Annotated in this window: 72 protein-coding genes and 1 riboswitch (2 of these 73 cut by a window edge); of the genes, 60 read left to right on the forward strand and 12 right to left on the reverse strand. The window is 53.7% G+C overall.

Features of this window, described 5'->3' with window-relative positions; all coding sequences use genetic code 11:
* The 3 genes from SBI19_RS07815 to SBI19_RS07825 all read left to right on the forward strand — a co-directional run.
* Positions 1 to 542, forward strand: partial view of a hypothetical protein gene (locus tag SBI19_RS07815; protein ID WP_317966729.1) — the 3' portion only. It extends 214 nt beyond the left edge of the window; only the last 542 of its 756 coding nucleotides appear in the window; its start codon lies off the left edge, out of view; its stop codon occupies positions 540 to 542.
* 223 nt (positions 543 to 765) lie between these two features.
* The gene (locus SBI19_RS07820; protein WP_317966731.1) at positions 766 to 1,137 is read left to right on the forward strand and encodes a MerR family transcriptional regulator; all 372 of its coding nucleotides are present in this window, start codon (positions 766 to 768) and stop codon (positions 1,135 to 1,137) included.
* Positions 1,138 to 1,140: 3 nt separating this feature from the next.
* Positions 1,141 to 1,494 (forward strand): thioredoxin family protein, encoded by a 354-nt coding sequence (locus tag SBI19_RS07825; protein WP_317966733.1) that lies wholly within the window; start codon positions 1,141 to 1,143, stop codon positions 1,492 to 1,494.
* Between the two features lie 83 nt (positions 1,495 to 1,577).
* Here SBI19_RS07825 and SBI19_RS07830 read toward each other — a convergent pair whose 3' ends face one another.
* Positions 1,578 to 2,354, reverse strand: a complete 777-nt coding sequence (locus SBI19_RS07830) for an ABC transporter ATP-binding protein (RefSeq protein WP_317966735.1) — start codon at positions 2,352 to 2,354, stop codon at positions 1,578 to 1,580.
* Between the two features lie 260 nt (positions 2,355 to 2,614).
* Between SBI19_RS07830 and SBI19_RS07835 the strand changes: the two genes are divergently transcribed.
* The 5 genes from SBI19_RS07835 to SBI19_RS07855 all read left to right on the forward strand — a co-directional run bounded on the left by SBI19_RS07835 (position 2,615) and on the right by SBI19_RS07855 (position 12,389).
* Complete coding sequence (locus SBI19_RS07835) at positions 2,615 to 8,599, forward strand: DUF3320 domain-containing protein (RefSeq protein WP_317966737.1); 5,985 nt, start codon at positions 2,615 to 2,617, stop codon at positions 8,597 to 8,599.
* Between the two features lie 530 nt (positions 8,600 to 9,129).
* The gene (mutT, locus tag SBI19_RS07840; RefSeq protein WP_317966739.1) at positions 9,130 to 9,531 is read left to right on the forward strand and encodes an 8-oxo-dGTP diphosphatase MutT; all 402 of its coding nucleotides are present in this window, start codon (positions 9,130 to 9,132) and stop codon (positions 9,529 to 9,531) included.
* A 24-nt stretch (positions 9,532 to 9,555) separates the two neighbouring features.
* Entirely contained in the window at positions 9,556 to 10,662 is a 1,107-nt protein-coding gene (locus tag SBI19_RS07845) for an MBL fold metallo-hydrolase (RefSeq protein WP_317966741.1), read from the forward strand.
* A gap of 732 nt (positions 10,663 to 11,394) precedes the next feature.
* Positions 11,395 to 11,748 carry a helix-turn-helix domain-containing protein gene (locus SBI19_RS07850; protein ID WP_317966743.1) on the forward strand — a complete coding sequence of 118 codons (354 nt, stop codon included), beginning with the start codon at positions 11,395 to 11,397 and terminating at the stop codon, positions 11,746 to 11,748.
* A 242-nt stretch (positions 11,749 to 11,990) separates the two neighbouring features.
* Positions 11,991 to 12,389: an iron chaperone gene (locus tag SBI19_RS07855; RefSeq protein WP_317966745.1), complete on the forward strand. Its 399-nt coding sequence runs from the start codon at positions 11,991 to 11,993 to the stop codon at positions 12,387 to 12,389.
* Positions 12,390 to 12,499: 110 nt separating this feature from the next.
* On the opposite strand, the gene SBI19_RS07860 is transcribed toward SBI19_RS07855, so the two are convergent.
* Positions 12,500 to 13,315: a DUF2935 domain-containing protein gene (locus tag SBI19_RS07860; protein WP_317966747.1), complete on the reverse strand. Its 816-nt coding sequence runs from the start codon at positions 13,313 to 13,315 to the stop codon at positions 12,500 to 12,502.
* A gap of 224 nt (positions 13,316 to 13,539) precedes the next feature.
* Between SBI19_RS07860 and SBI19_RS07865 the strand changes: the two genes are divergently transcribed.
* From SBI19_RS07865 to SBI19_RS07905, 9 genes are all read left to right on the forward strand, one after another.
* Positions 13,540 to 15,573 carry a methyl-accepting chemotaxis protein gene (locus SBI19_RS07865; RefSeq protein WP_317966749.1) on the forward strand — a complete coding sequence of 678 codons (2,034 nt, stop codon included), beginning with the start codon at positions 13,540 to 13,542 and terminating at the stop codon, positions 15,571 to 15,573.
* A gap of 614 nt (positions 15,574 to 16,187) precedes the next feature.
* Positions 16,188 to 16,802 (forward strand): PH domain-containing protein, encoded by a 615-nt coding sequence (locus tag SBI19_RS07870; RefSeq protein ID WP_317966751.1) that lies wholly within the window; start codon positions 16,188 to 16,190, stop codon positions 16,800 to 16,802.
* Positions 16,803 to 17,057: 255 nt separating this feature from the next.
* Complete coding sequence (locus SBI19_RS07875; RefSeq protein ID WP_317966753.1) at positions 17,058 to 17,852, forward strand: M20/M25/M40 family metallo-hydrolase; 795 nt, start codon at positions 17,058 to 17,060, stop codon at positions 17,850 to 17,852.
* A gap of 168 nt (positions 17,853 to 18,020) precedes the next feature.
* Positions 18,021 to 18,096, forward strand: a riboswitch (cyclic di-GMP riboswitch).
* 122 nt (positions 18,097 to 18,218) lie between these two features.
* Positions 18,219 to 26,981 (forward strand): polymorphic toxin-type HINT domain-containing protein, encoded by an 8,763-nt coding sequence (locus tag SBI19_RS07880; RefSeq protein ID WP_317966755.1) that lies wholly within the window; start codon positions 18,219 to 18,221, stop codon positions 26,979 to 26,981.
* Between the two features lie 17 nt (positions 26,982 to 26,998).
* The gene (locus tag SBI19_RS07885; protein WP_317966757.1) at positions 26,999 to 27,304 is read left to right on the forward strand and encodes a hypothetical protein; all 306 of its coding nucleotides are present in this window, start codon (positions 26,999 to 27,001) and stop codon (positions 27,302 to 27,304) included.
* Positions 27,305 to 27,932: 628 nt separating this feature from the next.
* Positions 27,933 to 28,670: a hypothetical protein gene (locus SBI19_RS07890; RefSeq protein ID WP_317966759.1), complete on the forward strand. Its 738-nt coding sequence runs from the start codon at positions 27,933 to 27,935 to the stop codon at positions 28,668 to 28,670.
* A gap of 298 nt (positions 28,671 to 28,968) precedes the next feature.
* Positions 28,969 to 29,235: a hypothetical protein gene (locus tag SBI19_RS07895; protein ID WP_317966761.1), complete on the forward strand. Its 267-nt coding sequence runs from the start codon at positions 28,969 to 28,971 to the stop codon at positions 29,233 to 29,235.
* Positions 29,236 to 29,308: 73 nt separating this feature from the next.
* Complete coding sequence (locus SBI19_RS07900; protein ID WP_483312255.1) at positions 29,309 to 29,521, forward strand: bacteriocin immunity protein; 213 nt, start codon at positions 29,309 to 29,311, stop codon at positions 29,519 to 29,521.
* 94 nt (positions 29,522 to 29,615) lie between these two features.
* A complete protein-coding gene (locus tag SBI19_RS07905; RefSeq protein WP_317966765.1) occupies positions 29,616 to 30,086 on the forward strand; it encodes a YxiF family protein in 471 nt (156 codons plus the stop codon).
* A 149-nt stretch (positions 30,087 to 30,235) separates the two neighbouring features.
* Here SBI19_RS07905 and SBI19_RS07910 read toward each other — a convergent pair whose 3' ends face one another.
* Both SBI19_RS07910 and SBI19_RS07915 read right to left on the reverse strand, forming a co-directional pair.
* Positions 30,236 to 30,931 (reverse strand): PspA/IM30 family protein, encoded by a 696-nt coding sequence (locus SBI19_RS07910; protein ID WP_317966767.1) that lies wholly within the window; start codon positions 30,929 to 30,931, stop codon positions 30,236 to 30,238.
* Positions 30,931 to 31,455: a hypothetical protein gene (locus SBI19_RS07915; protein ID WP_317966769.1), complete on the reverse strand. Its 525-nt coding sequence runs from the start codon at positions 31,453 to 31,455 to the stop codon at positions 30,931 to 30,933. Before SBI19_RS07915 ends, SBI19_RS07910 begins: the two co-directional genes overlap by 1 nt.
* A 278-nt stretch (positions 31,456 to 31,733) precedes the next feature.
* Between SBI19_RS07915 and SBI19_RS07920 the strand changes: the two genes are divergently transcribed.
* The 3 genes from SBI19_RS07920 to SBI19_RS07930 all read left to right on the forward strand — a co-directional run bounded on the left by SBI19_RS07920 (position 31,734) and on the right by SBI19_RS07930 (position 34,718).
* Positions 31,734 to 32,408: a response regulator transcription factor gene (locus SBI19_RS07920; RefSeq protein WP_317966771.1), complete on the forward strand. Its 675-nt coding sequence runs from the start codon at positions 31,734 to 31,736 to the stop codon at positions 32,406 to 32,408.
* Positions 32,401 to 33,795, forward strand: a complete 1,395-nt coding sequence (locus SBI19_RS07925) for a sensor histidine kinase (protein ID WP_317966773.1) — start codon at positions 32,401 to 32,403, stop codon at positions 33,793 to 33,795. The genes SBI19_RS07920 and SBI19_RS07925 overlap by 8 nt, the downstream gene beginning before the upstream one ends.
* A gap of 173 nt (positions 33,796 to 33,968) precedes the next feature.
* Positions 33,969 to 34,718, forward strand: a complete 750-nt coding sequence (locus tag SBI19_RS07930; RefSeq protein ID WP_317966775.1) for a DUF4163 domain-containing protein — start codon at positions 33,969 to 33,971, stop codon at positions 34,716 to 34,718.
* A 68-nt stretch (positions 34,719 to 34,786) separates the two neighbouring features.
* On the opposite strand, the gene SBI19_RS07935 is transcribed toward SBI19_RS07930, so the two are convergent.
* The gene (locus SBI19_RS07935) at positions 34,787 to 36,187 is read right to left on the reverse strand and encodes an ABC transporter substrate-binding protein (RefSeq protein WP_317966777.1); all 1,401 of its coding nucleotides are present in this window, start codon (positions 36,185 to 36,187) and stop codon (positions 34,787 to 34,789) included.
* A 281-nt stretch (positions 36,188 to 36,468) separates the two neighbouring features.
* Here SBI19_RS07935 and SBI19_RS07940 point away from each other — a divergent pair, with 281 nt between their 5' ends.
* The 5 genes from SBI19_RS07940 (at position 36,469) to SBI19_RS07960 (ending at position 44,299) form a co-directional block, all read left to right on the forward strand.
* Entirely contained in the window at positions 36,469 to 37,569 is a 1,101-nt protein-coding gene (locus SBI19_RS07940; protein WP_317966779.1) for a threonine aldolase family protein, read from the forward strand.
* 122 nt (positions 37,570 to 37,691) lie between these two features.
* On the forward strand, positions 37,692 to 38,039 hold the full coding sequence (locus SBI19_RS07945) for a hypothetical protein (RefSeq protein WP_317966781.1): 348 nt from the start codon (positions 37,692 to 37,694) through the stop codon (positions 38,037 to 38,039).
* Positions 38,040 to 38,134: 95 nt separating this feature from the next.
* Positions 38,135 to 38,935: an enoyl-CoA hydratase gene (locus SBI19_RS07950; protein ID WP_317966783.1), complete on the forward strand. Its 801-nt coding sequence runs from the start codon at positions 38,135 to 38,137 to the stop codon at positions 38,933 to 38,935.
* Between the two features lie 711 nt (positions 38,936 to 39,646).
* A complete protein-coding gene (locus tag SBI19_RS07955; RefSeq protein ID WP_317966785.1) occupies positions 39,647 to 43,408 on the forward strand; it encodes an alpha-L-arabinofuranosidase C-terminal domain-containing protein in 3,762 nt (1,253 codons plus the stop codon).
* 444 nt (positions 43,409 to 43,852) lie between these two features.
* Positions 43,853 to 44,299, forward strand: a complete 447-nt coding sequence (locus SBI19_RS07960; RefSeq protein WP_317966787.1) for an NUDIX hydrolase — start codon at positions 43,853 to 43,855, stop codon at positions 44,297 to 44,299.
* Positions 44,300 to 44,407: 108 nt separating this feature from the next.
* Here the strand turns inward: SBI19_RS07960 and SBI19_RS07965 are convergent, their stop codons facing one another.
* A complete protein-coding gene (locus SBI19_RS07965; protein WP_317966789.1) occupies positions 44,408 to 45,862 on the reverse strand; it encodes an esterase-like activity of phytase family protein in 1,455 nt (484 codons plus the stop codon).
* A gap of 172 nt (positions 45,863 to 46,034) precedes the next feature.
* Entirely contained in the window at positions 46,035 to 46,406 is a 372-nt protein-coding gene (locus tag SBI19_RS07970; RefSeq protein WP_483312256.1) for a hypothetical protein, read from the reverse strand.
* A gap of 226 nt (positions 46,407 to 46,632) precedes the next feature.
* On the opposite strand from SBI19_RS07970, the gene htpG reads away from it, so the two are divergent.
* Positions 46,633 to 48,513: a molecular chaperone HtpG gene (htpG, locus tag SBI19_RS07975; protein WP_317966791.1), complete on the forward strand. Its 1,881-nt coding sequence runs from the start codon at positions 46,633 to 46,635 to the stop codon at positions 48,511 to 48,513.
* Positions 48,514 to 49,051: 538 nt separating this feature from the next.
* Here the strand turns inward: htpG and SBI19_RS07980 are convergent.
* Entirely contained in the window at positions 49,052 to 49,246 is a 195-nt protein-coding gene (locus tag SBI19_RS07980; RefSeq protein WP_317966793.1) for a hypothetical protein, read from the reverse strand.
* Positions 49,247 to 49,423: 177 nt separating this feature from the next.
* Between SBI19_RS07980 and SBI19_RS07985 the strand changes: the two genes are divergently transcribed.
* From SBI19_RS07985 to SBI19_RS08015, 7 genes are all read left to right on the forward strand, one after another.
* On the forward strand, positions 49,424 to 50,980 hold the full coding sequence (locus tag SBI19_RS07985) for a spore germination protein (protein WP_317966795.1): 1,557 nt from the start codon (positions 49,424 to 49,426) through the stop codon (positions 50,978 to 50,980).
* Positions 50,977 to 51,780, forward strand: coding sequence for a Ger(x)C family spore germination protein (locus SBI19_RS07990; protein WP_317966797.1), 804 nt, complete (start codon positions 50,977 to 50,979; stop codon positions 51,778 to 51,780). The genes SBI19_RS07985 and SBI19_RS07990 overlap by 4 nt, the downstream gene beginning before the upstream one ends.
* Positions 51,777 to 52,166, forward strand: a complete 390-nt coding sequence (locus tag SBI19_RS07995; RefSeq protein ID WP_317966799.1) for a Ger(x)C family spore germination C-terminal domain-containing protein — start codon at positions 51,777 to 51,779, stop codon at positions 52,164 to 52,166. The genes SBI19_RS07990 and SBI19_RS07995 overlap by 4 nt, the downstream gene beginning before the upstream one ends.
* Entirely contained in the window at positions 52,166 to 53,269 is a 1,104-nt protein-coding gene (locus SBI19_RS08000; RefSeq protein WP_317966801.1) for a GerAB/ArcD/ProY family transporter, read from the forward strand. The genes SBI19_RS07995 and SBI19_RS08000 overlap by 1 nt, the downstream gene beginning before the upstream one ends.
* A 77-nt stretch (positions 53,270 to 53,346) precedes the next feature.
* Entirely contained in the window at positions 53,347 to 53,976 is a 630-nt protein-coding gene (locus SBI19_RS08005) for a P-loop nucleotide/nucleoside kinase family protein (RefSeq protein ID WP_317966803.1), read from the forward strand.
* Positions 53,973 to 57,326, forward strand: a complete 3,354-nt coding sequence (locus SBI19_RS08010) for a DEAD/DEAH box helicase (protein WP_317966805.1) — start codon at positions 53,973 to 53,975, stop codon at positions 57,324 to 57,326. Before SBI19_RS08005 ends, SBI19_RS08010 begins: the two co-directional genes overlap by 4 nt.
* Before the next feature lie 331 nt (positions 57,327 to 57,657).
* On the forward strand, positions 57,658 to 58,539 hold the full coding sequence (locus SBI19_RS08015; protein ID WP_317966807.1) for a radical SAM/SPASM domain-containing protein: 882 nt from the start codon (positions 57,658 to 57,660) through the stop codon (positions 58,537 to 58,539).
* A 103-nt stretch (positions 58,540 to 58,642) separates the two neighbouring features.
* Here SBI19_RS08015 and SBI19_RS08020 read toward each other — a convergent pair whose 3' ends face one another.
* The 4 genes from SBI19_RS08020 to SBI19_RS08035 all read right to left on the reverse strand — a co-directional run bounded on the left by SBI19_RS08020 (position 58,643) and on the right by SBI19_RS08035 (position 62,958).
* The gene (locus tag SBI19_RS08020; protein ID WP_317966809.1) at positions 58,643 to 59,812 is read right to left on the reverse strand and encodes a copper amine oxidase N-terminal domain-containing protein; all 1,170 of its coding nucleotides are present in this window, start codon (positions 59,810 to 59,812) and stop codon (positions 58,643 to 58,645) included.
* Positions 59,813 to 59,982: 170 nt separating this feature from the next.
* Positions 59,983 to 60,417, reverse strand: coding sequence for a 3-hydroxyacyl-ACP dehydratase FabZ (gene fabZ / locus SBI19_RS08025; protein WP_317966811.1), 435 nt, complete (start codon positions 60,415 to 60,417; stop codon positions 59,983 to 59,985).
* Between the two features lie 75 nt (positions 60,418 to 60,492).
* Positions 60,493 to 62,568 (reverse strand): M56 family metallopeptidase, encoded by a 2,076-nt coding sequence (locus SBI19_RS08030; RefSeq protein ID WP_317966813.1) that lies wholly within the window; start codon positions 62,566 to 62,568, stop codon positions 60,493 to 60,495.
* A gap of 6 nt (positions 62,569 to 62,574) precedes the next feature.
* The gene (locus SBI19_RS08035; protein ID WP_317966815.1) at positions 62,575 to 62,958 is read right to left on the reverse strand and encodes a BlaI/MecI/CopY family transcriptional regulator; all 384 of its coding nucleotides are present in this window, start codon (positions 62,956 to 62,958) and stop codon (positions 62,575 to 62,577) included.
* 184 nt (positions 62,959 to 63,142) lie between these two features.
* Here SBI19_RS08035 and speD point away from each other — a divergent pair, with 184 nt between their 5' ends.
* From speD to SBI19_RS08170, 27 genes are all read left to right on the forward strand, one after another.
* Positions 63,143 to 63,961, forward strand: coding sequence for an adenosylmethionine decarboxylase (speD, locus tag SBI19_RS08040; protein ID WP_317966817.1), 819 nt, complete (start codon positions 63,143 to 63,145; stop codon positions 63,959 to 63,961).
* A gap of 221 nt (positions 63,962 to 64,182) precedes the next feature.
* Positions 64,183 to 65,100, forward strand: coding sequence for an ABC transporter ATP-binding protein (locus SBI19_RS08045; RefSeq protein WP_317966819.1), 918 nt, complete (start codon positions 64,183 to 64,185; stop codon positions 65,098 to 65,100).
* A 2-nt stretch (positions 65,101 to 65,102) separates the two neighbouring features.
* On the forward strand, positions 65,103 to 66,266 hold the full coding sequence (locus SBI19_RS08050) for an ABC transporter permease (protein WP_317966821.1): 1,164 nt from the start codon (positions 65,103 to 65,105) through the stop codon (positions 66,264 to 66,266).
* Between the two features lies 1 nt (position 66,267).
* On the forward strand, positions 66,268 to 67,374 hold the full coding sequence (locus tag SBI19_RS08055; protein ID WP_317966823.1) for an ABC transporter permease: 1,107 nt from the start codon (positions 66,268 to 66,270) through the stop codon (positions 67,372 to 67,374).
* A gap of 179 nt (positions 67,375 to 67,553) precedes the next feature.
* Complete coding sequence (locus tag SBI19_RS08060) at positions 67,554 to 68,270, forward strand: thioesterase II family protein (protein WP_317966825.1); 717 nt, start codon at positions 67,554 to 67,556, stop codon at positions 68,268 to 68,270.
* Positions 68,271 to 68,286: 16 nt separating this feature from the next.
* Positions 68,287 to 70,911: a non-ribosomal peptide synthetase gene (locus SBI19_RS08065; RefSeq protein ID WP_317966827.1), complete on the forward strand. Its 2,625-nt coding sequence runs from the start codon at positions 68,287 to 68,289 to the stop codon at positions 70,909 to 70,911.
* A complete protein-coding gene (locus tag SBI19_RS08070) occupies positions 70,908 to 74,912 on the forward strand; it encodes a type I polyketide synthase (protein ID WP_317966829.1) in 4,005 nt (1,334 codons plus the stop codon). Before SBI19_RS08065 ends, SBI19_RS08070 begins: the two co-directional genes overlap by 4 nt.
* Positions 74,913 to 74,948: 36 nt before the next feature.
* On the forward strand, positions 74,949 to 80,189 hold the full coding sequence (locus SBI19_RS08075) for a condensation domain-containing protein (protein ID WP_317966831.1): 5,241 nt from the start codon (positions 74,949 to 74,951) through the stop codon (positions 80,187 to 80,189).
* A 51-nt stretch (positions 80,190 to 80,240) separates the two neighbouring features.
* Positions 80,241 to 81,098 carry a 3-hydroxyacyl-CoA dehydrogenase family protein gene (locus SBI19_RS08080; protein WP_317966833.1) on the forward strand — a complete coding sequence of 286 codons (858 nt, stop codon included), beginning with the start codon at positions 80,241 to 80,243 and terminating at the stop codon, positions 81,096 to 81,098.
* Positions 81,099 to 81,240: 142 nt separating this feature from the next.
* The gene (locus SBI19_RS08085) at positions 81,241 to 81,483 is read left to right on the forward strand and encodes an acyl carrier protein (protein WP_317966835.1); all 243 of its coding nucleotides are present in this window, start codon (positions 81,241 to 81,243) and stop codon (positions 81,481 to 81,483) included.
* Between the two features lie 15 nt (positions 81,484 to 81,498).
* Positions 81,499 to 82,638: an acyl-CoA dehydrogenase family protein gene (locus tag SBI19_RS08090; protein ID WP_317966837.1), complete on the forward strand. Its 1,140-nt coding sequence runs from the start codon at positions 81,499 to 81,501 to the stop codon at positions 82,636 to 82,638.
* 33 nt (positions 82,639 to 82,671) lie between these two features.
* Entirely contained in the window at positions 82,672 to 83,745 is a 1,074-nt protein-coding gene (locus SBI19_RS08095; RefSeq protein WP_317966839.1) for an HAD-IIIC family phosphatase, read from the forward strand.
* Positions 83,746 to 83,778: 33 nt separating this feature from the next.
* Entirely contained in the window at positions 83,779 to 85,026 is a 1,248-nt protein-coding gene (gene fabD, locus SBI19_RS08100; RefSeq protein WP_317966841.1) for an ACP S-malonyltransferase, read from the forward strand.
* A gap of 29 nt (positions 85,027 to 85,055) precedes the next feature.
* Complete coding sequence (locus tag SBI19_RS08105; RefSeq protein WP_317966843.1) at positions 85,056 to 88,226, forward strand: non-ribosomal peptide synthetase; 3,171 nt, start codon at positions 85,056 to 85,058, stop codon at positions 88,224 to 88,226.
* On the forward strand, positions 88,219 to 89,493 hold the full coding sequence (fabD, locus tag SBI19_RS08110; RefSeq protein ID WP_317966845.1) for an ACP S-malonyltransferase: 1,275 nt from the start codon (positions 88,219 to 88,221) through the stop codon (positions 89,491 to 89,493). The genes SBI19_RS08105 and fabD (SBI19_RS08110) overlap by 8 nt, the downstream gene beginning before the upstream one ends.
* Positions 89,494 to 89,516: 23 nt before the next feature.
* Entirely contained in the window at positions 89,517 to 94,313 is a 4,797-nt protein-coding gene (locus SBI19_RS08115) for a type I polyketide synthase (RefSeq protein WP_317966847.1), read from the forward strand.
* Positions 94,314 to 94,316: 3 nt separating this feature from the next.
* On the forward strand, positions 94,317 to 99,161 hold the full coding sequence (locus SBI19_RS08120) for a type I polyketide synthase (protein WP_317966849.1): 4,845 nt from the start codon (positions 94,317 to 94,319) through the stop codon (positions 99,159 to 99,161).
* Positions 99,158 to 100,048 carry an MBL fold metallo-hydrolase gene (locus tag SBI19_RS08125; protein ID WP_317966851.1) on the forward strand — a complete coding sequence of 297 codons (891 nt, stop codon included), beginning with the start codon at positions 99,158 to 99,160 and terminating at the stop codon, positions 100,046 to 100,048. Before SBI19_RS08120 ends, SBI19_RS08125 begins: the two co-directional genes overlap by 4 nt.
* Positions 100,049 to 100,077: 29 nt before the next feature.
* Positions 100,078 to 100,782, forward strand: coding sequence for a 4'-phosphopantetheinyl transferase family protein (locus SBI19_RS08130; protein WP_317966853.1), 705 nt, complete (start codon positions 100,078 to 100,080; stop codon positions 100,780 to 100,782).
* A gap of 180 nt (positions 100,783 to 100,962) precedes the next feature.
* Positions 100,963 to 102,738 (forward strand): MFS transporter, encoded by a 1,776-nt coding sequence (locus SBI19_RS08135; protein ID WP_317966854.1) that lies wholly within the window; start codon positions 100,963 to 100,965, stop codon positions 102,736 to 102,738.
* Between the two features lie 238 nt (positions 102,739 to 102,976).
* The gene (locus SBI19_RS08140; RefSeq protein ID WP_317966855.1) at positions 102,977 to 103,600 is read left to right on the forward strand and encodes an accessory gene regulator B family protein; all 624 of its coding nucleotides are present in this window, start codon (positions 102,977 to 102,979) and stop codon (positions 103,598 to 103,600) included.
* Entirely contained in the window at positions 103,584 to 103,751 is a 168-nt protein-coding gene (locus SBI19_RS08145; protein WP_317966856.1) for a cyclic lactone autoinducer peptide, read from the forward strand. The genes SBI19_RS08140 and SBI19_RS08145 overlap by 17 nt, the downstream gene beginning before the upstream one ends.
* A gap of 222 nt (positions 103,752 to 103,973) precedes the next feature.
* The gene (locus tag SBI19_RS08150; RefSeq protein WP_317966858.1) at positions 103,974 to 105,299 is read left to right on the forward strand and encodes a sensor histidine kinase; all 1,326 of its coding nucleotides are present in this window, start codon (positions 103,974 to 103,976) and stop codon (positions 105,297 to 105,299) included.
* Between the two features lie 28 nt (positions 105,300 to 105,327).
* Positions 105,328 to 106,062, forward strand: coding sequence for a LytR/AlgR family response regulator transcription factor (locus SBI19_RS08155; protein ID WP_317966860.1), 735 nt, complete (start codon positions 105,328 to 105,330; stop codon positions 106,060 to 106,062).
* A 78-nt stretch (positions 106,063 to 106,140) separates the two neighbouring features.
* Entirely contained in the window at positions 106,141 to 106,905 is a 765-nt protein-coding gene (locus SBI19_RS08160; protein ID WP_317966862.1) for an SDR family NAD(P)-dependent oxidoreductase, read from the forward strand.
* A 334-nt stretch (positions 106,906 to 107,239) separates the two neighbouring features.
* Positions 107,240 to 114,226: an Ig-like domain-containing protein gene (locus SBI19_RS08165; protein ID WP_317966864.1), complete on the forward strand. Its 6,987-nt coding sequence runs from the start codon at positions 107,240 to 107,242 to the stop codon at positions 114,224 to 114,226.
* Positions 114,227 to 114,336: 110 nt separating this feature from the next.
* On the forward strand, positions 114,337 to 115,343 hold the beginning of the coding sequence (locus tag SBI19_RS08170; protein WP_317966866.1) for a hybrid sensor histidine kinase/response regulator. Its footprint extends 2,143 nt past the window's final position; only the first 1,007 of its 3,150 coding nucleotides appear in the window; its start codon is at positions 114,337 to 114,339; its stop codon lies beyond the right edge, outside the window.

Genomic DNA, 115,343 nt, shown 5'->3' on the forward strand with positions numbered 1-115,343 from the left:
CCTCGAATCGCAGCTGGCGGGCTGTGGAGATCGGTGTGACGAAGTCAGCAGGCTCGGACACACGCCCGCAAACCCAGCAGGCTAAAGTCACGCAGCAAAGCGGCCAAGCCGCTCCCGTCTCTAAACTCCCGCGCATTGAGGCGATCGACTTTGTTATCGGGGATCAGCTGCGGAATTGTGTGAACTGCGGAGGATCGCTTACCAAGCATAATATCGAGCTCCGAATCGCACGAGAGGATCATGCGGTGTACGTTCCGTGCGAGGCCTACCAGTGCGACTCGTGCCGACGGTGGATGCTGCGCAGACAGCAGTACGCTACGCTCCAGACGAGCAACAGCCCTTATGTTATCCATGTCTTACATAACGATCGGATTTACGAGTCCTTATCCCATCTTACGAACCGATCGAAGCTTGCGCAGAGGTCGGATGCTGGTCTCAAGTCTCCAGGACAACAACCGACCGATAAACTCAACAATCAGTTCAACAAATACGGCGTGTTCATTCCGGCCCCGACGAACAAAAAGGGTTATTTCGACGAGTAGGGAATGAAATGACCTTAGTCGCTCGATCTCTCATCCGGCCACTCGGTTCATCAATCCGACACGCGGGTCATCCGGCTCACCGCACTCCGACGCACACCGATCTCTATCCATCCTCATCCAGGGCTGTCCCCCGACAGCCCTTTTTTATCCGTACCCCTTGACCCTCACACCAATGTCACGGTTTATAATCGATTCGAATCGACCATGCAGGAGGCGTTGTGTTATGAAAATCGGTGAACTATCGGCTCGGACAGGCGCCAGCATTCGTTCGCTTCGGTATTATGAAGAGCAGGGACTGCTCTCTCCGATACGGAGCGATAACGGATATCGGGAATATTCTCCGCTCGCGGAGGAGCAGGTGCGGACGATCCAGCTGTACCTGCAGCTCGGGTTGTCCACGGAGCAGATCGCCGGTTTCCTGCATTGCGTCTTGAAGAACAGGGAATCGTTCTGCAATGAGGTGCTCCCGATCTATCGGGAGAAGCTTGCGGAGATCGACAAGCAGATCCATCAGCTGCAGAGCATTAAGATGAACCTGGAGGATCGCATTCGGTCGATTCTAGTTGAACGGCCTGAGGGTCAAGTGGAGGAATGAGAGATGAGCCTGCCTGTCGTTAACGGGAGCAGCTTCAAGCGTACGATAGAAGCGAATAAGCTTACGTTTATTGAGTTTAGCGCAAAATGGTGCCCGCCATGCCGCGTGCTGCATCCGATTCTGGAGGAGCTTCAGCAGGAGCAGAAGGGCAAGGTGAAGATCTATCAAGTCGATTGCGACGAGTCGCCGGAGCTGTCCTCGCGGTACAGTGTGATGTCGATGCCGACGGTTATTTTGTTCCATAACGGTGTGCCGGTGGAGAAGCTGGTCGGTCTGAGGCCGAAGGAAGTGTATCGGACGCTGCTGGGACGATATGCGAATGAACGAGCAACAAGTTCCGAAGACGCCAGTGAGTAAGAGCTAGCCCCACCTACCCGTCAGCCAAACCAAAGAGCACTTATCCCCCTGTGGATAAGTGCTCTCTTCCATCTATCACCAAATTAATCCCCAATTCGCACATATACCCGGTCGCCATGCGTCTCCACCACAACGGGCGAATCATAGAAACCGCTCAGCACATCCGACGTCAGCACGTCCTCGTTCCGGCCGCTGCGCACGATCTCCCCTTGCCGAATGAGCAGCGTATGCGTGAACACGGGCAGAATCTCCTCGGTGTGATGCGTGACGAAGATGATCGTCGGTGCGTCCGGACTCTCTGTCAGTTCCTTGATGCTCTCCAATAATCGCTCTCTCGAAAATAAATCCAACCCATTACAAGGCTCATCCAGTATAAGAATACGAGGCTTGGCCATAAGCGCGCGGGCGATGAGAAGCTTCTGCTTCTCGCCTTGAGAGCAAGTGCGGTACTCGCGGTCCCACAGATGCGAGCAGCCAAGCTTGGCGATCAAGGAGCGAGCCAGCTCGACATCTTCCTCTTCGACGCGGTCGTACAGACCGATGGTTGCATATTTGCCGCTCAACACGATATTTTGCACACGGTCGGACGCATACAGCTTCTCCTGCAGCGAGGTGCTGACCCACCCGATCTCTTTGCGAAGCTCGCGCAGGTCGATTTCCCCGAATCGATGCCCCAGCACGCTGACCTTTCCTTCCGATGGCCAGAAATAGCCGTTGATCAGATTCAACAGCGTCGTCTTCCCGGACCCGTTAAGCCCAAGCAGCGCCCAGTGCTCGCCCGGTGCTACCTGCCAGCTGACATCCTTCAGCAGCGTCAGCCCTTCCCGTCGATAGGTTGCATGTTCGATCTCGATAATCATTTTGAAGTCATACTCCTTCCGCACAATCTTCGATCTATTATTCGTTCTACTGGACAATAGGCATAAGTAATTAAATTATTGTATCATAAGCTGCGAGGATTCGACGATAGTCGCCGCATTCTATAGGAAATAATATCCAATTAACGTATAATGAAGCATATAGTAAGTGTTCATAAAGTTCGGTTTTCGTCCGCCGAGAAGTTTGCGAGAACCATTTTTTGAACTTCCTTTATATTCATACACGGAGAGGTAGAGGTCGGATGGAGCAAGACAACACGCAGCGGTTAAGCTTTGAATGGATTCGGTATGACGTGATCAACTATGCGATGCAGCACAATTTTGTCCCTATTATTCGTAAGCTGACCCTTCACAACCATTCGGATGCCAACCTGTCCGGTGTTCAGATTCGATTGAAGACAGAACCGGAAATCACGATCGACTGGTCGCTTGATATAGATCATGTGCCGCCGGGGCAGCCGCTTGAGCTGGGACCGATTCATTTGGAGCTGAACGGACCTTTGCTGGCAAGCTTAACCGAACGGCTGACAGGTGTTCTACTACTAGAAGTAACGCATGAAGGACAGACGCTCATTCAGGAGCGGGTCAATCTCACGGTGCTCGCCTATGATCAATGGAGCGGGCTGGCTGTCATGCCTGAGATGGTGACCGCCTTCATTATGCCGAATCATCCAGTCGTCGCACAGCTTCTTCGAGAGGCATCGAATTGGCTCGGCAAGTGGACGGACAATCCGTCGCTTGATGCGTATCAGAGCCGCAATCCGAACCGCGTGCTTCAGCAGGCTGCTGCAATCTATAACGCCATACAGTCGCACCAGCCAACCTATTGCGTGGCGCCTGCGAGTTTCGAAGAGCTCGGTCAGCGGGTTCGGCTGCCGGACGCGATCATCAGCTCGCCGAAGATGGGCAACTGTCTGGACCTATCGCTGCTGTACACCGCATGTCTGGAGGCGGCGGGTCTGCATCCGCTTCTTATTTTCACAGATGGACATGCTTTCCCCGGCGTTTGGCTCGTGGAGGAGACGTTCGCCGAGAGCGTTCAGGATGATATTTCTCTTCTTAGCAAAAAGCTCGCTTCAGGCGTGCACGACATCAGCATTGTGGAAGCAACCGCCATGTGCGCAGGCAGCCAATCGACTTATCAGGACGCAGCCGGATTGGCTGTCAAACATCTCAACCAGCCGGACCGATTCGTCGGCTTCATCGATGTGAAACGCGCCCGTTCCAGCGGCATACGGCCGATTCCGATTCGGATCGCGTCCGCAGCAGGCGGATTCGAATTTCTAGAGGATGATGCCCACAAGACCAAGTCAGCCTCAGGAGAAGCGCCCGACGAGATTACGATTCAGTCGCGTCCAACCGAGGTTGACGCGATCTCGATGACCAAGCTGAAGCAGTGGGAGCGCAAGCTGCTCGATCTTACGCTTCGCAATACGCTGCTCAACTTCCGCATGACGAAGTCAGCTCTGCCGCTGCTGCATACGCGTCTTGGCGAATTAGAGGATGCGCTTGCGGATGGTCAAGAGTTTCAACTGATGCCGAAGCCTGCTGACTGGGATCGTTCGGCTAGAAGCGCTGAACTGTTCCAACAGGCGAGCAGCGAGCATCCGCTTAACTTGCTCGTTTATGAGGAGTTTAAGAGCAAGCGGCTGCGTGCCGATGCGGATGAACGGCTGCTGCTGGAGAAGGCGATCCATCTGTACCGGTCGGCGAGAGTGTCGCTGGAGGAGAATGGCGCCAATACGCTGTACCTCGCCCTAGGGCTGCTGAAGTGGTACGAATCCGCAGCAAGTGAACAGCCGAGGTATGCGCCAATCGTGCTTATTCCAGTTGAGTTGGTGCGGAAGACATCGCGTGCCGGCTTCGTCCTTCGCATAAGAGACGAAGAGCCGCAGGTCAATATTACGCTGCTGGAGATGCTCCGGCAGGACTTCGGCATACAGATTAGCGGCCTGGATCCGCTGCCGCGCGATGAACATGGCATTGATCTGGCTGCCGTGTTCACGACGATCCGTCATGTCATTATGAATCTATCGCGTTGGGATGTAGTAGAGACAGCTATCATTGGTCTATTCTCGTTCAATCGATTCGTGATGTGGAACGATATTCGCAGTCGGGCGGAGGATCTGGCCAAGAACAAAGTCGTGGCCAGTCTCATCGGAGGCCGGCTCAACTGGACGCCTGAGGACGCATTCCCGCAAGCGGCGGAGCTCGATCAGCGCTATGCACCCGATCAACTGATGCTGCCGATCAGCGCCGATTCCTCGCAGATTGCAGCAATCAGCGCGGCGAACGCGGGACAGAGCTTCGTCCTGCACGGCCCGCCGGGAACAGGGAAGTCGCAGACGATTACGAATATGATTGCTTCTGCTCTTGCAGGAGGGAAGACGGTCTTGTTCGTTGCGGAGAAAATGGCCGCGCTCAGCGTCGTGCAAAGCCGCCTAGAAGCGATCGGCCTTGGCCCATTCTGCTTGGAGCTGCATTCGAACAAGAGTACGAAGAAGGCGGTATTGGAGCAACTGCGCTTGTCGCTGGAGGCTGCTCATCAAGCCTCGCCAGAAGAGTGGAAGCAGGAAGCCGCGCGGCTGGCTAAGGCCAGAAGCGAGCTTAACGCCTATGTGGATGCGCTGCACCGCCGATATGATTTTGGCGCGACGCTTTATGAAGCGATCGGCCATTACGGCCGAGTGAAGTCGGCTGCTTCAATCAAACCGATCGATCCAGCTGTCGCAGGTGGGATGACACGCGAGCAGTGGCTGAATTGGGACAGCTGCGTGAAGGAGCTTCGCATTGCAGGCGAAGCGGCGGGCCATCCGTTCGGTAACGCATGGACAGATGCCGCATGCAGCATTTATACACCTTCGATGCGATCGCAGGTGGTGGAATGGCTTACGGCGTATGCGAACACGCTGGCAGAGCTTCGCCTTGCCTATGCGGACCTAACCGAGTGGCTGGGATATACGCACCTCGATCCAACAGAGCGCGAATTCACTCTGTTAGCAGATGTCGCGGAGTGTTTGCGCTCGATGCCGGCTGCTGCACCGCACAGCCTGCTGCGTGCACAAGATTGGAGCAGCGCCAGCGAACAGTTAACGAAGGCGATCGAGCAAGGCCGTACCCGTCAGATGTTGCGGGCAGGGCTGCTCTCGCGGTTCTCCTCGGATGTATTAACGCTGGATGCGTCTTCTGTGCTCGCCGAATGGCGAAGCTCCGAGTTGAAATGGTTCCTGCCTAAGCTGTTCAAGCAGAATCGGATCTTCAAGCTGCTGCGCAAGCTGGCGCTTCCAAGTGGAGGGTTCGCTAAGACCGATGTCGCGCAAGTATTAACGCAAGTCGTTCAGTACCAAGAGGCATCGGCTGCAATCAAACAGCTGGAGTCCGCGACAGCGCCTCTTCTTGGCTCCCTATGGAACAACGGGGAAGCGGATTGGGAAGGCGTTCAGCAGCTGAATGAGTGGGGCGGCAGACTGCAGCAGTCGCTCTTGCGTTTATATCAAGATACGGCACAGGCCAATCTGGCCGCTGTTAGATTAGCAGATCAGCTGGCAGGTGGAGCGGATACGTTCCTGAGACAGCGGGGTTCTTCCTGCGACAAGCTCGTGAGCGTTAATCGTGAACGGGCGAAGCTTGAGCAGCAGCTGTCGGAGCTGCTCAAGCTGGACTGGACGAAGATTGATGCGAAGCGGGGCGGTCAGCTCTGGCTGGATTATCGTGCGGGAATGACAGCGCAGTGGAGCGGAGCGGTTGACGATCTGCGCGAATGGTGCAGCTGGCGTCTCGTTCGGGATCGGGCGGAGCAAGCGGGGCTGTCCATGGTCGTTCAAGCCTATGAGGCTGGCGAGCTGCAGCATGAGGATGTCGTGCCTGCGTTCCAGCGTGCGTGGTGGCAGGCGGTTATTCATTATATTGTCGGAACGGATCAGCAGCTGGCTTCATTCTCAGGGCGGTTATTTGAGGAGAAAATCAGAGCCTTCCGCGAGATCGACAACCGCTTCGAGCAGCTGACGAGGCAGGAGATTGCTGCGCGTTTGGCTGCGAATGTACCGCCACTGAGCAGCGCGGCGGCTTCGAGCTCCGAGGCAGGCATTCTGCTTCGGGCGATTCGGAGCGGCGGCAGAGGGCTGTCGCTGCGCAAGCTGTTCGAGCAGATTCCGAATCTATTGAATCGGTTATGCCCTTGTGTGCTGATGAGCCCGATGTCAGTCGCTCAGTTCCTCGATCCGAAGTACGCGCCGTTCGACCTTGTCGTATTCGACGAAGCTTCGCAGATGCCGACGAGCGAGGCCGTTGGTGCAATGGCAAGAGGCCGCAATGTCGTGGTCGTAGGCGATCCCAAGCAGCTGCCGCCGACAAGCTTCTTCTCCGCGCAGACGAGCGAAGAGGATGCAGCCGATACGGCGGTGCCGGAAGATCTGGAGAGCATTCTTGATGACTGCCTTGCACTGGGGATGCCGCAGGAGCATCTGCTCTGGCACTATCGGAGCCGGCATGAGAGTCTGATTGCATTCAGCAACCGGTATTTCTATGAGAATAAGCTGCTTACATTCCCGTCTCCGCATGAACGCAGATCGAATGTGCAGTGGCATCCGGTTGAAGGCTACTATGACCGCGGCAGAACGAAGCAGAACCGGGCGGAAGCCGAACAGGTCGTCGCAGACATAGTCCGCAGACTACGCAGCACGGATTCGCCGAAGCATAGCATCGGCGTCGTAACGTTCAATTCGATTCAGCAAGGGCTGATCGAGGATCTGCTCGACGATGCATTCCGACAGGATCATGAATTGGAGCAGCTGGCGTCGCAGTTGAAAGAACCAATTTTCGTCAAAAATCTAGAAAACGTCCAAGGGGACGAACGAGATGTCATCCTCTTCTCGATCGGTTACGGACCGGATGCGAGCGGCAAAGTGGTGCTGAACTTCGGGCCGCTCAACCGCGAAGGCGGCTGGCGACGGTTGAACGTCGCGGTATCTCGGGCGAGACATGAGATGCATGTCTACTCTACGCTTCGGGCGGACCAGCTGGACGTATCCAGAACGCAGTCCCAAGGTGTCGCCATGCTGCGATCATTCCTGGAATATGCGGAGAGAGGTCATACGGCACTCGGCATCCAGGCCGATCAACTGACGACCCGTCAGATGGGCTTCGAGGCGCAGATCGCAGAGCAGCTAAGGGAACGAGGTTACAGGGTGGATCTGCATGTCGGCACTTCGGGCTATCGAATGGACTTGGCGGTTGTTGATCCAACCGATCCAGGGCATTACGTACTAGCGGTTCTGACTGATGGCATGAGCTATCGCGAAGGGGCGACGGCGAGGGACCGTGAGGTGCTGCGCGAGCAGGTGCTTCGCCAGCTCGGCTGGCGGATTCACCGCGTATGGTCGCTGGACTGGCTGGACAATCCGGGCAAGGTGATTGGACAGATTGTGGATGCAATCCAAGCCGCACAGACGGAGGAACGTTCGTCGGAGAGCAAGCTGAAGAAGGATTCTGCCTACGCAGCTATCTTGGATAAGCTCCCACGGCAACCCGTTGTCGGCGAGATAGAGACAGAGGTAAAACCACCACCAGCGCCTTCGTCATCAGCAACTTCGAAGACAGCTAACGTTTCATCGACCGCTAGTCAGATCAGCGCTGCGGCGGGACATGTCGGCAGTCAGCAGTCATGGCGGATGCCGTATAAGTCCGTGACACTCGGCCGAGTATCGCTGCCTGCGGAAGAGATCTACAACCCGATTAATGCAAGAACGATTCGCAAGCAGATCCAGCAAGTCATTCAAGGCGAAGGACCGATCAGCCGATCGCTGCTGGTGAAGCGGGTGCTGCAGTCATGGGGCGTGACACGGACAACTTCGCGCGTGGAGCGGCATTTGGACGAATTGATGCGTGAGCTGGAGCTGCAGACGACGACTTACGAGGAGACGGTGTTCTATTGGCCGCAGGAGGTCGATCCGCAGCGATATGAGCATTTCCGTGTTGCAGAGGATGAGCAGGAACGACGAAATGCGGAGGATCTGCCTCCGGACGAGGTTGCCAATGCGCTGAAGGAGCTGTTGTTCAATCAAGGCAGTCTGCCGATCGAAGACATGACGCGGGAAACCGTTAGGCTGCTGGGCTACTCCCGTTCAGGCAGCGCGCTAGAGCGTGCGGTGCAGGCGGGACTTCAGGTAGCGATCAGCAGGGGCAACGCGGAGATCGAGAACGGGCGGATCAGCTATCGGCGCGGGTAATCTACAGCCGACCTATTGAAACCACTGAGATCCAGCAATACGTGAGGTAAGTTGTCTCTCTAAGAGTAAGGAAAGTTGGTTCTCGAACACCCCTAGGTGCAAGCATCTGGGGGTGTTTGTCTAGTCGAATGGGTCTCGAACAAACGTCAATGTGGATAGATACCTGCAAAAGTGCACCTTTCCAGCGAACAAGTGGACAATTCGCTCCGAAACCTGCACGAATGCAGGCTTTTGGCTCAAATCATACCCAAGTTAGTCACATTAGACTTAATTCCTGCATTTTCGTAGTTTTGCGATATTACGTACGGACTGGACTACATATTCATGTACTTTTGCAGCTTTCGTGTAACTCATACCGAGGAGCACGGAGCGCGCTAGTTCTTAATCGCGGTCTTGAGCATCGTTCCCCAGCTTTTTGCCCCCGTATGTGATTGCCTGCCCCTGTGTTCCAAACCGTAATCGTGTACAATGAACACATGATGTTTCGTACTAATCCTAACGAGGATTTAATTCACATAAGGAGGAGCAGCATGATTGAAGTAGCGGCTGCCATTATTGAGAATGCAGAGGGCAAGCTGTTGATCGCGAGGCGCAGAGCGGGCAAGTCGCAAGCCGGCATGTGGGAGTTTCCCGGCGGCAAGATCGAGCCAGGCGAGTCGCCGGAAGGCTGTCTGCGGCGGGAGCTGCGCGAGGAGATGCAGATCGAGGTCGAGCCGTATGCCTACTATGGCGTGAACGATCATCACTACGGCAGCGCCCATATCCGACTGTTCGCATACCGCGCACGATATGTCAGCGGGGAGATCATTCTGACTGATCATGATGCATACCGCTGGGCTGCTGCCGAAGAGCTGCACGCGTACACGTTTGCACCAGCAGATATAAGCTTCGTAGAATCGTTAGCAAGCTCGGGCATACTTAGACAACAATAAAACGCAAAGGCAGGAGACACGCACGTGATCCCATTATTACTTATTATCGTTGCCGTTATCGTTATCGCCGCACTCATCCTCCGCTACTATCCGCCGCTCGGCGCCCGCGCCTCGAAGGAGAAGCGGCTGCGGTTCGAGCAGTCACCCCAATACGACAAGCAGAAGCGGAAGTTCGTCAATCAAATCCCAACCAGCATGTCGATGAATGCGAAGGAAGGCACCGATCTGCTGAAGCAATACATCAAGGGTAATCCGCGCAAAAGGCCGCCGAAGCCGCTTCAACTGGCTCCGCTCCGCCTGCATGCAACCGAGAACAAGAGCAGCGAGCCGAAGGTGACATGGTTCGGCCATTCGGCCGCGCTGCTCGAGCTGGACGGGGTCATGCTGTTGCTGGACCCGATGCTGGGACGTGCGCCGTCTCCCGTGCCGTTCATCGGCGGCAAGCGCTACAGCGAGCCAATGTCAGGCGTCATCGACTCGCTCCCGGCCATCGATGCGATCATCATGTCGCATGACCATTATGATCATCTTGATTATGGCTCGATCCAGCGGCTGAAGGGCAAGGTCGGCCATTTCATCGTGCCGCTTGGCGTAGGCAGCCATTTCGAGCGCTGGGGCATTAGTCCGGATCGCATCCATGAGTTTGATTGGTGGAGCGAGTATACGTTCCGCGGGCTGGCGCTGGCCTGCACGCCAGCGCGGCATTTCTCGGGGCGGAGTGTGAACGACCGCAATTCCACGCTTTGGTGTTCGTGGGTCATCAAGGGGCAAGGAGCAAGCGTGTTCTTCAGCGGCGACAGCGGGTACGGGCCCCATTTTGCCGAGATCGGGAAGAAGTATGGTCCGTTCGATCTGACGCTGATGGAGTGCGGGCAGTATAACGAGCGTTGGGCGGCGATTCATATGATGCCGGAGCAGACGGTGCAGGCGCATCTCGATGTGCAGGGCAGCGTGCTGATTCCGATTCACTGGGCAGGCTTCACGCTGGCGCTGCATGATTGGACCGATCCAGTCGAACGTGCGGTTCGCAGCGCGAAGGAGCGGGACGTGCAAATATGCACACCGAGAATTGGACAGACCGTCCGAATAAACGCGGATTCGTATCCAAACTCCCCGTGGTGGAAGGAATAACGCCATTTTGCTCGACCGCATGCGGTGGGATTTAAAAAAATAAATTTATTTTTCGCCATCACAACTCGACAAGTCCTGTACAAGCTTTGCGATATACTTTCTCTTATGCAATGGAAGAAAGGAGTTAGAGCATGGGTAACGATTCCTTAGACTCAGGGCAAATCCCTCCTGAGGGGGACGAGCTCTATCAGTTGATCAGAGAAGGTACAATTCTAATGCTTGTGATGCGAAGCGGTAACTATGAGCCAGAACGGGAAATAAAGTTGGAGGACAATGAAGAGGAATTTAGACGAATCCTCGAGACTTACAAGTTAATTAATAAATAATTTGAACCAAATAGAATTCCTCGTCCCTGATGGGACGAGGAAGGAATTTTATATATTCTTTCGAAGTACCTATTTAACAGAACCAACATAACAGATATGATGGAATCAAGGTTTAGGCATTTATTTGATAAGGATCAAAGATCTGGGTCGGTATAAATCTTCATAATCGAATAAATCACTGATGCAATCCTCGCAAACATGGGTTTCTCGATCATTCTTAGTTGTCCGGATGCAAATCATGTTGCGTCTGCAGCGGTCGCATTGACTGTGTAGAATAGTGAGCATCGTTTCTACCAACTCCTAATATCTAAGAATAAAATGAACACTTTAGTAGAATAATGGATTAGATTCTAAGAGTCAACGGGTGTAAATTGTCTAATTTTAGCAAGAAAAAGGAGGCGCGTTCGTGAAAATTGCGGAGCGACTAAAATATGCAAGAACGAAGAAAGAAGTAACGCAAGTAGAAGTTCAACTAGCAACTCAAATTCATGCCAAAACATTAAGCGGATATGAGAATGGCGTCAGCGAGCCTGATTTGGAAACGATAAAGAAATTAGCTATGTTTTATCATGTGACCGTGGATTGGCTGTTAAGCGATAACGATTCGGATCATTCGATAAACGAACCTATTTATATTGAATTAAATGAATATGAACCTGTTAATTCGCAAGCTATTATATTGGTGAATGGGGAACCTGTAACGAAGAAAGAGCTAGATTATATACTCGTAGGCGTATCCACCATACGGAGTATGGGATAAGTTTATTTAATTATTCTTAATGAATTTAATAGATAGTGAGCTTCTATATTAAAAAGTTGAATAGTCCTGCATGCAGAAGCAAACGATGGTGCACTTGAATGCGAAGCAATAAAGATAACGATAACGAGCCATACAATTTCACAAAGCGCCGTCCTCCGGGACGGCGCTTCTGCTTCTTGTCGTGCTATACTGGGGATAATAGCTAATAACGGACAGGTCAGTATGGATTCGAGGAGGCACATATGGCAGCGTCATTCACAACGACAGATGAATATATCGCAAGCTTCGCGCCGGACATTCAGCAGAAGCTGCAGTCGATCAGAAGTTTGATCAAAGAGCTTGTACCGGAGGAGACGGTTGAGAAAATCAGCTACGCGATGCCGGCTTATGCCCTGCACGGCAACCTCGTCTTCTTCGCCGCATTCAAGAATCACATCGGTTTCTACCCGAGCGGCAGCGGCATTAAGGCATTCGAGCATGAGCTGACCGGGCTGCAATGGTCCAAGGGCGCCATTCAATTCCCGCTGGACAAGCCGATTCCTTATGATCTGATCAGCCGAATCGTGAAGTTCCGAGTCGCTGAGAACCGCGAGAAGGCGGAAGCGAAGAAGCTGGCGAAGAAGGTCGCGAAGAAATCGTAGCTGATTGCTTTGCGCACTCCACCTATGAGCGTCATCAGCAAGACACGAGAAAATGCCTGCAAGCCTGCAGGCATTTTTGTTGTTTTTACACCTATTCGTATGCACCTATATTAATCAAAACGTGCAGTCGGCATCGGTTTGCCGGTCAGCGCATTGTCGAACATATCGATAATGAACAGGAACCTCTCTGCCTCGCGGAATACGTGATCTGCCAGCAGCGGATGGATAATGCTCTTGATCCGGCAGGCCTCGATGAGATCGCGAGCTGTTTTCTTGAAGTCGCGCAGCGATTTGACAGAGACCCGGTTCTGATCAAGGAATTGATCAAGCAGCGGCACGGTCTGCGATTGCGGACGCATATGATCCAAGTCTTGTGCCTGGAATAGCAGTTTGTCGAAATCATCACTGAACTGCCGTGCCTGATCGACGAGCTTCCGCTCCGAAGGGTCGAGCAAGTGTCCAATGAACTTCGCGTGGTCAGCCATGATTTTGAGGAAGAAGACGTTCTCATTAATGATGGCATCCGGCAAAGGATCCAGCTTGCCTGCGTTAAGCTGTTCGAGGCGAGTTCTGAAGTAGAAGGCTTCCCGGCTCGTATGATCGACCAGCAAAGGGAAATTGTTGGCTCCAGGAAGCTTGCATGTCAGAATTAGACCGAGTATTTTGCGTTTGAAAACCCAAATGTGTGACGCAGCGTTATGCACTTCTACATTGAACTGTTGGATCGTCTGCGGGTCGGTCGCAGCGGTATACGAGTTAGCTTTGTTCTCGATCGCCTCGAATAAGGAGTAGAATTGATTCGCCTCATTAATCAGCTGTGTGTCCTCACATCGGAAACCAAGCTTTAGAAATAAGGAATGCTCTTTCATGATGCGAGACCAGAATCTGATTTCATCTAAAGATCGAGTGACGAATGCATTCGACACTTTATCCCCTCCTCATTATAAAGGCCCAGTAGATATGTATAGACGGCTTGAAGAGACTTATGTCTGTTGGCTGGAAACCGCTCTATTACCCTCCTGAATAGTGGGGTCCGCAGTATTCGTCTGTTGTGTTTATCTAACATTTATCAAACATTTACGCCTCATTTTTATTAATACTTCTCCTGTAAAATAAATCCTCGAGATTGTTCTACAGTGGAGGTAAAGTAATGAACTCAAGCATCAAGCCGAAACAAATGCTAAGCACCATAAGCAAGCTGACCGTGCAATCGTTCAAAGTAAAGATGATCGCGATGTATTTGTTAATATCAATCATCCCGATGTTAGTTAGCTCCATCTTCTTCTCGTATTATTTGAAGGATGTCGTGACGAAGGAAATTCACACGAAGGAACAAGACGTCGTCAATACCAACACGGTAGCGATTGAATACGCGATTCAGCGCAACGTCACGTTCTTGCAGCAGATAGCGAAGAACAATACCGATATTAAGAATGGCAATGAGCAAGGCATTATGGATTATTTCGCCAAGCTTGAAGACTCTGATCTTGAAGTTGAAGAATATGTATACGTGAATGGGCACAATATGGCGCTTACTTCAGCGGGCAAGAAGATCGACGTATCCGACCGCGATTACGTGAAGAAGGCGAGAGATACCAAGCAGACGGTCATCACCGATCTTTTGGTCAGCAAATCGACCGGCAATCACATCATCGTCATTTTCGTTCCGATTCTGGACCAACTGAATAACTATAACGGCGGTGTCTTCAGCACCGTGACAACCGAGAATCTGGATATCTTCACCGACATGATTAAGATCGGAGAAACAGGCTTCGGCTATCTGATGTCGTCTACCGGCATGCTGCTCAATTATCCGGATAAAAACATGGTTGGCAAGAACGTCAATGAAGTGTTAACACCCGAACAAGCAGCCAAGCTTGAGGAGGTTGCTGCGAAGCAATCCAATGGGATCGTTGATGTAATGGATGAACATGGCGAAATGCGGGAAATCAGCTTCAACACGATTCCATCGACGGGATGGCGGCTGATCTCAACCGTGGAATATGACGAAGTATACCGTTCAGTTGCGACCGCGAGGACGATTTCGATATGGCTGACGGTCATTACAGCAGCCGTAGCTGCGTTGTTCGCACTGGCGATGTCGCTCGGTATGACGAAGCTGGTGTCCAAGCTTACGGATTCCGTTAAGAGGCTGGCGACCGGCGATTTGACCCCGCGCCTTGCGATTAATCGCAAGGATGAGTTGGGACAGCTCGCACTTGATTTTAATGACATGGTGGATTCGTTCTCCTTAATCGTAGGGAAAGCGAGCCAAGCCGCAGAGCAAGTCGCAGCCTCCTCGGAGGAGCTGACAGCCTCTGCGCAGGAATCGGTCGCCATATCGAACCGCATTGTGCAATCGACGCAAGAAGTGCTGCGCGCAGGAGAAAGCCAGCTGCAGGGAGCGGAGCAGACCTCTATAGCGATGGGAGAGATGGCTGCAGGCGTGCAGCGGATCGCAGAATCTTCGTCTGCGGTGACGGAGCTGTCACAAGACTCGCTGGTTGAGGTTCACAAGGGATCCATTGCGATTCGTGAAGCGATTGAACAGATGAAGCTGATTCACCAATCCTCCGGCAGATCGGCAGAAGACATGCGGACGTTGGAGTCTTATTCGCAGCAGATCGGCGATATCGTAACGCTCATCACCGATATTACGAACCAGACGCAGCTGCTATCGCTTAACGCTTCTATTGAAGCGGCGCGAGCGGGCGAGCAGGGCCGCGGTTTCGCCGTTGTAGCGAACGAAGTGAAGAAGCTCGCGGAGCAATCGTCATCCGCAGCCGCGAATATCGGCAATCTGATTCGAGAGGTGCAGGCTTCAACGGCAAGAGCGGCAGCGGAGATGAATCAAGGGGTACGGAACGTCGATCGTGGCTCGGATCTGATCAATACCGCGGGTCAAGCGTTCACTCGGATAACGGGCATCTTCCAGGAGGTTTCGAATCAGATTCAGGAAGTGTCCGCGGCATCGCAGCAGATGTCGGCCGGAACGCAGCAGGTGACGGCATCGATGACTGAGATCGTGGCGATGACCGATGGCACGTATCGTCATACGCAAGGCATAACCCAAGGATCGGAGCAGCAGCAGCAGTCCATGCAGGAAATCTCGTCGGCAGCCGAGCATCTGAGCGGCATGGCGCTGGAGCTGCAAGAGTCGCTGGCACAGTTTAAGACGAAGTAACGGATCAAGAGTTCGGTGAGTAATGAGAAGAGGGGCTTGCGCTGAGCAAGCCCCTCTTCTTATTCGCTTAAATGGCCGACCAATGGCTGATTTGCTGTGGGCGGCATTCGTCTAACGGACCGTACGAACCTTATTGCGTATGTTCAACCCGCATCTATACGCTAACGGACCCAGGTGATGCTATTTCGCGGTAAACCTCCGATTTTGGCCCATAACTCTTATCATAGTGTCCCTCCAGTCCGTTACAGTCGAACGAGCACGCTCTCATGCCGAATAAGGCCTCCTCTAGTCCGTTAGCGCATCAGCTCGGCCCCTATGCAAATCCGCTAACTCAGCCGCTAGCACTATCGCAGCTCCCAGGTTAATTCAGCCGTTAACGCACCAGTGCTCCTGTTACCAATCCCCCCCATGCCCCAATCCTGGCCCTGAGTCCCCTCAAGTCAGACCAAGGGTCCTAGCCTTCCGCTGCAGCTCCATTACCCGCGTCCTATAGCCGCAATTCGTTCTTGTGCAGGCGGGCTCTCTCCAGTAGACTAAGGAAATGAACGATGGCATTAAATGATGGACCGCCCAGTATTAGGGAGGCCCCAATTCGACACGAGAGGGTGTACGTGATGTTCAAAAAGCTTGCATCAGAGGCGTTCGGTCTCAGCGATATCGGGCAGATTATTCCGCCGCAAGATTATGATAAGGTCGACTCGGATGACTACGTCTTCCATGAGGATAACGAGAAGATTTACTTCGTTATTAAATCCAAGAAGGATGAGTACTGTTTCACGAATCTCGCCCTCATTCATCTGGATGGCGACAGTGCGCTCAGCTCCAAACGTATATTGAAGCGTTACGCTTATTCGTCCTACTCGGTGTCCGATGTACTGCTGGAGACGGCGGGCACGGTCGATATGGACGTCGAGATCAAGTTCGCAATCGGCGACACGCCATTCTCGATCGATGTGCGCAAGAGCCAGCTGGAGCAGCTCAAGGACCTGTACAAGGCGCTCTACAAAATCTCCGAAATCAAGAAACACAACAGCGCGTACCTGAGACTGTCCGATGAGAGCGTCGAAGTGACGAAGGAAACGCTCAGCCACGCGATGCCGCAAAGCGCTGCGCTCTCGACGCAGTTCGATCAGATCAACCTGTCCGTCTTCAACTGGAAGAAGGATAAACTCGACGAGTACAAGGTGCGGGATTTCGGCTTTGTTTTCGAGAAATATATTAACAACTAATAGCCATCATTCATCATTCGAGGGCCCGAGCGATCGGGCTCTTTTTGCTGTTTCTATGACGGTTTAATCAGAGTTAATAGAGGGAATGCTAGAGTTAAGAGACAGATCCGCGAGCAGAAGGGTGTCATGGAATGGCCGCCTGCTGTATATATTCTCCGAGTGGAACTATGCAGAGGTGTCGTTGTTGTCCGATCCGATTAAAGATGGGGATGCGCATGGTTTAATGGCATTTCCGTACACAAAGGAGACCACGCGATGCGCAAGCTGGAACGCGATTTACTCGAACTGCTGACCATTACGGCCCCGAGCGGGCAGGAGCGGCCGGTAGCGGATTATTTGATCGAACGGCTGCGGACGCAGACGGATCGAATCGAGAGCGATCATTACGGCAATGTCATTGCCGAACGTATATATGGCACCGGAATCGGGCCGACGATCTTGTTATGTGCGCATATGGATACCGTGTGGGTGGATCCGGCGCGGACAATTTTGCAGGACGGGGACATCTGGCACAGCAGCATCGGTCCGCTTGGCGCGGACGACCGAGCAGGGATTGCGATCATCTTGGCGGTGCTGCGCAGTCTGGCAAGGAGCGGGGCGTTCCGCGGGCGGATCAAGCTTGCTTTTACCCGTGAGGAAGAGATTGGTCGGCTTGGTTCGGAGCAGCTGAGCCTTGCTTGGCTGAGCGGGGTGGACATGTGTGTCGTCGTTGATCGGAGAGGGAGCCGGGACATCGTCGTGCGCAACAGCAGGATGGCGTTCTGTGACTGGGGGCTGGCGTCGTATTGGGAGACGATCGGCTCGATGTGCGGGATGAAAGGTTGGCGTGCCGTTGAGGGCGGCCTGAGCGATGCGGTCACGTTCGCTGCGTATGGGATACCTTCTGTCAACGTGTCCGCAGGATATGAGTATGAGCACACGGAGCAGGAATATGTGAACGTGCGTTATTGCAAAGATTCGGTCCGGCTCATCGTGCAGTCCTTAACGAACTATGCGACGGCGCAGCAGACGGCGGCAGCGATGACCCCGACAGTAACAACGAGCCTGTAGCCAGCGCCTGAGCTGGGATGAAGCAGGTGGGCAAAAGTGCCGACAGGAAGACATGTCGGAATTAGACAAAAAGTCACAAAATACGACAAACGACCTATATAATAGAGTCTCAGTTATGGAATATAATTCCCTCTAGCAACTAATTTTTATCAAAATTAGTAGAGCTATAACCGATAATGGCAAACCCGTCGCAAGGCGGGGACGCAAAGTCATGGGTCCCACGTTGGATCGCCAGACCGCCGAAGCAGCTGCTGCATAGAGATCTGCCAATCGATGAGCATCGATTGACGGTTATTGCGAACCGCATGCGTAATTCGGCATGCGGTTTATTGTCGTTGTCGGGCTCATAAGGGGGAGCAGAGAGAATTGAAGAAGAGGTACGAGAAAGGAATCGCGGTGCTGCTGACCGCTGCGCTTGGTGTCGGGCTTATGCCGGCCACCTCTTGGGCGGCCGTTGGGCAGGAGACCGCGAATGCAGCATCATTCGCAGGCCGTGCATTCGTATCCGGCGTGCAAAGCGCAGCCAGCTGGATGAGTGGAGCTGCGACGCAGCTCGCGGCAGGCAGTGCGTCGACGGCATCGGTCGTTCCGACGATTCCGCAGGATTGGACGGATCAACCGGACGCGACCGAAGCGCCGGCTTATTTTACATTCGATGGGGAGCAAATCTTAAAGGGCAAGGCTGATGCTGGCGATGCCAAGGGCGGCACGGGCGGTTCGTACTTGTCGTTGTCGGATCGTATGAAGACGACGTTCCCAGTCGCGGAAGGCAAGCTTGCGATCGAGTGGAAGGACCAACTGAGCGACTGGATCAAGGCGCAGGACGGCACGGCGATCAGCCCGCCTTCCGGCTATAAAGTGACGCTGAAGGTGAAGGATGTCGTCAGCAATAAAGTGTATACACTCTTCGAGGATCGTCTATCGCATTCGGGCACGAACAGTTACGACTGGGATGGCAAGGACGGGCAGGGCAATCCGCTGCCGGACGGCTTCTACTATGTGCAACTGAGCGCTGACGGCGGGACTGTGAATTTCAAGGTAGAGGCCGCTGATCCGAGTGATCCGCCGACCATTGTGCCGAAGAACATTCCGTCCTACTATGGCGAATATGTCCGGGTAGCGCTTGATCGTACGGCGCCGATATTGACGGCGGTTCATCCGCTGGGCAACGGCAAGCTGGCGATCGAAGCGCGCGACGGTGTCACAGGCGTGAAGCAGCTCGTGGCGACAGGCAGCTCGCAAGAAGCGAACCATACGTTCAGCGATCAGCCTCAGCAGGCGGCGTATGCGTGGGCGCCAGGCAATGGCGAGAAGCTGATTGTCACGCTGACGGACGATGCCGGCAATAAACAGACCGAGACGGTTCCGCTCAAGCCGTACGTACCGGATACCGGCAAGCAGGATTACCAGGCGCAAGCGGAAGCGACCGTCGCTGGTCAGACCGTTACGGTCGGCCTCGCGCAGGGCAACGGGCATCAGGTGTTCCAAGGCTTCTCGCAGCAGGGGCCAGGCGTCGACTTGGACGTTTATTTTACATATAACCATCAGAATCGGGTGAACGGCTCGCTCGGCTACGGCTGGAGCTTCAACCTGGATTCGCGCTTGACCAAATGGAATGAAGGCAATGACATCACGTGGACAGGCTTCGATGGCGCCTCCTACTGGTTCCATAACGAGAACGGCAAGTTCGTCACGTATATCGGCGGCCAGAAGCAGGCATATCCGAAACTGACGATCGATCCGAACGCGTCGAACCCGGAGGATCTGAACGCCTACGTCATGGAGTGGCCGGACCAGCTTCGCTACCGGTTCAAGAATGACGGCCGATTCTGGCTCATTCAAGACCGCGACCAGAACGAAGTGTACTTCTCGTGGATCTATTGGCCGACCTCGTACGGCTACGATCACCGGATTCAGTCAGTGAAGGATACGGCAGGACATGAGGTAACGTTCACCTATACGCCGGATTCGGGCGATCTGTATTCGACGACGATTACAGAGCTGGACGGGGTCGGCAATACGCCGGGAACGCTCAAGAAATTTTTCTTCATGTACAATGCCAAGGGCGAATTCGTCGGCTACCGAGATCCATCTCAGAAAATTACGCGTTTCGTCTACGACGGACTGCACCGGCTGAAGCAAGTAATCGACAACGGCAGCAACGTCCGCGAAGAAAGCGGCGAGACGGCCGAGTCCGTGACGACGCAGTGGGCGTACGACACGGACAACCGTGTAACGCGCATCGGCATGACGCGGAAGCAGGACAATGTGCAGGAATTCATTGCGGTTGATTACGGCAATGGCGAAGCGAAAGTGGACAAGCCTTCGGGCAGCTATACGCTGCGGTGGAACGATGCGTTCCGTCCGACGGAGAAGGCGCAGACGGTATCGACGCTTGAGGGTAAGAAGGAAGCTGTTACGACCTATTCTTACAGCGGCAACCTGAAGACCGAGGAGACCGATCCGCTAGGACGTACGCATCGCTATCGTTATGATGCAGACGGGCATGTAATAGCGGAATTGAAGCCGAATGGCTCCGTTCTTTCCTATGAGTACGACAGCCAAGGCGATTTGAAATCCGAGACGGGACCTGACGGCTACAAGGTCGATTATACGTATGTGAAGAACGGTCGTCATATCCAGAGCAAGACGACAACGAAGGATGTCAGCGATCCGGCAGGGATTAATGCACCGTATACGGTCGTGACGAAGGAGCAGTTCAACGATAAAGGGCTTCTGGCATCGCAGATCGATGGCGAAGGCAATACGTTCGCTTACTCCTATGATGCGAACGGCTTCCTGACGTCGGATGGCACTGATACGACCTACGAGAACGACCTGCATGGCAACGTCGTGAAGCAGATCGAGTTCGCGGGTACGGATGACGAGTCGTTCGCGATCAAAGATTATGATGCGGTTGGACGTTTGAAGCATTCAGAATCCGCAACAGGCTTGGTCGAGGACTTCGAGTACGACGCGTTTGGTCGCCAGGTTAAGCATGTCCAGCAGGACGAGAGCGATCCTGCACACATTATTACACGTACCAAAGCGTACAACGACGGCGGCCATCTCGTTCGCGAGTCCGACGGCTTGACGGAGACGACGTATACGGTCGACGGCGAAGGCCGCGTAACGGCAGCGAAGACGAAGGCTCTGGAGGCAGGCACGACCGGCGAGACGACGTCGACGACGGAGTACGATTCACGCGGGCTTGTGACGAAGTCGGTTGATGCGCGTGGCTTAGTGACGCTCACCTCGTATAACTTGGCAGGCGAGCCGGTGAAAACAGTTGTATCACCGGATGACAAGCCGCTTGTGACGTTGAATGAATATGATGGTGCGGGCAGGCTGAAATCTGTGACGGCGCCGGACGACGGTATTACGTCGTATGATTATGATGCATGGGATCGCGTGACGGAAGAGACGGTTATCGCGAAAGCCATTATTCCGGATTCATTCCCGGTAGATGTCGGCACGCTGCCGGATCAGTCGTTGACGACGAAGTCGGTGTATGACACGCTGGGGCAGCTCGTTCAGCAGACGCGCGCAGACGGTTCATGGAGCCGGTATGCGTATGATGCCAACGGCAATCGGAACAACGAGTCGTCTGGCGGTCCGATTCCGGTCTATGAAGCCGAGGAGCTTGAATCGGAATCAGGTACGGCGGATACGATCAACCCAGGGCATGAGCTGCTTCGCAAGCGTACGTTTGTTTTCGATAAAGAAGGTCGGACGACCCGCGAAATAAACGGAAACGGCGAGGAAATTCAATATAGCTACGACGGCGCTGCAACGGCGACGGAAGAAAAGGCGCTCGATGAATCGGGGCAGTTGGTTACCGTAACGACCGCGGAGAAGGTAGATCCAGACGGCAACGTTGTCGAGACGGTCAATGAAGCGGGCGAGAAAACGAGCGCAGTGTTCGATGCTTTCGGCTCGGAGACGGAGTCGGTGAACGAGGAAGGCCAGCGCGTCGAGAACCGTTACGATGCTTACGGCCGATTGACCGAATCGTTGGAAACGATTGACGCGACAGGCGCGACGCAGACGTTGAAGTACGAGACGGATGCATGGGGCAACACGGTCAGCGAGAAGCGCCAAGTAGGCGCTAACGAATGGGCGACGACGAAGTTCGAGTATACGCCGGATGGCGATCTTGAGCGGCAGACGGATCCATCGGGTCTTGTAACGGAGTACAAATACGACGAGCAGGGACGCGTGACGGAGGAGACGGAGCGCAATACGCTGCCGGGCGGCGCGCTGCAGCTGCGTACGACGCGAACGTTCTATGATGCGGCTGGCAACGTAATTGAGCGCCGACTGCCGGACGGCAGCTCGGAGCGATTCATTTATGACACGAACGGCAATCCGCTCGTTGCGCTGGATGCTGAAGGCAATGCGGTGCGCATGGTTTATGGCAACGGCGAAGCCGTTACGGAGCTGATTGAATACCGTACAGATGCGACGGAGCTGAGCGCGGCGAATGAAGTATCTCATTCCCGTTTCGTGTTGGATGGTCTTGGCCAAGTCGTGCTCATGCAGGATCCGAATGGCAACCTTGTTCGAATGGCATACGACGCCGAAGGCCAGACGATAGCCGAGACGCGCAGCGGTCCTAGCCTGAACGGCGAATCGATTACGGAACGCAGCGAATACGGTCCGCGTGGCGTGCTGCTCAAGGAAATCGACGGCAACGGTCACGAGACCACCTATGCGTACGATGTGAAAGGTCAGCAGGTACGGGTGACCGATCCATCCGGGCATTGGACGACCTATGCATATAGCCCTGCCGGCTACACGACGGCGGAGCGCCATCCGCTAGGACGCGACACACTGACGAAGAGCAACTATCGCGGTAATGTGCTCGAGGAGCGTGACGGCCTCGGCAACGTCAGCAAGTTCACCTACGATGCGGACGGCAGAAAGCTGACCGAGGCAAACAAGGAAGGCGACAAGTCTATTTTCCGTTATGACCGGGCGGGCCGGATGACGGAGAATACGACGCCGAACGAAGGCACGCATACGTATCAGTACGATTCCGTTGGCAATACGCGAGTCGAGAACCGTCCGGAAGGCATCGTCGTCAAGAGCGACTACGATAATCGCGACAGACTGACGTCGGTGACGGAGCAGGGATCGGTTGGAGAGCTCGTGACCAGATATACGTACGACAAGGTTGGCAACCAGACATCGCAGCAGGACCCGAACGGGCAGACGACGATAACGAAGTATGACGGTTCCGGGCAGAAGATTCTGGAGATGTTCACCCGCTTGACGGCGCAAGGACTTGTCCAGGACATTTTCGAATATGCTTACGATCCTAACGGCAACTTGATCCAAGAGAAGAAGCCGGGCGGCTTGACGACCGTCTATACGTACGATTTCATGAATCGCAAGACAAGCGAGACGTACGGCGATGGCAGCAAAATTACGTACACGTACGACAAGGCGGGCAACGTGCTCACCATGGCGGGCCCTGAAGGCACGATTCATTACGAGTACTTCGACAACAATCAGCTCAAGAAGACGACCTACCCGAACGGCGATACGCTTGAGAATGTGTACGACGAGAACGGCGACATCGCCTCCGAGATCGTCAACGGCAAGACAACCGCTGTCGAGCGGGATTCGGCGGGACGGGCAACGAGCTATACGGATACGAGCGGCTATCGCTATTCGTTCGTCTATGATGCGGACGGCTTCGTGAAATCGCTTATCTATCCGAACGGCACAGTAACGAACACGACGTTCAAGCCTGGCCATATCATCGGTGAGCGAGAGACGGTTAAACAGGCGGACAACTCCGTTCTGCAGACGGCTAAGTATGAGCACGATAAGCGCGATTACGTCACGAGCGTCATGGAGAACGATCGCAAGTCGGTATATGGCTATGATCCGCGCGAGCAGCTGGGTCAATACACGACGCCGGCCGGCGATATTATCGCCTATGAGTACGACGGCGCAGGCAATCGGACGGTCCGCAAGGCGATTATCCAAGGGTCAGTCGCGGACAAGCACGAAGAGATTGACATCGAGAAGCTGCTTGAGCTGGTGCTGGGCAAGGAGCTTGAGAGTACGGTGACGCCTGATCCGGGCAACGGTACCGAACCAGAGCAGCCGGAAACGCCGATCTGTACGCCGAACAACGGCGACGATGCTGATTCGAACCAAGGGAAAGGCAATAACGGCAACGGTAATGGCAATGGGAACGGCAACGGCAACGGTAATGGTAACAACGGAAATAATGGAAATAACGGGAACGGAAACAACGGAAATGGTAACAACGGAAATAGTGGAAATGGCAACAACGGAAACGGAAACGGAAACGGGAATGGCAGCAACGGAAAGAGCGGCAATAGCGCTGGCAATAGCGGAAATGGCAGCAGCGGAAATAGCAGCAATGGCAATAGCGCTGGCAACAGCGGAAACAGTGGAAGTGGAAACAGCGGCAATGGTAATGCCGGCAATGGAGGCGGTAACGGCAAGGGCAGCAGCAAGAGCGCGTCTCTGGCTGCGACGACCAGCTCCCCGATTAGCGGTGCTTCCCTGTACAGCAATGGCAACGGAAACAGCGGCAACGCCGGCAAAGACAACAATGGCGACGGTCCAGGCAACAATGGTCAAGGCAATGCCAATGGCCACAACAAGGACGGCGGCAATGACGGCTGCAGCAGCGCTGGCAACGGTAAAGGTAAAGGCAATGGCAATGGAAATGGGAATGCGAACAGCAACGGCAAAGGTAACGAGAATGCGCTTGCCAATGGCAATGGCAAGAAGCTAGGACTGTACAAAAAGCTGGGCGAGAAGCTTGGTGAGACGTATGGAGATAACTATGTCGAAGCGATGTTCGGCAAAGAAACGGGTCAAGTCGAGCACATTCTCGCGGCGATAGACCAGATTGTCAATGGCGAAGTCAACCTTCCGCCAGGCGAGCATCCGAAGCTGTTCCAGCGCATTCGCGAGGTTGCAGCGGGCTACACCATTGTCGGGACGAAGTGGACGTACAACGAGAAGAACGAAATAACGACCCGAGAGAACCTCATTCGCCTCGAGGACTACGCGTACAAATATGATGCCGACGGCAACCTGCTGTCCGATGGTCGAAGCAAGTATGAGTGGAATGCGCGCGGTCAATTGACGAAAGTGACGTTCCCGGATGGCTTCGGCGAGAAGTATACGTACGATATGTTCGGGCGCCGAATGACGAAGTCTCAGTTCAATCATCAGGGCAATGTTCAAGATAGGACCGTTTATCACTACAAGGGCGATTCTTGGGTCATCACGGACGAGAAGGACGGAGCAGGCAATACGGTACTGTCGTACACGTTCAATGAAGAAGGTCGTCCGCTATCGGTGACGTACAAAGGCCAAACGTTCTGGTACGTTTACAACGGGCATGGCGATGTAACCGCGCTGACCGACAAGAACGGAGAAGTAGCGGTACGCTACGAATATGACGATTGGGGCCTCGTAAGCCGGATGTACAATCGCTATGGCGAGCGCGTACGCGAGGGCATCGGCTGGATCGGCGATCTGGAGAGCGGCAACGGCAGCCCAGGTTCGCTGCAAGGGCCAGAGGACGGCAACGGCAATACCGAGCCGGACTACCATCCAGGCATCGGCAATGCGCCGGCTGACGGAACCTCCGCGGCAACGTCGATGGATGCTTCGGCAGATGCAGCAACGGCAGATGCATTCGCGTGGCTGGAAGGCGAACCGCTGGCTGGAATCGAGGAAGAGCCGAGCGAAGACATTACGACCGAGCTTGCGAAGGTGAACCCATACCGCTACGCGGGCTACTATTGGGATCGCAAGACGCAAATGTACTTCCTGCAGGCGCGATACTACGATCCGCGTGAAGCACGCTTTATTTCGGCGGATAGCTATCGAGGTGAAGATGAGCACCCGCTGAGCTTGAACTTGTACACCTACGCGCTGAACAATCCGGTGAATCTTGTAGACCCGACGGGTCATATGAGCTGGTACCAGATCGACGACTTGGCTAAGGGTATTCTGTCCTCACTGGGCGATATATCTGGTCTGTTCAAGTTCAAGACGCTGGATGCGCTGTGGGATACGGTTAAGGCGATTGCGAAGGGCAAAATCTCGTTCAAGGATATCGCACGTTCCTTTGTTTCCTCGGTTACGGGACCGTTCATGTACCTGTACAACAACACGAAATGGGTATGGAAAGGCGATCCGAGCAACAAGGAAGTGAAGTATTACGGCAACCAGCTAGGTACAGCGTTCCAGTTGGTAGTTGGTAGCGCGGGCGCAATGAAAGCCATCGTTAAGTTCGTACCGAAGTTGACCAAGCTACTGGATAAGATTAAGACAAAGAAGAATAGCAGCAGTAGTAATAGCAAAAGCGATTATGGCTGTAACCAGTGCTTTACTGCAGGTACGAGGGTCCTTACTGAAGATGGAGAGAAGCCGATTGAGGATATCCAGTTAGGAGATAAGGTTCTTTCCAAGGATGAGGAAACCGGGGAGGTGGCGTATAAAGAGGTCGTGGGGCTGTTCATTAAACAAGCCCATGAGATCTATTACGTTTATATCGGGGAAGAGATCATCGAGGTGACAGGTGAGCATCCATTCTATATAGACGGTAAGGGATGGACGTTTGTAAAAGACCTTCAAGTCGGCGACTTGCTTGTTTCCAGCACTGGCTCTACACTAGCGGTAGACAAGATCGAAAAAGAGGCAAGAGAAGCGACTGTCTACAACTTTGAAGTTGCGGATTACTTCTCATACTTCGTTTCAAATCTAGGGGTCTGGGTGCATAACTGTAAGACGAAGGTAAAATACCCTAAGACTATAAAATTTGAAAACGGTAATGCCGATTGGGGAGTAATTCATGTTGAGAGAAGGCACGTATCGACTTCAAATCGAGATTTTGCACATAAAAGCAAATTCCTTGGTGGTGGCCAATGGAGAACGTGGGCAAGAGATACCTTCAAAAAACCTGATCGAGTTTCAACTCAAAGTAACGGATTTATTGTTTACGAGAAGCAGTTTAAAAAGCAAGTTGGATACGAGTCAGATGGTACTAAACTATATAAAATACGGGTAATTCTAACTCCAGAAGGAAAGGTCTGGACGGCTTTTCCTCAGAAGGATTGGAAGTAACGGAAAGGAGAGTAGGAATGGGTCTAGATGTATTGCTATATGATAAGCACGACAAACTACTGGAAAAGTTTATAATTGAAGAAGAGCTTCATAGTGAAATATTTTACAGAACAAATAATTGGGGTAGTTATCAGTATCTTAGAAAAATAAACGATTATTATTCTCCTAATCTTCATCTGAATCTGGCAGAGGTGGAATTGCTCAAGAATGATTTGGGACAATATCAAATCTTTGTTGAAAGAAAATATTCATTGAAGATTTCTGATATTATTGAAAAGTTATCTAACCAAAAAATTCATAGGGTTCATATTGTCGGAGACTAGTTTCAGTAAAATGAGGTAAGGGTTGTCCCCAAAGTCATAAGACTTTGGGGTGGCCTTTTTTTTTGTACCTTATTACTCTTACTATGTTTCAAATCTTTGGGTCTGTGCCAACTGTGTGGCGAATTTCCTAGAAGTATTGCTAGAGAATTTTGAGGCATTAGCTGTGAAACATATAGTAGCAAAGTAAAAAAAGATTGTTCCAAGTAAAACTGGGCTTACGCGGGATCGTTCAAAACGGGGTACTCGTCCAATCAGAAAGGTATTATTTAACTTTATTTCACCTCATAAGGTTGACTGGTGCGAAGCATGTAATCAGGGTTGGATTGAGATTAAAAGAAATAGTGTTAGCAATAATATTCATTTTAGGTGTGCGGAGTGCCTCAATGAGTACGAAAAGTACGAGGATATCAATAGCGAAAAAGTCTTACAAACTGAAGCGGATTGGTATGCAATGGACTTATCTGAAGAGGAAACCCATCAATACGATCATTGGAAGTATATTATAAAAGAGTGGAAGAACTATAAGTTAGTTAGAAATGATGGGGTAATTATTAAAGTCTGGTCTAAAGAAAAGATGAAATTCATCAAGACTTAGCAAGGTTGACCTTGAAGGTGGCGATCCTTAAGTATGGATAGTAGGGAGCTAATCAAAAAGCTTAAGGCGGTGTGTAAGATGGTATGTCATGTTATGCGAATTGTTGATGAATCGGTGCAAAACAATTCAGAACGATCGTTTGTTGGAGGACACCCAGTAATCCCACAAGAACATGATCTTCCGACGTGTAGATTGTGTGATGCACAATTAACTTTCTTCTTTCAAATCGCGTTTCCAACAGGACATGCGTGGGCCGAGAAGTCTATGGCTGTTTTTGCCTGTACGTGTTGTGTTAATGAGGACCACTATATTCCCCAAATGCTAGAAGGACAGCTGTCTGGGGCGATAATCCCTCATAATTTTATTCGCGATTATCAGAATAACTTTAGAATCATAGTCTTTCCAACGCAAGATGGCGTGATGAGAACAGATTATGTACCTCTTGTGAAATATAAGACGATTCAGTTGCTAGATACAGAGGATGAGGATGTCTCTGAGAATAAGGTGGGTGGAAATCCAAACAGGCTGTTGGAGGACGAGTCGCCAGCTAAGCTGGAGAATAGTACGCCTATGGTGTTCATTATGCAGTTGCTTGAGGGGTTAACATTTGAAACGATGCCTTCGGCCCAGCCGCAAGCCAAATTGAATCTGTTCGGGGAAGTACATTATCCGAATAGTGACTGTTATGAATTGTTTATTGCGAATCAGGTGTATTTTTTCGGAACTGCTTCAGGTGAATCAGAGGTATACATTCTGACACAAATTGATTAGAACAGCTGCATCATGAGAGATCTTCAATAACGTTGGATTTAGGCTGAGTTGAAAAGTTCTATAAAAAGGGATACGAGCAAAGATTGTTGAAATCTATCGAGCGTAATCCTACAAAATATACACTATGGATGTTAAATAGAATCATTAATGGAGAAGAGGATAAATCATCATACATAGCTATACTAGAGCGTGTAGTTAACAATAAAGATAGGAACGAAGAAATTATCTTATTAGCATCAGAGTTTCTATCACAACATAACTAGAAAAGTAAGTAGAAAATGGCGAGGGCGAAAGAAAAATGGGTAAATTTGTATTCGACACTGACAATTCCACATATAAATTTTGTGAATGTATTGTAAATCGTATGATAACGAGTTTTGGATTATCTGATGAAGAGGCTGTAGGTCGAATTAATAATTTATGGGCGAAATTAGGGTCAATTCTTGAGGGTGATATCATGTTCCATGAAACACCTGAATTCTGGGCATATGATATTTATTATGGTCATGACTCTAGTTGGTGGCATAGACTTGATGATCCTTCCTTACGCCCTATTAAGTATTAATAAAATATAGGCTTCGCTATGGGACTGCTGTTCATTTTGGGAACTGAGTAATTCTTTAAAGGCGGTGTTAAAGTTGAAACCCACTAAAGAAGAATTAATTGAAATCGTTCAGAAGATCATGTGCGCGGAAGGATCAGAAGAAGAACTTGATAGTTTGATTTTATTATTGGAACAAAATGTTCCGCATCCTAATGTGAGTGACTTGATATTCTGGAATGAAGAAGAGCTAAGTGCTGAAGATGTCGTTGAACAGGCGCTAAGCTATAAGCGTGAGTTGCTATCTTGAAATATAAGACTATTCAGTTGCATTAACTCGCTTTAAGATGCAATTTTAAGTACTCAAAGTTAAACCTTTTCATTGGAAAGGGGTTAATAGATTTATGATTTACAATAAAATCGAGTTGCTCAAAAGGAACAATCGAAGGAATATACTAAAAAAAGAAATCGTGGGAATTACCGAGTCGTCGAATGTAACCTTAATGGAAACTGAGAGTACTGATGGGTTTAAAAGAGAAGTATTCAGTAAGCTGCAAACAATAACAAATAAGTTTATTATCAACGGCTCAGGCTATCAGGAGAATATAGAGAAGTCGATAGCGTATTTAAAAGAGGCATATACGAATAACCAAATCTTTAGTGGGGAAGGCTGGATGCTTTTTTTCACTGAGAGTGGAATAGAGCCTGTTAAGCTGACCTCTAAAGATGTGTTTAATAACTTAGATGGCCTAGGCGTATTAACGAAATTTAGTAGCGGCTATGGTGATTTTATTTGGGTAAGTGAAGATTTGAAATCGGGGGCCTGCGTTGAAAGAACAGAGTATTATTATGAGGTTAGTATCTGGCCGTACTGATAACGCATAGGGCATGGAGTACTTCTTATCCGAAAATATTCTTATCATACATCGAAAAACCGACCATCAGCGATGGTCGGTTTTTCGTGTTCACCCCAGCAGGCATGCTCGAACCATTCTGCCCTGCCATCCGGGATGCCGCAATCCGACTATTCTTTGGTCACAGCTGCTTGAGCTTCCCGTTCCTGGCGCTGGCGCTTTAACGCATCCAACTCCAGCAGCACGCTGTCCTGAAGCTTGTCCTGCGGCGAGCCGGCAGAAGCTGATCCCGTTATTGCCTGCACTTCCTTGCGTGCCGTCGCTTCCGCCTCCAATTGCCATACCTTTTCTTCCATCCGCGCGAATCCGCGCACCGCTTGCCGAGGGTCGAAGCTGTGCAGCGTACCGTTCACGCTCTTGAGCGCTTCGGCGGTTTGCACTCTCGAGATCAGATAGTGTTTCTTGGCCTGCAGCGCATCGTACGTATGCTTCAACTGCACGATCTGTTCCTTCAGCTGTACCGTTTGCTGCTGGAGCGATTCGAATTGGCTGCGATATTGTGTAAGCCGTTCTTGTAGAATCAGCTTCTCCCGAATCGCAATCTGCGCGATTGCGTCCTCACCTCTGTCTACGGCAAGCTCGGCTTGACGGCTGCGTTTGGCTAGCAGCGCTTCGGTCTGTTCGATAAGTACAGCATGCTTCCGCTCGACCAGCAGCTGCTGGGTTAAAGCCCCCGCTGCGCGATCCAGCTGCTCTTCAAGATCGCGGATATATTGCTTCACCATATTGACCGGATCTTCGATTCGATCCAGATAACCATGCACGTCGGACTGTACGATTGTTTTGACACGTTTGAAAATACCCATTATTGTTTCGCCTCCTTATTGAGTTGCCGTTCCCATTGATCCAAGATATGAACCTCATTGTGTGGTACGGATGCCGCAAGCCATTCCGCCGAAGGCGTCATTTCGATGTCCGATCCGCCTTTGCTTCTCTTGCGAATATAGAGGTAAGCGCCAATTACGACAGCTGCAATGACAATCGTCCAGAAGGATAGAAGCGACCATAACGCGACGACGGCCATGAGACCGCCAATCCATTTCAACAGCGATTTGCCTCTAGCACACAGTGCGGCCCCGATCAACAGTACGCCGACTTTTGCCAGCAGGCCGATCAGTGCGAACCCGCCTCTGTCATGTTCGACGACGCGAATGCGCTGTACGAACACCTCATTGCCACTTCTGAATGAACCGCCGCCATGTCCAAAGCCTGTCTCGTGCCCGATTGCCGGATGAACGCCATGCGTCCAGCCGGAGCAAATGATTAGGACGAAGACCGCTAGCACAGCGAGAAACGGCCATTTTAACATTTTCCATCTCGTCGATCTCATTCATGTTCACCTCCTTGTTTTCGTTACACCCCAAGAATACCGCCCTTTGGTGAAAAAACGGTGAAAGTGGAAGTTCGAATAGAATCAACCTTCTCGGTGCTGAAAACCGAACTTTTTGAACACGTATGGAAGAGGCAGTTCAAAAAGTCCGCTTTTGATCACGAAATGAACTTTCAATTTTCTATCAGCCTGGCTTCATCTTTCTTTCATCTTTGCTTGCTATCTTATAGGCAGCCATTTAGTAGAAACGATAGCAAAGATCAGAGAGGTTGATGGAGATGAACCTTCTATTAGCGGAAGACGATACTCGCCTTGGCGAATTGATCATTCATATGGTGGAAGCAAAGACCGACATGCGAGTGGACTGGGTGACGACAGGCAGCGATGCATACGATTATGCGCTTGCTTCGGCCTATGACGTGGTGCTGCTCGATTGGATGATGCCGGAGGGCGATGGGGCTGCGACTTGTCGCAAGCTGCGCAAAGCCCATTATTCGGGGGCGATCCTGATGTTGACGGCCCGCGATTCGTTAGAGGATCGCGTTACGGGGCTCGATGCAGGTGCAGACGACTACCTGGTAAAGCCCTTTGAAATAGACGAGCTGTTAGCCAGAGTCCGCGCGTTAACCCGGCGCAACTTCGCGCCTCTTATGGAGGAGATGGTGCAGCTGGGAGAGATTCGGCTGAATCGGTCCAGCCATGAAGTCCAGCTGGGAGACCAGCGAATTGCGCTTACGACAAGAGAGTTCCAGATCATCGACTTGCTGGCGGTCAACCGCGGAAGGGTGCTCACCCGCGAGCTGATTCTGGATCGGATATGGGGATACGAAGCGGATGTTACGCCTAAGGCTGTCGACGCAACTGTGAAGTTAGCACGGAAGAAGCTGGAGATCGCCGGGCACAAAGGACTTATCGAAAGCGTGCGCGGCGTCGGGTACCGAATCCATGCGTAGGGGCACAGACAGACGTCAAGGCAGTCAGCATAACGATGTCATCAAACGGACGCATTGGCGATTGACCGCGCAGTACAGCGCCTTGCTGCTGTTGTTCCTCGGTTTGTTCGCAGCTGCCGCATACTCGTTGTTTCAGCAATCCGCCCGCAGCGAGCAGGAGAGCAAGCTGAACGCGCTGCTCGATGATGAGCTCCGTTTCGTGCAAGAAAACTACGGCAATATGCGAGCCAACCAGTTTAACGATAAGAAGGACAATTCGTTCGAAATAGGCGCTGACCAATCTTTCTATTATTGGGTGGATCAGCAGGGAAGCCTCGTCTTGGGCAACGAAAGCCAGAGCGGGATTCGCTCGCAAGCGCTTCGAGCATTAGAAGGATGGGGCCGCGGAGACGACAAGCCCCGCAAGGTAGAGCTCGAAACGCAAAGCCGCTTGTTCTTCCGAGACCATGACGGCACAGAGGGGGAGCGAACGTCTTTCCTTGTGGCAAGACGGGAATTGACCGCTGCCGGACGCAATATCGGCACGCTGTATGTCGGCGTCGACATTAGCGCACAGGAAGAGATGCTGCGAACCGCCGCGCTGGTGCTTGGCGGTCTGACGCTGTTGTTTGCCGTCGCATGCGTCTTCGTCAGCCACCTCATGTCCAAGCGGGCCATGATTCCAATCGAGCAGTCGCTTGCGCGTCAGCGGGAATTCGTGGCCGACGCTTCGCATGAGCTGCGTACGCCGCTTAGCGTGCTGATGTCTTCCATCGAGACGCTTGGGATACGCAAACAGTCGGCGCCGAACGGGGAAGGGGACCGATTCGAAATGCAGACGCTCGGCTATATGAAGGATGAAGTCAAAGGGATGACGCGCCTGGTCAGCGACCTGCTTTATCTGGCTCGTTCGGATTCAGGGGCAGAGCAGCTGCAGCTGGCGCCATTCGATCTTCGGGCAAGCGCGGAGCGGACGTTGAACAATCTGGCGCCGTTGTTCGAAGCGAAGCAGATCCAGCTAGACTTGGAAGCGCCGGACAAGCTATTGGTGTACGGCGATGAACAGCGGCTTCTCCAACTGCTCGTCATACTGATCGACAATGCGGTGAAGTATTCGCCATCCGGCACGCTCGTACGCGTGAAGCTGGCCGAGGAGAAGCAGCGGGGCCACCGAGCCTTTGTGATCGCAGTAACCGATCAAGGCATCGGCATTGCTGCGGAGGAGCAGGAGAGAATATTCGAACGATTTTATCGGGAGGACAAAGCACGTTCTAGACATCTTGGCGGACATGGGCTTGGGCTAGCGATAGCGAAGCGTATTGTAGTGTCTTGCGGCGGTATGATCCAGGTGGCAAGCAAGCCGGGACAGGGAAGCACATTTATCGTCAGGATACCGATTACTGCATAGTTCAGACTTATTTCGTACACGCCTTCGTCGAATTATCCTCACATTATCGGCACTCGAAGCGAATGACCGTGTTCTATAATGAGGATAATGGGAAGTGGCAAGGTGAACCGTCTGCCGTCGTCCTTACGCGACACAGTACGGTTCATTCCGAGTACGACGGAAGGAGAATGAACATGGTACGATTAAGCATCATCCTTTTAATAATAGCGTTATTGACGGCTTGCAGCAGCGATAAGACAGAGACGTCCACAGGTACCAGCGAACCGGCACAGCAGACGACTAGCGAAGGTCAGTCCGCAGCCCCAACGTTGGAACGCGCGACTCTTACCGAGCATGATATGAAGATTCAATACCCGCAGATTACGAATCTCGGAGATGCGAAGCTGGAGAAGACGATCAATTCGCTGATCAGAAATGAAGCGCGCAAAGCAATCAGCTACTATGCCGCGAACGAGACAACGATGGACATCGATTATGCCGTTAAGCGGATGGACGATAAGATCCTTAGCATTCAATATACGGGGTATGCGAACAGCAAAGGCGCTGCGCATCCGAACAATCTCTATTTTACGACCAATGTAGACCTGACAACGGGGATGAAGATGCTACTGAAGGACACCGTCAAGCTGGATGATTCGTTCGTGAAGCTGCTTCGCTCAGCGAAATACGTCCCGTTCGATCCAAGTCTGGATCTGAGTAAGGAAGCGGCGGATGAATTGAGCAACTGGTCCGATGCAGAGCTTCTTACGTACATGAAGCAGGCCGATGATATCGGGATTGGCAATGTGTTGAATGTGTTCACGTATCGCACGGCCGATGCGCTCGGCATCAGTCTCTCCGTTCCGCACGCGCTTGGCGATCATGTCGAGTTCGAGATCAGCAATGCGGATCTGGCCGGCAAGTTTACTGGAGCTGTGCAATAGCGCATATGCGCGCATATATAGAAGGGCTTCCTACCGTCATCCGTGATGACAAGCAGGAAGCCCTTTGCTCATTGGTCCGATGGTGTATTCCACTGCTCTTCCCAATTATTCAGCTGTTCCGACAGGTCGGATGCGGATGAGTTGTATAACCCATCCATGAGACGATTCATTCTATACTCGGCTTCCGGCTCTTTCGCGTTCTTCTTCACAGGTTCGGCAGGATGGTTAAGGAAGAAGGCGCGAACGTTCTTGCCTGTATAAAATGAATTCTCAACGCCGAACTGCGCATGGATGTTCGGGTTTACGAGCGGAGAGCCATTGCCGATGCGCGAATTCCAAGTCTGGAACTCGTCCGATATGAGATACGACAGCACCTCGAACGCTTCCTCTCGATGCTCGCTGTTCGGATTGACGGAGAGCACTTCGCCGGCAAAGTCTGGTCCGACGCCAGGCTTATCTTCGAAGGTCGGGAAGGAAACCATGTCCCAGTCGCTTTGTTCTAAGTACAGCTCCCCGTATATAGAATTGATGAATTTATAGGTTGATTCATAGAGGTCTATTGAGTATTCGAGTTTATGAGGAAACGGCGTTAGCTGCCTGATTGCGTTATACATTTCGAAGGGGGTATGAATCCAGCCGTAGTGGAGCTGCATAATGCGAGCAATCGCAGTCCAATCGGAATTCGTTACATTAGCCTTCCCTGTATCAGCATCAAGAATTGATGCGGAGCGCTGTTGGGCAAGGAGCGGGTAGCCGAATCCTCTGCTAGCGGCGTATAGCAAGGTAGATCCAACGTTCATCTCCTCATATTGCTTCTTGATGTTCGCTGCCCACGGCATCCACTCTTCCCAAGTCATCCCGTCTGTTGGATAAGGAATGTGAGCCTTATCGAACCACGCTTTGTTATAGCTCATCGCATGCAGGGTACGCATATACGGAACGGCGAGCAGTTGACTGTTAGGCGAATAGCTGCGCACCTGTTCGATGAAAGCCGGTTCGAATCGCGACAGGTCGAGTTTGTTGGCCGATACGTATTCCTCCATATCGGATAGCAGGCCCAGCTCGGACAGCTTCGGAATCAGCTCCGTATAGGCGACGATAATATCGGGCTCCTTGTGAGCGGATAACATGTCGGTTAGTTGATCGATCGGCCATGGGGCGTCTGACCCTGTCGGCTGCAGCCGTTTATCATCCATGAACTCCTCGTAGCGTTCAATCTCGATGTTCGGGAACTTCTGATGAATTTTATCAAAATAAACCTCGTCATCATATCGCAGCTCGCGCGCGTTATTGCCGTACCATCGAATTGTTACGGTACCCAAGCGGTCGGAGTCTAGGCCGAAGTCAGGACTGTCCTCCTCTAAGAATTCATCATCTTCATCCAGTTCGTCTGTCGATGGGGTGCAGGCTTGAAGCGTGGACAGCAGGAATGCGAGAACGAGAATAATGGATAATCGGCGTGTGTTCATCGTATTAACCTCGGTTCGTTATGAAGTTGAAAGAATACAGGTAACTGCATGTATTAGACGAGTCAACCAACTGAGAGCTTGTATGTAACAATATTAATCAATTAACATAAATATTGTAAATACATAAAGTGGAAATTTAATGCAAGCGCGATGCAGCATTTGACGGGATCGATTAGGGTCGTTCTAAGCGATGATGGTTGTGTTTCGTACATTCGATAGTATGGATTCCCCTTATTTGCCAGACACTACACAACAATGTGCAGAAAGGAGCAGTCTTACATATGCGTCTAAACGTAACTTTGACCGAGGCCTATAACAACGCGCCGTATCCGATGATTGGTCATGGCAAGCGCAATGTGCATGTCCTAAAGGAAGCGTTTGAATCCATTGATGGCGATGTCGACAGCGATATTTATGGGAGCGGCGCGATTATCGAGCAGTTCCAGAACAAGTTGGCGCAGCTGCTGGGCAAGCCGGCAGCGGTGTTCTTCCCGAGCGGGACGATGGCGCAGCAGATCGCCCTTCGGATCTGGTCGGATGCGGCCGGGAGCAAGAAGGTTGCCTATCACCCGTTGTGCCACCTTGAGATCCATGAGCAGGACGGGCTGAAGAAGCTTCATCATCTTGAACCTATATTGCTTGCGGATACGACACGGCCCGTGCTGCTGTCCGACGTGCTTGGCATGCCGGACGACGTTGCGTGCCTGCTGATTGAGCTGCCCCAGCGCGAGATCGGCGGCCAGTTGCCCGACTATGATGAGCTGGAAGCGATCTCTGCGCATTGCCGCGAGAAAGGGATTAAGCTGCATCTCGACGGCGCACGGCTGTTCGAGATTACGCCCTACTACGGCCGATCGGCAGCGGAGATATGCAGCCTGTTCGATAGTGTGTACGTGTCGGTGTACAAAGGGCTCGGCGGCATCGCCGGGGCGGTGCTTGCGGGCGAATATGATTTTGCAGAAGAGTCGAAGGTGTGGAAGAGACGACATGGCGGCGATCTGATCAGCCTATATCCATACTTCTTAAGTGCGGACTATTATTTGGAGCGCCGTCTGCCGCGCATGGCCGAATATTATGAGGGAGCTGTTGCTCTCGCTGCGCTGTACAATGACTGCCATTCCGCGATTCGGACGGTACCGCAGGTGCCGGTCTCGAACATGTTCCATGTGCATATCAATAGGCCGAAAGAAGAGCTGGAGCCGGTACTTATCGAGGTTACGCAGCAGTCCGGCGTTGGGTTTACGCATGTACTGCGGCCTAAGGAAGGTGTTGGCTGCTACTTCGAGGTAAGCATCGGCGATCGTTATGCGGAGCTGCCTCAGGAGAAGACTCGGGAAGCTTTCCGCCAGCTGGCAGGGCGGTTGGATAGCGTGGATAGATGATAAGCAGCGAATAATCGGAAACTTAATTCTCTTGTGAAACCGAAACCTCTCCTATCCTGTTCTACCGATCTATGCGCATTCATAGAATGGGATGAATCATGCATGGTAGGGGAGTGATCGCTATGGAAGAAACACTGCGCAAATATTACGAGCTGAAGCAGCAGCAGAAGCAGATCGAGCAGGAGCTGGAGACGCTGCGGAACGTCATCATCGCGTACTGCAACGGGAATCCGGCGGGTGAAGTGCAATCGGGCGATTATCAGGCGAAGATTGTCATCCAAGAGCGAAGAGAGTATGACGATGCGCGGCTGTACGATGTGCTTCCGGAGACGGATATGTGGCGGCTGCTGTCCAAATCGGACGCGAGCAAGGTGGCAAGTTTGGTGAAGCTGGACATTTTGTCAGAAGAAAAGCTGCGGGGGACGTTCACGAACAAGACGATTCAGACGCTTCAAGTGAAACGCGTGTAGCGTGGTATAATGGACTATACGATTTCGACCGAGCCGGCCCCTATCGAAGGGGCTGTTCGTGTTGTAACTTACGTTGCAGGAGAGGATGAGTATCGATGTCCACCTCGGAGGAGCATGTCTATTCTTATGTCAAAATAAAACTAGCGAACCGTGTTGCAACCGTTACGCTCGACCGTCCACCCGTTAATGCGCTCAGCACGGAAGTTATTGACGAACTGTCGGCCTGCTTGGATAGACTCGCAGCCGACCCGGAAGTGAAAGCGATCGTCCTGACCGGCGAAGGCAAATGCTTCGCGGCAGGCGCGGACATTAAGCAGTTCACCTCCGCATTCGGTGATGCGCAGGCAGGAACGCAGCTCGCACAATCGGTGCAGGAGAAGTTTCGGCGCATCGAGACGATGAAGAAGCCGGTCATCTGCGCGATTAATGGCGCTGCGCTTGGCGGCGGATTGGAGCTGGCGCTTAGCTGCCACCTGCGAATTGCAGCCGACGAAGCGCAGCTGGGGCTGCCCGAGCTCAATCTCGGTCTGATTCCTGGCTACGGCGGAACGCAGCGTCTGACTCGCCTCATCGGCAAGGCGAAAGCAACCGAGATGATCCTGCTCAGTCAGCCGGTTAACGGACAAGAAGCAGCACATCTCGGCCTCGTCAACAAGTCGGTTCCGCGCGATCAGCTGCTGCCAACCGCGCTCGAGTGGGCGGAGCGCATCGCAAGCGACCGAAGCTCAGCCTCCGTCGCCGCCGCGCTAACCGCAATTACCGAAGGTCTCGACGGTACGCTCGAAGAGGGACTCGAACGAGAAACCGAGCTGTTCGGCGAATTGTTCGAGACGGAGTCCATGCGCGAAGGCGTCACCGCTTTTATCGAGAAACGCCCAGCGAAGTTTCGCGACTAATGAACCACATATCCGAACATTCCAAGACTAACCTCCCCTCGCCAATGTTCATCCCGCATAAGCGCTGCTCAGCAGCGCTTATTTTGTTTATTCGATCCTCACTCGTCTGATTAGCGTGACTCAAGCACGCTTGATCTAACTTACACTCCAAACAGAAGTCTGCCCAACGGGCAGATGACTCCCCGCACGATGTACCTGCAACGTATCTCTTCCCATTCAATCTTATTCATTCCGGGTTCCAGAAGTCTTGGATGTCCCAACCAATGATGCAGCTTATCGAAGTCCCATCAATGGGCGGTGATAGTTGCACACGATCGAACAAAGTAAGCGGACGTGCTTACGTAACCAGATACAGTAGTTCCGCAGCTTTGCCGCAGGGCGGCAAGAGCGGGCACGCGTTCCAAATGATCAAAGCCGCGTCCTTGTGAGGAGTCCAGAGGTAAAGGTTTCCGCAAGGAAACCACATCGGGAGCGTACGCTTACGACCTTTGGGGCCCTCCCTTGCAGGGAGGGTTTGGGTGGGTAGAAATCCCGAGGGTTTGGGTGGGTAGAAATCATTAGATAATCAATATATTAATTGATTAGTAATTATGTTATTATATTCGCGTATGCAGTAAATGATCAGCACGACAAGTTACAATTTCTTCTTATCCCAAATACTAACGTCATATCCTACCGCTAACTAAATCTCTATAAAACAGGTGATAATCCATGAGCAGCAGCAATCCTAATCATGCACACAGCACAAACCTCATCGCGCATTACGCTTTCGATGATGCAGCGAATATTGGCCATGACCGCTCGGGCAGCGGCAATGACGCGGTCGCGTCAGGAACCAAGAAGCCTACGATTGAGAGCATCGGCGGCCGGTTGGCTGTTTCTCTCTCCGGCGGCAAGAGCGGCAGCTCGTATTTGCAGCTGCCGGCCGATCTGCTCGCGAACGTAAGCGACCAGACGGGCATTACCGTTTCGACTTGGGTATACCTTCGCAAAGGCAGAAACATTTGGGAGCGCATCTTCGATTTTGGCCGCGGTTCCCGTGGACCTTACTTGTTCTTGACGAGCGGCTTCCGCGGTACATGCTTCGCAGGCGGCGACATTGTTGTCGATCCGGGCCGCGGTTTCGCAGCGGGAGAATGGATCCATGTTGCGTTATCGGTTACGGGTACGCAAGGCGGTACGCTCAGCAGTGCAGGACCAGTCGTGTATGTGAACGGCGAAGCAGTAGGGGACGGCACGATCAGCCAGACGTCGAGCGGCCGCTATGCGAAGCTGCGCGAGTGGTTCGCTACATTCTCGGACGTGGCAAACTACAGCAACAACGCGATCGGCAAGTCGCAATACGATGTCGATCCAGACTTTAACGGCGCTTTGTCGGACTTCCGTGTTTATCAAGCGGGCCTGACGCAGGACGAAGTCATCGAAGTGATGTGCGAATCGCTGACGGACGAGGCGATTGTTGCGCTCGCGAAGGACAAATATTTGTCGTTCCCGACGTCGATCGTCACGAAGGACGTTAATCTCCCGACGCTGCTTATGGGCGGCAAAGTAGAAGCAAGCTGGCAGTCGAGCAACCCGGCGGCAATCAATGCGCAAGGCAAGATCAACCCTAATCTATCCGAAGCACAAGCAGCGACGCTGACGGCTGTTCTTCGCAAAGGCGGCAGCCAAGCCGAGAAGAGCTTCGCGGTATCCGTCATTCCGCAAGGACTACCGCCATACACGCTTACGATTGAGGGCGGCCAAGAAGTGCTGGACGTCAGCGATGTCCTGTACGGCTTATTCTATGAAGATATCAACAATGCAGCGGACGGCGGCATCTATGCGGAGCTGATACAGAACCGTTCGTTCGAAGCATTCGCGTTCGACAGCTTCTCGCATGTATGCGGCGAATGCGGCACCTCGACAGGACGCAACTATGAGTCGATGCATGCATGGTTCGGCGATGTAGACCGTGTAACGATTCGCAGCGAGGGCGGTTTGAACGCACACTTCGGCATCGAAGATCCGGACGTGAATGCTCATTACATCACAGTGCCGAACGGTACGAAGCTGTACAACCGCGGTTTTACGGATACGAACGGCGCATGCGCGATGTCGATCAAGACGGGCGACCGTTATGACTTTACGATTTGGGCCAAATCCGATAACGGCGGCACGATTACTGCGCAGCTGCTTAATCCGGATGGCGGATCGATCAGCGAGACGGTCGTTGTAGAAGTAGCAGGCGGCGGCCAATGGTCCAAATACGGCGTGGACTCCAAGGTGGTACTGACAGGTACGGCAACATTGCTTGGTCAGCTGGCGCTTACGTTCAGCGGCGAAGTGTCGATCGATATGGTGTCGCTCATGCCGCAGAACGTATGGGGAGCAGGCGAAGAAGCGCGTTCCGCTTCGGCGCATGCGAACTACAAAGGCAACTCCAACTACCGTCTTCGCTCAGATCTGGTCAATGCACTCGTCGACCTGCATCCGAAATTCCTCCGTTTCCCTGGCGGTTGTATTTCCGAAGGTTCGCATGTATGGGATAACGTTTATGATTGGAAGCATTCGGTCGGCGATATTGAGCTGCGCAAAGAGAACTACAACGTCTGGGGCTACATGATGACGATGGGCCTTGGTTATATGGAATATTTCCAGCTGGCGGAAGATTTGAACGCAACGCCGCTGCCGGTTATGGCTTGCGGCGTGCTCTGCCAAGCGCGCTCGGACTATGCGAATCCAGCAGGCGGCGAACTGCGCGATTACTATATCCGCAGCTTCACGGATCTGATCGACTTCGCGATCAGCATGGATTTTGAAGGCAATGAGTGGGCGGCTCTGCGTAAGCAGATGGGTCATGAAGGTCCGTTCGATCTGCGCTACCTCGGCGTAGGCAACGAAAACTGGGGTACGGAGTTCTTCGCGAACTTCGAAGTGTTCAAAGCTGCGATCGACGAGTTCATGCAAGCGAACTATCCGAACCGCGAGCTGCACATTATATCGACGGTTGGCGCGCAAGCGGATGACGATGCTTATCAGCGCGGCTGGAACTTCCTGCGCGGCGGTCAGAAGGGCTCGGAGAAGATCCGCTTCACGGACGGCAAAACGAGCTGGGAAGAGGACGTTACTTGGTACGGCAAGCAGTCGAACTATATGGATACGATCGCGGACGAGCACTACTACCGTTCGAACGAATATTTGCTGAACAACGGCGACCGCTACAACTACTACGAGCGCGTATACAATGCGGACGGTACGCTTAACGAGTCGCAGACGTCCAAAGTATTCGTCGGCGAATACGCATCGACGGACAAGAACACGCTGGCAGGCGCGGTGGCGGAAGCGGCGATCATGACGCATTTTGAGAACAATTCGGATGTTATTCGTCTGGCTGCAACTGCGCCGTTGTTCAACAAGGTGCTGACGGATGGCACGTACCGCTGGACGCCGGACTGCATCTGGTTCGATGACGAGACGGTCTGGTTCACGCCGAATTACTACGTGCAGCAGCTGTATGCGAAGTACATCGGTACGAAAGTGCTCGGAACTTCGTTCACGACGTACCGCAACGGCGCACCTACGGTGCTCGCGCCGCGCGGCGGCATTGAGATCGCAACGGGCAACGCGGAGATCGCTGTCCGTCGTGTGACGGTAACATCGAATGTGGACGGCAGCGTATTGCTGGAGCAGGACTTCACGCAGCCGCTGCAAGCGCAGTGGCAAGCGATCCCGAGCTCGACGGCCGGCTATACGATCGATGCGGAACGCGGTCTCGTGCTGCATGCACAGAACGGCGGTCTGAACGGTCTGTATGTGCTGAACGATACATGGACGAACTACAAAGTTGAAGTTGCAGCCGAGAAGCTGTCCGGCGTGGAAGGCTTCTACATCGGCGCAGGTCTCACGGACATTACGTCCGAGCGCAAAGATGTGATCGAATATGCAATCAACTACAACGGCAACGCAACGGGCGTGAAGGTGTTCAAGCAAGGCGTAGAAGGCTATACGCTTGGCGACTACTCGTCCAGTACGGCGGCGGGCAACCTTCGTCAATACGGCCATGAACCGCTTGCGGAAGGTGTTGCGTACACGATTACGGTTAATTATGGCGGCGAGAAAGGCGATGCGCTCATCTGCTCGTACACGGATGGTCAGACGACAAGTCATGTGCACGCATACAAGCTCGAAGCATACAACCGTGAGGTATTCAACTCCGTGACGAAGGACGACAAGCATGTGTATGTGAAGCTGGTTAACGCAGACGCCGTGGATAAAATGACGCGTCTTGCGCTCCGTGACTTGAACGTCGCTTCGTCCGCGCAGCTCATTACGCTCACGGGTGACGAAGCGATCGTGCATACGCCGAACGTGAACAAGAAGAACGCCGAGCTGGTGCAGCCGAGCGAATCGCAGCTGCACATCGTTGGCGACAGCGCAGTACTGACGCTGCCGGCGAACTCGGTCAGCGTAATCGTGTTTGATCTTGTTTAATAGTGGCAGGTAGGCAGCCTCATGCTGCCTGCCGATAATGAAGCACCCCTTGAGGGCTGGAATGCGACGAATGCGTTGTCGCTTGCAGCTATCAAGGGGTATTTGTTTGTAAGAGGGCAGAAGGAACGGGCGCAGGGTGCTTGGACGAACTCCTGCTTGTCCGTCGGACGGTCCCATTGTACAATGTGCAATGGAAAATAACGGATTAGCTGCTTCGCAGACGTGCCATTGCAGTCATACAACAGGAAATCGAGCAAACTCTCTGCGAACCCCCAATTCGGCTAATTGCACCGAATCCCGTTGTACGAAATACAACGAAAGCTTGATTTTACTCATAATAGGGTGATTCTGTTGTACAAAGTGAAACGGTGGTTCAATTGTGGTGCGTCAAAGGTGCGAATGCATTGATAGGATTAACTTTTATCTTTATGAGGAGGCAAACGAATGAGCTCATTGCTGCAGGTGCGCGTAACCGGCGTAGTAGTGGAAGAAGAACGCATTTTGCTTGTCAAGCAGCGGGTGTCTGCGGATCGGGCATGGTCGCTGCCGGGTGGACGAGTGGAGCAAGGAGAGACGCTGGAGGCTGCGATTGTGCGAGAGCTGGAGGAAGAGACCGGACTGTCGACGGAGGTTGTGAAGCTGCTCTACTTGTGTGACAAACCTGACGCTTCGCCTTCGCTGCTGCATGTTACGTTCTTGCTGCGCGCTACTGGCGGTGAGATCCGACTGCCCTCCAACGAGTTCGATGCGAATCCAATCGCCGATGTGGCAATGGTGCCGATCGAGGAGCTTGAAGCCTACGGCTTCTCAGCGAAGTTCGCATCCCTGGTCCGAGACGGTTTTCCGAATGCGGGCAGCTATCAAGGGCTTAAGAGCAATATTGGTCTGTAATCATCTTTTACTTATCGCAGGGCACATCTTAACCACAGCAGCTCTATAACATAAAAGCACCCTAGCTGCCAGAAGGCTTGTTAGGGTGCTTTCTCATATACGAACCTATTATTTCAACGTGTATGGAAGCTTGAACTGCCACAGCTCCGTACCGTTTCCTTCGATCGTGCTGTCTACGCCGAAGTCGTTGTCGTTGACGATCGTCAGCGTGTCGCCGTTCGTCAGCGTTACGCCTTCGATTTTCTCATAAGGGAATTTGAAGTCGATTGCGTCAAGCACCGTACGTTTGGATACCGGCTTGATATTGTTCGCTTTCAGATCCGCAACCGTCATTTGCTCCAGCGTTTTGCCTGCTGCCGTCGCATCGTCGAACTTGCCGAGCACGTTCGTTGCGTTCGTCAGATCGACCGCGTAGATGCGCTTGAGCTGAGCTTTCTCGCCTGAGAACTTGTCGCGCTCGTCGATGAGCAGCGTGTGATCGTTCACTACGACGAGGTCGGATACGACGATGTCGCCTTGCACGAGATCTTTGAATTGCGAAGCGTCTTCCAATTGGTAGACGTATTCAGCAACTGGCTTCAGCGTGGACAGATCGAACTTGATCATGCGAACTTGGCGCGAGTTGTCCATCGTTTTGTCCGGGTTGCGGAGCGCATTTTGCATAGCCATGAACATATACTTGCCGTCTTGCGTAACGCCTACAGCTTCAGCGCCGCGGTTCTGACGCAGCTTGTTGTACACAGCCGGCAGCGTCTCGCGAGCAGGCACGAGCGGCGTTTCCACCTTCGAAGCCCAGCCTTGCGGTACGATGCGCTCGATGAGCGTGCCGTCGCGTTTCACGTGAACGATCGATGGACCGTACTCGTCGGAAATCCAGAACGTGTCGTCTTGCGCGTTATATGCCAGGCCTTCAATATCGAGACCGTATGGATCGTATGCGAGTTCTTTCTCGCCTTTGGCATCGAAAGGCGCTTCGTCGCGGCCTTTAATGTTCGGCAGACCCGTCACTTCGGCTTTGCCGGATACGGGATCTACGCCGTTCACTTTCAGCGGGAAGCGGTCGAGGATGTTGATCGTGCCGTCTTTGATTTCGATTTTGTAGATCGTTGGAGCGTAGTCAGCCAGCGGGAACGTACGAACGAGCGTACCGTTCACGTCAACTTGTCCGTTCGGTCCGCGATCGGCCGTCGAATAGAATACGTTGTCCGGGTCGCCTGGAATATGCGTCAGCGAGGAGCCGACGCCCATTTTGATCCCTTCCGCGAGGTTTGGATCTTTCAGTGCATATTTGCCGAGCAGGGCAGGCTTGTCCGTCAGCGCAACGCTTTGGTTGAACGCGTCGTAATCGACGTATTTGCCGGATGCTTCGCTCAGCGCACGAACGGGCACATACACATGGCCGTCAATATTGACTGGCGTCTCGGACAGCGTGACCGCTTGACCATTGTTCGAGAATTTGAAGCCTGGCACTGGCGTACCGTTAATAACGGCTGCCGAAGCAATGCCGATGCTTGCTGTCAGGAACAGCGCGGATGCAGCGGTAACGACTTTTTTCTTTTTCATGTGATAGAGGACTCCCCTCGGATGGTAGACTAGGCTACTAGATTTGCTTCACTAGTTATACCGATCTATCGTTATCCGCGCATTATCGTGGTGTGTAGATTATGTAAAATGCGAAAGGCGGCTCGACAACGATAAACAATCATCGCTATCGACCGCCTCTATGGAATGCCGACTACCAGACATTGAACATCCCTTTGCGATAATGCGGCTGCTTGTGCTTGCTCTTCTTATACACGGTAATGTTCTTCTTCCTCGACGCCTGTCCGCCTTGCTCGTCATTCTTCTTGCCCGCGATGCCGCTCCGTCCGTTGCCGTTGGCGAAATTCGCTTTCTTATTGAAGGTGCGTCCATGAAGGGCGTTCTGTCCGCCTTGATTCGCATTTTGACCGACATTCTTCAGAATTTGTCCGCCGCCTTCTGCACGCTGATTGATGATAGGTCCGTTGAAAATATAAATGTTTATCGTCGATTTGCGTTTACGTCCAGCCAGACCTCGCAGTGCCTCAAAGCCCTCAGGGCCGAATCCATTTGCCATCTTGGTCACATCAATCCTCTCATTCTGTCATACTCGTAACATATGAATCTATGACAGATCGAGCGCATATAATTGCCCTGCGCGATTCATCTATTTTGAGGTCGACAAGGCTCGTCATCTCACGCTATTGACATGAAAAATTAGGTTATGGTATATAAAAGGAAGTGCCTTTGGCACTCTCGATGCGGGAGTGCTAACAATATGCATGAGCCATTGCTCGGAAGGAGATTGAATCATGTCCAAAATCGCATTCAAAGCAGAATCCAAGCGTTTGCTCGAGATGATGATCAACTCGATCTATACGCAGCGTGAAATTTTCCTGCGGGAGCTGATCTCGAACGCCAGCGATGCTATCGATAAAATTTATTACAAAGCGCTGACGGATGACAGCCTCGTATTCAACAAAGATAACTATTACATTCGCATCACGGCGGACAAAGCAAGCCGTACGCTCACGATTGCCGATACCGGCATCGGCATGACCCAGGAAGAGCTCGAGAATAACCTCGGCGTTATCGCGAAGAGCGGCTCGCTTGCGTTCAAGCAGGAGAACGAAGCGAAGGAAGGCCACAACATTATCGGCCAGTTCGGCGTAGGCTTCTACTCGGCGTTCATGGTAGCGGACAAGGTGACGGTCACTAGCCGCGCGCTTGGGAGCAGCGAAGCGTATCGCTGGGAATCCGAAGGGGCAGAGGGTTACACGATCGTACCGGCTTCGAAGGAGACGGTTGGTACGGAGATCGTCATGACGATCAAGCCGAACACCGAGGATGACCAATACGATGAGTTCCTCGAGCCATATCGCTTGAAGGCGATCGTGAAGAAGTACTCGGACTTCATTCGTTATCCGATCAAGATGGACTTCGAGTCGCAGAAGCCGAAGGAAGGCGAGGACAACGAGTTCGAGACGGTGATCGAAGAGCAGACGGTCAACAGCATGGTGCCGATCTGGCGCAAGAACAAAAGCGAGCTGACCGACGCGGACTACGAGAATTTCTACTTCGAGAAGCGCTATGGCTTCGACAAGCCGATCAAACATATTCATATCAGCGCGGACGGCGCTGTTGTCTATAACGCGATTCTGTTCATACCAGAACGCACGCCATTCGACTACTATACGAAGGAATACGAGAAGGGGCTGGAGCTGTACTCCAACGGCGTCCTCATTATGGACAAATGCGCGGACCTGTTGCCCGACTACTTCAGCTTCGTCAAAGGGATGGTCGACTCCGAGGATCTGTCGCTCAACATCTCGCGCGAGCTGCTGCAGCATGACCGCCAGCTGAAGCTGATCGCGAAGAACATTAAGAACAAAATCAAATCGTCGCTTATCAGCCTGCTGAAGGACGAGCGCGAGCAATATGAGAAGTTCTACGAGTCGTTCGGCCGCCAGCTGAAGTTCGGCGTATACGGCGACTATGGCATGCATAAGGACGATCTGCAAGACCTGCTGCTGTTCTACTCTTCCACGGAGAAGAAGCTCGTATCGCTGGATGAGTACGTATCGAGAATGCCGGAAGACCAGAAGTTCATCTATTATGCAGCCGGAAGCTCGATCGAACGAATCGAGAAGCTGCCGCAGACGGAGATCGTCGCGGATAAGGGCTACGAGATGCTCTACTTCACGGACGACATCGACGAGTTCGCAATCAAGGCGCTGAACACGTACAAGGACAAATCGTTCAAGTCCGTATCGAGCGGCGATCTGGGCATCGAAGCCGATGAGAAGGACAAGGCCGACGATGCGGAAGAGAACAGCGCGAAGGATCTGTTCGAAGGCATGAAGGCGATTCTCGAAGGCAAGGTCAAGAACGTTAAGGCATCGAAGCGCCTCAAGTCCCATCCGGTCTGCTTGTCCGCCGAGGGCGAAGTATCGATCGAGATGGAGAAAATCTTGAAGGCGATGCCGAACGGCCAAGACGTGCAGGCCGACAAGGTGCTCGAGATCAACGTGAACCACGAAGTGTTCAACACGCTGAAATCGGCGCAGGCGTCCGATCCGGAGAAGCTGAAGCTGTACACGAACCTGCTGTACAACCAAGCGCTGCTCATCGAAGGCCTCCCGATCCAAGATCCAGTGGCGTTCACGAACGATATTTGCAAGGTTATGGTGTAACGTCTAATAGAAGCGCATCTCATCATCTGATAGATGATGAGATGCGCTTTATTTTTTGTTCACGCTCAAAATGCTGCACGTATTCGAACTATTCATCAATGGGCGGTGACTGGTGCACTTATACGAATAATGGTGCCGACGTTCAACCGACTCTAGACACATCGAACAATAGCTTTGCCGCAAATGCGGCAAGAGCGGGCGCACGACCCCTCATAACCAAGAAACCGTCCTTGTAGGGAGTCCAGAGGTAAAGGTTTCCGTAAGGAAACCACATCGGGAGCGTACGCTTAAGACCTTTGGGACCCTCCCTTGCAGGGAGGGTTTGGGTGGGTAGAAAAAAGGTCATACGTAGGTGAGTAACCTGGTGACTGTATGTCCGCCTAGCGTGAATAAATTCTTAACCTAACAAAAGCCCGACGGTCTCCAATGGAGCCGAACGGGCTTTTGTTGTTGCAGATTGCGTACAGCGTGTGCTGCCGAATAATTACAGCGTTCAGGAGGGAAACTATCGTCTGCATCGCCGCATTTTTCCAATCCATCATGATGACTTTACCGGATTGTCGGATTTCTTCTTCTTCATTTGGAACCGTTCCTTAATGACCTTCCAGTTCATTATGAGATAGACAGTGATCGGAGATAGGGCGTTCACAGCGAAGACGAGATAAACGACGGTCCACATAAACCACTGCGTGTTGAGCAGCTTCTGATACAACCAGGAGTGATACAGATCCATAAGGAGCAGCCCCTTTCTGAACATATAAGATGGGTCAATTGCTGCTAACGAGCAAGTTCATATTCACCAGAATGAAACGTACTGTACGGCTTGGAGGAACGCAACAGCGGCAAGCCTTCCTGTTATTTTAAACCAGCAGCTTGCTGCCTATTCCAACAAGGAGAAGAGGGATGGAGGATGTCGGACGTATCTGGCGAAGCGCCAGACAAGATTCTAGAGGAGTTAAAGAAGTCGATTCAGCCGAAGCTGTCGGACAACGTCGCAGCGATGGATGTGATCATGGGGCAGAGCGTAGATGTACTGAAGCGCGATTTTATGTTATGCGGCAGCACCGACCACCCAGGCGCGATCTACTTCCTGGATGGAATGGCGGATGCAACGATTGTAGACGTAGTATTGAAGTCTCTCATTACATACGGCAGTGAACGGAAAATGGACCCTGCGCAATTGACGACGGTCGATATCATTCGTACGGAACTGATGATCAATGCATCGGTGAAGCCGGTTGATCACATTCAGGCAGCCGTCTCCGCCATGGTCTCTGGCGACACGCTCGTATTCATCGACGGTCTCGAGCAGGGCATGATCGTCAGCTCAAGAGGCTGGAAGGACCGGGGCGTGGAGGAGCCTGCATCCGAGAATAACGTCCGCGGTCCGCGGGACGGCTTCACAGAGACGATTCGTACGAACACGGCCAATGTAAGGCGCAGGATTCGTGATCCGCATCTCCGCATTGAACCGATGGTCATTGGTACGCGGACGATGACGGACATCAACATCGCCTACATTCAAGATCTGGTTAAGCCCGGATTGGTCGATGAGGTGAAGAAGCGGCTCGGCGGCATTAAGATCGATGCGATTCTGGAGAGCGGCTACATCGAAGAGCTTATCGAAGATTCTCCGTTATCGCCGTTCAACACGGTTCAAAGCACCGAACGGCCGGACAAAGCGGCCTCTGCGCTTCTTGAGGGTCGCGTCGTTATTTTTATCGATAACACGCCGGTTGTACTCATTGTTCCGACGTTCTTCTGGCAGTTCATTCAAGCGCCTGATGATTACTATAACCGCTATTGGGTTGGTTCGTTCTTTCGAATCGTGCGATATTTTGCCTTCCTGATCAGTTTGCTGCTGCCATCGATCTACGTCATGCTCGTATCGTTCCATCACGAAATGATTCCGACGCAGCTCGCGCTCACCATCGCATCAGGACGTGAAGTTGTTCCGTTCCCCGTGCTGCTTGAGGCGCTCATTATGGAGCTGGCCTTCGAGCTTATGCGTGAAGCGGGTCTTCGCATGCCGAAGCCGATCGGTCAAGCGGTCAGCATCGTAGGCTCGCTCATTATCGGTCAAGCGGCCGTTCAGGCGGGCCTCGTGTCTCCGTTCATGGTTATCGTCGTGGCGATTACAGGCATTTCCTCGTTCGCCATCCCGAGCTATTCATCGTCGCTTGCGCTGCGCATGTTCCGTTTCCCGATTCTGATCGCTTCGGGAACGATGGGACTGTTAGGTTTTGCAGCAACGTTCTTCGTACTGCTGCTGCATGCATTGTCGATACGATCGTTCGGGGAGCCTTATTTGACACCGCTCAGCCCATTCCGCCCATCCGATCAAAGAGATACCATGCTGCGGGCACCGATGTGGATGCTTAATTCGAGACCAGGCTTTGCGCAGGATCAGGATCGAATGGGGCATGATCAAATGCCAGCTCCGCCGAAAAAGGATGGTTCCCAATGAAACGTATAGGTTACTGTATCCTATTGATTGTCCTCATTGTCCCGATGCTTACGTCATGCATGGGGCTTAGGCAAATTAACGAATTGGCGATGGTTGCAGCCGTCGGTCTTGACCTGGGCGATAAGCCGGGAACGGTCCGGTTGTCGGCTCAAATTATTCGCCCGGCGGATGCACGCGGCCAGACGGGAGCGCCTTCCGGGGGAACAGGCGAACCGATCTACTCGATTAGCACAGAGGGAACAAGTATATTTGATGCCATCCGTAATATGGGGCAGATCTCTTCTCGCCGTGTCTATTGGGCGCACAATTTCCTCATTGTGATGAGCGAGCAATATGCGCGCAAAGGGATCGATGATATGGTTGATTTCTTCACGCGCAACCATGAGCTGCGAATGAACACCTGGGTTGCCGTCTCTGCGGATAAGCCCGATGAAGTGATTTCGACGGTTACAGGATTAGAGGTCGTGCCTGGCGAAGCGGTGGATCGTCTGTTCCGGGATCATCGAATTCCAGGCCGCGCGCCTGGAACGAACATGATGTCGCTCGAGGAGAGTCATTTGAGCAGCTCGACGCAGTCTGTCATTGCAAGGGTGTCGCTGCAGCCGAGGGGCGTTTCCAATAAGAAGCCTGGCGAGCATGGCTCTATCCAGCAGGTTGAGCTGAAAGGGGCTGCCGCCTTCAAAGACAGTAAGATGGTTGGTTGGCTGACCGCGGACGATGCGCGAGGCGTGCTCTTTTTCTCGAAAGGCTGCATAAAGGAATTGAGGTTATTTCCTGCCCTGATTCAAACACGAACATGATCACGCTGGAGTTCAATTCAGCGAAGCTGAAGGTGACGCCTTCGTATGCGCAAGGCCGTCCGAAGTTCAAGGTCCGGATGACGACCAGTGCGGATATCGTCGAGAATGGCTGCAGCCTGTCCGCCGAACAGCTGCGTAAGGATGCAGGCGAAGGGCTGGACCAAGAATTGACCGAGATCCTGAAGGGCGTTATCGATAAGGCGCAGCATAAGTACCATTCCGATTTTCTTAAGCTTGGCGATGTGTTCCGTAATAAGTACCCGGCAGAATGGAAGAAGATCGATGGCAGCTGGGATGATGTTTTCGCAGAGGCGGAAATAACAGTCGAAGTGCAGACAACCGTCAAATCGGGGGTTGTCAAAGCAACAAGGGAGGGGATTAAGTAATGAAGATTCAGATCTCGAACGGGATGTTCATTGCGATGATCCTTAACATTATGTATGCCAAGGCGATCGGGGTTACGCAAGGTGTGCTGGCGCGTGCGGTCGGTCAAGATATGTGGCTGGCTACGCTGTTCGGTACATTAGAAGGGATCGTCATGATGTACTTGACCTATGTCGTGATCCGGAGAACGCCCGATAAGGATTATGTCCAGCTGGGCCAGCTGCTGCTAGGCCGGTGGTTCAGCATCTTGATATCGCTCGTGATATTCGTCTTTTTCGTCGTAGCATTCGGTCCGATTATGATTACGTTCGTGTATCATCTGCGTGATTATTTCTTGCCGGATGCTCCGCTCTGGATATTCGTTGTCACATCTTTAGTCGTTGGTGCGATAGGCTGCTACTATGGATTGGAGGTTATGGCGCGGATTGCGGTGATCGGGCTGCTGTTCATGTTCACATTGAATGTGCTAATTACAGTCGGCTCTATGCAGGAATTCGATATTCGGAATTTGCTGCCGATTATGGAGTCGGGGATGCCGAAGACGGCCAAGGCCAGCATGCACTATCTAGCGGATTGTGCGATGGCGACGATGATGGCGACATTAGTTCTGCCTTTGGTGAACAAGGTCCAAAAGGGCCATGGAAGGTTCGGCGTGCTTGGCATTCTTGGGAGCGGCATGGTCATTATCATATGGGCCATTCTGGAGGGGGCTGTCCTGTCCGCTGAGGTGACGAGCCAATATACGTTGTCTTGTATGAAGCTAGCGCGCAATGCCCATATGGGCACCTTCCTTCAACGGTACGAGATGATCATGATCGCCCTGTACTCGCTGCCTGCCCTGTTCGAGGTCATGTTCTGCATTTATGGCACTTCGGTGAGCATGTCTCGCGTCTTCGGATTAAAGAGCAACAGACCGATGATTATCCCTTGCAGTATTGTGCTCGGACTATTCGGCTATTGGGTCATTGAGGATCATTTCCGTGCGATTGATTTTCTCGAAAATTATTGGCCGTTCATCGCGCTCCCAATTGCAATTGGTTTGCCGATTGTGATGCTTCTGCTGCGGGTGATGCTCAGTCATAAGCTGCAGAAGAAGTCCGCTTAATGAAGCGCTCCCCCTCGTAATTGTGCTATGATCGAAGCAATAGACTTCGTAACAGGCTTAAGGGAGAGGGAGATGTTATGGCATTGCTGCTGTTCGTTGCAGGAGGTGCCGGCGCTGGCAAAACAACGCTGGCTCGGGCGCTTGCACGCCGCTGCCGTATGGCATTGCTCGATATGGACACGCTGCTGCGGCCTGCGGCAGAAGCGATCATGACCGGAGCGGGGCTCGATCCGAGCGACCGCGATTCGGCTGAATATAAGCGGTTGTGCCGCGATCTTGGTTACCGAATTACGATGGACGCTGCGCTTGATCACTTGAGCAATGGTCAAGATGCGATTGTGATTGGGCCATTCACACGCGAGCTGGAGGACGCCTCGTGGCTGGAAGGAGAGCTTGCGAAGCTGGGGAATGGCGGGGGATTTCCGGTACCGCCGGAACCGGCTGAAGTGAAGGTGCTGCTCGTTCAGCTTCCAAGTGCGGAGCAGTATTATGAGCGCATTCGTTCGCGCGGCTCGGAGCTGGATCAATGGAAGCTGGACCATTGGGAGGCGTTCAGCGCATCCCTCGTTCGCCGTCAAGTGCGCTGGCCGCTGCCGGAAGGAGCGGTGCTCGATTGGGACAATAGCGCGCCGCTGTCGGAAGATAAGCTCGCGATGCTCGAGCAGTTCGTGCATGGCGATGAGAAGAAGGCTGGTGCAGGGCGATGAGCATGCAGCTGACGCAGCGCTCGATTCAGCAGTTATGCGGGACGCTTGCTTACAAGAAAGGCGAGGCGTTCCGTCGATCGGGCAAGGTCGCCTTCACGAAAGCCGATCCGCTGCGATCGTCTTATGAAGCAGTCGTGCAGGGGACGGAACCGTTCGCCGTTACGGCGGCGTTGGATGCTGACGGAGAGCTCCAGACGACCTGTACTTGTCCAACGTTGTCTTCCTACAAGGGCGGCTGCAGCCATGTTGCAGCTGTGCTGATGGAGATTCAGCTGCATGAGGCAGCGGAAGGGAAGCGGCCGCCAGCCTATGCTGCCGCTGGTGCAGGGCAAAGGCAAGTATCAACGGAGCAAGCTGAAGAAGCGGCGGCGGAGGCGGCGACTGTGCCGCCGACAAGCAATGATGAGCATGAGGCCAAGCGCTTAATGGGCGAGCTGCTCGAGTTGTTCGGCGGGAAGCCGCAGCGTCCCAGCGGCACACGTTCGCAGTTCGATACGCGGGAGCCGCTGATGGCCGAGATATCCGTAAGTCCATTCCAAGACCGAATGGGCAGGCTGCTGCTCGGCATCGAGCTGAGGATCGGTCCTGAAGCGAAGCGGCTGTATGTCGTGCAGAAGCTTCATGCGTTTCTGGAGGCCGTCGAACGGCGGGAGTCGTATGCGTTCGGGAGATATTGGACATACGAGCCGGAGCTTTATCGGTTCCAGCAGCAAGAAGACGCCGTGCTTCAATCGCTTATTCGAATCGTTCGGGATGAACGGCTCTATCGGTCATCGGTGGACGGGTTCGCGCAAGCGGCGCAAGCGGCAGGAGAGCGGATGCTGTTCATCCCGCCGGCGGCGTGGGGAGCGCTGCTGCCGCTGCTGGCAGAGGTGCCGCACGCGCTTCTGTCCTATGGCGGTCAAGTATACGAAGGCATTGCTCTGTTCGATGAGCCGCTGCCGCTTCGATTCGAGTTCAAGATGGACGAGCCCGCGGGCAATGGCGATCAGGGAGCTGCGGCTTATCAGCTGCACGTCGAAGGATTGGATCGTATCGCGCTCCTGCCCGCGTATGGACTGGCCATTGCAGACGGGAAGCTGCTCGGATTGTCCGAGGCGCAAAGCATGCGATTGATAGAAGTGCAGCGGCTGCTCAGTCAGACGAACGAGCAGCGGTTCCGAATTGCACAGGAGCAGATCGAACCGTTCATGGAGCGGGTTGTACCTGGCTTGATGAAGCTTGGTCATGTTCATATGGCGAAGAACGTATCGGAACGTGTCGTGCACACGCCGCTGAAGGCGAAGTTGTATCTGGACCGCGTACGGGATCGGCTGCTCGCTGCACTGGAGTTTCATTATGGCGATCTGGTCGTCAATCCGCTAGAGCCTGCCAGTCAGCGCAAGGCGGATGATCGGATCCTGATGCGAGACGGCGAGCGCGAGGAACAAATATTAGCGCTCATGGCAAGAGCTGACTTCATCGAGACCGAAGGCGGTTATTTGATGAGCGGAGACGACGCAGAGTATGAGTTCCTCTATCATCTGGTGCCTGAGCTTGAGAAGCTGCTGGATGTTTATGCGACATCAGCGGTGAAGGTACGGATTCATGTTGGCGAAGAGACGCCGACCGTAAGAGCGGAGATCGATGAACGTACGGATTGGCTGGAGTTCAAGTTCGACCTAGGCGGCATTCCGGAGCGCGATATTCGCAAAGTGATCAAGGCGGTAGAAGAGAAACGCCGCTTCTATCGGCTGCCCAATGGCGCGCTGCTGCCGCTTGAGAGCGAAGAGATGGAGGAGATCGCCCGTCTCATGAATCTGCTTGGCGTGCGGCATGCCGATCTGATCGGCAGCGGCTTCCGGCTGCCAGCGGTACGCGGCCTGCGGCTCATGGATGCCGATCAGGAGAGCCGCACGGTGAAGCTTGGCCGTTCGCTGCGCCAGCTGCTGCACAATTTGCGCCAGCCGGACAGCTTGAACTTCCCGGTGCCCGAAGCGCTTGATGCTGTATTGCGCGACTATCAGCAGGTAGGGTACCAATGGCTGAAGACGCTCGCGCACTATCGGTTCGGCGGCATTCTGGCGGACGATATGGGACTGGGCAAGACGGTCCAAAGCATCGCTTTCCTGCTATCGGTACTGCCCGAAATCCGTGAACAGGGACAGCCTGCGCTCATCGTCTGTCCAGCGTCGCTGCTCTACAATTGGCAGCAGGAGCTGACGCGGTTCGCGCCGTCGATCCGCTCCGTCATTATTAGCGGTGGTCCAACAGAGCGTGATCGTCTGCTGCAAGGCGAAGCGGATGTCATCATTACGTCCTATCCGCTTCTGCGCCGGGATATTAAGACGTATGCGAAGCGGTCGTTCCATACGCTTATCTTGGACGAAGCGCAGTATTTCAAGAACTATGCGACGCAGACCGCGCAGTCCGTTAAGACGCTGCAAGCGAAGTATCGATTCGCATTGACCGGTACGCCGGTCGAGAATCGGCTGGAGGAGCTGTGGTCGATCTTCGATGCAGTGTTCCCGGACTTGTTCCCAAGCCGCCAGCGATTCCACGAGATGACGCGCGAGACGGTCGCGAAGCGGGTGAAGCCATTCCTGCTGCGCAGGCTGAAGCGTGATGTACTCAAGGAACTGCCCGATGCGATCGAGACGCTGCAGTCTTCGGATCTGCTCACGGAACAGAAGAAGCTGTATACGGCTTATCTGGCGAAGCTGCAGGCGGAGACGCTGAAGCATCTTGACGATCCGAATGACTGGGACCGCCACCGTATTCGCATATTGGCGGGCCTGACGAGACTTCGTCAGATCTGCTGTCATCCGGCGCTGTTCGTCGAGGACTACCGTGGAAGCTCCTCCAAGCTGGAGCAGCTGCTCGATATTATTGAAGACTGCCGCGCTGCAGGCAAGCGGATGCTCGTCTTCTCGCAGTTCACGAGCATGCTCGAGATTATCCGCCGAGAGCTTGGCGTCCGAGGCGTGCCGATGTTCTCGCTGGACGGCAGCACGCCGCCGAAGGAGCGGGCGGAGCTGTGCAGCCGCTTCAACGATGGCGAGCGGGACGTGTTCCTTATTTCGCTCAAGGCAGGCGGTACGGGACTTAACCTTACGGGTGCGGATACCGTTATTTTGTACGATCTGTGGTGGAATCCGGCTGTGGAGCAGCAGGCTGCCGACCGGGCGCACCGGATCGGCCAGCGCAATGTGGTGCAGGTCATTCGTCTCGTCGCCAAGGGAACCGTCGAAGACAAAATGTTCGAGCTGCAGCAGCGCAAGAAGAAGCTTATCGACGAAGTGATCCAAGCAGGTGAGCAACCGCTCGAGTCGCTGAGCGAGGCGGATATTCGCGAGATTTTGCAAATATGAGGTTAGGGCGTGAAGCCTGCTTGATTGAGGGAAATAAGTGCGGCCTAGCCACATTTATTTCGCTCTATCGCCCCCGCAACAGCAGATAAGTGTGGTAAAACCGTGCTTACTAAGCGCTCGGCAGGTAAAGTGATGCGGAATTGATGGATTAGTGTGGATTCACCGCACTTAATTCGCAGAATGAGACGTTTGATGACGGATAAGCGGGGTTCAGCCACGCTTAATTCATATTCATGATGTAGTTGCACTCGGCTGCCACGAGTTGGACTGCTCGCATAGACGATAAGTTTGTTATAATAGACTTACTTATTGACGGAATGGGGCTCTCTCGTTGAAAACATTCAAGAAAGTGTATATCGAAATTACGAGCGTATGCAATCTGTCCTGCACGTTCTGCCCGCCGACGGCCCGCGCGAAAGGGTTCATCAAGCAGGAGACGTTCGAACGCGTGCTGGATCAGATCAAACCGCATACGAACCATATTTATTTGCATGTGAAGGGCGAGCCGCTGCTGCACCCGAAGATCGACCTGCTGCTGGATGCCGCGCATGAGAAGGGGTTCAAGGTCAACATTACGACGAACGGCACGCTTATTACGAAAAATAAAGCGAAGCTGCTCGGCAAACCCGCGCTTCGCCAAATGAACTTCTCGCTGCACAGCTTCGACGGCCATATCGGCTCGGAGAACCGCGACGGCTATCTCCGCGAGATTCTCGACTTCGTCCGCGAGGCGTCCGAGCATAATGTGCTGTTCTCTTTCCGTCTGTGGAATTTGACGCAGGACAACATGACGAATGCAGAGCGGAGCCGGAATCGGGAGACGCTGTCGATTCTGGAGAAGGAGTTCAATCTCGACTATCAGATCGAGGAACGCGTTGAACCCGGCAAAGGAATTAAGATTGCGAAGAACGTTTATATCAATCAAGATTACGAGTTCCAATGGCCGAGTCTGGATGCACCGGAGGACGATGGCAAGGGCTTCTGTCATGCGCTGCGAACGCAGGCGGCCGTGCTAGTTGACGGTACGGTTGTGCCGTGCTGCCTCGATGGAGAAGGCGTCATCAACCTTGGCAACGTACACGAAACGTCGTTCTCCGAGATCGTCGACGGCGAACGCGCGAACAATCTCTACTACGGCTTCTCGCGCCGCGAGGCGGTAGAGGAGCTGTGCCGCAAGTGCGGCTACCGTCAGCGTTTCGGCACGGGAGCTTAACAAGTGTTTGGTTGTAAAAATGCAAAAAGCCATCTTGCCTCGCATAAGCGAGTGCAAGATGGCTGTTAATTTTTTTGCATTATTTTGCCGAATCGCGTTATCCTTACTTCTTCCGCGGAATGGTGAACTCCACCTGCGTTTCCTCGTATGGCTCCATCAGCTGCTGATGCCGGAAGGTGAACGTGTCGCCTCTGCGGCCAAGCGCAGTCAGTTGATCCCCTCCGTAGAGGCCTCCGTAAGCGGTGTTGTCGGTTATGAACTTCTGCTCTGCTTGATCGAGAATAAGCTTGTATAACTCATAGGTCTTCTTCTCCTTCAAATCAACGAGCAGCAGCGTCTGATTCACGTAGGAACGGACGAAGAGCACGTCCTTGAAGTAATCCTCTACGACGAATTCACCTTTGACCCCATACGCGGAGAGATCGTATTGTGCCGTCACTTCACCGCTCGTTGTCACGAATTCCACGGTCGAACCATTGATCAGGATAAGGTTATCTCCGTATCGGTCAAGCCCTTCGAGCCACCACCAGCCCGGGTAATGAACAGCCGATTGATGAACAAGCTTATTGCGATGGATAAGCAGCTTCGTGATATAGGCCGGTTCTGCGTAGTTGTCGAATGCGGATAAGATATATTTCTCATCATCGAATAGTGATTCGATCTCCAGGTACTGTGCTTGGCTGACATCGGCGGTTGTCCGATCGATGCGAACGGCGCGCTTCCCAGGGGCTGCTTTATAGATATCTCCATTGACCTTGTCGACCCAATAATAGTCGTTCCAGCTCGTGGCAAGTGCGCGCGCCTTATATTGGACAGACAGCGTAGATGTTCCAGCGTTCCATGTCACTTGTGCTTTCATAAGTTGGGAGAGCAGTTGGGCGGGCAGATAGACCGTCCCATCCCGCTTCGCGGGAGCGGCTGCAAGTGTGATCTTGATGCCATTGACCGCTGCTGACTTGCTCCCGAGCTCCATTACAATGTGACGCCATGGATTCGTGAAGGTGATCGTACCTTTCTTCGCATCATACTCTCGGCGATATTCCATTAAAAGACTAGCGGCGTCATCCATTCCGATCCACACGCTGCCGGGCTCGACGATAAGAGGATAGCTAAGTCCCCGTTCATTACCGTTGAAGTTCACCTGTTGAATCCACTGCTGCTGCTGTGCTGAGGTTGCGGCATGCACCTGTTGGGCTGTCGGGAGCGAGGCGGACAATAGGGCAACAACTACGGCTAAAGCGATGATCGGTTTACGAATCGTTGCTGGCTTCAATTGAACACAACCTTTGCGATAGAATCTTTACGAGTACGACGACCGTCATCGGCAAAAGGTTGCAAGTGAGTAGGAGAGGTCCGTACAGTGGCTGTTCTCTGTACTTGTATTTATTATTGTACCCAAAGAGAGGCAGCCGCCAATAAAATGGGGCTGCCTCTCCACATTGCTTATGAGTCAATCGCTTGCAGCGCAAACATGATCTCGGCTTCGCATGCAAGCTCGCCGTTTACGGTTGCGGTGCCCTTGCCTTTAATGATCTGTCCTTTTGCCCGCGTAACTTCGAAGGTCAGCATGAGCTGATCGCCCGGCGTCACCTGGCGCTTGAAACGGCAGTTATCGATGCCGGCCAGCAGTCCGATCATTGGGCTGCTGGAATCTGAATGGAACGCCGCAATGCCGCCAACCTGAGCAAGCGCCTCAACAATAAGGACGCCTGGCATGGCCGGATATTCGGGAAAATGCCCCTCGAAGTAAGGTTCGTTGATCGTGACATTCTTAATACCAACTGCCTTCACACCTGGCTCCAGCGTTTCGATCCGATCGACGAGCAGAAACGGATAACGGTGCGGAATTCTGCGTTTGATTTCTACAATATCAAGCATAGAGGGCCTCCCCAGAGCATGCGTTTGAATAATATAACTAACCTATAAGGAAAATATTACCCCGATATTTCTTCGTTAAATCGGTTCAGTGCTCCAACCTTCTCCGTTTGGCGTGACTTCAACAGCAGCGTCTTTGAGATCCCTACTGTAAGTCGCGATAATCGAAATAAACCCACTGCTGGATCCTGTATGATCCGCAGTATCGACTGACGCGGAGACCCCCGCCTGAATGACGCCTTTCGATGATACGTAATAGAAAACGTAGTGACCTAATACGATGTGATCGGCGAGCTCTTGGCGGACCCCGTCCGCCGTCATGTTGAATGAATCTTCATGCGTATAACGGAGACCATTGAATTCGAATGACAATTCCTCGTGAAGATTGCTGTTGACTGCGACTCGCGAGTTCACGATTGCACGGGAGGCCGCTTCAATCGGATCTGGTATAACGGTTTCGCTCCAGTCGTCTAGATTAACAATATGAATGTTTTCACGTTGAAGAATTGGTTCTCCGTATTGCCACATTTTGGAGGTAGTAATGACAATCAGTTCTTCTTCGCCGTCTTGATCGACGTCCGCCCGCTGAATTTTAGTGGGGATGATCGGACTTGTATCTGATACCGCATGCCAAGGGTAAGTGTGGGCGATACCGTCTATCGCTATCGTCATCTCATCGTAGCTATAGATAATGGCGTACCTTTCAGTCAACTTTGCCTGTACAGTTCCATACACTTCAACGCCGTCTCGCGACAGAAGAAGCTGACGGGCGCCGTCATATTTGGCGACTGTTTCTTGTACCGATAGCGTTTCTGCAGTAGAGCCTGTTACGTTGGCAGTCGCTGCGTTTTCTGGGTCATAGCTTGTTGTTTCGGCATGCAATGAATCAGCGGTAATCTCTGATTTTGTCTTCGAATCAGTATAGTCTGGCTTGTCCACCTTCGCCCCTGTCAATGAGCATCCCGCGATCAGCACAAGAGCTGCGAGACCAAGCATGGTGCGGCGCAGTCCGAATCGCCGATTGGATTGGATCATCATAATTCTCCTTCTTACTAGCATTCGGCTGCCGGACATGCCTGCAGCATTAACGAATTGGCGCTGCGTCGACCAACTCTCGAGCAGCCCAATAATGGTAAGCGCATAGTCACGGCTGTCGGACGGCTGCAGCTTGGACAGGGCGAGAGCGTCGCATGCAAGCTCTTGATCTTCCCGCATGCGTGCATACGCATACCAGAGCATTGGGTTGAACCAATGCATGGCGAGCAAGATGTGCATGAGCGCATTGGCCAGCAGATCGCGGCGTTTCAGATGAGAGAGCTCGTGCAGCATAATATGATGCAGCTGTTGTTCGCCAAGCGATGGCAGCAGGGCAGCGGGTAACAGCAGCTTCGGTCGGAAGAGGCCGGTTAGAGCAGGAGAAGATACATAATCGGTAATGCTTAGCCTAATGTTCATGTTCTTGCGAATCCGCAGCTGCTTCCGGCATGCATCAAGCTGTTCGCGCAGATGCGTGTCGGCTGTAAGGCTTGTCCCTCGGCGCAGACCAAGGTTGAATCTAACATTCGCGCGTATCATGATAGTCGCTGCGATGGCAGTTCCAATCAGCCAGATCCACGACAGTAACAATAGCAGGATGGAAGGGTGCGAACGATGGACGGCTTTATTTTGTTGAGCGATGGCCGGGTTAGGCTGTTCGGTTGTATCTTCTACTGCTGCGGTGTTCATGCTGCTGGAATCGAAATTGGATGGGGGCTCTATGGCAGCGTCCACGCTGTTGTTGAGGCTGGCATTTGCAAGGCTTTCTCGCGCGACTTTACGCATGCTGTAATCGTGTGACTTGCCGGTTGAAGGGTCATGTGAAGCATCATTTGCAGTTGGGTCAGTAGTCGCAGAAGGGCTCGTGGTGACTTCGAAGACGGCGGGTAGATTAATATAGTTATATAAGCTGATGCTGCTGTCGGGTGTCCAAGGGAGAAGGAGACGAATCGGGAGCAGCAGCCACACGAGATACATCCATCGTGCTGGGATGTGATCCTGAAGCACTTGTCGGATGATTAGGATGAGCACGATGACCGGCAATGCGATGAGCGACGTTGTAACCGCTGTGCGGAAGAGAACGGCAGGGACAATGCTGATAAGGTACAAAATATCCATGCGCCGCTAGTCCTTCCGCCGGTCGAGAATTTGCTTTAATTCTTCGATATCCGCCTTCGTCAGCTGCTCATCGGATAGGAAGTTCACGAGCATCGGCTTCAATGCGCCGCCATACACTCTTCGCAACAGCGACGAGGTTTCGGAACGTACGCATTCTTCTTCTTTCACGAGCGGGAAGTAAGTGTAACTCTTGCCTTCGACGGTGCAGCCAAGTGCGCCTTTCTCCACAAGCCGGCTCATTAAGCTTCGCACGGTTTTCGGATTCCACGTTTTGCTGTCTCCGATCGCGGCGACAACATCGCTGGCCGTCATTGGCGCATTCGCCCATACGACCTTCATCACTTCCCATTCCGCCTCGGATATGCGGGGCATCGGATTGGTTGATTCCATCTTCTAACCTCCTAAGGCATTCGTTATAAGGTGGTGTGCTCATTGCATGTGTGTTGTTGTCGTGGATTACAATTGTAGTCGATCGCTACACATAGACTACAATTGTGATCCTATTTTGTCAATACATGGTGAATCAACCAACTGCAAACTGGCTATATTACGGAAAGACAGGAGGGGTTCGAAGGTGGCTTTCTCAGAGGAACAACGGATTACGCTGCACGGCTTCAACAATTTGACCAAGTCGCTCAGCTTCAATATGTATGACATCTGCTTCACGAAGACGAAGGAAGAGCGGGAAGCGTACATCGAGTACATCGATGAGCAGTACAACTCGGATCGGCTGACTTATATCCTCAATACAGTGGCCGATATTATCGGAGCGCATGTGCTCAATACGGCGAAGCAGGACTATGTGCCGCAAGGCGCCAGCGTGACGCTGCTCGTCTCGGAAGGACCAATCGTCGAGGTGCCGACCGAGTCGTACGAGGAATCGCCAGGCCCGCTGCCGGATAACGTCGTGATGCAATTGGACAAAAGTCATATTACCGTCCACACGTACCCGGAATATCACCCGAGCGAGGGGATCAGCACCTTCCGCGCGGACATCGACGTTTCCACCTGTGGCGAGATATCGCCGCTGAAGGCGCTCAACTATCTCATCCATTCGTTCGATACCGATATTATGACGATCGACTATCGGGTGCGCGGGTTTACGAGGGACATACACGGCAACAAGCTGTTCATTGATCATGAGATTAATTCGATTCAGAATTACATCCCGGACGAAATCATCGCACAGTTCGATATGATCGACGTGAACGTGTATCAGGAGAACATTTTCCATACCAAATGCAAGCTGCGGCAGTTCGATCTCAACAACTATCTGTTCGGTTACACGAAGGACGCACTTAGTGACGAGGAGCAGAAGGAGATTGCGCAGCGGCTGAAGATGGAGCAGGACGAGATCTTCTACGGGAAGAGCATCAATAATACGGTTCACTGAAATATAAACTTACCGCAAGCCCTCATTCAGAGGGCTTATTTGCATTTATTGCGGTCCTATGAGCCCCTCATTCTTAACAGTTACGACATGCTTTCTGCCGCCCGCCCGCGCAGTTATTACAGTATAAGCGTGTGTTACGACATGCACGCAGGGACACAATGCGCCGATGCTACACTGGGTTAATGAAAGATTCAATACCATTTTACGGGAGGTACGCATGAATGCGGACAGTGTTTACAGGGGAAGCCATTCATTTCAGCTACAACAAAAAGAAGCCAGTCTTGAAAGGGCTCTCACTCTCGATAGGCGATAAGCAAATTTACGGTTTGCTCGGCCCCAATGGCGCCGGCAAATCTACCTTAACGAAGGTCATGCTCGGCTTGGATAAGCCGCAGGGCGGCAAGCTGCAATGGTTCAACGAGCATATGAATGCCAGCACCAACCGCCGCGTCGGCTATGTACCGCAGGACTTGGCGCTGCTGTATGATCTGTCGGCTTATGAGAACGTCATGTTCTTCGGCAAATTGTACGACCTGAAGGGCGAGAGGCTGAAGAAGCAGGTTCGCTTTGCGCTCGAGTTCGTCGGCCTGTGGGATGAGCGCAGCCAGAAGCCGAAGAAATTCTCCGGCGGCATGAAGCGCAGACTGAACATCGCATGCGGCATCGTCCACAATCCCGATGTCATCATCCTGGATGAACCGACAGTCGGCGTAGACCCGCAGTCCCGCAACCGGATTCTTGATGCGATCGTCGAGCTGAACCAGATCGGCACGACGGTTGTGTATATCTCGCACTATATGGAAGAGGTCGAGAAAATCTGTTCACATGTCGGCATCATCGACAATGGCCAGATGCTCTGCCAAGGAACGTTGAACGATATTATCCAGCAGCACACGGATCAAGCGATTCTGAAGCTGGAGCTGCAGCGCAAGAGCACCGCATATGCGAAGCAGTTGGAGAAATGCAATGTGCTCTCGACGGACGGCAACATAGTCGACATCGGCATTCCGAAGAACGACGTTGGTGCGATTGCGGACATCAAGGATGCGTTCGGTGAGGAAGTTAAGAGCTTTCAGTACATCTCGCCGAATCTGGAGCAAGTGTTCTTCAAATTAACGCGTAAGAATTTGAGGGATTAGCCATGTGGACCATATTCGCAACCTCAATGAAACGCAAGTTGACCAATCCGACGATCATCGTCAATTACATTCTGCTGCCGCTGCTGCTGATCGTTATTCTAGGTAACGCACTTTCCTCCGCGTTCGACAAGGATGACGAAGGCGGCGCCGTTCCAGCTAGCCTGTCCCAGGTGAAGACGGTCGTCGTCAATGAAGACCAAGGCAAGCTCGGCGCAGATATCGTGACATTCCTGACGAGCGAGGATAATAAGGGGTTGTTCGATGTAACGGTCGAGACCGACGCGAACAAGGCAGAGCAAATGCTCAGAGACGGCGAGGCGGAGCAGTATATTTTCATCCCGGCCGATCTGACGAGCGGTTTCGAGAACAAGAAGAATAGCAGCGTAATCGTCTACGGCGAGGACAGCAATATCGACAAGGTGAACATTACGGGTCTGACTTTATCCACATTCGGCGATGGCTATCTGGCGATGGATGTGTCGAGCGCGGGCAATCAGAAGGAGCTGTACACATATGTCTACAGCAACCTGTTGACGACTGGCGCAAGCGCGAATAGCAGCGGGGACGGCAGCAGCGACTCTAGCGGCATTACAGCGCTAAGCTACTATGGCGTAACGATGCTCGTGCTCATTCTCGTATACGGTCTGGCGAATACGATGAATTTTGTCCAAGAGGAATACAGCGAGGCGCTTGGTGACCGTTATCTCGTATCGCCGCTGTCACGAACATCGCTTATTGTCGGCCAACTGCTGACGGGCTGCGCTATCTCGATTGTGCAAGGAATCATCATCGTCCTATGTGCCCAGTGGTTGTTCGACGTCAGCTACGGCGACAACATGCTGGTCGTGTTCTTCATCATCATCGCAGGCTCGATCTTCTTCAATGCGCTGGGGCTCATCCTTGGCGTAATCGCAAGACGGGTGAAGGCGATCGACAGCGTTGTGACGCTGCTCATTCCTGTGATGACCTTCATCGGCGGCGGCTTTATCAAGATCGATCTGGGCGGCCTGCGCAATATAAGCATCAACGAGCTGTACCAGCAGCCGTTGTTCGATTACATCCAGCAAGGCGTGATCAATCTGGCGCCCGTGTATTCGTCGCTCGTTGCCGCCCTCGGGTTCATCTTGATTTCGATCTATTCGCTCGCGAGGAAGGGGGTCCGCTAAGATGCGCGTATTCGAGCTGTATGCCAGGCGGATCATGAAACGGAAGCTGACGCTCGTTCTAATCATCGTGCTTCCGGTTCTCTTCACTTACTCGGTCGTCGCACAGTATGATTCGGCCACGAAGCTGACGGTAACGACTTATGTGGAGGATGCGGCGTTGGATCATTATTTGACGGCGATGCTCGAGAAGCAGGAAGTAACGGTGACCCGCGCAGAGACGGAGGATGATGCGATCCATTACGACGGCGACGTTGGTCTCGTACTGACGGCAACGGTTAAGGATGTGCTCGCGAAGCCCGATGAGCTTGCGGCTGCATTCTACTCAGAAGGCGGAAGCTTGGGGGTCGGCTCGCTTCAGATTAAGCTCAACAGCATTCTGTCCGTCCTGCAGACGTTGGCTCATAACTCGGCGGATGAAGCTTCGTTCGAAGCGAATCTAGCGAAGAGCGAGCAGTCCGCTGCACCGATTCAAGTGAAGCAGAGCATCATCGGCAATCCGAACGCCGTCGTTCTGACGAGCGCATTCAACATGATTGTCTTCATCATGCTGTTCCTGACGATGACGAACACAATGCTCTTCCTCGGCGACAAAATCCACATGACGACGCAGCGCGTGCTGCTGTCGACGTACAGCCGATTGAGCTATTACCTGCAGACGGTGGGCGTGTTCGCGGCAATCGGCATTGCGCAATTCCTGCTTATGATTCTACTAATGAGCACCGTGTTCCAGATCGATCTGTCGCTGTCTATCGGTCAACTGCTGCTGCTCGTCGCAGCCTATGGATTGCTGAACGTAATTGCCGCAGGCATCGGCTTGCTGCTCGTCAGCCGTACGACGCGTCTGTCGACGGGCCGTCTGCTCATCAGCGTCGTTTCGCTGCCGTTGGCTATGCTTGGGGGCACGCTCTGGGATGCGTCGATTATGCCGGAAGGCATGCAGAAGCTGTCGCGGTTGCTGCCGACGGGTTGGATTACGCAGCTCAATAGAGAGGTGTTCAGCGGCACAGGCAGTTATTCCCAAGCCGTTGTCGTACATATGGCCTGCCTTGCAGCATGTGCGGCTGTGCTGTTCCTGCTGTTGTCCCGCGTGAAGACGGAGAATATCTGATAATGACACACGCGTCGCGCAGTTATGACATACCTATCGCACTTTTTCTCCTCGATGCGATGCAGTTATTACATTAATTCGGCCTGTTGCGTCGAATCGGCGAGAAAGGTGTTAGGCGATGCTACATTAAGCTTAGTAGAGAACCGATTGAACTTCAGACAAAAGGAGAGTAGGAAGAGATGAAGCTAATAGGCATACCGTATGCCGGGGGCTCGTCCGCTTCGTATATTCGGTGGAACAAGTTCATGCCTGCACACATCGAGCTGGTGTCGATCGAGCTGCCGGGGCGCGGGCGAAGGTTCGGAGAGCCGCTGCCGGCGACATTCGAAGAAGCGGTGAACGACATCTATGAGCAAGTGAAGCCGTGGATCGATGACGAGGAATACGCGATATTCGGGCACAGCATGGGAAGTTGGCTCGCATACGAGCTGTATTACAAGCTGTTGCATAACGGGCATCGACTGCCGGTCCACATGTTCGTATCGGGACGCAGAGCCCCTCATCTGGAGAAGGAGCTGCCGCTTCATTGGAATCTGCCGCAGGATGAAATGCTCGAGCTTCTAAAGCGTTACGGGGGACTGCAAGACGAGGTGCTGAACGATCCGCTTCTGCTCGAGCTTGTCATGCCGATGATCCGGTCGGATTTCAGAATCACGGAACAATACGTACATCTTCCGAAGCAGGAGCGGCTCGCTTGCGGGATGTCGGTGTTCGCGGGCAAGAATGACATCGATGTTCCGCTTGCCGACATGACGCCATGGAAGCAGCTGGCGCACAGCAGTCACCATTGCCAAGTGTACGTATTTGCCGGGAACCATTTCTTTATCCACGATTATGCGCAAGAGGTTGTCACGGCCATTAACAAAATTTTGCTGAAAAATAGATTAGTAGGTTAGAAAGGAGCAGCTAACGGTGGTCCACAGTCTGGTAGAAGTATTAAGGGCGAACAGCCAGTTAAGCGAACGATTCATTACATTCATCTGGGGCAGCAGCGAAGAGAAACGGGTATCCTTCTCCACCTTCTACGATCACGTGATGAAAGTGCTGTACCGACTGCAAGCGAGAGGCTTGAAGCCCGGTGACGAGGTCATCCTGCAGATCGAGCATGAAGAGCATTTCCTCTATGCGTTCTGGGCGTGCATAGCGGGCGGGATCATTCCGGTGCCGGTCAGCACGGGCGCGAATGACGAACATCGCCTGAAGTTATACAAAGTGTGGGAGACGATGAAGTCGCCTTATGTGGCCATTGAGGACAAATGGTGGACGAAGCTGATGGAGAACGAAGTGGCAGGTTATAGCGCCGAGTCGCTGCGGACGGGGCTGCTGCCGATCGAGCAGCTCGTGGATGGTCTGGATGACGAGCTCCCGCATGGACGGCTGGCATCGCCGAAGCGCGAGGACATCGCGTTCATCCAGTTCTCGTCGGGCAGCACGGGAACGCCGAAGGGCGTCATGCTGACCCATGACAATCTGCTATGCAATGCTGAAGCGATGATTAGTCGAATCGAACTGACCGACAAGGATACTTATCTCAGTTGGATGCCGCTGACGCACGATATGGGCTTGATTGGCCTGCACATAACGCCTTTTCGAGCGCAGATCAATCAATGCATCATGTCGACGAACGCCTTTATCAAGAGGCCGACACTCTGGCTGATCAAGGCGCAGCAGCACGGCGCCACGATTCTCGGCGCACCGAACTTCGGGTATAAGCTCGTCCTGACTGCTTACAAGCCTAAGCTCGCGGAGGATTGGGACCTTTCGCAAGTGAGGCTGATTTATAACGGCGCGGAGCCGATATCAATCGAGATCTGCCGCCAGTTCCTTGACGTTATGGCTGCGCACAAGCTGCCCGACACGGCCATTTACAATGTGTATGGCTTGGCGGAAGGGTCCGTTGCGGTGACGTTCCCGAATTTGCAGGAAGGCATCCGCAGCATGAGCGTAGATCGGGATTATGTGAAATCGGGCGAACAGGTCCGAATCGTTTCGGGAGATGCGAAGGAGAGCGTCACGTTCGCCGAAGTCGGTTATGCCATAGACCATGTCGAGGTACGGATCGCAGACGACAATGCGCAAGCGTCGCCTGAGCGGACGGTCGGCAGAATTCAGATTCGCGGCAGGAGCGTCACGAGCGGCTATTACCGTAACGCAGAGGCGACGAGCAAGGCGCTGCTTAGCGACGGATGGCTGGATACGGGCGACCTTGGCTTTATGAGTGACGGGAGGTTGTACATTACCGGCAGAATCAAGGACATCATTTTCGTCAATGGCAGGAACTATTACCCGCATGATATCGAGAGGGTTGCAGAAGAGGTGGATGACGTTGAGCTTGGCAAGGTGGCCGCAGTAGGCGTCCACAACGCTGCGGAGCATCGGGAAGATATTATCGTATTCATTCAATATAAGAAGAAGCTGGAGCAGTTCGTGGAAGTGAGCCTCGCGCTCAAGAAACATATCAACATGAAGATGGGCTTGGAGCTTGCTCACGTGTTCCCCGTCCGTACGATTCCGAAAACAACGAGCGGCAAAGTGCAGCGGTATGTGCTTGGCGATATGTTCCTCAAGGGGCAATTCGCAGAAATGGCAGAAGAGCTGGCACCGTTGTACGAAGCAAAGGCGCTGGAGAATGAGCGTGCGCAGCCTCGTAATGCGACGGAGAAGGCTGTAATGGACATTTGGTCAGAATTGCTTCCGTCGAAGCGGCTTAGCATCTACGACAACTTCTTCGAGGTTGGCGGCTCGTCGAGTCTGCTTCTGCAGATGGTTGACCTTGTCGAAATGATGTATCCGGGCGCCGTACAGATTACAGATCCGTTCGCGCTTCCGACGATCGCTCAGATTGCCGCACATATCGATGCGGGGAGCAAGCTGCAGAGCTTAGGCACGCTGCGCTTGCCGCAATCGTATTTTCTGGCGGCGAACTCGATCTCGCACATGGTCAGTCTGGACGGAAGACTGCAGGACAAGATACAGGACGAGCAGTGGCAGCGGTTGAGGCGGCTCGCGAAGGAATTGAATGTAAGCCTTATGAGCGTCGGCGCCGTAGCATTCGCCTACACGCTGTCCTTGATAGGGGAAGAGCTGAAGCTTCCGGTCAGCGTCCATCTGAGGAGAAATTGGTTGACGGAATACGAATTTGATTTCAATGGCGTATCCGATCTAGCGCATTATGTGCAGTCGGTAAACCAAGAGCTACGGCAGTCTGAGACAAGACAGCCGCAATGGACGATCGACCAGGTGAAGGGCATGCAGCCTGGAACCGATGAGCAGTCGGTTCGAGCGTTGTTCTGCGATGCATCCGTGCTGCGGACGCGCGGCGATTGGCAGGCGGCTTACGATATCGTTGTCGCGGCGGAAGAGAAGGACAGCTACTTCGGCATTACGCTGGCCTATAACGAACAGCGCCTTCAAGCGTCCAAGCTGGAGGAATGGATGGCGAGCTATATGCAGCTGCTGCAATTCATGGCTCAATCGGCCAGTAACGGTTCGGCTGACGCTTCGCACAGCCCTTCCCTGGCTGGAGGAGGCAGATGAGCACTGTGAGAATCGATCTAAGCCAATTTCATCTGAATCGCCAGCCAGTCAGCAAGCCGCAAGAACAAGAGTCGCGTGCGCAGCAAGCTTCCGCCGCAAGCTTCCGATCGAGAGAAGTCGCGATCATCGGGTTGTCGGTCCAGCTGCCGCGTTCGGAGCATTGGTCGGACTTCTGGGAGAACGTAGCGTCAGGCATTGACTGCACGGGCGGGTTTCCGGAAGAGCGTCAGGCGTTCACGCGCAAGTTTGTGGAATGGATCGAGCAGGACCCGGCTAAGACGACTTATATGGACGGCGCTTATTTCGACCATGTCGACGGGTTCGACGCTAAGTTTTTCCGTATGCTCCCGACAGAAGCGAGCTTGATGAGCCCGGACCAACGGTTGTTTCTGGAATCGGTCTGGCACGCGCTTGAGGATGCGGGCTACGGCGGCAGCAAGCTGGCAGGCAGCAATACTGGCGTATATGTCGGCCATGTCGCCGACTTAGGCGGCTACAACTATCGTCAGATGCTTGACGAGTGGGTGGATCCGCAGCATAAACCGGCGTCTATTGCCGGCAATCTGTCCGCGATTATTGCGAGCAGAATCTCCTATTTGCTTGATCTGAAGGGACCGGCCCTCGTCATTGATACGGCTTGCTCTTCCTCTCTGGTCGCCGTCCATACCGCATGCAGAGCCATTCGTTCGGGCGAGTGCGAGATGGCGATCGCCGGCGGCGTTCGTCTCAGCCTGCTCCCGATCGATAAGGCGACGGATAAGGTCGGGATGGAATCGTCCGATGGCAAAACAAGAGCGTTCGACGACGGCTCCGACGGTGCGGCATTAGGCGAAGGCGTCGTAACGGTGCTGCTCAAGCCGCTGGAGAGGGCGATCGAGGACCGGGATCATATCTACGCTGTAATCAAGGGGACGGCTGTGAATCAAGACGGCAATTCGATTGGCATTACAGCGCCTAACGTGCAAGCGCAGGCTGATCTGTACGTGCAGGCATGGAAGGACGCAGGCATAGAGCCGACATCGATCTCGTATATCGAGACGCACGGGACGGGAACGGTAATCGGCGATCCGATCGAAATCGAAGGGCTGCGCAGGGCGTTCGGTCGATTCACGGACAAGAAGCAGTTCTGCGCGGTCAGTTCATTGAAATCGAACGTTGGCCACTCCTACCAGACCGCTGGCATTGCCGGGATGGCTAAGGCTGCGCTGGCGCTGAAGTTCGGCGTCATCCCGCCGACGATTCACTTCAACCGCCCGAATCGTAAAATCCGCTTCACGGACTCGCCGGTGTACGTCAACACGGCACCTCGCAGGTGGCGGGCGTCAGAGGTGCCGCGCAGAGCCGGCGTCAGCTCGTTCGGCTTCAGCGGCACGAACTGCCACGTCGTGCTGGAAGAAGCGCCGGCAGCGGCGCGGCGACAGGCGGCTGAATGGCCGAAGCCGAATATACTCGCGCTGTCGGCGATGAGCGAGGAAGTGCTGTACAAGCTAATCTGGCGATACGATGAGTTTCTGAACAGCGACGCAGCCGGCGGCTTCAGCTTGGAAGAAATAAGCTACACCGCTAATACGGGACGCGGACATTACCGCTGCCGCTTAGCGATTGTTGCAGAGAGCCGGGAGCAGTTGCGGGATTTGATCGCGAAGCTGCGCGATGAAGGCGTTCATGCTGTGGACAGCTCCATCCACTACAGCGGCAAGAAGGAGAGTAACAGCGGCGCGCAGTTAACGGAGCTGGAAATACTCGCTGACAGCGCCGTCGAACGGCTTCAGCAGCAGAGCGACGATCGATTCGCATGGGACACGTTGGCCGATCTGTACGCGAGAGGCGTGAACGTTGATTTCGAAGCGTTGTATGCGAAGAGCGAAATCTACCGTGTGCCGCTGCCGGTCTATCCATTCGATCGTCAGCTGCACTGGCTGGACGATCCGAACATTCGCAGGCGGACGAAGGCGGTCCCCGAGGCAGCGAAGGAAGCCGCATCGGCGGCATCAGCAGAAGCGGCTTCGGCACCGCATCCGCTAGAAGATCGGTTGTACTACGGCCTGGAATGGGTACCGATGCCGAATGATGCAGCTCTCAATCGCGTTGCACCCAAGCGAGAGGGCAAGACGCTCGTATTAACGAGCGGCTGCGCGATGGGTAAGGCGATTGTCGACGCATTGCATCTTCAAGGCGGAATCGTCATTGAAGCGAAATTCGGGGACGCCTTCCAGCAGATTGACGACACGAAGCTGGTGCTTAGCGGAGACGAAGCCGATTACGATCGTCTCGTGGCAATCGTGGGAGCTCACGACATCAGCCAAATCGTCCACGCAGCCGGATGGACGCCAAGCGGCGGACCCGCGACGATCGAGCAGCTGGGCAGAAGCCAGCAGCTGGGAACCTATTGCCTGCTGAGCTTGGTACAAGCGCTCGTCCGCGCAGGCTGCAGGCAGCCGGTCGATATTGCGCTCGTCGCGAATAACGTCTATCGGATTGACGGCACGGAGACGGAGCTGCATCCGGAGCAAGCGGCACTGTTCGGTCTTGGCAAAGTCGTCCATAGCGAATACGACAACTTGCGCTGCCGAGTCATCGATCTCGATTCGGAGACTTCGATTGATGAGCTAATCGAGCAATTGTCCAACGAGAAGCAGCATTACGCGGTTGGGATTCGGAACAAAACCAAGTATATCGAGCGTTTTACGCCGATTGATCTGTCGGATTACAACGACAAACCATTGGAGATTCGAGATCAGGGCGTATACCTGATTACGGGCGGAACAGGTGATCTGGGGCTGGAAGCCGCCCGATACCTCGCTTCGCAGCATCGTGTTCACCTCTTCTTAGTGAGCCGTTCCGAATTCCCTGAGAGGGAACGCTGGGATGAGCTTGCGGCGGGGGAGAATCGAGAGCTCGCACGCAAAATCGAGCTGCTGCGGCAGCTGGAAGCATCAGGATCTACGGTAACCTGTGCAGCGGCGAACGTGTCTGATCTGGCTAGCATGGAATCGCTCCTATGCGGCATTCGCGAGCGGTTCGGCGGCATTCATGGCGTTATCCACAGCGCCGGCGTTGCAGGGGATGGATTCCTGATCGCCAAGCCGCTGGACACCTTCAATGAAGTGTTCAAGCCGAAGGTGCACGGCACGTGGGTGCTGGATCATCTTACGGCAGACGATGCGCTTGACTTCTTCATTCTCTATTCTTCTGGAGCATCGCTCATCGGCGAAGCGGGACAAGGCGATTATTGCGCGGCGAACTCTTACCTGGACGCCTTCGCTGCTTATCGGAATGCGAAGGGCATGAGGACGCTGACGATCAACTGGGTGAAATGGCGGGAGATCGGCCTCGCGGTCGGCAAAGGTTCGAACCGCGACGGTTTGTACAAGACGCTCGGGACGAAGGAAGCAATGGATGCTTTCGACGTTATCGTAAGCCGCGATATCGAGCGCGTGATGGTCGGCCGCATGAACCTGGCGAGCGAGATGCTGCCCATGATGGAGCTGTTCCCGTTCGTGATGGCGGACGAGATCGGGGCCGTTGTCGAAGAGGCGAAGCTGAAGCGAGATGCAGCCTTCGCAGCGGCTTCCCGCCGGTTGGAGCAGGCGACTCCAGCGGCCGAATCGGCACCGGCGATTCGAATGAATGGACGAGAGAGCGGCTATTCCGACATCGAGAAGCAGTTGGCTGCTGTCTACCAAGAGGTGCTTGGATTCAAAGAGATTAACATTCACGACAACTTCTTCGAGCTGGGCGGCAATTCGATCATGCTCAACCTCATGTTTGCCCGTCTGCAGCAGCTGTTCCCGGGCCGGCTCAAGCTAACGGATCTGTTCACGTATACGTCGATCTCTCGTCTTGCGGGGTTTCTTAGTGAACCTTCCATTGCAGCCGCAAGCGGAGGCGCCGCCATCGGGAAGAGCAAGGAAGCCGAGAAGCTTGACATTAGTCGTATGTTCGACGATATGGAGAGCGGCAAGTTGTCGATTGAAGAGATGCTTCAACAAATCAGGTAAGCGGATGAACGGCGTCGAGGAGGCAGGCGAGTAAGCATGGATAAAGTTTTTAAATCGATTATTGAACATACGGCTGCAGGCAAAATCGATAAAGCGGCAGCTATCGAAGTCATTGAGATGCTGCGCGCCGCCGAGAATGAGCCCGATGAGCCGATCGCCATTATCGGCGCAGCGGCACAGCTACCAACGGCGGATGATGTAGAGCAGTTCTGGCACAACATCCGCAACGGCGTTGACAGCATTCGGTCATTCCCCGAGGAGCGTCAAGCGGACATTCGAAATTACTTGCGCTTCATCGGAACGCCGGAGGAACAGATCCAGTTCGGCGAAGGCGCCTTTCTGGATGAGATCGATAAGTTCGATTATCCGTTCTTCCGGCTGTCGCCGAAGGAGGCGAGCTTGATGGATCCGAATCAGCGGCTGTTCATGCAGGTGGCGTACCATGCGCTGGAGGATGCCGGATACGGCGGCGAACGTCTGGCAGGTTCGCGTACCGGCGTGTACACCGGCTTCGCCGACACGATTAAAGACAAGTACCAGAAGCAGATTCTGGATGTTGAACCATCCTCGGTATCGATCTCTATCGCTGCGAATCTGGCAGCCATGATTCCGACGAGGCTGTCCTACATGCTGGACCTGAGAGGGCCAACCGTATTGGTGGATACAGCCTGCTCCTCCGGCCTGGTCACGATTCACTTGGCGTGCCAAGGCATTCGCAGCGGCGATTGCGACGTTGCGGTCGCTGGCGCGATCAAGCTGCACACGATGCCGCTTAGCGCGGAGACGTATCAGACCGGCGTGGAGTCGTCAGACTATCGGACGCGCACTTTCGATGACAAGTCCGACGGTGCGGGGATCGGCGAAGGGTCTGTTGCCTTCGTGCTCAAGCCTCTCAAGCGTGCGATGCAGGACGGGGATTCGATCTACGCGGTCATCCGAGGCAGCGCGATCAATCAAGATGGCACTTCGCTGGGCATTACGGCGCCGAATCCGCGAGCGCAGACCGATGCCATCGTTCGAGCCTGGGAGAAGACGGGGGTAGACCCCGAGACTATCGCCTATATCGAGACGCATGGAACAGGCACCGAGCTGGGTGATGTCATCGAGATGCAGGGGCTCGCGGATGCGTTCGCGAGATTTACGGATAAGAAGCAGTTCTGCGCGATCGGGTCGGTGAAGCCCAATATCGGACATTTGTACGAATGCGCTGGCATGGCGAATTTGCTTAAAGCGGTTCTGGCGTTGAAGAACCGCGAGCTGCCGCCAACGATTCATTTCGATACCCCGAACCGCAAGATCGACTTCATTGATTCGCCCGTGTATGTGAATGCGAAGCTTCGCCGATGGGACAGCGATGCGACTCGCAGAAGCGGGGTCAGCTCGTTCGGCTTCAGCGGCACGAACTGCCATCTCATTCTAGAGGAGGCGCCGCAGCAGGCAAGCGCAATTGAGCTCGTCGAGCCGATGGAGACGATCCACACGCTCGCATTGTCCGCGAAGACGAGAGACGGGCTGCTGAGCTTAGTGACTCAATATCGTGATTGGATCGAGGCGCAGGACATTGTTCCGCTGCAGGATATGTGCTTCACAGCGAATGTCGGCAGAGGACATTACGAGCATCGGCTCGCATTCGTCTTCTCGACTGCACGCCAGCTGCTCGAGCAGGTGAACGCGGTGATAGAAGCAGGCGGGGACTGGGAGCGCGGGGAGATAGCGACAGCCCCCGGCGTCCTCTACGGCGTACATCGGATGGTGGCCCAGCACAAGGAATCAAGGGTGGCGACGGATCTGACCGAAGGTGAGCGGCGGAAGCTGACGGAACGAGCGAACGAGGAGCTGCGCGAGTGGGAGCGCAAGCAGTTAAACAAGCGAGAAGAGCAGCTTGCATTCGCCCATCTCCTAAGCGGCCTTTATGTTGAAGGTGCGCAAGTGGATTGGAAGCTGCTGTATCAAGGCCGCAAGGTGCAGGCCTGCCGGCTTCCGTTGTACCCGTATGAGCGGTACAGATGTTGGCTGGACATTCCGGAGACGCCTAAGTCTGCGGAACGGGATGAGGAAGCGGCTTATTATCAGCTCGGCTGGATTCCTTCCGCGATTGATCTCGATAACGTCGGCAATATGAATGCTTCTACCGCTGCTAATGTAAGCGGAACGACACTAATTCTGCAAGGCAGGGGGGACGATCTCGGGACAGCGATAGCCCAGCAGCTTCGCGAGCTTGGACAGTTCGTCGTTGAAGCAGGTATTGGCGGCGTTGACGAGGCTCGAGTGGAAGATGGCGGACAACGCTATGAGATCAGCGCATCGAAGGACGACTGCGAATGGCTGTTCAATCAGCTTCGCGGCCAAGCCGTTCGTCGCATCGTGCTGACCGGCAGCGATACGATCGGCTTGTTCAGAACCGTGAAGGCGATGCTGCATGAGGGCTATGACCAGGAGCTCGAGCTCATTATCGTGACGAAGGAAGCGTTCGTCATCGACGGCAGCGAGCGGCAGGCGGCGCCTGAATCGGCTGCGCTCGTCGGCCTCGGCCAAGCGATTGGCAGGGAGCACCCGGAATGGCGCTGCCGAGCGATTGATGTCGATGCGACCGTGGATCGCAGGCTGATCGGGCAGGAGCTGCTTCGAGAGGGCGGCGACAGCTTAGTAGCCTACCGCGGCGGCGGGAGCCGCTATGTGCGGGAATTGCAGCCGCTCGATCCGAATGCGCTTGCCGAGAGGCCGCTGGAGCTTCGCGAGGACGGCATCTACGTCATCACGGGCGGGCTCGGCGATATCGGGCTGGAGATAGCAAGATATTTGGCTTCGCAGAAGCGTGTGCATCTTGCCTTGATTGGCCGCACACCATTCCCGGCAAGGGAAGCGTGGCCGGCGCTGCTCCAAGCTTCGGACGTTGAGACCAGCATTCTGCGCACCAAAGTGGAAGAGATCATGGCGATCGAAGCGATGGGATCCACGGTCGATTGTTACGCGGCAGATATCTCGGATGCCGCTCGCATGAAGGAGATCGGTGAATCGATCAAGCAGCGCTATCGTGCGTCAGTATACGGCGTCGTCCATAGTGCAGGCGTTGCCGGCCAGCAGATGCTGGCATCACAGCAGGAGGACAGCTTCCGGCAAGGACTGTCGGCGAAGATGGCAGGTACGCGAGTACTGGAGCAGTGGCTGGCAGACGAACCGCTTGATTTCATCATTCTGTTCTCGTCGCTGGCTACGTTCTTCCCGGCCCCGGGCCAGGCGGATTACATCGCAGCCAATACGTTCCTGGACGCTTACGCCGCATCGCGGAGCAATCAAGGCGTTCGGACAATGACGATTAACTGGCCTACGTGGAAGGAACGAGGAATGGCGCTGCGGGCAGGCTTCACCGAGGATACGCTAATGAAAGCGGTGACGACGCAAGAAGCGATGGAGCGGTTCGACCGCATTGTCAATCGCGACGTGACGAACGTATTGATCGGTTCGCTCCACTACGAATCGAGCACGATCCAGCTGCTCCGCCGAATGCCGAATCGGCTGCATGCGTCGATAGAGAATAAGCTGCAGCAGCGATCCGGCGCTGCGGTCGGCAAGCATCAAGCGAAGCCGGTCCAGATGGGCGGTCCGGCTAGAGCGGTCAAGCTGATAGGCAGGGGCAATGAGCAGTACACGCAGACAGAGCTGCATGTCGGCCAAGTCTGGGCGGAAACGCTGGGCATCTACGAGATGGACGTCGACAGCAACTATTACGAGATGGGCGGCGACTCCGTTCTCGGCACGCGCATCGTCAATACGCTCAACAAGCAGCTGCAGCTTCAGCTCCACCCTGGCGATATGTTGAAGCATCTGACGGTGCGGAAGTTCGCAGCCTATCTGGACGCCTATATGCGTGAAGCGGATGCAGGTTCATCCAGTGACGCACGGTATGCCGAATCGGCGACGATACCGCAGGCGCCTATTCAAGACGTCTACCCGGTGTCGTCGGCTCAGAATCGGATGTTCATCACCGACCGAATGGATGGTGCGGGCATCGCGTACAACCATCCGAGGTTCATGTACATAGACGGCGATCTGGACGTACCGAAATTTACGAACGTCATTCATCAGCTTATCCGGCGGCATGACGCGCTCCGCACCTCCTTCGAGCTGTCGGACGACGGTCCGATTCAGCGGATTCATGAGGATGCCGCATTCGACATCCCCTATGCAGCCGAGTATTCGGAGGCGGATATTCCGCGCATGATTGCCGAGTTCATTCGGCCGTTCCGCTTGGATGAAGCGCCGCTGCTGCGGATGAGCCTGGCGAGACTTGGACCGAATAGACACTTCCTGCTGTTCGATATGCACCATATCATTTGCGATGGCGTGTCGCTGGACACCTTTATTGCCGAGATGGTCGGCTTATACGAAGGACGGCAGCTGCCGCCTCAGCGATTGCAATATAAGGATTATGCGGCATGGGAATTGAAGCGGCTTACCGAAGGCGGTCTCCGCAAGGAAGAAGCTTATTGGGAAGACAAGTTCCGAGACGGCGTGCCGATGCTCGAGCTGCCGACTGATTACGCAAGACCGAAGAGTGCTAGGAAGACGAATGACGGCGACCAAGTGACCTTCAAGCTGCCGGAGGCGGCGCTGCAGCAATTGAAGCAGCTGGCGATCCGTACGGACGCGACGCTGTACATGCTGCTGCTCGCATCGTACCATATCGTGCTCGCCAAGCATTCGGGGCAGGACGATCTCGTCATCGGCTCCGCTGTGATGGGCCGCCGGCACGAGGATGTGCAGTCGATGATGGGCGTGTTCATCAACATGCTGCCGATGCATAATCGAATGGCTTCGCAGGAGACGCTTCTGCAGTTTGTTCAAGCTGTTAGGCAGCAGGCGATCGAGGCATTCGACCATCAGGAGCTTCCGTTCGATGCGATGGTTGATCGCCTATGCAAGCAGCGCGATCGCAGCCGCCATCCGATGTTCGACGTATCGTTCATTCTTCAGAACACGGCATCGAAGGAAATAAGGTTCAGCGATTTGCGAGTTACTCCTTATCCGTTCTACGACGGGACAACGAAGATGGACATTGCCCTTGAGGCGGCGGAGATCGGGAATGAATTGGCGTTTCAATGGACGTACAGCAGCTCATTGTTCCATCGGTCCACGATGGAGGTGTGGTCGCGCGATTACTTGCACCTATTGGAGTCGCTGCCGACGCTGCTGCATAAGCCAATTGAACATATCGTGCTCGCGAGCAGCGAAGACACGGATTACGGCACGGAGCAGGAGTTGGAATTCAGCTTCTAGCAAAGAATGGGCCGGATAAGAGAATGGACAATGACAAGGAGCGTGTTGGCAATGATTAAGGTCGTAGGAGTTATTGGTGCCGGCGTCATGGGGATCGGCGTATCGCACAGCCTGGCGCAGGCTGGGTTTCAGGTGAAGCTGATCGACGTGACCGAAGCGGCGCTCGATAAAGCGAAGGAAGAGATTTATAACAACGTGCGCATGCAGGCGTTTTTCGATAAGACGGTGACGCCGGACCTGCCGGAGCTGGTATTGAGCCGGATCGCATTCTCGACTGATTACGGGATTCTGCACGACGCCGACTTCGTCATCGAGAACGCGACCGAGAAGTGGGAGATTAAGAAGGATATCTATCCGGTTCTTGACGAGATTTGCCCAAGTCACTGCGTCTTCGCCGTTAACACGTCCTGCATCTCGATTACGAGAATCGGCTCGTTGACGCAGCGGGCAGACCGCATTCTGGGCATGCACTTCATGAACCCCGTGCCGCTGAAGCCGATGGTGGAAGCGATTCGCGGCCACTACACGACGGAAGAGACGATTAAGACGGCGCGCGAGCTGCTGAAGCAGATGGACAAAGAATGCATCGTCGTCAACGATATGCCGGGCTTCGTCTCCAATCGGGTGCTGATGCTGACGATCAACGAAGCCATTTTCCTCGTCCAGGATCAGGTTGCAACGGCAGAGGAAGTCGACACGCTGTTCAAAACATGCTTCGGCCACAAGAGCGGCCCGCTCGAGACGGGCGACCTTATCGGATTGGATACGATTCTGTACTCGATCGAGGCGCTCTATGAGGCGTATAACGACAGTAAATATCGTCCATGCCCGCTGCTGAAGAAGATGGTGAGCGCAGGTCAATTGGGCCGCAAGAGCGGTCAAGGCTTCTTCGACTATCAAGTCTCTTAATTACTCGGCAAGGCAAGTCACGCAGGAAAGTCAAGCTACCACAAGCCAAACAGTCGAGCAGGCTGCTTCCCTTAAGGCACTCTTCAACCACTAATTACCATTTTTTAATAAAAAAATAAATTTATAGAAGGCGGTATGTCAAATGGAAGATGTAAAAGTAAAAGTGAGAGCATTTCTATCTAGATTTTTCCGCAAACGCGAAATCGGCGACGCAGAAGACATTTTCACGCTGGGCTTCGTGAACTCCTTGTTTGCCATGCAGCTGGTGATGTACTTGGAGAAGGAGTTCGCGCTTCGCATCCAGCCGGAGGACCTGGATTTCGAGAACTTCCGCACGATCAACTCGATCGCAGGCTTAGTCGATCGCCTGACGAAGGCAGCTTAAGGCGAGAGGAGCCTAATGATGGAGACGACATTGAAGCAAGCAAGCCGCATGAATCGCGAATCGTTCAAAGCGTTCGTCGACGAGCATATCGTCCCTCATGCGAACCGGTTCGACAGGGAAGAGCAGCTTCCGTTCTCGCTCATCGCGAACATGGCGGCGGAAGGGTATCTTGGCGCGACGATCTCACCGCAATATGGCGGTCTAGGGCTCAGCATGGGCGTGCTCGGCGAGCTGAACGAGGAGATGGGCAGAGGCTGCTCCTCGGTTCGCAGCTTGCTGACGGTCCATGGCATGGCAAGCTTGGCGATCGAACGGTTCGGCACGGAGGAGCAGAAGCTTCGCTGGCTCCCCCGCATGGCGGGAGGCGAAGTGATCGGCGCTTTCGGCTTGAGCGAAGCTTCGGCCGGAACAGATACGAAGGCGATCGAGACGACCGCGACTGCCACGGCGGATGGATATGTGCTCAATGGCGGCAAGAAATGGATTACGTTCGGTCAGATCGCCGACTTGTTCTTGATCTTCGCGAAGCTGGACGGCCAGCATACCGCGTTCCTCGTGCCGCGCACAGCGTCGGGCTTCTCGGTTAAGCCGCTGCACGGCATCCTCGGGACGACCGCATCGATGATTGCAGAGCTGACGCTGGAAGAATGCGTCGTCGATCGGGAAGCGCTGCTTGGCAGTGCCGGACTCGGCGTTCCTTATATCGCCATGAGCTGTCTCGATTACGGCAGATACACGATTGCTTGGGGCTGCGTTGGCATGATGCAGGCGTGTTTGGATGACTGCATCCGCTACACGAGCGAGCGCAAGGCATTCGGAACATTCCTGAAGGAGCAGCAGCTGATCCAGAAGATGATTACGGAGATGGTCGTGAATACGAAGGCGGCGCGCAAGCTGTGCGAGCATGCCGGACGATTGAAGGATGAAGGCGATGTCGATGCGCTGATGGAGACGTGGACGGCCAAATATTTTGCCTCGACCAGCGCGACGAAAGCGGCGAACGATGCGGTCCAAATCCATGGCGCGAACGGCTGCTCCCGCGATTACTCGGTCCAGCGGTATTTGCGCGATGCGAAAGTGATGGAAATTATCGAAGGCACGACCCAGATGCACGAGATTGTCATTGCGACGAATGCGTACCAATCGGTGCAATAAGCGATAGAAGCGAAGACGAGGAGGAGTACGGCGATGTCCATCGATCTTAGCGTGCTGGCGCACGCAGAGAACAAGGAAGATACAAAGAAGATCAAATGTTTGGTCTGGGATTTGGACAACACGGTCTGGAACGGCGTCCTGCTTGAGGATGGGGAAGTGTCGCTGCGCGACGGCGTGGTTGAAGTCATTCAAGAGCTGGACCGCAGAGGCATTCTGCAGTCGATCTCCAGCAAGAACAACTACGAGGATGCGATGGCGAAGTTGAAGCAATTCGGGCTCGATGAATATTTCTTATACCCGCAGATTAACTGGAGCTCGAAGTCGTCCTCGATCGAGAAAATCGTGCGCAGCCTGAACATCGGCATCGATACGTTCGCATTCATCGACGATCAAGCGTTCGAGCGCGACGAGGTATCGCATGAGCTGCCGGAAGTGCTGTGCATCGATGCGGAACGCTTGCTGGAGCTGACGGGACTAGAGGAATTCACGCCGCATTTTATCACAGAGGACTCCAGTCAGCGCCGCCTCATGTATAGAAGCGACATGCTGCGCAATCAGCTGGAGGAGCAATATGAAGGCCCGAAGGAAGAGTTTCTGGCATCGCTCGGCATGAGGTTCACGATTGGACCTGTAGGTCCCGGCGATCTGCAGCGCGCGGAAGAGCTGACCGTGCGCACGCACCAGCTTAATACGACGGGCTATACGTATTCCTTCGAGGAGCTGGATGCGCTGCGGCAGTCGCCGAAGCATAAGCTGCTGATCGCAGGCTTGGAAGACCGTTACGGCAGCTACGGCAAGATCGGTCTGCTGCTGCTGGAATGCGAGGAGTCCCATTGGACGCTGAAGCTGCTTTTGATGTCGTGCCGCGTTATGTCCCGCGGAGTCGGCTCCATCATGCTCAACCATGTCATTCAGCTGGCCAAGGAAGCTGGCGTAAGCCTGCGCGCCGAATTTGTCTCCAATGACCGTAATCGGATGATGCTCGTCACGTACAAGTTCGGAGGCTTTCAAGAGATTGCGCAAGACGGCGATAAGGTCATTTTCGAACATCGGATGGAGCAGCCGATGCCGCATCCCGAGTATGTGCAGGTGCTGATTGAGTCGTAATAGGCAGACGGATCGGATGAAAGGAGTAAGTTGATGGAGAAGATCGCATTCTTGTTCCCGGGACAAGGCTCTCAATATATCGGAATGGGCCGAACGCTGTATGACGAATTTACGATCGCCCGCCAGACGTTTCAAGAGGCTGACGATGTACTCGGGTTCTCATTGTCCGAACTTTGTTTCAGCGGCACCATGTCCGAGCTGAACCAGCCGGTCAACATGCAGCCGGCGATGCTCGCATTCAGCGTGGCCGCCTATCGCGTATTCATGCAAGAAGCTGGCATTGCGCCTGATGTATGCGCCGGCCATAGCTTGGGCGAATACGCTGCATTGACTTGTGCAGGCGCGATTCGATTCGGCGATGCGCTTCATCTTGTCAGGCAGCGCGGGGCACTGGCCCAGCAGTTCGCGGATACCGGCGCAGGGGCCATGACGATCGTTGACGGCGTGCAGCGCGAGCAGATCGAGCAGTGGTGCAGGGAAGCTGGAAGCAGCTATGCAGCGGTAAGCTGCTACAATGCTTCCTCTCAATTCGCGATATCAGGTTTGACCGACGGCGTTTACGCCGTTGAGGATAACGTTCTGGCGGCAGGAGGCAGCGTTACGCCGCTCATGATGAGCGCGCCTTATCATTGCAAGACGATGGCGCCGGTATCGGAGAAGCTGAGCGAAGTGCTGCAAGCCGTGAAGTATGCGGATCTGAAGTACCCAGTCCTATCGAACGTCACGGCCAAGCCTTATCCGGTGAAGGAGTTGATCGCAGGCCGTCTCGCAGAGCAGCTAGTCCGACCTGTGCAGTGGCTAGCGACGCTTCAGTATATGAAACGGCTCGGCATTACGATGACGGTCGAATTCGGGCCGAAGAACGTACTGTCCGCGCTTGTGAAGCAGGAGCTGCCGGGTGTTCGCGCATTTAGCTTCGACCAATTGGCGGATCGCCGAGAGCTGCTAGCTGAATATGGCAGCAAGCCGGAGTACGTGAAGCATCGGCCTTCCGTGCTCGGACGAATGCTCGCTTCAGCCGTGTCGACGCCGAACACGAATTGGAACAGTGAGGCCTATCAGAACGGAGTCGTGGCGCCTTATCGGCGAATCGAGACGATCTTGGAGCAGTCGGAGCGCGACGGTCTCCCGGCCAGCGACGAGCAGCTGCGGGAAGCGTTCCGTTTGTTGAAGCAGATTTTGCATACCAAGGGCTTGTCGGCAGAAGAGCAGGACGATGCGGTGCACCGCATTCTAGACGAGACTTGCAATCCTTACTTGGATATGGAGCTCGCGATCTAACTAACGAACGATGCCTGGAGGTGAATGAAATGAACGGCGAGATAACGGTTGTTCGCGGCAGCGAACCTAAATCGGCAATCGCATCGATCGAGGAGAAACAGTATTGGATGAACGAGCTGCAAGGAGCGCTCGCGATGGGAGAGTTCCCCTCGGATTGCCACATGGACGGCTTACTCGAGGATTCGTTCAGCACGTTCAAACTGCCGCGGAGCGCTGGCGACAGGCTCGATCAGATTACAGGCGGCGCGGATTTCGGCGCATACGTCATCTGGTTGGCGGCTGTTCAATATTTGTTGTACCGCTATTCGGGGAAAACGGACTTCATTATCGGCATGCCCGCTTTTCTCGGCGAGCCTACTGAACGCAAGCTGGCTCCCGTTCGGGCAAGGCTTAGCGCAGAGCTGACATTCAAACAGCAGCTGCAAGCGCTCGCGCATCAATGCAATCGCGTGAAGAAATATAAGAATGTAACGCTGGAATCGCTGCTGCCTCAGCTAACGCTCGACAATGTGGAGGAAGATGCCCCTTTGTTCCGAACCGCAGCGGCATATCGCGGCAGTCATCATTGGGAACCGAAGGCAGCGCCAATCAGCTTCCTATTCGGTTCTGTGCAAGGGGAACATCAATTCGAGCTTCATTATGACGAGAACCTCTACTCCCGCGCGATGATTCAGCGGATGGGCATCCATCTGCTGCAGATCGTGCAGGAGGTGCTGCGTACGCCCGATATGCCGTTGTTCGCCGTTCAGATGCTCACCGTCGAGGAACGGCATCGGATGATCGTCGGGTGGAACAAGACAGAGGTGAACAATGAAGAGCCGCAGACCATTCATCATCTGATCGAAGAGCAAGCACGCAGCAATCCTGGGAGAATCGCCCTGCATTGCAGCGGCGAGACGATGTCGTACGGCGAGCTGAATGCGAGAGCCAATCGAATCGCCTCGCTGCTGCGAGCGCAAGGCGTTGGCACAGGGGATATCGTCGGGCTGATGATACAACGGGGCTTCGATATGATTGCGGGGCTGCTGGCTGTATTGAAGTCCGGGGCCGCCTACCTGCCCATCGATCCCGATTTTCCGGCTGACCGCATCGAATATATGCTCAAGGACAGCGAAGCGAAGCTGCTGCTGACCGAGACGGCATGTCATTCGAGATTCGAAGGCATCGCTGCGTTAGAGAGCCTGCTGCTCGATACGGTTGATCTTGCGCCGTATGCAGCCGGCGATCTTCCGAATGTGAATACGCCAAGCGATCTGGCCTATGTCATCTATACCTCCGGCTCGACCGGCAAGCCCAAAGGGGTCATGCTGGAGCATCGCTCCGTGCATAACTTCATCGTCGGCATGACGAACGAGATCGGGTTCGCGCCGAATCGGCGCATTCTCAACCTGACGACGATATCATTCGATATTTTCGTGCTTGAGTCGATTGTTCCGCTGGCGCGCGGCATGTCGATCGTCATCGCGCAGGAATCGGCTCAGAAGGATCCGTTCAAGCTGTGCGAGCTGCTGAAGGAACACGATGTTCATATGCTTCAGATCACGCCTTCTCGTCTTCAGCTGTTTCTCGTCAGCGGCGTCGATATGTCGTGCTTCCGGCAGCTGACGGACATTCTGATCGGCGGCGAGGCGCTTCCTAGTCAGTTGGTGGATCGGCTTTGCGAAGTAACCCATGCCCGCATCTATAATATGTACGGCCCGACGGAAACGACCGTCTGGTCAGCGGTACAGCGGGTTCGCCGCGGCGCGCCGATTTATTTGGGGAGCCCGATCGTGAACACGCAGCTGTACATCGTGAACGAAGCGAACCTGCTGCAGCCGATCGGCGTGCCAGGGGAGCTGTGCATCGGCGGGGATGGCCTCGCGAGAGGTTATTGGCGGCGTGAGGAGCTGACCGCATCGCGATTCGTCCCTAACCCGTATGAGCCGGGGGCGATTATGTATAAGACCGGCGATGTGGCGCGGCGGCTTGCAGACGGCAGCATCGAATTTCTGGGCAGAAGCGATTTTCAGGTCAAAATTCGCGGATATCGCATCGAGCTTGGCGAGATTGAACATCGCCTGCTCGGCATCGGCGGAGTTAAGCAATGTGTCGTCATTGCGGAAGAAGACGGCGCCGGCGACAAGAGCTTGATCGCTTACTATGCTTCCGAAGAAGAGCGGCCGGTCAAGCTGCTCCGTTCGAAGCTTGCAGAGGAGCTGCCGGATTATATGATTCCGACGCAGTTCGTGCATTTGCTTGAGATGCCGATGACGCCGAACGGCAAGCTGGACCGCAATCGGCTGCCGAAGCAGGCAGACCGTCTCATCGTATCGTCCCCGACATGCGAGCAGCCGCGGAACGATACGGAGATGGCGATCCAGCGGGTATGGACGCAAGTGCTGAAACGCGAGGTGCCGCCGGGCGTCCATGATTCGTTCTTCGACGTCGGGGGCAACTCGACGCTGCTGGTCATGGCGCATGCCAAGCTGGGGAAGCTGTATCCGGGGCGGCTTGAGGTAGCCGATCTGTTCACGCATCCGACGATCGCAGAGCTTGCGTCGTGGATCGATGGGGCGCAGGCAGCTTGGAGCGGGGAAGAGCTGGCGGGACTGCCGCTGGAACCATCTTATTACAACAAGTACGGTGAAGAGGCTGGAGAACATGTGCTGGAGCTTGCGGTTTCGGAAGAGTTCTGCCAACAGGTGATGAAGACGGCGAGCTCCGCAGGAGCGGATCTATACGATCTGGCGGCCATCTCTTATCTGTACACATTGGCGGAGGCGTCGGAATCGGAGGAAGTCGAGATCGAACTGTTATCGGAGGAGAGAGATAACGTCTACAAGCTGTATGCCAACTTCGCGGCGATTACGACCGTGCAGGAGCTGCTGGCTATGGCTAAGGAACAGCGCCGCCACTACGGAGATTCGTCCACCGGCTGCCCGCTTGATCAATATGTGCAGCTGCGCAGCGCTCATCGCCTGCCGGACAACCAAGTGTCGGCAGTCTTCATCGCCGGCGACATTCGGAACCACGGCCTGCAGTCGAGCGTCGATCTAGTGCTGGCGGTGAAGCCGGCCGCCGGCACGTTCAAGATTACGCTGGAGTTCAATGGGCGGAAGCTGTTGCAATCCGCGATGGAGGAGCTGCTGTATAAGTACACGGACATTTTCCTCGAAATTATAAATCTATTGTCAGGAAGGGAAGAAAGGTATGCGTAAAATAGCGCTGTTGTTTCCAGGGCAAGGCTCGCAAAAAACAGGCATGGGCCGCAAGCTGTACGATCAGTTCGCGGCAGCCAGAGACACCTTTGAAGAAGCGAATGAGGCGCTGGGGTTCGATTTATCCCGCTTATGCTTCCAAGGGACCGCTGCCGAGCTGAAGATGACCGAGATCGCCCAGCCGGCAATCTTGACGGCAAGCGTTGCAGCCTACCGTGTATTCAAACAGCAGCATGGCGTGGAGCCAGCCTTCTTGGCAGGCCACAGCTTGGGTGAATTCTCGGCGCTGGTCGCAGCAGGCAGCATCCGCTTCGCCGACGCTGTGCAGATCGTGCATCAGCGCGGCAAGTTCATGCAGAACGCCGTGGCAGCGGGCAGCGGAATGATGGCGGCGATCGGCGGGATCGACGAAGAGCAGCTTGCGGCATGGTGTCTCGCAGCTTCCGGCGAGCAGCATCTGGTCGCAATCTCGAACTACAATGCTCCTGACCAGATCGTTGTTTCCGGCCACCAGCCGGCGGTCGAAGCGCTCGGGCAGCGGGTGCAGCAAGCCGGCGGGCGTTACACGCCGCTCAATGTGAGCGCTCCTTTCCACAGCTCGATTATGCATTCGGCTGCGGTGAAGCTGCAGGAGGAGCTGGTGAAGTATACGTTTGCCGATGCGCAATATCCGATCATCTCGAACGTAACGGCGCTCCCTTACACGCAGAACGCGCTGATCGTCGATCTGCTGACCGAGCAGATGACGGCGGCGGTTCAATGGACCCGTACGATGAGCTATTTGGAGCAGCAGGGCGTCACTACCGTGATCGAACTGGGACCGCAGACGGTGCTCAAGAAGCTCGCGGCGCGGAATACGGCCGCAATCGAAGCGTTCAGCTATGATCTAGACGAGGATATCAAGCAGCTCGAGACGCTGCTTGATGGTGCGGTTCCTTCCCTGCAAGGCGAGCGCATGTTCATTGGCCGCTGCCTCGGAATCGCGGTATGCGTGAAGAACTGGAACGACAATGAGCAGGAGTACCAGAGCGGCGTCATCGAGCCCTACCAGCAGCTGCTCGAATTGGAGCGGGAAGTCGAGCAGGCGGGGGGCGCGCTCCAAGATGAGCAGCGCGAGACGGCAGTGCGGCTGCTGTGGAAGATTTTGCACACGAAGAAGGCGCCGGTTGCCGAGTGCGAAATGCGCTGGAAGCAGCTAATGGACGATACGGCATCGCACGGCTGGCTGGCGCCGCTGTTAGCCAGCTTCGAAGGCGTGACGGCGTAAGCCGCTGAAAGGAGAATGGGCTAATGGCAATAGATCTGCTAGGCAGCCGACGGCGGGCGTCGCAAAGCGCTGCGGCGAATACGCCTTTTCAGCTGAACCATGTTGCGAAGAAGGATATCGCGGTCATCGGGATGGGCGGCAAGTTCGCAGCGGCCGATTCGGTTCACGAATATTGGCAGCTGCTGCGCAGCGGAACGGACGGCAATCGGGAATTCCCGGCGGGCCGTCGCCGCGATATACAGCCTTATCTAAGCTATCTGCTCGATATGGGCTTCTCGGAGGAAGGGCTGCAGTATAGCTTCGGCGGGTTCCTTCCCGAGATCGACAAGTTCGACTATGGTCTATTCCAGCTGTCGCCCCGCGAAGCGGCTTTGATGGACCCGAAGCAGCGCGTGCTGCTGGAGATGATGTGGACGGCAATCGAAGATGCAGGCTATGGCGGCGACAAGCTGAGGGGCAGCCGGACTGGTGTATTCGTCGGCGAGAGCAACGATTTCTATGACGACTATAGGCAGCATCTTCTGCTGCAGGATGTTGACGATTATGGCCATTCCGTCGTGAGCAATATCAATTCCATTACAGCGAGCCGGATCGCCTATTTGTTCGATCTCAAAGGGCCATCGCTCATGATCGACACGGCCTGCTCGTCTACGCTGGTCGCTATCCATATGGCCTGCCAGTCGATTCGGAACCAAGAGTGCGATATGGCGCTGGCCGGCGGCGTAAACGTGCTTCTCACCCCTTATCGGGGCGAGAAGCGCTGGGAGATCGGCATTCAAGCATCGGACGGCAGAGCGAAGACGTTTGACGACACGTCCGATGGCACGGGAACGGGAGAAGGCGCCGGCGTCGTACTGCTCAAGCCGCTGTACAAAGCGCTGGAGGATAGGGACCCGATTCATGCCATCATCAAGGGCAGCGCGATCAATCAAGATGGCCGGTCGGCAGGCCTGACGACGCCGAATGCAGCTGCGCAGGAAGAAGTAATCGTACGCGCATGGAAGGATGCAGGCGTCGAGCCGGAGACGATCTCGTACATCGAAGCGCACGGCACGGGCACGAGGCTGGGCGACCCGATCGAGATCAACGGAATCGGCAGAGCGTTCTCTCGGTTTACCGGCAAGAAACAGTTCTGCGCCGTCGGCTCGGTGAAGACGAATATTGGCCATCTGGACAACTGTGCAGGCATTGCCGGATTTATCAAATGCGTGCTCGCCCTGAAGCATAAGGAACTCCCGCCATCGCTGCACTTCCGAACGCCGAATCGTAAAATCCCGTTCGCGGATTCGCCTGTATATGTGAATGATACGCTTCAGCCATGGGTGTCTGAAACGTCCGAGCGACGCTGCGGCATTAGCTCCTATGGGCTTAGCGGCACGAACTGCCACCTTGTGCTGGAAGAGGCGCCGAAGCGCGAACAACTGGAGCTGCCGGCAAGTCGTGCTGCTCGGTTGTTCACGGTGTCGGCGCGGACCGAGGAAGGCATCCGATCGCTCATCGACAGCTATCTCCGCCACTGGGAGGAGAACGGCTTGCCGTCACTCGCCGACTGCTGCTACACGGCAGCAGCGGGACGCGGGCATTACTCGCACCGCCTGGCGATGACAGTGGACAGTTCGGAGGCGCTGCGGGATCGGCTTGCGGAGCTTCGCGGAAGCACCCTTGCAACCGATGAACGAAGGGGCATTTATTATGGCGTACACAAAGTGGTGTCCGGCAAGAAGAACACCTTAGCATCGGATGAACGGACGGAGAGCGAGAAGGCGCTGCTCGATAAGCAATGCGCCGAGCTGCTGGAGCGTTATACGGCGGCGCCAAGCGACCAAGCGCTTGCCCCCATTGCACTCGTCTATGTGGAAGGCGCTCATGTATCATGGGGCGCGCTGTACATAGGGGAACAAGTACGTTCGATCCATATGCCGGTCTATCCGTTTCAGAAAGCGCGCTGCTGGATGGAAGCGGCCGAGCAAGGCAGCAGCGAACGTAATCGGATGCGCGAGAACGATGCCATGCTGCATCCTGTCGTTCACCGCTGCGCGGCAGAGACGCCGGAATTCTCGGTGTATGCGACCTCATTCAGCATCGATACCCACTGGGTGCTGAGCGAACACAAGGTACTGGATCATTACGTCGTTCCTGGCACGACGTATCTCGAGATGGTTCGCGAGATCGGCAGCCGAATGCTTCGCACGCAGCAGGTGCAGCTCAGCGGCGTGACATTCCTGAGTCCGTTCATCGTGCGGGACGGCGAGACGTTAGAAGCGCAGGCGATTATGAAGCATGCAGATGGCTGCCTTCCGTTCACTATCGTGAGCCGCCGCAGTGAAGATACGGAATGGGTGACGCATGCGGAAGGCCAGGTGAGGGCAATCGACGCTGCGACCGCAGTGCGCGAATTTGTAAGCCTCGACAGCATCCGCGGACGCTGCTCTCGAGTGGAAGTCATCGATTATGATCATGTGCCGGCAGGCGCTATTCAGACAGGGCCGCGCTGGGATAATGTGGAGCGCGTCTATATCGGCGAGCGAGAAGCGATGCTTAAGCTGGTGCTCCCGGCTGCATATACCAGCGATCTGGACAGCTATGCGCTTCATCCGGCGCTGATGGATTGTGCGGCGAATGCGGCGAACCTTGCCTTTGGAGGCGGCACCTACTTGCCGTTCATGTATAAGGATATTCGCGTATTCGGACCTACTCCCGGTATTTTCTACAGCCACGTCAGGAAGCTGAATGCACACAATGGCGGCGAGACGGAGACGTTCGATATTGATCTGTTGGATGAGTCGGGCAGGCCGTTTGTCATCATTCGAGAATATACGATCAAGAAGGTGCATGCGGAGAAGAAGCTTGGCCATGCGCCAGGCGATCTGTACCAACTGAAATGGACGCCCACTCCATCGCGTCATTCCAACAAGCAAACGAAGGATGCAGCCGTACTTATTCTGAAGGACAGCTTCGGCATCGGCGATGCGGTCGCAGCGAACTTGCGCAGCGGAGGAACGAAGGTGATCGAGGCGTCACTCGGGCATGCATATGCAGAGACCGGAATCGAGCAGTACATGGTGCCGGCGACGGAGGAAGGGTTCCTGCGGCTGCTTCAAGCGGTTGAAGACAGCGCTGTAAGTCAGCTGATCCATCTATGGCCGCTGTCGGATACGGATGAGTCCGCTGGCGTCGAGTCCTTGTTGACTGGTATGGAGCGAGGCGTATACAGCTTGTTCCAACTCGCGAAAGCATTCACTGAGGCGAAGTGGAAGCAGCCGATGTCATGGATCGTAGCGACGAACGGTGCGGCAAGCGTCGACGGCACGGAGCAGAACATTCACCCGCATCATGCAGCAATCGCGGGGCTCAGCAAGGTGTTGAATCAGGAATATCCGAACCTTGCGGTGAGATGCGTGGATGTATACGGTACAGACGCCGCTGCTGCGATCGTGCAGGAGGCTGAAGCAGGGGACAACGAGGTGCAGACACCGCAAGTCGCGTATCGCGGCGGCGTTCGCTACACGCTCGAGGTTGCGCCGCTGGAGCTGAATCGGAATGAAGAGAAGGGGGTAACGCTCCATGAGGGCGGCGTCTACCTCATCACTGGCGGTACAGGCGGCATCGGACTGGAAGCCGCACGCTATTTGGCTCGGATGAAACGTATCAAGCTCGTAATGATCAATCGCAGCGAGCTTCCAGAGCGGGAACAGTGGGCATCGCTGCTCGCTGAACCTGCAGCCGATGTGAGACTTGCGGCCAAGCTGCAGGCAATCCGTGAGATCGAGCTTTCCGGCAGCAACGTGTTCGCTTACAGCGCCGACGTTGCCAACGAAGCCCAGATGTCGAAGCTGATCGCTGGAATTCGCACCGGCCACGGTCCGATTCGCGGCATCATTCATGCTGCAGGCGTGGCGGGCGATGGTTATCTGATGCTGAAGGACCGCAGCACGTTCGAGAGCGTACTCGCTCCGAAGATCGTGGGCACTTGGCTTCTGGATTCCCTTACGGCCTCAGACGATGTCGATTTCTTCGTTATGTGCTCATCCGTTACGGCAATTACAGGCGGGCCGGGTCAGAGCGATTATACGGCGGCGAATCAATACATGGATGCTTTCGCTTATCAACGCAGGTTAAGAGGACGACACGCTTTATCGATCAACTGGCCGGCCTGGAAAGAGACGGGGATGGCGGTCGACTACGGCGTACAAGACGCTCCGGGCGTCTGGATGCCGGTTCGTACCAGCAAAGCGATCGCGCAGCTCGATGAGCTGCTGAAGCATGACGTACCGCAGGCGATCGTCGGAGAATTCGATTACGAGGTAACGCACCAGCTGCTTGATCAATTGCCGTTCCGGCTGGGGAACACCATTATGAGCAGCATGAGAAGAGCGCTCGCCCATAAGCCATTCGCTCAGCAGCGGCAGCAGGAGCCGGATTCGCCTCAGCAGCGGACCATCCGCCTGCTCGGCAAGCCTGAGCAGGATATCACGGAAACCGAATGGCAGGTCGGCGCGATCTGGGCTTCCGTGCTTGGGCTCAAAGAACTTGACTTGTACGAGAACTTCAACGATATGGGGGGCGACTCTATACTGGCTGCGCAATTGTATCGGAAGATGGACCATCAATTTCCGAAGCGCCTTCATATATCGGACATATTCAGCTATTCCAGCGTCTACGAAATGGCAGGCTACTTGGACCCGAGCGATCGTGCGGCGGCGTCGTCCGCTCAGTCCGATGCCGCTGCCGAGGATGACGAGTACGATGCGCTGTTGCAGAAGCTCATTAATGGGGAGCTGTCGCCGGAGGAAGCGTCATTAATGCTAATGGAGGGTTAACCTATGCAATTGGTTAAGCAGTATATTTTGGAGAATGCGGCGAGCCAGCAGCTGTCGCCGCAGGATGCGAAAGCGATGCTGAAGGAGATCGCCGCTTCGAATGCGCGGAGAAGCCATGAGGATATCGCGATCATCGGCATCTCGGGCAAGCTGCCCGGTGCCGGCAACATGGACGAATACTGGGATAATCTGCAGCAAGGCAAATCCTGCATCGGCAGCTTTCCAGAGAGCAGGGCCTATGAGTGGATCGATGCGCTGAACAATGAACGAGTCATGGAATTCATGACCGGCCAGTCGCTTCCGAAAGGCGTGAGGGCGGAGGATGTCGTCGGCGGCGTCGGCGGTTTCCTGGATGAAATCGATAAGTTTGACGCGGCTTTCTTCAAAATCTCCGCCCGGGAAGCGAAGTATATCGATCCTGCCCATCGCTTATTCCTGGAGACGGCATGGGAAGCGATCGAAGACGCGGGCTACGGCGGCAGCAAAATATACGGAACTAACACTGGCGTATTCGTCGGCAAAGACCACGCTACACTGCCGATGTATCGCTTGATGACTGAGCCGGATCAGATGCATCTGACCGGATCTTGGCCGGGCATTCTGTCGAGCCGCCTGTCATACCTGTTTAACCTGAGAGGTCCGAGCATCGTCTTCGATACGGCCTGCTCGGCCGGATTAGTAGCTCTGCATCAAGCGTGCCAAGCGCTTCGCAACAAGGAATGCGACATGGCGGTCGTCGGCGGCGTGCAGGTGCAGTATATGGCGATGAAGGAAGAGAGCGGCCCGATGGATCTGGGCATGGTCGAATCCGATACCAGCCTCGTATGCACGTTCGACAAGGATGCCAACGGCACGGTCTGGGGCGAAGGCGTTGTCAGCTTCGTGCTGAAGCCGCTGGCCAAAGCGCAAGCCGACCGCGATTTGATCCACGCGGTAATCAAAGGCAGCGCAATCAACAACGACGGCGCTTCCAATGGCATTACAGCGCCTAACGCGAAGGCGCAGGAAGACGTTATTATGCGCGCTTGGGAAGACGCGGACATCCATCCGGATACGATCCAATACATTGAAGCGCACGGAACGGGAACGTCGCTTGGGGACCCGATCGAGATCAGCGGCCTGACGAATGCGTTCGGCAAGTACACGAGCCGCAAGCAGTTCTGCGGCATCGGTTCGGTCAAGACGAGCATCGGGCACACCGTTGCCGCATCCGGACTTGCAGCTCTCGCGAAAGTCGTACTCAGTCTTAAAAATCGCAAGATGCCGGCGAACCTCAATTTCCGCCAACCAAATCCATATATTAACTTTCCGGATTCGCCGCTGTATGTGAACGACGTGCTGGCCGACTGGCCAAGAGGCGCCGCGCCGCGGCGAGCGGGAGTCAGCTCCTTCGGATTCAGCGGTACGAATGCGCACGTGATCGTGGAAGAGGCGCCGGAACAGCCGGCTTCGGCAGCGGCGAGCGCGAATGCAGCTCCAGCGGTGCAGGTTCTTACGATATCCGCGAAGAACGAGCACGTACTTCGTGCTTACATTGACCGGTACGCCGAGTTCTTGAAACGCCAGCCGGATGCGAGGTTAGAAGATGTATGCTTTACGGCCAATACGGGGCGCGGGCATTACACGCATCGCGTTGCGCTGTTGGCGCTAACGGCCGGCGAGCTGAGAGCAAGCCTGCGGCAGCTGCAGGAAGGCGGTTTGCACACGGACGCGGAAGCGGGCATTTGGTACGGGCAGCATTTCATCGTGTCGGAGAACCAGAAGACAGCTGAGGCTGGCGCTATTACGGCCGGCGCCTTGAAGAAGCTGTCTGCGGAAGCGGCGCCTCTGGTCGGGCGCTTGAACGATGCTGATCTTAATAACAGCCGCTCTGCAGCAGCAGAGCTGTGCCAGCATTATGTCAAAGGGGCTGATATCCATTGGGAAGAAGTGTATAGAAATTCACATCGATCCCGAGTTCGAATCCCGGTATACCCGCTGGAAAGAGTACGGACGTGGGCAGAAACAAAAGTATTTACCAACGGTGACGGCGCGCAAAGCGCGAAGACCTATGTACACCCGCTGGTGGATCGGAAGCTAGTGGATTCGATTGATCAGACGATTTTTGAGTCGAATCTGAGCGTCGATACGCACTGGATGCTCAAGGAGCATCGGTTCATGGGCAGCTATATCATACCAGGCGTGACGTACTTGGAATGGGGCAGAGAAGTATGCGCCTCGGTTATGGGAACATCTTCGCTGGAGCTCCGCGATGTGTACTTTATGTCGCCGCTCGTCGTCGCAGAAGGAGATGCGAGAAGCGTTCAGGCGATCGTCAAGAAGGAAAGCGACCATCTGAAGTTCACGATCGCAAGCCGCTCCGATTCGGACGAGAGTCAATGGATCATTCACTCGGAAGGCAAAGCGTATCGGCTTGAATCGAGCGTACAGCCGAAGCTGGATATGGCGGCGATCCGCAGCCGCACACCGATCAGCAGACCGATCGGCGAGTTCAACCCGGAAGCGAAAAGCTTCTACCTTGGCTATCACTGGGACAATCTCGTCGCCGCAAGCGCAGATGCGGAGGAGAACGAAGTGCTGCTGCAGCTGCGTCTGCGCGATGAGTATGTACACGAGATGGAGCAGTTCGAGTATCATCCGTCGATTCTCGATAACGCGGTGAATCCGATGATTAAGTTTCTGGACGACGTGTATCTGCCGTTCACGTTCAAGAAGTTCCAGATGTTCGGCAGAATGCCGAAGACGCTCTACAGCTACTTCCGAAAGAAAGACGGCGATCAAGAGAAGAAGGCGACGCTTGCCTATAACATTACGTTGGCCGATGCGGAAGGGAATGTTGTCGCAGAGATCGAGGATTACTCGATCAAGCGGATGGGCGCAATGGAACAGATGAAATTCCGAATGGAGAACAATCGCGGCGACCATCTGAACAAGCTGTCCTGGGTATCGGAGCCGCTTGCGGCAGATACGGCAGCAGCGGAGCATAACAGCATCATGGTCATCAAGGGTGCAGGCGATTATTCGGATGCGATTGCAGACGCTTACCGTTCGCAAGGCGCAGAAGTGATCGAAGTGCAATTCGGGGATGCGTTCCAAGCGATTAACAGCCATCGATATATCATCGCCGCCGAAGAAGCGGATTACAGGCAGCTGCTGAATGCGGTGAGATCGATTCCTTTCACCCAAATCGTGCACGCGGCAGCGCTGGCAGGCGGAGAGGCGGTTGCGTCCCCGACGCAATTGTCCGAGCGGCTGGACCGCGGCGTGTACAGCCTTTTCCGTTTGACGAGAGCATTGCTCGCCGAGAAGGTAGGCCGCCCGCTCGATATTGTGCTGCTGACCGAATATATGAACGAAGTGGACGGTTCGGAGCAGCGCATCGAGCCGCACAACGCGGCATTGATGGGACTTGGCAAAGTGCTCAAGGATGAGTACGGCGCGCTTGCGGCGCGCTGCGTCGATATCGATTCGGTTACTTCCGCCGGCAAGGTTATGGAGGAACTCAAGGCGCAGTCGACGCCTTATGCGGTCGCTTACCGTAACGGCGAGCGGTTCGTCCAAGAGTTCGGCAGGGTGGAGTTGAAGGATTATCCGATCGAGCCGGTCGAGCTGCGCGAGGAAGGCTGCTATATCATCACGGGCGGCACAGGCGGACTTGGGCTTGAGATTGCCAAATACTTGGCACGCAAGAAACCGATCCAGCTTGTTCTGATGAACCGGACGGAGCTTCCGCCAAGAGAACAGTGGGAGTCGATAATCGCGGGGAGCGGCAGCAAGAAACTGCAGAAGAAGCTGGAAGAGCTTATCGCGATCGAGCAGGTCGGCGCTAAGGTGCAATGCCTGGCGGTAGACGTCGCGGACCTAGCGGCCATGAGCGACGTGGCAGATAGACTTCGCGGGCAGTACGGCTCAATTAACGGCATCGTGCACGCGGCAGGCGTAGCAGGCGACGGCTTCATCATTAAGAAGGATGAGAAGACATTTACAGAGGTGCTCAGCCCCAAAATAATCGGAACATGGGTGCTTGATCTCGTCACGGAAGCCGACCGCCCAGACTTCTTCATCTCGTTCTCCTCGATTGCCTCGATGCTTGGCGGTCCGGGACAAGGCGATTACACCGCGGCCAACTCGTACCTGGACGCGTACACGCCATACCGGAATCGGAAAGGGCTTCGCACCGTGTCGATCAACTGGCCGTCGTGGAAAGAGACCGGCATGGCGGTAGATTACGGCATGGCTCACGAAGACGGCTTGTTCCTTCCGATCGGAACGGCGCAGGCGCTTGAAGTAATGGACAGCGTGTTGAGCTACACCGTTCCGTCGCTGCTTCCGGGCGAAGTGAATTTCCCGCTCATCCTGAAGCTTGGCGGCGAGCTGCCGATGCGCGTATCCAAGCAGATTTTGAGCCAGCTCGATAAGCATTCCCGTTCCTTCGTCAATGGCGGATCGGCGCAAGGCAAGAAGAAGGTGCGCGAGCAAGTGCTCCTCAAGGGCAAGGATGCGTTCTCCAAGACGGAGAACAAGCTGGGGTTAATTTGGGCGCAGGTGCTCGATCTGGACGACATCAATGTGTTCGATCACTTCAATGACTTGGGCGGCGATTCGATTCTTTCCATCCAGCTCTTCAAAGAGATTAATGGCGCATATCCGGGATTGATGGAAATATCGGATATATTCACGTACTCGACTGTCGCGGAGCAGGCGAACTTCATTGCGTCCAAGCAGCAGCCTTCGGCGGAGCTGGATGAAGAACAGCTGAAGCAGATGCTCGATGCGCTTGCCGACGGTACTGCAAGCGTCGAAGAAGGGCTGGCTATCGTTACCGGGGAGGGAAGTGAGGCAGAGTGAGAGAGCTGCTGTCGCTCAAACAGCATATTCTGAACAGCGTTGGCAAGCACGAGCTGTCTAAGGATGCTGCATTCATTCTCATTACGCGATTGGCAGGCATCGAGAGCATGAGCGAGGCGGATCGCGTGATGGATACTCTCGCCGGACAATTGCAGGAGATCGGTGCGATCCGCAATTACTGGATGGAGCTGACCAAGGAGCAGCGAGATGAGTCGGTCAGGCTGTCTGGCATGCTGCAAGCGGAAGGACCGGAAATAACGATCGTGCCCGATGGTCCGATGGGCTCGAATGGCTACATTGCAACAAGCGAAGGAGAAGGGATCATCATAGATCCCGGCTCCTCCTTCGATACCATTTGGCCGATCGTTCAGCGGTGCAATGCATCATTCAAGTACATCGTAATCACGCATGGGCATTTCGACCATATGGGCTGCATGGAACAACTGAAGGAAGCGACAGGCGCATTGACGGTGCTGCATCGTCTCGACCTGCCAGCGCTGACGCAGCCGGTGCTGAATGGCTCCTTCCTGTTCTCCAGTACGAAAAAAACGACGTTCCAGCCGATCGATGTTACAGTAAACGGCGGCGAGATTCTCGAAGCGGGAGGGTATCGTTACGAGGTTATCCATACGCCCGGTCATACGATCGGGAGCATCTGCCTGAAGGTCGGGCGGCGGTTGTTCTCCGGGGATATGCTGTTCGCCGACCATGATGAGCACGTTGGGCCGATTACCGGCAATGGGTTTGATCTAGAGCGATCTTATCGGAGTCTATGCCGGCAGATGGACGGCGCCTTTCTCGTCTATCCCGGTCACGGCTCGCCGATCTGGGTTGACGAAGAGGCGCAGCGCAAGTACTTGGCAGCTTCGTCTGATCATCCCGCATAAATTCATTTTGGACATAAGGGGCAGTGCATATGGGTCATCCCACAGGAGTCGAGATTGGCATAGAAATCAATGCCGTAAGAATTCCGAAGGAAATCGACGGGAACCTGTTTTTGTCCTTGCTGCCATTGGTTTCTGAGGAGAAAAGACGAAGGATTGAACGATTCGTTTATCGCGAAGATGCGCTTCGCGCGCTGCTGGGCGAGATGCTCGTGCGCAGAATCATTCAGACGAAGCTGGGCTTATCTAACGATGAAATCCGATTCAAGCGGAATCGTTACGGCAAGCCTTTCTTGGAAAACTGCGAGGACTGTTATTTCAATATCTCTCATTCCGGCGAATGGGTAGTCGGCGTCATTCATTCCAAGCCGATCGGCATTGATGTCGAGCAGATCCAAACGATCGATCTGGAAATCGCTCAGCGCTTTTTCGCCGAGGAAGAGTATAGGGCAATGCAGAACAGACCCGATATCGAGAGGCAGTCATTCTTCTACGATATGTGGACGCTAAAGGAAAGTTATATGAAGGCGATCGGGAAAGGGTTGTCCGTTCCGCTCGATTCGTTCTCCATTCAGATCGTATCGAAGGATGAGATTCGGCTGACCGAAGGCGAGAAGGCTGCCAATTACCATTTCAAGCAATATGATATCGATCCCGGCTATAAGCTGTCTGTTTGTGCGGAGAGCGACCGATTCCCAAGTCGAGTAACGATGCTGGATTGGCGGGAAGTTTGTTAATAGTCGTGGTTTACGTTTACGTTCCGATACGGTTTTTCCGCAATATTGGCGCAATCGGTTTAGGGTATTCTCGAGACCTGTTGTCGGTTAGCTAGTATATAACCTGTTGCTATACTGTTAGGAGGAACAATGAAATAATAACGGCGGTCTTGACCGTTAAGTCGCAGGAGTGATCAAGGAATGGTATTGTCAGCAAACACGGCCGGCGGACAACAGGGGATCAAAATCGTATGGTTGATGTGTATCGGAATTTTCCTATGCATGATCGACACGACCATCATGAATATCGCTTTGCCAAGTATTCAACAGAGCTTGAACGTATCTTTGGAGAAAATGTCTTGGGTGCTGAACGTCTACACGATGTCAATCGCGGTTCTCGCCATTCCGCTCGGTCGTTTCGCGGAACTGCTAGGACGGGGCAAGGTTTATGTCGGCGGGCTCGTTATCTTCTGCTTAGGATCGCTGCTATGCGCGCTGTCGTCCAGCGGAGATATGCTGATCGTATCACGCTTCATTCAAAGCGTCGGCGCGGCTATTCTGCTGCCTAGCAGCTTTACGATCGGCGTATCGGCAATGCCCATAGAGAAGCGCGGCGTCGCGTTATCGATTCTCGGCGTCATGCAAGGGCTGTCTGCTGCGATGGGACCGGCAATCGGCGGCATTATTACGCAGAACGTGTCTTGGGAGTGGGTGTTCCTCGTTAACGTGCCGATCAGCATCATTGCACTCGTGCTCGTCCTGATGAACTTGAACTTGCGTAATGAGCCGAGAGTGAAAGCGAAGAACGACTGGCTTGGCCTCATCCTGTGCAGCGCTTCGATCTTCACCCTCACGCTCGTCCTGATCAAGGGCGGCGAGTGGGGCTGGACAAGCGGGAATGCTTGGGCATGTTATATTGCCTCCGCCTTAACATTCGTTGTCTTCATTCTGGTAGAGAAGCGATTATCCTATGCCATGGTCAATCTGAAGCTGTTCCATGATCGATTTTTCGTGGGTTCGTCGGCGTTGATGGTTGTAGGCAATATTTTTCTCATCGGCGTAATGGTTCTGCTGCCAACCTTTCTGACAAGGATGATGGATAAGACGGAGTTTACGGCGGCTCTGATGGTAACGCCGGTCTCGTTCATGATCTTCCTTATTGCACCTATCGCTTCACTGCTTATTAAGTTGATGGGCAAGACGGCTGTTATTATTTCCGGCTTCGTTCTGATGGGATTCTCTTATGAACTGCTGAGCCATCTGAACATCGGGTCGTCAACGCTTCAGATCGTAATCGCATGCCTCCTGCTTGGCGCAGGGTACGGGATGATCGTAGGCCCGATTACGGTCATGGGCGCTTCATCCTTCCAGGGTGAGCTGCTCGCCGCCTCCCAAGGCGTTATGCAGATGTTCCGCCAAGTGGGCATGGTGCTGGCTATCGCGATCTTCGTAGCGGCATTGACCCATAATATGAAGGTTCGCGAGCAAGAGAGCCTTGATTATGCGAAGCAGCAGCTCGTTGCAATCGACTTGGAACAATCGGTCAAGGACACGGTGCTGGCCAATGTCGAGCACAAGATCGATGAGCAGAATGTCAGCGGTCAAGAGGCTCAGCAGCAGGGCAGCGACGTGTATGTAACGCCTGAACGCCGCCAGCAATTGATAGACGAGGCAGTTGCGGTCGAGCTCGCGAAGGTGCCGGCCGACCAACAGGATGCGGAGAAGGCTGGCATTGAGAAAGCTGTATCGGCCGCAGTGGATGAGAGAATCATTTCGATTACGAAGCAGCTGGACGAATACTCGGCTGACGTTCAGACCCACACGATCGACAGGATGGCAGGCAGCTTCGCCAGCTTGTATAAGAACGCAATGCCGATTATATTCGCTTCAGCGGTCCTCGGATTCGTCTTCTGGGAGAAACGCCGCAAGGTTGTAACGGAAGTCGGCGCAGACAAGGTGAAGGTAGGCAACCTATAGTAACCTATAGCCTTCGACAACTTAAGTCTATTGCATGAGGGATAGCCTGTTGAGACATTCTCAACAGGCTATTTTTTACTTGCATTGACATTTACATGGCTTTTTCGCACGCCTATGAAGCGTAACTGCGCTTATAACAATCACCCATGATGGAAATACTAGCTGATAAGGTCATTCGCGTCATCTTGGTCTATCGTCTAGTAAGATAAGGACATAAGAGGTGAGGTGATCAAACGATATGCAAGAGCAGCAAGTTGTAAGAATGGGTTTTACGGAAACGATAGCAAGCCGCTGTGCCACATGGCTCAGTGCCCAGAATAACGGAGACCACATCGCGTATTTGAAAATGAAGCTGGGCATCGAAATGCTCCTCATAAACGTGACCAAGACTTTAATCGTTTACGGAGTTTCGCTAGTCTGTCATCTGTTTTTCCAGACGCTTATTCTTCACGGTGCCTATTACGCTGTCCGCCGATATTCCTTCGGACTGCATGCAAGCACAAGCCTGAACTGCACCTTGGTCAGCATCCTCATGTTTGTTGGCACTCCGCAACTGAGCCCTTACATCAACCTCTCGAATCTTGCCGTCGTCGGATTAGGCCTCTTGTTCGCTGCTTTGCTCTACCGCTATGCGCCGGCGGACACAGACAAGTTCCCGCTTATTGGCGCTGAGCGCAGAAGGAAGTTAAGAAGGTTGTCCGCTGCTACGTCGCTGATTATTACGCTTATCGCAATTATTGCATCGAGTCCAACGGTGACAGCCTTGCTTATGCTGGGCGTCGCGCTGCAGATCATAACGATCATGCCTATTACATATAAATTATTAAAGAGGAGTGTTAGAAATTATGAAAAATATGAGTGAGAGAATGGTAGAGGGTATTAAAGATCAATTGTCGAAAACGATGGGAAGGCTCGCCATTAAGACCGGAGAAGTGACGATGGAAACATCCTGCCTGATGTTCGGTTACGAGCCTAGCATTCCGCAAGAGCTCTTGAAATCGTCCAGCAAATAGTCATTTTACAATAAAAAAAGAACAGGAGCTTTTACCATAAACCGCCTTCATCAGCTCATGATGAGGGCGGTTCTTTGCGTTATTAACTTAACTAACTTAATTGACAATAATTTACGATAAAGGTTAATATAAACTCGGTTCTGTAGTTCATTCATAGAGGTGAGGATAATCCAATCAATTACAGCGGGAGCGTTCTTATAAATTAATTAAAGGTGGCTAGTTATGATTACGTTTATAGCCTCGCTTATACAGATGGCGACATACTGCTTCTCTATCCCGATATTAATGAACCGTAGAATCGGAGTAGGCCTCTTCTTGATTATGATGGCAGGGTTCCAAACGATAGGAATGGCTCTATTGCCGCTGATAGGCGCGATGAGCAGTCTTGTCATATTAGTATTTATGGTAGGCTGCCTATACTTCATGTGTCGACGATGGCTGCTAAGCATCACGATTGCCGTCATTCCGATGATTATGTTGGTTGTCAGCGATTATGTAATCAATTTGTTTATGCTGCAATTTTTTAATCTATCAACCACGGATATACAGAATGATTATCTCCTCGAAGGAGTAGTCGGCATTATGCTGCTGACCTTCGCTTTATGCTACCTCGGAAGATATCTATTCGGAACAATGCGAGATCATGAGCCATTCTTTCGTCGTTACGGTATCCTTCTTACCGGGATGGTGGTCATTATCCTTCTCATTTTCTATTTGAATATATGGATCGGCCAGCAGCAAGGGTTTTCGAACGAGAACATCCGTGCGAATAGCATCTTGTTCTTATTTTATTTCATTCTTCTAATCGGGGTCTGCTTTGTACTCATTCGAATCATGATGAAAGAAACCGATTTGCAGAATAGGCAGGTACAGTATGATCGTTTGACGGAATATACGGAGAACCTGGAGCAGCTGTATATGGACATGCAGAAATTCCGCCACGACTATATCAACATTCTGCTGACGATGTCGGAGTACATTCGTTCGGGAGACGTGGAGCGATTGGCGCGCTACTTCAATGAACGAATCATGCCGATCAGCCAAGGGATGCAGTCGAATAACTACAAGCTGGGCGCGCTGCACAATGTAAAGCTGCAGGAGCTTAAGGGCATCTTGTCCTCCAAGCTGATCAAAGCGCAGGAGCTGAAGATCGATGCGGTTATTGAAGTCGTAGAGCCGATTGAGCAGATCAATATGGATTCCGTCCAGCTGTGTCGCTGTCTTGGCATCATTCTGGACAATGCAATAGAGGAAGCGATTCAATGCGAGAAGCCAAACGTACGGGTAGCCGTCATTAAACGGGATCCATCGGTGCTCATTGCAGTCACGAACAGCTGCCGCAGCAATACGCCCGAGCTTTACCGAATATTTGAACGAGGCTTCTCGACCAAAGGGACGAATAGGGGGCTTGGTCTTAGCAACCTGAAGGAGATAGTCGCCAAGTCGGAGAGCACAACGCTCGATACGCAGATTTTGAACGGAGAGTTCATCCAACTGCTCGAGGTGCACAGTGCGCCGGTAACGACGAAATCTAGAATGACTGGTTGACCAGTCCACGCAAGGAGGCGAATTGACGATGCTTGAAGTGTTTATTTGTGAAGATGATCCGCAGCAGCGCAGCCAGATTACGAAGTATGTGTCCGACTACATTATGATCGAGAACCTGGACATGAAGATCGTCGTATCGACAGGAAATTCAGAAGATGTGATCGACTATTTGCGCAACAATCAGGTGACGGGACTTTATTTTCTCGATGTGGACCTGAAGGAAGATAAAAGCGGTATTGCGCTCGGGGCGGAGATTCGCCAATATGACAACCAAGGAGCGATCGTGTTCATCACGACGCACTCGGAGCTTACGTATCTTACGTTCACTTATAAGGTCGAAGCGATGGACTATATAACGAAGGACAAATTCACCGATATCCAGAGGCGAATCATCGATTGCATTGATACGGCTAATCAACGTTACCTTATGAACAAGCACAGCAACCGTAAGGTTTTCCAGACCAAGTCCGGCGACAAAATGATCGGTGTCGATTACAGCGACATCCTGTTCTTTGAGACCTCCTCCCAACTGCACAAAATCATTCTTCACGCGACCAATCGACAAGTCGAATTTTACGGCAAGCTCAAAGATATTCTCGAGATGGACAGCCGCTTCTATCGCTGCCACAACTCGTACGTCGTGAACAAGGACAATATCGCCGAGGTCGATATGTCGAAGCGGGAAATTCGAATGACGAACGGTCAGATTTGCTATGCATCCAGCCGTTTTCTCAAAGGATTGAAGGATATCGTGCAGCATTAATCGAATGTATGAATGGACTTGACCGTCCTATCAAGGACGGTTTTCTCATCGAACAACGATTAGGAGGCTGGCTGCTGTATGATTTCAATCGATCTATCCAACAAGACGGCGCTCGTTACAGGAGCAACTGGTGAGCTTGGACGTGTCATTGCGCGTACGCTTGCGCAGAGCGGGGCCGATATTATCATTCACTACCACAGCAGTGAAGCGAAGGCGAAGCAACTGCAGCAAGAGATTGAGCAGCTTGGCCGTCAAGCGTTTATCGTGCAAGCGGATATGGGGCGGCTGGAATCGGTTCAGCGAATGCAATCGCAGGTGGCAGAGCAGTTCCAACTGCCGGACATCGTCGTCGCTAACGCTGTTTCTCAATATAAATGGACGTCCGTTCTTGAACAGGATGTAGCGGATTATGTTGATCAATTCAACACAACCGTATTGCAGCTTGTTCATGCGACCAAAGCATTCGTGCCGCATATGATTGAGCAACGCGGCGGCCGCGTCATTGCGATCAATACGGAGTGTGCGATGCAGAATTTCCCGACGCAGTCGGCTTATGTAGCGGGCAAACGGGGAATGGATGGTGTTTGCCGCGTATTGGCGCGTGAGATTGGCGAATATCAGATTACGGTGAACCAAGTGGCGCCAGGTTGGACGATCAGCGAACGGGATCGCTTGAATGGCACTGAACGCAGTGAAGGTTATGACAGTCAAGTGCCGCTGCGCCGCCGGGGTACGGACCAAGAAATCGCCAATGTCGTTGCCTTCCTGGCATCCGATCTTGCGAGCTTTATAACGGGCGCCTATGTTCCTGTCTCGGGCGGGAATGTCATGCCAACAATCTAGTCGCATTATATATAGTAGGAAGACATTATTATTGCCGAGGAAATAGACCGCTCTCTAGCGCATAGGGAGCGGTCTTTGTGTTGTTGGTCGATAATCGAGCAAACATGTGCATCCGATTGCTTCTTCTGTTGACTTACGGGATAGAAGGCTACGATCTGCATCAATTATTGTTCGAACCACAGGTAAATTAGGGAAGTTGGTCTATGAAAGGTTGTTGCTTTTTAGTTCCAAAGACTCTTGTTCAAAAATTGTACAGTTTTGATTGCTACAATTAGTGTCAGACCTTCCTGGCTGATAAAGCCGAGGAAATATGGGGGAACAAGGGGAGACTGGCGTGTTAAGTGAAAGGACAAATCACGGTAACAAGTTAGGCAGAAAATCGCTGCGCAATCAGCTTCTTGCCATAACATTGACGGGGGCGATGCTATCAGGCTCGCTGCTTGTGCCGCCAAGTCAGGCGGAAGCTGCTGTTGATCCAGGATCGATTGGCGCTGTCTTTATGACAGATACCGATAACTGGGGCGGCGGCGCTGCCTCGAGTGTTGCCGATGGGGATTTGGACCTTAGTCTGAAGAACCAGAATAAGGCGACTGGCGACAACTATGCCAAATACCCGATTGATTTCAAAATTACGGGTGTTACGAAGAAACCAGTCAAGAGCGCACAGCTTCTCATCCGAGCTTATGATGTGGATGAATATAAGGAGGCACTGGCCGCAAGCGGTGAATGGGACCGTGTCTACTTCTCGTCCGAAGCTTCCGATATTGCGCTAGGCAGCTCCTATACGACATGGCCGACCAGCAGCCAATGGAATACGGTTGTGAAGGCTTCCGGCATCGGTACAGACAGCTCAACGAACGGTGCTAACTATAAGAAAGAAATGCCTCAGCGGGCGTACCTAGGCACGTTATCTGGTCAGGACGCGAGATGGAATACAACAGTCTTGTCGTTCTCGCCAACCGAATTCGATCGCATTGGGTTAGGCGACAACTTCGTAGGCGTAACGATTCATCACTACTATCAAGACGTTCGGACCACCTCGAGCACACCAAACACGAACTGGTCGATGACGATCGATTGGGGCCAGCTTATTATTGACGGCGGTGATCGGGCGACAGGCGAGATCACCAAAACAGGTCTCAAGGTTGAGAAAGGCAAAGTGACGGTTGATACGAGCTTCCTGCCCAAAGTAACCGGCAACAATTTTGCTGGAGAAGTGAACGTCATTGAGAAAGCCGTTGTGAACGGTCAAGTCATCGAACGCAACCTCGGCATCCAGCAGAAGCTGTTCCCGACTCCTGCAGTGGGCACGGAAGTGAACTGGAATAATATCACCATCTCCGACACCGGCATCGATCCTGCCAAGGAGTACATCGTTAACGTCGTACTATTCGATGACCGCGGCAGCAACGGCGGTGCGAAAGATACTACGAGCGGTACAAACCCGGGTAAAGCGGAGCATGTCGTAACGTTCTCGACGCTTGATCCGATTGTGCAGGATTTTGCAAAGTCGGGTCTTCGTTCTGCTCCTACAGCGTTTACGAAGGCAGACTTTCAAAATCATTACTTCAAGCTGAACGGCGGCGCGGCTAACGGCACGAATCTGCAGTCGGTTCGCATTTCTGAACTGCCGGATTCGGCTAAGGGCAGCCTTCAACTGAATGGGACGCCTGTTACGGCTGGTCAATTGATTCCGGCAGGCGACCTGCCCAATCTGGCATTCGTTCCAGTAGCAGCGGGCTTCGACGGGACTGTGACGTTCAAGTGGAACGGCTTCAACGGGACGAAATTCGCGACCGATGATGCGACAGTTACGATCAACAGCTCGCCAGAGGTACAGGATTTTGTGAAAATCGCCAAGTTCGGCGATTTTACGCTGCCGATTACACTCGGCGATTTTACAGCTCATTATATCGATCCAGGCAGTGAATCGATTGAAGGCGTTAAGGTCGTTACGCTTCCCGATTCATCGAAAGGCAAGCTGGCTCTTGATAATGGATCCGGACAGTACACGGATATTACGGAGGGGCAGGAGCTGTCGTTAACGCAAGCGGCGCATGTTGTCTTTATTCCTGAGACAGATGCGACAGGTACGACATCGTTCCAATGGAATGGCTCTGACGGTCTTCAATTCGCCCATGAGTCGAAGACGGTTACGATCATTATTAATCGCCCGCCGGTTGTGCAAGACATCGTCATGAATGGCCAGAAGGGTAATCCGACTGCATTCTCGACGAATGATTTTGCTAAAGCAGCCTCTTTCGAGGATGCAGACGGCGATACGCTGCAGCAGGCACGTATAACCGTTCCGACTGGTTTTGCCAGCATCGGAACGCTCAAGTATACGAAGACAGGAGCTGGCAATACAGCAATTGCTCCAGGTCAAACGGCTGTTCTGACGGCAAACGAGCTTGCGACGCTTGTATTCACGCCTGTGGCTAATCTTGCAGATGGAGTCGTTCCAGCGTTTACTTGGATCGGCAGCGACGGCATGCATGATTCTACGCAGTCCGCTCAAGTGAAGATCAATTACAACGGCATCCCAACTGCAGCTCCGGTTACTTATACAGTGGATGAGGGGACGCCTGCGGTTAACGTGGTGCTGCAAGGCAGTGATGCAGAGTCCGCATCGGACAAGCTGGCCTATGTGATCGAAGCAGCGCCGACACACGGTACGCTTGCGGCAGACTCGACGAATCCGCATGGAGCGGCTTGGATTTATACGCCGGACAACGGATTTACGGGTAAGGAAAGCTTTACTTATTCGGTTATCGACGAAGGCAATCAGAAGAGCACGCCGGCAGACGTTGTCATTGATATTCAGAAACCGCTGGATGGCTGGGTCGGCAATAAGCAACAAGGCGATCCGACGGTAGTCAAAGCACAGCCGGATCATGGACTGCAGCTATCTGCGATCAGCTCGCATCTCGCGGCATCTGTGACGGCGAATGTAGACGGAACGGCTGTTCCGCTTCAGCTTTCTAACGCTTCGACATGGCAAACGGATGGATATAAGCTGTGGGTGAACACGACGTTCGTGCTCCCATCGGACACGACAAGCGGTACACATACCGTTACGTTCACGGCATCGGACACGCTAGGTGCAGTCGTACAGACCGAATTGCCATTGAAGCTGGCAGATAACAAGTTTTATATCGCAGCAGCAGGATTGCCAACTGCTTCGACCTTAGACTACACCGATAATGAAGGAGCGGCATCGATTAAGGTGACCCTGCAAGGCAGCGATCCTGAGACAACATCGGATAAGCTGACTTACACAATCGAGGGCAACCCGACGAAAGGTACGTTGACGAAGGATTCGTCTGATTCATCGGGTACGAAGTGGATCTATACGCCTTCGTCTAATTTCAAGTCGGGTACAGATACATTTACGTACACGGTTACCGATGAAGATGACCATAAGAGTGCAAATGCAACGGTCACGATCCATATTCAGAAACCGCTGGAAGGATGGGTCGGCGACAAGCTGCAGGGTGATTCGACTATTATTAAGGCGCAGCCAGATCATGCACTCAAGCTGTCGGCAATCAGCTCGCATCTTGCAGCATCGGTAACGGCCAATGTGGACGGCGCCTCCGTTTCGCTGCAGCTGGTGAATGCATCGACTTGGGTGACGGACGGCTACAAGAAGTGGGAGAATACAACGTTCGTGCTTCCATCGGATACGGCAAGCGGCAACCATACGGTTACGTTCACCGCTGCTAATGCAACGAATCCAGCCCTTCAGACCGAGGCGTCCGATAAGCTGACGGATAATAAGTTCTATATTGCAGCGGCAGGATTGCCAACTGCAGTACCGCTGGTCTATACAGATAATGAAGGCGCAGCGTCAATCAACGTCAAGCTGCAAGGCAACGATCCGGAAACACCGCAGAATAAGCTGACGGTTACGATTGAGAGCGATCCATCGAAAGGTACGCTTACGAGCGATCCAACCGATTTGACGGGCACATTGTGGATCTATACGCTTGCAGCCGGTTTTACGTCAGGCACAGACAGTTTTACTTATTCCGTCACGGATGAAGATGATCATAAGAGCACCCCAGTTACGGTTATCATTCATATCCAGAAACCGCTGGAAGGATGGGTCGGCGACAAGCAACAAGGCGATCCAACGGTAATCAAATCTCAGCCAGATCGTGAGTTGAAACTGGCGGCTATTAGCTCGCATCTCGCAGCTTTTGTAACGGCGGATGTGGACGGTACGCCGGTACAACTTCAACTTGCGAATGCAGCGACTTGGGCGGCAGACGGCTATAAGCTGTGGGAGAATACGACATTCGTGCTTCCAGCAGGGACGGCAGGCGGCAACCATACCGTTACATTCACGGCAGCAGATGCAACGATTACTGTTCTTCAGACAGAATCGTCCCTGAAGCTGGCGGATAACAAGTTTTACGTTGCAGCGGCAGGACTGCCTACAGCAGTACCGCTCGTATATACAAATGATGAAGGCACGGCATCCATTAACGTTACCCTACAAGGTAACGATCCGGAAACAACCTCGGATTATTTGATCTACACGATTGAAAGCGATCCGGCGAAAGGTACGCTGACGAAGGAGCCATCGGATTCGACGGGAACGCAGTGGATCTATACGCCAACTGGTGGATTTACTGCAGGCGTGGACAGCTTTGCTTATACCGTTACCGACGAAGATGATCATAAGAGCGCGCCAGTTGAAGTTACGATCAACCTCCAGAAGCCGCTCGAAGGTTGGGTTGGCGACAAGGGGCAAGGTGAACCGACCATTATTAAGACCCTGCCTGAGCAGCAGTTGAAGCTGTCGGCCATCAGCTCGCATCTCGCGCAAGCTGTAACGGCGAATGTGGATGGCTCGCTTGTACCACTTCAACTAGTCAACGGTTCGACTTATTTGACAGATGGCTATAAGCAATGGGTGAATACGATATTCACGCTGCCGGAGTCGACGCAGAGCGGAACGTACACGGTTACGTTCACGGCGGCCGATGCCGCTAACGCTGAGCTGCAGACTGAATCGCAGACGAAGCTCGGAGATAACAAATTCAAGATTGCAGCAGCAGATCTTGCGCTGACGGCTGATCCGAAGGAACTGTTAGGCGACGGCAAGTCGACGACTGTACTGACGGCCGTGCTGACCGATGAGGATGGCACGCCGGTGGAAGGCGTTGCGGTTAATTTCACAGCGCCAGCAGGCCAAGGGCTGTTCATTGGCGGCAGTAACGCAGTTACAGATGCGCAGGGACGAGCAGAAGTTACGTATCGCTCGCCGCAAATTACGGGCGTCGTTGAACAACATCTGCCGATTCAAGCGGTCGTGTACGATCCTGTGCGCGGATTGTCGGCTAAAGACGAGATTATTGTGACGTTCATGCCTGCTTCGGTCGAAGGGATTGTGACGAGGTTCGATTCTAAGAGCAATAAGAACATACCGGTTCAGGGTGCTGGCGTTCGCGTAACGCTTGATCTGAATGGCGATGGCGTGATTGTAGCTGGCGTTGATTTCGATGAAACGGTGTTGACGGATGAGAATGGCGCATATAAGGTCATCGTTCCGAAAGGGAATGTCATCTATAACGTTGATATCGTTCAGCCTGTCCAAGTAGGCGACACAACCAAACAGGTTTCTTACCATCAAACGGCAGCAGTCGGTGAAGTGACCGGCTCTGGCGAGGAGAAATTCACTGCTAACGAGACGATTACCGGCATTGCGTTCATGCAGCAGTCGGACGGTTCGAGATCGCTGCTCACATCTGACATGACGTCAGGAATGAGCGTCTATGTGAAACGAGCTGGCGGTGACTACATTCTGGACGGCAGTAACAATCCGAAAGCATTTGCGGTTGACGTCAGTGGCGTCTTCCATGCAGACGGACTGACGGTTGGCGACTATGAGCTGGAGTTCCGTTATGTTTTCGACTCCGGCAAAGAAATTGTTATCGGCAAAGGAGCAGCTAAGGTATCGGCTACAGGCGAGATGAATATCGCCGAAGAACTGATCGATCCATACGGAACGATCACCGATGCAGATACGCATGCTGTAATTGAGAATGCGAAGGTCGTACTTACTTACGCGGACACAGGCGCAGTGGTTAATCTGCCGCCAATTGTCGGCTTCGCGCCGAATGATAACGCTAGTCCCGTGCAGTACAGCGACGCAAGCGGGTTGTATGCGTACATGGTTTATCCGGATACGGATTATGTGCTGACGGTATCGAAGGATGGTTACGTTACCTACACGAGTCCCGTTATATCCGTCGGCAAAGATATTGTTAAACACGACATCCAATTGCGCAAGACACCTGCGTATGTGCCTCCGGTTGCAGTAGAACCTAAGGCTTCGTTAAGCTTGAACGTTGACGCGAATACGGTGAAAGAAGGCGGCCAGACGCAAGTTACGGTCACCTACAAGAATGATTCCTCGACATCGCTGTCATCGGGACAAGTGAAAGTTACGCTGCCTGAAGGTGCTGTTGTCGTTGATGCAGCAGGCGGCAAAGTTAATGGCAATGCGATTGTGTGGGATGTTGCCAATGTTGCAGGCGGACAGTCGGGCAGCATGAAACTGACGGTCCAATGGCCGCTCCTGGAGCAGTCTGAATTGGCAGTCTCGATTCAAGCGGAGTTCAATGTTTCGGGCGTGAACGTGAAAGCTTCGACGCCAATCCATATCTACTCCGACCGTTTCGGGGAACTGTCGCATTATCGGTACATCCTCGGTTACCCGGACAAACAATTTAAGCCGAACGGCTCGCTTACGCGTGCGGAGCTGGCAGCGATCGTCGCACGGTTAACCGATAACAGTGACATCGCGTATACGCTCCCGTATACGGATATCCGTGAAGGCCATTGGGCAACCCGTTACATTAAAGTAGCGTCCAAATACGGTCTCTTCAGCGGTTATCAGGACGGCACATTCCGTCCGGATGCACCTGTAACGCGTGCAGAACTAGCAGCAGTAATGGCTCGCTTCCTGAAGATTAACGTTGGCAGCAGTGCATTGAACCATTTCAATGATACGACCGGGCATTGGGCAGGCTCGATCATTGAGGCGCTTTATAACGGCAAATTCTTGACAGGTTATCCGGACGGCAGCTTCAAGCCGAACGATAAGATCAAGCGTGCCGAAGCGGTTACGATGATTAACCGTATGCTGTATCGCGGGCCGCTGACGGGTCTGGCACCAATCTTCCCAGACATGCCGTCCTCGCACTGGGCATTCGGTGATGTGCAAGAGGCAACCGTATCGCACATCTCGGTGCATAATGAAGAGGGCGGAGAGAATTGGAAAGACGATCTGGAGGATGACGTGAAGTAAATTGGCCGGCTCCAGCGGCAGCAATAACCGTTCCTATGAAGCGTAAGCGGATAGGAACGGTTTTTTTCATCGTATGGACGAATAATGTCGAAAAGGAATATGGTCGATTCATGTCGAAACTACGAGTTATGATGCGAATACTACACTCTTATCGGTTCAAACATAGTCTATTTATTTTTCTGTTAGCGATCGTACTTATTGTACTTCGCTGGGGATGGTCGGAGCTATTTCCCACGTCTTCGTCCCATCAAGCGGTTAATGGCGTGGTTGATTTGCGCGGCATCGATCTGGAGGGAGAGCCGCCGGTTTACTTGAATGGCGAGTGGGATCTGTATCCTGGGCAGCTGCTGACGCATCAGTCACTACTCTCACAGGAGCAGAAGGACTATCGAGAAATCAAGGTGCCAGGCAGTTGGGGATCTATATCTGGCAACCGAGCGTATGGATACGGGACGTACCGATTGCGAATTCTGATTGATCCTCTCAGGGAGCCGGTAACCTTCTGGCTGCAGGGCATTCAAGCCTCTTCCGAAGTTGAAATCAATGGGGTCGTAACGAGTGCGCTCGGCAAATATGCGTCGTCCGCTGAAGACTATACACCTCGTACTGTCTCATATACGGCATCTTATGGAGATGAAGGGACGACCGAGATTGAACTGCTAATACGTGTCGCCAACTACGATGAGCCCTATAATGGAGGGCTTACGCGGCCTATCCGTTTCGGCGCTCAATCGTCGCTTGATTATTCGCGCTGGTATTCCATAGGTTTTCAGCTGGTCGTTTTCATTATTTTGCTGCTTCACGGGCTGTATGCGCTCATCCTCTATTCATTCAATTCGAGGGAGCGGGCGCTGCTGGTCGCAGCGTTGTTCATGCTGTCTCTTAGCATTGCAATCCTGAGTGGGCACGACAATATTCTCTCGCTCTGGCTCCCTATCAATTACACATGGACGATTAAGATCAGACTGATCGCGCTCCTATGGCAGAACTACTGCATATTGAATGTCTTTGGGCGATTCGCTTCCAATAGACCCCGTCCTAGGGGATTGCATACATACTTGCTGCTCCTGTCGGCATTTACTGTATTTTTAATGTTTTCGCCTGCATGGCTAGTTTA

Source organism: Paenibacillus sp. CCS19, from assembly GCF_033239625.1.
Taxonomy (GTDB): Bacteria; Bacillota; Bacilli; order Paenibacillales; family Paenibacillaceae; genus Paenibacillus_T.

Excerpts from the sequence above, each read along its gene's own strand:
- SBI19_RS07820 (WP_317966731.1), top strand. The coding sequence starts at position 766 with ATGAAAATCGGTGAACTATCGGCTCGGACAGGCGCCAGCATTCGTTCG.
- SBI19_RS07825 (WP_317966733.1), top strand. The coding sequence starts at position 1,141 with ATGAGCCTGCCTGTCGTTAACGGGAGCAGCTTCAAGCGTACGATAGAA.
- SBI19_RS07830 (WP_317966735.1), bottom strand. The coding sequence starts at position 2,354 with ATGATTATCGAGATCGAACATGCAACCTATCGACGGGAAGGGCTGACG.
- SBI19_RS07835 (WP_317966737.1), top strand. The coding sequence starts at position 2,615 with ATGGAGCAAGACAACACGCAGCGGTTAAGCTTTGAATGGATTCGGTAT.
- mutT (WP_317966739.1), top strand. The coding sequence starts at position 9,130 with ATGATTGAAGTAGCGGCTGCCATTATTGAGAATGCAGAGGGCAAGCTG.
- SBI19_RS07855 (WP_317966745.1), top strand. The coding sequence starts at position 11,991 with ATGGCAGCGTCATTCACAACGACAGATGAATATATCGCAAGCTTCGCG.
- SBI19_RS07865 (WP_317966749.1), top strand. The coding sequence starts at position 13,540 with ATGAACTCAAGCATCAAGCCGAAACAAATGCTAAGCACCATAAGCAAG.
- SBI19_RS07870 (WP_317966751.1), top strand. The coding sequence starts at position 16,188 with ATGTTCAAAAAGCTTGCATCAGAGGCGTTCGGTCTCAGCGATATCGGG.
- SBI19_RS07875 (WP_317966753.1), top strand. The coding sequence starts at position 17,058 with ATGCGCAAGCTGGAACGCGATTTACTCGAACTGCTGACCATTACGGCC.
- SBI19_RS07885 (WP_317966757.1), top strand. The coding sequence starts at position 26,999 with ATGGGTCTAGATGTATTGCTATATGATAAGCACGACAAACTACTGGAA.
- SBI19_RS07890 (WP_317966759.1), top strand. The coding sequence starts at position 27,933 with ATGGATAGTAGGGAGCTAATCAAAAAGCTTAAGGCGGTGTGTAAGATG.
- SBI19_RS07895 (WP_317966761.1), top strand. The coding sequence starts at position 28,969 with ATGGGTAAATTTGTATTCGACACTGACAATTCCACATATAAATTTTGT.
- SBI19_RS07905 (WP_317966765.1), top strand. The coding sequence starts at position 29,616 with ATGATTTACAATAAAATCGAGTTGCTCAAAAGGAACAATCGAAGGAAT.
- SBI19_RS07910 (WP_317966767.1), bottom strand. The coding sequence starts at position 30,931 with ATGGGTATTTTCAAACGTGTCAAAACAATCGTACAGTCCGACGTGCAT.
- SBI19_RS07915 (WP_317966769.1), bottom strand. The coding sequence starts at position 31,455 with ATGAGATCGACGAGATGGAAAATGTTAAAATGGCCGTTTCTCGCTGTG.
- SBI19_RS07920 (WP_317966771.1), top strand. The coding sequence starts at position 31,734 with ATGAACCTTCTATTAGCGGAAGACGATACTCGCCTTGGCGAATTGATC.
- SBI19_RS07925 (WP_317966773.1), top strand. The coding sequence starts at position 32,401 with ATGCGTAGGGGCACAGACAGACGTCAAGGCAGTCAGCATAACGATGTC.
- SBI19_RS07930 (WP_317966775.1), top strand. The coding sequence starts at position 33,969 with ATGGTACGATTAAGCATCATCCTTTTAATAATAGCGTTATTGACGGCT.
- SBI19_RS07935 (WP_317966777.1), bottom strand. The coding sequence starts at position 36,187 with ATGAACACACGCCGATTATCCATTATTCTCGTTCTCGCATTCCTGCTG.
- SBI19_RS07940 (WP_317966779.1), top strand. The coding sequence starts at position 36,469 with ATGCGTCTAAACGTAACTTTGACCGAGGCCTATAACAACGCGCCGTAT.
- SBI19_RS07945 (WP_317966781.1), top strand. The coding sequence starts at position 37,692 with ATGGAAGAAACACTGCGCAAATATTACGAGCTGAAGCAGCAGCAGAAG.
- SBI19_RS07950 (WP_317966783.1), top strand. The coding sequence starts at position 38,135 with ATGTCCACCTCGGAGGAGCATGTCTATTCTTATGTCAAAATAAAACTA.
- SBI19_RS07955 (WP_317966785.1), top strand. The coding sequence starts at position 39,647 with ATGAGCAGCAGCAATCCTAATCATGCACACAGCACAAACCTCATCGCG.
- SBI19_RS07960 (WP_317966787.1), top strand. The coding sequence starts at position 43,853 with ATGAGCTCATTGCTGCAGGTGCGCGTAACCGGCGTAGTAGTGGAAGAA.
- SBI19_RS07965 (WP_317966789.1), bottom strand. The coding sequence starts at position 45,862 with ATGAAAAAGAAAAAAGTCGTTACCGCTGCATCCGCGCTGTTCCTGACA.
- htpG (WP_317966791.1), top strand. The coding sequence starts at position 46,633 with ATGTCCAAAATCGCATTCAAAGCAGAATCCAAGCGTTTGCTCGAGATG.
- SBI19_RS07980 (WP_317966793.1), bottom strand. The coding sequence starts at position 49,246 with ATGGATCTGTATCACTCCTGGTTGTATCAGAAGCTGCTCAACACGCAG.
- SBI19_RS07985 (WP_317966795.1), top strand. The coding sequence starts at position 49,424 with ATGTCGGACGTATCTGGCGAAGCGCCAGACAAGATTCTAGAGGAGTTA.
- SBI19_RS07990 (WP_317966797.1), top strand. The coding sequence starts at position 50,977 with ATGAAACGTATAGGTTACTGTATCCTATTGATTGTCCTCATTGTCCCG.
- SBI19_RS07995 (WP_317966799.1), top strand. The coding sequence starts at position 51,777 with ATGATCACGCTGGAGTTCAATTCAGCGAAGCTGAAGGTGACGCCTTCG.
- SBI19_RS08000 (WP_317966801.1), top strand. The coding sequence starts at position 52,166 with ATGAAGATTCAGATCTCGAACGGGATGTTCATTGCGATGATCCTTAAC.
- SBI19_RS08005 (WP_317966803.1), top strand. The coding sequence starts at position 53,347 with ATGGCATTGCTGCTGTTCGTTGCAGGAGGTGCCGGCGCTGGCAAAACA.
- SBI19_RS08010 (WP_317966805.1), top strand. The coding sequence starts at position 53,973 with ATGAGCATGCAGCTGACGCAGCGCTCGATTCAGCAGTTATGCGGGACG.
- fabZ (WP_317966811.1), bottom strand. The coding sequence starts at position 60,417 with ATGCTTGATATTGTAGAAATCAAACGCAGAATTCCGCACCGTTATCCG.
- SBI19_RS08030 (WP_317966813.1), bottom strand. The coding sequence starts at position 62,568 with ATGGATATTTTGTACCTTATCAGCATTGTCCCTGCCGTTCTCTTCCGC.
- SBI19_RS08035 (WP_317966815.1), bottom strand. The coding sequence starts at position 62,958 with ATGGAATCAACCAATCCGATGCCCCGCATATCCGAGGCGGAATGGGAA.
- SBI19_RS08045 (WP_317966819.1), top strand. The coding sequence starts at position 64,183 with ATGCGGACAGTGTTTACAGGGGAAGCCATTCATTTCAGCTACAACAAA.
- SBI19_RS08050 (WP_317966821.1), top strand. The coding sequence starts at position 65,103 with ATGTGGACCATATTCGCAACCTCAATGAAACGCAAGTTGACCAATCCG.
- SBI19_RS08055 (WP_317966823.1), top strand. The coding sequence starts at position 66,268 with ATGCGCGTATTCGAGCTGTATGCCAGGCGGATCATGAAACGGAAGCTG.
- SBI19_RS08060 (WP_317966825.1), top strand. The coding sequence starts at position 67,554 with ATGAAGCTAATAGGCATACCGTATGCCGGGGGCTCGTCCGCTTCGTAT.
- SBI19_RS08070 (WP_317966829.1), top strand. The coding sequence starts at position 70,908 with ATGAGCACTGTGAGAATCGATCTAAGCCAATTTCATCTGAATCGCCAG.
- SBI19_RS08075 (WP_317966831.1), top strand. The coding sequence starts at position 74,949 with ATGGATAAAGTTTTTAAATCGATTATTGAACATACGGCTGCAGGCAAA.
- SBI19_RS08080 (WP_317966833.1), top strand. The coding sequence starts at position 80,241 with ATGATTAAGGTCGTAGGAGTTATTGGTGCCGGCGTCATGGGGATCGGC.
- SBI19_RS08085 (WP_317966835.1), top strand. The coding sequence starts at position 81,241 with ATGGAAGATGTAAAAGTAAAAGTGAGAGCATTTCTATCTAGATTTTTC.
- SBI19_RS08090 (WP_317966837.1), top strand. The coding sequence starts at position 81,499 with ATGATGGAGACGACATTGAAGCAAGCAAGCCGCATGAATCGCGAATCG.
- SBI19_RS08095 (WP_317966839.1), top strand. The coding sequence starts at position 82,672 with ATGTCCATCGATCTTAGCGTGCTGGCGCACGCAGAGAACAAGGAAGAT.
- fabD (WP_317966841.1), top strand. The coding sequence starts at position 83,779 with ATGGAGAAGATCGCATTCTTGTTCCCGGGACAAGGCTCTCAATATATC.
- SBI19_RS08105 (WP_317966843.1), top strand. The coding sequence starts at position 85,056 with ATGAACGGCGAGATAACGGTTGTTCGCGGCAGCGAACCTAAATCGGCA.
- fabD (WP_317966845.1), top strand. The coding sequence starts at position 88,219 with ATGCGTAAAATAGCGCTGTTGTTTCCAGGGCAAGGCTCGCAAAAAACA.
- SBI19_RS08115 (WP_317966847.1), top strand. The coding sequence starts at position 89,517 with ATGGCAATAGATCTGCTAGGCAGCCGACGGCGGGCGTCGCAAAGCGCT.
- SBI19_RS08120 (WP_317966849.1), top strand. The coding sequence starts at position 94,317 with ATGCAATTGGTTAAGCAGTATATTTTGGAGAATGCGGCGAGCCAGCAG.
- SBI19_RS08130 (WP_317966853.1), top strand. The coding sequence starts at position 100,078 with ATGGGTCATCCCACAGGAGTCGAGATTGGCATAGAAATCAATGCCGTA.
- SBI19_RS08135 (WP_317966854.1), top strand. The coding sequence starts at position 100,963 with ATGGTATTGTCAGCAAACACGGCCGGCGGACAACAGGGGATCAAAATC.
- SBI19_RS08140 (WP_317966855.1), top strand. The coding sequence starts at position 102,977 with ATGCAAGAGCAGCAAGTTGTAAGAATGGGTTTTACGGAAACGATAGCA.
- SBI19_RS08145 (WP_317966856.1), top strand. The coding sequence starts at position 103,584 with ATGAAAAATATGAGTGAGAGAATGGTAGAGGGTATTAAAGATCAATTG.
- SBI19_RS08150 (WP_317966858.1), top strand. The coding sequence starts at position 103,974 with ATGATTACGTTTATAGCCTCGCTTATACAGATGGCGACATACTGCTTC.
- SBI19_RS08155 (WP_317966860.1), top strand. The coding sequence starts at position 105,328 with ATGCTTGAAGTGTTTATTTGTGAAGATGATCCGCAGCAGCGCAGCCAG.
- SBI19_RS08160 (WP_317966862.1), top strand. The coding sequence starts at position 106,141 with ATGATTTCAATCGATCTATCCAACAAGACGGCGCTCGTTACAGGAGCA.